The organism is Paenibacillus dauci, from assembly GCF_000971985.1.
Taxonomy (GTDB): Bacteria; Bacillota; Bacilli; order Paenibacillales; family Paenibacillaceae; genus Saccharibacillus; species Saccharibacillus dauci.
The window spans coordinates 1-115343 of the sequence record NZ_KQ040799.1 but is presented as its reverse complement, the minus strand read 5'-3'; the positions used below and the strand labels follow the sequence as shown (position 1 = coordinate 115343).

97 protein-coding genes, 3 pseudogenes and 1 riboswitch (1 of these 101 running past the window's edge) are annotated in these 115343 nt (G+C 47.5%); of the genes and pseudogenes, 69 read left to right on the top strand and 31 right to left on the bottom strand.

The annotated features are described in order from the left end of the window. Positions 1–613 carry the 5' portion of a hypothetical protein gene (locus tag WH46_RS03980; RefSeq protein WP_046225811.1) on the bottom strand. The gene continues 35 nt to the left of window position 1, outside the view, so the window shows 613 of its 648 coding nt (coding positions 1–613); it begins with the start codon at positions 611–613; its stop codon lies off the left edge, out of view. Positions 614–922: 309 nt separating this feature from the next. On the opposite strand from WH46_RS03980, the gene WH46_RS03975 reads away from it, so the two are divergent. Then, positions 923–2347, top strand: a complete 1425-nt coding sequence (locus WH46_RS03975) for a dihydrolipoyl dehydrogenase family protein (RefSeq protein ID WP_046225810.1) — start codon at positions 923–925, stop codon at positions 2345–2347. Between the two features lie 166 nt (positions 2348–2513). Here WH46_RS03975 and WH46_RS03970 read toward each other — a convergent pair whose 3' ends face one another. After that, positions 2514–6185: a collagen binding domain-containing protein gene (locus WH46_RS03970; protein ID WP_052714109.1), complete on the bottom strand. Its 3672-nt coding sequence runs from the start codon at positions 6183–6185 to the stop codon at positions 2514–2516. Between the two features lie 281 nt (positions 6186–6466). Between WH46_RS03970 and WH46_RS03965 the strand changes: the two genes are divergently transcribed. Then, entirely contained in the window at positions 6467–7492 is a 1026-nt protein-coding gene (locus WH46_RS03965) for an LLM class flavin-dependent oxidoreductase (RefSeq protein ID WP_046225809.1), read from the top strand. A gap of 93 nt (positions 7493–7585) precedes the next feature. After that, on the top strand, positions 7586–8266 hold the full coding sequence (locus WH46_RS03960; protein WP_046225808.1) for a hypothetical protein: 681 nt from the start codon (positions 7586–7588) through the stop codon (positions 8264–8266). A 227-nt stretch (positions 8267–8493) separates the two neighbouring features. Here the strand turns inward: WH46_RS03960 and WH46_RS03955 are convergent, their stop codons facing one another. From WH46_RS03955 to WH46_RS03945, 3 genes are all read right to left on the bottom strand, one after another. Beyond that, the gene (locus WH46_RS03955) at positions 8494–9096 is read right to left on the bottom strand and encodes a nitroreductase family protein (protein ID WP_017812618.1); all 603 of its coding nucleotides are present in this window, start codon (positions 9094–9096) and stop codon (positions 8494–8496) included. A gap of 320 nt (positions 9097–9416) precedes the next feature. After that, positions 9417–11219: an oligoendopeptidase F gene (gene pepF, locus WH46_RS03950; RefSeq protein ID WP_046225807.1), complete on the bottom strand. Its 1803-nt coding sequence runs from the start codon at positions 11217–11219 to the stop codon at positions 9417–9419. Positions 11220–11425: 206 nt separating this feature from the next. Further along, on the bottom strand, positions 11426–11905 hold the full coding sequence (locus WH46_RS03945; protein WP_046225806.1) for a GAF domain-containing protein: 480 nt from the start codon (positions 11903–11905) through the stop codon (positions 11426–11428). Between the two features lie 361 nt (positions 11906–12266). On the opposite strand from WH46_RS03945, the gene WH46_RS03940 reads away from it, so the two are divergent. The 4 genes from WH46_RS03940 to WH46_RS03925 all read left to right on the top strand — a co-directional run bounded on the left by WH46_RS03940 (position 12267) and on the right by WH46_RS03925 (position 15961). Beyond that, positions 12267–12599, top strand: a complete 333-nt coding sequence (locus WH46_RS03940) for a hypothetical protein (RefSeq protein ID WP_017812621.1) — start codon at positions 12267–12269, stop codon at positions 12597–12599. 216 nt (positions 12600–12815) lie between these two features. Next, entirely contained in the window at positions 12816–13571 is a 756-nt protein-coding gene (locus WH46_RS03935) for an energy-coupling factor transporter transmembrane component T family protein (RefSeq protein ID WP_046225805.1), read from the top strand. A gap of 142 nt (positions 13572–13713) precedes the next feature. After that, a complete protein-coding gene (locus WH46_RS03930; protein ID WP_156172217.1) occupies positions 13714–14316 on the top strand; it encodes an ECF transporter S component in 603 nt (200 codons plus the stop codon). 1 nt (position 14317) lies between these two features. Beyond that, positions 14318–15961, top strand: coding sequence for an ABC transporter ATP-binding protein (locus WH46_RS03925; RefSeq protein ID WP_046225804.1), 1644 nt, complete (start codon positions 14318–14320; stop codon positions 15959–15961). A 90-nt stretch (positions 15962–16051) separates the two neighbouring features. Here WH46_RS03925 and WH46_RS03920 read toward each other — a convergent pair whose 3' ends face one another. Further along, a complete protein-coding gene (locus WH46_RS03920) occupies positions 16052–16519 on the bottom strand; it encodes a MarR family winged helix-turn-helix transcriptional regulator (protein ID WP_017812625.1) in 468 nt (155 codons plus the stop codon). A 700-nt stretch (positions 16520–17219) separates the two neighbouring features. On the opposite strand from WH46_RS03920, the gene WH46_RS03915 reads away from it, so the two are divergent. After that, on the top strand, positions 17220–18122 hold the full coding sequence (locus tag WH46_RS03915; protein WP_052714108.1) for a glycerophosphodiester phosphodiesterase family protein: 903 nt from the start codon (positions 17220–17222) through the stop codon (positions 18120–18122). Between the two features lie 270 nt (positions 18123–18392). On the opposite strand, the gene WH46_RS03910 is transcribed toward WH46_RS03915, so the two are convergent. Both WH46_RS03910 and WH46_RS03905 read right to left on the bottom strand, forming a co-directional pair. Beyond that, entirely contained in the window at positions 18393–19025 is a 633-nt protein-coding gene (locus WH46_RS03910; protein WP_046225803.1) for a hypothetical protein, read from the bottom strand. 145 nt (positions 19026–19170) lie between these two features. Next, positions 19171–20442: a BaiN/RdsA family NAD(P)/FAD-dependent oxidoreductase gene (locus tag WH46_RS03905; RefSeq protein ID WP_046225802.1), complete on the bottom strand. Its 1272-nt coding sequence runs from the start codon at positions 20440–20442 to the stop codon at positions 19171–19173. Between the two features lie 306 nt (positions 20443–20748). On the opposite strand from WH46_RS03905, the gene WH46_RS03900 reads away from it, so the two are divergent. From WH46_RS03900 to WH46_RS03875, 6 genes are all read left to right on the top strand, one after another. Next, a complete protein-coding gene (locus WH46_RS03900) occupies positions 20749–22446 on the top strand; it encodes an ATP-binding protein (protein ID WP_069202830.1) in 1698 nt (565 codons plus the stop codon). A gap of 165 nt (positions 22447–22611) precedes the next feature. Further along, positions 22612–23046, top strand: coding sequence for a BrxA/BrxB family bacilliredoxin (locus WH46_RS03895; protein WP_017812629.1), 435 nt, complete (start codon positions 22612–22614; stop codon positions 23044–23046). Positions 23047–23253: 207 nt separating this feature from the next. Continuing rightward, positions 23254–24060: an ammonia-dependent NAD(+) synthetase gene (gene nadE, locus WH46_RS03890; RefSeq protein ID WP_046225801.1), complete on the top strand. Its 807-nt coding sequence runs from the start codon at positions 23254–23256 to the stop codon at positions 24058–24060. Positions 24061–24309: 249 nt separating this feature from the next. After that, on the top strand, positions 24310–24711 hold the full coding sequence (gene acpS, locus WH46_RS03885) for a holo-ACP synthase (protein WP_017812632.1): 402 nt from the start codon (positions 24310–24312) through the stop codon (positions 24709–24711). Positions 24712–24726: 15 nt separating this feature from the next. Then, positions 24727–26175, top strand: a complete 1449-nt coding sequence (gene mutY, locus WH46_RS03880) for an A/G-specific adenine glycosylase (RefSeq protein WP_046225800.1) — start codon at positions 24727–24729, stop codon at positions 26173–26175. A 189-nt stretch (positions 26176–26364) separates the two neighbouring features. Beyond that, positions 26365–27621: a TolB family protein gene (locus WH46_RS03875; protein WP_231584286.1), complete on the top strand. Its 1257-nt coding sequence runs from the start codon at positions 26365–26367 to the stop codon at positions 27619–27621. A gap of 229 nt (positions 27622–27850) precedes the next feature. Here WH46_RS03875 and WH46_RS03870 read toward each other — a convergent pair whose 3' ends face one another. Further along, positions 27851–28462, bottom strand: a complete 612-nt coding sequence (locus WH46_RS03870) for a superoxide dismutase (protein ID WP_017812635.1) — start codon at positions 28460–28462, stop codon at positions 27851–27853. 853 nt (positions 28463–29315) lie between these two features. Here WH46_RS03870 and WH46_RS03865 point away from each other — a divergent pair. The 6 genes and pseudogenes from WH46_RS03865 (at position 29316) to WH46_RS24015 (ending at position 34269) form a co-directional block, all read left to right on the top strand. Further along, positions 29316–29744: a GNAT family N-acetyltransferase gene (locus WH46_RS03865; protein ID WP_046216355.1), complete on the top strand. Its 429-nt coding sequence runs from the start codon at positions 29316–29318 to the stop codon at positions 29742–29744. Between the two features lie 204 nt (positions 29745–29948). After that, a pseudogene (queG, locus tag WH46_RS03860) lies at positions 29949–31684 on the top strand (tRNA epoxyqueuosine(34) reductase QueG). 83 nt (positions 31685–31767) lie between these two features. Further along, a complete protein-coding gene (locus tag WH46_RS03850) occupies positions 31768–32802 on the top strand; it encodes an HD-GYP domain-containing protein (protein ID WP_046225798.1) in 1035 nt (344 codons plus the stop codon). 144 nt (positions 32803–32946) lie between these two features. Continuing rightward, on the top strand, positions 32947–33222 hold the full coding sequence (locus WH46_RS03845) for a YneF family protein (protein WP_026136113.1): 276 nt from the start codon (positions 32947–32949) through the stop codon (positions 33220–33222). Between the two features lie 52 nt (positions 33223–33274). Next, positions 33275–33871, top strand: a complete 597-nt coding sequence (folE, locus tag WH46_RS03840) for a GTP cyclohydrolase I FolE (protein ID WP_017812641.1) — start codon at positions 33275–33277, stop codon at positions 33869–33871. A 224-nt stretch (positions 33872–34095) separates the two neighbouring features. After that, a complete protein-coding gene (locus tag WH46_RS24015; RefSeq protein WP_017812642.1) occupies positions 34096–34269 on the top strand; it encodes a hypothetical protein in 174 nt (57 codons plus the stop codon). Positions 34270–34282: 13 nt separating this feature from the next. Here WH46_RS24015 and WH46_RS24205 read toward each other — a convergent pair whose 3' ends face one another. Next, positions 34283–34558: a hypothetical protein gene (locus WH46_RS24205; protein WP_046225797.1), complete on the bottom strand. Its 276-nt coding sequence runs from the start codon at positions 34556–34558 to the stop codon at positions 34283–34285. Positions 34559–34588: 30 nt separating this feature from the next. Continuing rightward, on the bottom strand, positions 34589–35785 hold the full coding sequence (locus WH46_RS03830) for a serine hydrolase domain-containing protein (RefSeq protein ID WP_052714106.1): 1197 nt from the start codon (positions 35783–35785) through the stop codon (positions 34589–34591). 474 nt (positions 35786–36259) lie between these two features. Between WH46_RS03830 and WH46_RS03825 the strand changes: the two genes are divergently transcribed. From WH46_RS03825 to WH46_RS03785, 9 genes are all read left to right on the top strand, one after another. Next, positions 36260–37228 carry a BadF/BadG/BcrA/BcrD ATPase family protein gene (locus WH46_RS03825; RefSeq protein WP_052714105.1) on the top strand — a complete coding sequence of 323 codons (969 nt, stop codon included), beginning with the start codon at positions 36260–36262 and terminating at the stop codon, positions 37226–37228. Between the two features lie 3 nt (positions 37229–37231). Beyond that, positions 37232–38137 carry an N-acetylmuramic acid 6-phosphate etherase gene (murQ, locus tag WH46_RS03820; RefSeq protein WP_046225796.1) on the top strand — a complete coding sequence of 302 codons (906 nt, stop codon included), beginning with the start codon at positions 37232–37234 and terminating at the stop codon, positions 38135–38137. Between the two features lie 223 nt (positions 38138–38360). After that, positions 38361–39215 carry a lipoate--protein ligase family protein gene (locus WH46_RS03815; RefSeq protein WP_052714104.1) on the top strand — a complete coding sequence of 285 codons (855 nt, stop codon included), beginning with the start codon at positions 38361–38363 and terminating at the stop codon, positions 39213–39215. Positions 39216–39342: 127 nt separating this feature from the next. Next, positions 39343–40341, top strand: coding sequence for a beta-ketoacyl-ACP synthase III (locus tag WH46_RS03810; RefSeq protein WP_046225795.1), 999 nt, complete (start codon positions 39343–39345; stop codon positions 40339–40341). After that, positions 40331–41680, top strand: coding sequence for an ATP-grasp domain-containing protein (locus WH46_RS03805; RefSeq protein WP_046225794.1), 1350 nt, complete (start codon positions 40331–40333; stop codon positions 41678–41680). Before WH46_RS03810 ends, WH46_RS03805 begins: the two co-directional genes overlap by 11 nt. A gap of 22 nt (positions 41681–41702) precedes the next feature. Further along, positions 41703–42722, top strand: a complete 1020-nt coding sequence (locus WH46_RS03800; RefSeq protein ID WP_046225793.1) for an NAD-dependent epimerase/dehydratase family protein — start codon at positions 41703–41705, stop codon at positions 42720–42722. 51 nt (positions 42723–42773) lie between these two features. Next, positions 42774–43703 (top strand): MBL fold metallo-hydrolase, encoded by a 930-nt coding sequence (locus WH46_RS03795; RefSeq protein WP_046225792.1) that lies wholly within the window; start codon positions 42774–42776, stop codon positions 43701–43703. After that, positions 43700–45025: a F390 synthetase-related protein gene (locus tag WH46_RS03790; RefSeq protein WP_046225791.1), complete on the top strand. Its 1326-nt coding sequence runs from the start codon at positions 43700–43702 to the stop codon at positions 45023–45025. Before WH46_RS03795 ends, WH46_RS03790 begins: the two co-directional genes overlap by 4 nt. A gap of 144 nt (positions 45026–45169) precedes the next feature. After that, complete coding sequence (locus WH46_RS03785) at positions 45170–46036, top strand: SDR family oxidoreductase (RefSeq protein WP_046225790.1); 867 nt, start codon at positions 45170–45172, stop codon at positions 46034–46036. A 785-nt stretch (positions 46037–46821) separates the two neighbouring features. Here the strand turns inward: WH46_RS03785 and WH46_RS03780 are convergent. Continuing rightward, positions 46822–47799, bottom strand: a pseudogene (locus WH46_RS03780) (alpha/beta hydrolase); the annotation flags it as partial. A 312-nt stretch (positions 47800–48111) separates the two neighbouring features. Between WH46_RS03780 and WH46_RS03775 the strand changes: the two are divergent. Continuing rightward, positions 48112–48855 carry an IclR family transcriptional regulator gene (locus WH46_RS03775; RefSeq protein WP_017812655.1) on the top strand — a complete coding sequence of 248 codons (744 nt, stop codon included), beginning with the start codon at positions 48112–48114 and terminating at the stop codon, positions 48853–48855. Between the two features lie 521 nt (positions 48856–49376). Then, positions 49377–49856, top strand: coding sequence for a hypothetical protein (locus WH46_RS03770; protein WP_046225788.1), 480 nt, complete (start codon positions 49377–49379; stop codon positions 49854–49856). 114 nt (positions 49857–49970) lie between these two features. Here WH46_RS03770 and acnA read toward each other — a convergent pair whose 3' ends face one another. The 4 genes from acnA to WH46_RS03750 all read right to left on the bottom strand — a co-directional run bounded on the left by acnA (position 49971) and on the right by WH46_RS03750 (position 55580). Then, complete coding sequence (acnA, locus tag WH46_RS03765) at positions 49971–52700, bottom strand: aconitate hydratase AcnA (RefSeq protein WP_046225787.1); 2730 nt, start codon at positions 52698–52700, stop codon at positions 49971–49973. A 323-nt stretch (positions 52701–53023) separates the two neighbouring features. Further along, complete coding sequence (locus WH46_RS03760; protein ID WP_046225786.1) at positions 53024–53743, bottom strand: ATP-binding cassette domain-containing protein; 720 nt, start codon at positions 53741–53743, stop codon at positions 53024–53026. A 19-nt stretch (positions 53744–53762) separates the two neighbouring features. Next, positions 53763–54551, bottom strand: coding sequence for a hypothetical protein (locus WH46_RS03755; protein WP_046225785.1), 789 nt, complete (start codon positions 54549–54551; stop codon positions 53763–53765). 141 nt (positions 54552–54692) lie between these two features. Further along, entirely contained in the window at positions 54693–55580 is an 888-nt protein-coding gene (locus WH46_RS03750; protein WP_017812660.1) for a LysR family transcriptional regulator, read from the bottom strand. A gap of 135 nt (positions 55581–55715) precedes the next feature. On the opposite strand from WH46_RS03750, the gene WH46_RS03745 reads away from it, so the two are divergent. Together WH46_RS03745 and WH46_RS03740 are read left to right on the top strand one after the other, a co-directional pair. Continuing rightward, on the top strand, positions 55716–57116 hold the full coding sequence (locus WH46_RS03745) for an HlyD family secretion protein (RefSeq protein ID WP_017812661.1): 1401 nt from the start codon (positions 55716–55718) through the stop codon (positions 57114–57116). A gap of 1 nt (position 57117) precedes the next feature. After that, on the top strand, positions 57118–58323 hold the full coding sequence (locus WH46_RS03740) for an ABC transporter permease (RefSeq protein ID WP_017812662.1): 1206 nt from the start codon (positions 57118–57120) through the stop codon (positions 58321–58323). 142 nt (positions 58324–58465) lie between these two features. Here WH46_RS03740 and WH46_RS03735 read toward each other — a convergent pair whose 3' ends face one another. Next, positions 58466–59206 (bottom strand): SDR family oxidoreductase, encoded by a 741-nt coding sequence (locus tag WH46_RS03735; RefSeq protein WP_017812663.1) that lies wholly within the window; start codon positions 59204–59206, stop codon positions 58466–58468. A gap of 263 nt (positions 59207–59469) precedes the next feature. Here WH46_RS03735 and WH46_RS03730 point away from each other — a divergent pair, with 263 nt between their 5' ends. The 9 genes from WH46_RS03730 (at position 59470) to WH46_RS03690 (ending at position 69699) form a co-directional block, all read left to right on the top strand. Further along, positions 59470–60444 (top strand): AraC family transcriptional regulator, encoded by a 975-nt coding sequence (locus WH46_RS03730; protein ID WP_046225784.1) that lies wholly within the window; start codon positions 59470–59472, stop codon positions 60442–60444. Positions 60445–60568: 124 nt separating this feature from the next. Beyond that, complete coding sequence (locus WH46_RS03725; RefSeq protein ID WP_017812665.1) at positions 60569–61660, top strand: D-alanine--D-alanine ligase; 1092 nt, start codon at positions 60569–60571, stop codon at positions 61658–61660. Positions 61661–61881: 221 nt separating this feature from the next. Further along, positions 61882–62199 (top strand): hypothetical protein, encoded by a 318-nt coding sequence (locus WH46_RS03720; RefSeq protein ID WP_017812666.1) that lies wholly within the window; start codon positions 61882–61884, stop codon positions 62197–62199. A 93-nt stretch (positions 62200–62292) separates the two neighbouring features. Next, positions 62293–63294: a UV DNA damage repair endonuclease UvsE gene (gene uvsE, locus WH46_RS03715; RefSeq protein WP_017812667.1), complete on the top strand. Its 1002-nt coding sequence runs from the start codon at positions 62293–62295 to the stop codon at positions 63292–63294. A 49-nt stretch (positions 63295–63343) separates the two neighbouring features. Then, the gene (locus tag WH46_RS03710; protein WP_017812668.1) at positions 63344–64204 is read left to right on the top strand and encodes an inositol monophosphatase family protein; all 861 of its coding nucleotides are present in this window, start codon (positions 63344–63346) and stop codon (positions 64202–64204) included. Between the two features lie 112 nt (positions 64205–64316). Next, the gene (locus tag WH46_RS03705) at positions 64317–64565 is read left to right on the top strand and encodes a hypothetical protein (protein ID WP_017812669.1); all 249 of its coding nucleotides are present in this window, start codon (positions 64317–64319) and stop codon (positions 64563–64565) included. A 110-nt stretch (positions 64566–64675) separates the two neighbouring features. Continuing rightward, a complete protein-coding gene (locus WH46_RS03700) occupies positions 64676–66052 on the top strand; it encodes a stalk domain-containing protein (RefSeq protein WP_082208298.1) in 1377 nt (458 codons plus the stop codon). A gap of 325 nt (positions 66053–66377) precedes the next feature. Continuing rightward, entirely contained in the window at positions 66378–68165 is a 1788-nt protein-coding gene (locus tag WH46_RS03695) for a sensor histidine kinase (RefSeq protein WP_017812671.1), read from the top strand. Then, complete coding sequence (locus WH46_RS03690) at positions 68140–69699, top strand: response regulator transcription factor (protein WP_017812672.1); 1560 nt, start codon at positions 68140–68142, stop codon at positions 69697–69699. The genes WH46_RS03695 and WH46_RS03690 overlap by 26 nt, the downstream gene beginning before the upstream one ends. 134 nt (positions 69700–69833) lie before the next feature. On the opposite strand, the gene WH46_RS03685 is transcribed toward WH46_RS03690, so the two are convergent. From WH46_RS03685 to WH46_RS03675, 3 genes are all read right to left on the bottom strand, one after another. After that, positions 69834–70292 carry a copper amine oxidase N-terminal domain-containing protein gene (locus WH46_RS03685; protein ID WP_017812673.1) on the bottom strand — a complete coding sequence of 153 codons (459 nt, stop codon included), beginning with the start codon at positions 70290–70292 and terminating at the stop codon, positions 69834–69836. Positions 70293–70479: 187 nt separating this feature from the next. Then, positions 70480–70932, bottom strand: a complete 453-nt coding sequence (locus WH46_RS03680; protein ID WP_017812674.1) for a copper amine oxidase N-terminal domain-containing protein — start codon at positions 70930–70932, stop codon at positions 70480–70482. 136 nt (positions 70933–71068) lie between these two features. Next, positions 71069–71521 (bottom strand): copper amine oxidase N-terminal domain-containing protein, encoded by a 453-nt coding sequence (locus WH46_RS03675; RefSeq protein ID WP_017812675.1) that lies wholly within the window; start codon positions 71519–71521, stop codon positions 71069–71071. Positions 71522–72103: 582 nt separating this feature from the next. Between WH46_RS03675 and WH46_RS03670 the strand changes: the two genes are divergently transcribed. The 5 genes from WH46_RS03670 (at position 72104) to WH46_RS03650 (ending at position 77914) form a co-directional block, all read left to right on the top strand. Further along, positions 72104–73393, top strand: coding sequence for an ABC transporter substrate-binding protein (locus WH46_RS03670; protein WP_046225980.1), 1290 nt, complete (start codon positions 72104–72106; stop codon positions 73391–73393). A 282-nt stretch (positions 73394–73675) separates the two neighbouring features. Further along, the gene (locus WH46_RS03665) at positions 73676–74575 is read left to right on the top strand and encodes a carbohydrate ABC transporter permease (protein ID WP_017812677.1); all 900 of its coding nucleotides are present in this window, start codon (positions 73676–73678) and stop codon (positions 74573–74575) included. Between the two features lie 132 nt (positions 74576–74707). After that, a complete protein-coding gene (locus tag WH46_RS03660) occupies positions 74708–75484 on the top strand; it encodes a carbohydrate ABC transporter permease (RefSeq protein ID WP_407944396.1) in 777 nt (258 codons plus the stop codon). A 78-nt stretch (positions 75485–75562) separates the two neighbouring features. Next, positions 75563–76744 carry a rhamnogalacturonan acetylesterase gene (locus WH46_RS03655; RefSeq protein ID WP_046225783.1) on the top strand — a complete coding sequence of 394 codons (1182 nt, stop codon included), beginning with the start codon at positions 75563–75565 and terminating at the stop codon, positions 76742–76744. Between the two features lie 42 nt (positions 76745–76786). Beyond that, positions 76787–77914, top strand: a complete 1128-nt coding sequence (locus WH46_RS03650; RefSeq protein ID WP_046225782.1) for a glycoside hydrolase family 88/105 protein — start codon at positions 76787–76789, stop codon at positions 77912–77914. A 195-nt stretch (positions 77915–78109) separates the two neighbouring features. Here WH46_RS03650 and WH46_RS03645 read toward each other — a convergent pair whose 3' ends face one another. Together WH46_RS03645 and WH46_RS03640 are read right to left on the bottom strand one after the other, a co-directional pair. Next, a complete protein-coding gene (locus WH46_RS03645; RefSeq protein WP_046225781.1) occupies positions 78110–79246 on the bottom strand; it encodes a hypothetical protein in 1137 nt (378 codons plus the stop codon). A gap of 165 nt (positions 79247–79411) precedes the next feature. Continuing rightward, a complete protein-coding gene (locus tag WH46_RS03640) occupies positions 79412–80317 on the bottom strand; it encodes a DMT family transporter (RefSeq protein WP_046225979.1) in 906 nt (301 codons plus the stop codon). A gap of 398 nt (positions 80318–80715) precedes the next feature. Here WH46_RS03640 and WH46_RS03635 point away from each other — a divergent pair, with 398 nt between their 5' ends. After that, positions 80716–82119 carry an aminotransferase-like domain-containing protein gene (locus WH46_RS03635; protein ID WP_052714102.1) on the top strand — a complete coding sequence of 468 codons (1404 nt, stop codon included), beginning with the start codon at positions 80716–80718 and terminating at the stop codon, positions 82117–82119. Here WH46_RS03635 and WH46_RS03630 read toward each other — a convergent pair. The 4 genes from WH46_RS03630 to WH46_RS03615 all read right to left on the bottom strand — a co-directional run bounded on the left by WH46_RS03630 (position 82116) and on the right by WH46_RS03615 (position 85930). Beyond that, entirely contained in the window at positions 82116–82859 is a 744-nt protein-coding gene (locus WH46_RS03630) for an SDR family oxidoreductase (protein ID WP_046225780.1), read from the bottom strand. The two genes, WH46_RS03635 and WH46_RS03630, sit on opposite strands and share 4 nt — an antisense overlap. Before the next feature lie 345 nt (positions 82860–83204). Then, positions 83205–84521: a glutamate-1-semialdehyde 2,1-aminomutase gene (locus WH46_RS03625; RefSeq protein WP_017812685.1), complete on the bottom strand. Its 1317-nt coding sequence runs from the start codon at positions 84519–84521 to the stop codon at positions 83205–83207. Between the two features lie 2 nt (positions 84522–84523). Then, complete coding sequence (locus WH46_RS03620; RefSeq protein WP_046225779.1) at positions 84524–84745, bottom strand: hypothetical protein; 222 nt, start codon at positions 84743–84745, stop codon at positions 84524–84526. 63 nt (positions 84746–84808) lie between these two features. Continuing rightward, on the bottom strand, positions 84809–85930 hold the full coding sequence (locus WH46_RS03615; protein WP_046225778.1) for an LCP family protein: 1122 nt from the start codon (positions 85928–85930) through the stop codon (positions 84809–84811). A gap of 320 nt (positions 85931–86250) precedes the next feature. On the opposite strand from WH46_RS03615, the gene WH46_RS03610 reads away from it, so the two are divergent. From WH46_RS03610 to WH46_RS03585, 6 genes are all read left to right on the top strand, one after another. After that, a complete protein-coding gene (locus WH46_RS03610; protein ID WP_046225777.1) occupies positions 86251–87276 on the top strand; it encodes an ABC transporter ATP-binding protein in 1026 nt (341 codons plus the stop codon). Then, entirely contained in the window at positions 87269–88063 is a 795-nt protein-coding gene (locus tag WH46_RS03605; RefSeq protein ID WP_017812689.1) for an ABC transporter permease, read from the top strand. The genes WH46_RS03610 and WH46_RS03605 overlap by 8 nt, the downstream gene beginning before the upstream one ends. Before the next feature lie 4 nt (positions 88064–88067). Then, positions 88068–88853 carry an ABC transporter permease gene (locus tag WH46_RS03600; RefSeq protein WP_017812690.1) on the top strand — a complete coding sequence of 262 codons (786 nt, stop codon included), beginning with the start codon at positions 88068–88070 and terminating at the stop codon, positions 88851–88853. A gap of 746 nt (positions 88854–89599) precedes the next feature. Continuing rightward, entirely contained in the window at positions 89600–90382 is a 783-nt protein-coding gene (locus WH46_RS03595) for a hypothetical protein (protein WP_046225776.1), read from the top strand. Positions 90383–90448: 66 nt separating this feature from the next. Further along, complete coding sequence (locus WH46_RS03590) at positions 90449–91924, top strand: zinc-ribbon domain-containing protein (protein WP_046225775.1); 1476 nt, start codon at positions 90449–90451, stop codon at positions 91922–91924. A 98-nt stretch (positions 91925–92022) separates the two neighbouring features. Continuing rightward, the gene (locus WH46_RS03585; RefSeq protein WP_017812693.1) at positions 92023–92406 is read left to right on the top strand and encodes a nuclear transport factor 2 family protein; all 384 of its coding nucleotides are present in this window, start codon (positions 92023–92025) and stop codon (positions 92404–92406) included. 141 nt (positions 92407–92547) lie between these two features. Here the strand turns inward: WH46_RS03585 and WH46_RS23240 are convergent, their stop codons facing one another. Next, a complete protein-coding gene (locus WH46_RS23240) occupies positions 92548–95790 on the bottom strand; it encodes an S-layer homology domain-containing protein (RefSeq protein ID WP_052714101.1) in 3243 nt (1080 codons plus the stop codon). Between the two features lie 521 nt (positions 95791–96311). Between WH46_RS23240 and WH46_RS03575 the strand changes: the two genes are divergently transcribed. The 3 genes from WH46_RS03575 (at position 96312) to WH46_RS03565 (ending at position 98261) form a co-directional block, all read left to right on the top strand. Further along, positions 96312–96731 carry a universal stress protein gene (locus WH46_RS03575; protein WP_046225774.1) on the top strand — a complete coding sequence of 140 codons (420 nt, stop codon included), beginning with the start codon at positions 96312–96314 and terminating at the stop codon, positions 96729–96731. Between the two features lie 45 nt (positions 96732–96776). Next, the gene (gene bcp, locus WH46_RS03570) at positions 96777–97238 is read left to right on the top strand and encodes a thioredoxin-dependent thiol peroxidase (RefSeq protein WP_046225773.1); all 462 of its coding nucleotides are present in this window, start codon (positions 96777–96779) and stop codon (positions 97236–97238) included. Between the two features lie 210 nt (positions 97239–97448). Beyond that, a complete protein-coding gene (locus tag WH46_RS03565) occupies positions 97449–98261 on the top strand; it encodes a hypothetical protein (RefSeq protein WP_046225772.1) in 813 nt (270 codons plus the stop codon). 390 nt (positions 98262–98651) lie between these two features. Here WH46_RS03565 and WH46_RS03560 read toward each other — a convergent pair whose 3' ends face one another. Then, positions 98652–99305: a DedA family protein gene (locus WH46_RS03560; protein WP_046225771.1), complete on the bottom strand. Its 654-nt coding sequence runs from the start codon at positions 99303–99305 to the stop codon at positions 98652–98654. A gap of 375 nt (positions 99306–99680) precedes the next feature. Here WH46_RS03560 and guaA point away from each other — a divergent pair, with 375 nt between their 5' ends. Continuing rightward, positions 99681–101219: a glutamine-hydrolyzing GMP synthase gene (gene guaA, locus WH46_RS03555; RefSeq protein WP_017812699.1), complete on the top strand. Its 1539-nt coding sequence runs from the start codon at positions 99681–99683 to the stop codon at positions 101217–101219. Positions 101220–101307: 88 nt separating this feature from the next. Further along, positions 101308–101763 carry an SRPBCC family protein gene (locus WH46_RS03550; protein ID WP_017812700.1) on the top strand — a complete coding sequence of 152 codons (456 nt, stop codon included), beginning with the start codon at positions 101308–101310 and terminating at the stop codon, positions 101761–101763. An 88-nt stretch (positions 101764–101851) separates the two neighbouring features. Here the strand turns inward: WH46_RS03550 and WH46_RS03545 are convergent, their stop codons facing one another. Further along, positions 101852–102592 (bottom strand): MBL fold metallo-hydrolase, encoded by a 741-nt coding sequence (locus tag WH46_RS03545; RefSeq protein WP_017812701.1) that lies wholly within the window; start codon positions 102590–102592, stop codon positions 101852–101854. A 446-nt stretch (positions 102593–103038) separates the two neighbouring features. Between WH46_RS03545 and WH46_RS03540 the strand changes: the two genes are divergently transcribed. The 3 genes from WH46_RS03540 (at position 103039) to WH46_RS03530 (ending at position 104853) form a co-directional block, all read left to right on the top strand. Then, on the top strand, positions 103039–103485 hold the full coding sequence (locus WH46_RS03540) for a DUF3290 domain-containing protein (RefSeq protein ID WP_017812702.1): 447 nt from the start codon (positions 103039–103041) through the stop codon (positions 103483–103485). 32 nt (positions 103486–103517) lie between these two features. Beyond that, the gene (locus tag WH46_RS03535; RefSeq protein ID WP_017812703.1) at positions 103518–104156 is read left to right on the top strand and encodes a DUF421 domain-containing protein; all 639 of its coding nucleotides are present in this window, start codon (positions 103518–103520) and stop codon (positions 104154–104156) included. A gap of 340 nt (positions 104157–104496) precedes the next feature. Further along, positions 104497–104853 (top strand): nucleotide excision repair endonuclease, encoded by a 357-nt coding sequence (locus WH46_RS03530; protein ID WP_017812704.1) that lies wholly within the window; start codon positions 104497–104499, stop codon positions 104851–104853. A gap of 231 nt (positions 104854–105084) precedes the next feature. Here the strand turns inward: WH46_RS03530 and rluF are convergent, their stop codons facing one another. Further along, positions 105085–105792: a 23S rRNA pseudouridine(2604) synthase RluF gene (gene rluF / locus WH46_RS03525; protein WP_017812705.1), complete on the bottom strand. Its 708-nt coding sequence runs from the start codon at positions 105790–105792 to the stop codon at positions 105085–105087. Positions 105793–106250: 458 nt separating this feature from the next. On the opposite strand from rluF, the gene WH46_RS03520 reads away from it, so the two are divergent. The 7 genes and pseudogenes from WH46_RS03520 to WH46_RS03495 all read left to right on the top strand — a co-directional run bounded on the left by WH46_RS03520 (position 106251) and on the right by WH46_RS03495 (position 113058). Further along, complete coding sequence (locus tag WH46_RS03520; RefSeq protein WP_046225770.1) at positions 106251–106850, top strand: DUF1349 domain-containing protein; 600 nt, start codon at positions 106251–106253, stop codon at positions 106848–106850. Between the two features lie 33 nt (positions 106851–106883). Next, positions 106884–107252 (top strand): hypothetical protein, encoded by a 369-nt coding sequence (locus WH46_RS03515; protein WP_017812707.1) that lies wholly within the window; start codon positions 106884–106886, stop codon positions 107250–107252. 568 nt (positions 107253–107820) lie between these two features. Further along, positions 107821–108669 carry a helix-turn-helix domain-containing protein gene (locus WH46_RS03510; protein ID WP_046225769.1) on the top strand — a complete coding sequence of 283 codons (849 nt, stop codon included), beginning with the start codon at positions 107821–107823 and terminating at the stop codon, positions 108667–108669. Between the two features lie 235 nt (positions 108670–108904). Beyond that, a pseudogene (locus WH46_RS03505) lies at positions 108905–109951 on the top strand (chitinase); the annotation flags it as partial. Continuing rightward, positions 109946–110149 carry a carbohydrate-binding protein gene (locus tag WH46_RS24470; RefSeq protein ID WP_269430597.1) on the top strand — a complete coding sequence of 68 codons (204 nt, stop codon included), beginning with the start codon at positions 109946–109948 and terminating at the stop codon, positions 110147–110149. The pseudogene WH46_RS03505 and the gene WH46_RS24470, both read left to right, overlap by 6 nt. 42 nt (positions 110150–110191) lie before the next feature. Further along, positions 110192–110977, top strand: coding sequence for a lytic polysaccharide monooxygenase (locus WH46_RS03500; RefSeq protein WP_046225768.1), 786 nt, complete (start codon positions 110192–110194; stop codon positions 110975–110977). A 427-nt stretch (positions 110978–111404) separates the two neighbouring features. Then, positions 111405–111504, top strand: a riboswitch (purine riboswitch). A gap of 162 nt (positions 111505–111666) precedes the next feature. Further along, positions 111667–113058 (top strand): NCS2 family permease, encoded by a 1392-nt coding sequence (locus tag WH46_RS03495; RefSeq protein WP_046225767.1) that lies wholly within the window; start codon positions 111667–111669, stop codon positions 113056–113058. A gap of 485 nt (positions 113059–113543) precedes the next feature. On the opposite strand, the gene WH46_RS03490 is transcribed toward WH46_RS03495, so the two are convergent. After that, positions 113544–114557 (bottom strand): hypothetical protein, encoded by a 1014-nt coding sequence (locus WH46_RS03490; protein ID WP_046225766.1) that lies wholly within the window; start codon positions 114555–114557, stop codon positions 113544–113546. Positions 114558–115343 lie beyond the last annotated feature (786 nt).

The window sequence follows — 115343 nt, the reverse complement described above, 5'->3', positions numbered from 1 at the left end:
CGATCTCGTTATTGAACTGGTCGATCAGTTTGCCGCCGGCTTTCAGTTTGGCTTTGGACTTGTTGAGGATGGCATCATCGAGTCTGGCACTGGATACATATTTTTTGTACAGTACGAATCCTTCGAGTTCCAGATAGGCACCTTTTACATATTTGGCATGAATTTTGGCCAGTTCGCTATTTTTGGGTTTGATCAGTTTGATGCCGGATACGAATTTGGTGTAGTTGGGTACGACTGTATAGGTCATCAGTTTGTATTCCTGTTTGCGGTTGGAGCTTTTCACATATTCATTAATATTATAGGCATCCCATGCTTTGGTCTCATAGGAGAAGAGAGGCTCCATTTGATCGGAATAATCCAGGAAGGATGATGCTTCTTCCACCAATACAGGATCAGCGTTAGCCCAGATGTCTTCATCTCCATAGGTGTCGGTATCTGCGCTCTCTTCAGCGGTTGCTGTATTATCCGCTGCATCGGTATCGGTAGTAAGATCCATTGTATAGCTGCCGTCAGGTGCATCGTCTGTAGCAGCATATGTCATGCTGGCAGGCAGTGCGGAGGAAGCGGTGACTAATGCTGCGAGCATCAGAGTCAGTAGTAATTTGTTCTTCATGTAAGTAACCCCTCTATTATGTATTTATTAGATTATTTTTACAATTTAACACGTTACGTCAATAAAAAGAAAGACTGAAAAGGTAAGAAATTCAATATTATGACAGAATAGATCGGATATTCGCAAAATTGGTTGAATAGTCGCATATGTTGTTCGAACAGGCATAACCGATTCATATGACTGCCGAATCAGTTGTTGCGTGACCCTGCAAAGTAGGTGCAGCCGATTGCGGCTGTCATTTGAAGTTTAAAAGAATAAGAGAGTGACTTTAACCAGTGACTTGAATTCATATAAATGAGGCGATAATCCATGGAACAGACTTTTGATCTTGTTGTAATCGGTACCGGCAGTGCAGGCGCAGCTACCGCTCAGGCATGTCGTGAACAAAACTGGGAAGTTGCGATTATAGATTCAAGGGAGTACGGAGGTACCTGTGCCCTGCGCGGATGCGATCCCAAAAAGGTACTGGTTGGAGCTGCCGAGCTCGTCGATCATACCGAGCGAATGGTTGGTAAAGGGCTAGAAGATAGTGTCCGGATCAACTGGCCGGATCTTATGGCTTTCAAGCATACATTTACGGACTATATCCCGGGTGCCCACGAAAAGAAATTGAAGGATGCAGGTATTCATACTTTTCATGGTCATGCCCGGTTCGTCAGTGAAGACACCATAGAAGTAGATGGTCATCGTCTGACTGGCAAACATATTCTGATCGCTACCGGTGCCAAGCCAGCCCCTCTGTCAGTCACAGGAGAGCAGTATCTGGCGAACAGTGATGATTTTCTGAATCTGGAGCAGCTGCCCTCTCCACTTGTATTCGTAGGTGGCGGATATATTTCCTTTGAATTTGCCCATATTGCTGCCCGTGCAGGTGCAGAAGTACATATTCTGCATAAGGATGAGCAGCCGCTCAAAGGATTCGATCCGGAGCTGGTGAAGGAACTGATGCAGCGAAGCCGTGATATTGGTATTCATATCCATCTGAACACATCGCTGCAGTCTATTGAACAGTTGGAAGAGGGAACAGAATCCAATTCATCACCAGCTAATGCAGAGTCCCGGACAGCTGATAGAGCGAACAATCAGCCACGCTATCTCATACAGGCCAGCCAGCAAGATCAGGAACTACGTCTGGAATGCGGACTGGTCGTCCACGGTGCTGGAAGAATGCCGAATATTATGGATATTCAGCTGGAACAAGGTAAGGTGGAATTCAGTAAAAAAGGCGTTCGTGTCAATGACTACATGCAGAGTGTCAGCAATCCTATCGTGTATGCTGCAGGAGATTGTACGGACTCTCCCGGACTGCCGCTTACACCGCTTGCCAGTCTGGAATCGCAGGTGGCTACCCATAATCTGCTTAACGGCAATACACGCAAACCGGATTATCGGGAAATGCCGAGCATCGCTTTTACTATTCCCAAATTGGGTGCGATCGGCATAAGTGAGGAGGAAGCCCGCAAGCTGGGTGATCATGTTACAGTCAATACATTTGATACGTCCACCTGGTATACGTACAAGCGGACCAATGAACCAACAGCCATGGCCAAAATTATTATTGATACGTCTACACGAAAGATTCTCGGAGCACATATATTAAGTGGTGAAGCGGATGAGATGCTTAATTACTTTGCCATAGCGATCCGGCTCAACCTGACGATCGATCAGATGCGGGAAGTACTGTATGCGTATCCGACTCCGGCTTCCGATCTTAGTTACATGCTGAAAATCTAGCCTTATATCGTAGTGTAGTTTGCTATTAAGCAATGAGTAGGCGGAATGCACAAGCTCCTCATCTGCTTCCGATACGAATTCACAATAAAAAGCACCTGTTGTCTGTATGCGATGATATCCATTCATCGAACAAACAACAGGTGCTTTTATTTAAAATACTATTTGTTTATTTTCCTGAACCGCCGCGTCCTTCAGAACGTCTGCGTGCAGACTGTACCTGGTGAAGTACAACACCCATTACAAGGAGGGCTGCACCGGTCAGCCAGAATGGCATACGGCTCGATTCTCCTGTTTGCGGCAGCATTGGCTGCTGCTGGGATGGAGTACGCACAGGTGGCGTTGTTCCTTTTGGTACCGGCTCATCATTAACCGGGATATCCGGTTGTTGGGCAGGTACTGGTGGAACCGTACCACTTGGTACAGGTTCATCCGGAATTGGCATATCCGGTTCAGCAGGGTTACCTGGTACCGGAGGTGATGTCTCCGGCAGAACAGACGGATTGGAAGGTGTTGGATCAACCGTACCCGATGGTGTTGGCTCATCGGCAACCGGAATCGTCGGTTCTGTTACCGGTGAACCGCCTGATGGTGTCGTACCACCTGGTGGAGTTGTACCTCCTGGCGGATTGGACGGTGTTCCTGGTTTGTCTTTATCCGGCTTATTATCTGTCGGTGTTCCTGGATTACCAGGATTACCTGGATTGTCTGGTGTACCTGGATTATCAGGTGTACCCGGAGGTACTGTCGGCTGCTTGGTATTCGTTAATGTCAGGAATACCGCATTATTGGACTGCTTGATACTGGAATTAATCGTCACTGTGTGTACAGTGGAATCCAGTGTATAACCGGCAGGAGCACTTGTCTCCTGAAGCGTATACTTGCCGTATAGCAATCGGGTAAACAGAGCACGTCCCTGCGGGTCAGTCGTCAACTTAATAGCAGGTCTGGCTTTGGCAGCATCCTGTAATACAAAGGTTGCGCCTTCCAGCGGTAATGTAGGATCGTCTTTATCAACCTTGCTTACGATAAGGTTGCCGACTACGCCTGTTCCCGTACCGGAAGCCGAAGAAGTACGTACCGTAATTTCTTTGGTTGTATCTATTGTGCCGGATGTAATTCCATCTCCGGCAAATTGTACGGTATTACCAATCTGTTCTCTGTCTTCTGCTGTGATCATGGAAGAGTATTCCAGAATCATGGCGGATCGGATCGGCTTCAGGAAGGACAATTCGAACTTCTCCGGACTGCCTGAAGTAATAGCTAATTTATAATCGGTACCACGTACCAGTTTGGGTCCTTTGGCTAATCCACCGTTACTCGCGACAGTGGCCGAGTACAGATTAAAGGAGTCGGTCAGCAAAATCTGGTTAGGCGTCGGTTGATCGATAATGCGTGCATTTTCTACATAGGATTGTCCACGGTTGATATAGACAGTCCAGTAGATTTTGTCGCCATCCTGTGTACCGGTCTTGGATACATATTCTCCACCTTTGGGAATACTAACCGCTGCAGCCCATGGATAGACAGCCTGATCACTGTGCAGCACCGCATTGTTGCGAATCGTTGGCTTCACTATATGATTCTCTACTGTTGTCTTAAAAGTAATCCAATACGGCGAATTGATCGGCTGATTGAATTGTACCTGCAGCTTGCCGCCATCTTCACCTGCGGCAGGGAGTACGGTCTTGTATTCGGATGGAGCGACTGTTTTGCCGCGGGTTACACTGTTCCAGACACCAAGCAGGTTCATATGATTCACCTGCAGTGAACCTGGTACATAGGTTTGACCTGGCTCCAGCATATCTTCAATATAAGCATTGGTCAGCTGACGGCTGCTGTAATTGGCTTTGATATTCCAGGTGATTTGCTTGGTGGTGGCATTGTACGAACCATCTTTGGAACCGTTGTTGAGAGTCATGCTATCCGGCCAGAAGCGTGCTTCTGCATCGTCTGTCCGCGTTTTTCCATTTTCGATCCAGGACAGCTGCGCCCGGTTCAAAAAGGAAGTGTCAGTCTTGTTTGTTTTCCATTCGACATCGAACAGAGTACGATAAGTGATCGTCAATGGAGCGGTAATATCTTCATTAAACGTAATTTTGAAACCGGATCTTCCATTCTCGCTGCTCACTTTATAGTCGGAGGCAGGATATTCACTACCGTCCGAATTTAGAATCTGCAGAGAATCCGGTTGGAATTCCAGCCCGCCATTTGGGAAAGTATCATTGATGATTACATTGGACATTGGATAGCCATCACGATTAAGGCTCAGCATCCATGTTGCTTCTTTGCGAATATAGTTGGCATCCACCAACTTTTTGGTAAAGACGACATTTTTGATCACCTGGGAGGCACTTCCGCTTGCTCCGCCCGAAGTGACGGTATTGGTTACTTTCTCATCATTGTCTACACGATTAACAGGTTGGGTCTGGTACTTGATCGTGTAGGGAGAATCGATAGCATATTGGAACTTTAGATCGAATCCGGTACGACCGCTCTTGATGGCAAACGGTGTAATCGTATAATCCTGACCTTCTGTCAGAAGACTGTTCGTATTGGTATTGTAGACTCTGATCGAATCAGCGACCAGCTTCTGGCTGGCATTAAAACGATCCTGTAGTACGGCTTGGTCCTGCGGAATAGAGCGGCTGTTCAGATTATAGCCGATCGACCATGAGATAATACCGGTCTGCTCGTCATAGTTTTCTACTTTTTTGGTCAGAAACTTTTGTTCTACAGAAACTTCTGCTTTGGCAGTCAGTGTACCTTTGTTGCTGGCAAAAGATGCCGTATTAGTGAACTTGCTCTGTGTGTCTGTCGTAAGATCGGTCACATAAGTAATGCGATAGGCAGAACGGATTACCGGGTTAAAGGTCAGCTTGAAGCTGCTGCTATCTGCTTCCAACTGGTAACCGGAAGTCAGCTGTTGTCCACGGGTCGTTGTTCCATCGACATTGACATTCAGTTCGTGTACCTGAACCGAACTTGTATCCAGAGACATTCCTGCAGCAATAGGATCGGTGATTACAGCATTTTCGACTTTTTCCTTGGTCGTATTCACATCGATTGTCCACTGAATATGATCCTGATCCAGTGCCTGTCCACGTTTGCTGATCGATGTGCCTTTGTCAGGTTTGAAATAGACCAGAATAAAATTGGAATCCCCATTAAGCGGTACCGGGATCTGTACCTCGGTGCTGCCATGGGTTATCTCCTGGCTGAATGCAGTGCGGAACTGCATCGTTCCGTGAATATTCGAGTATTGTTCAATCGTATCATTAAATGTCATAGTGACATGTCCACTGCGTGTAGCGCTGAAGCTGCCTACTGTTCCGTCTTCGAACTGCAGAGGGACATTATTGATATCATTGTATAATTGAAAAGCGGATGGCAGATCGAATTCAAAAGTAGATCCGCTGTGGAAAGAGCCGTTATCCGGCAATGCCCACTCATAATTCAGATAGACTGGTGCATCCGGATCGATCTGCGTATCGGGATTGACCTGACCATCAATTTCATTCATATTGGCATCGGTCAGAAATATCCGGGTAATAATGTTCTGATATGTATCAGCTGCAGGAACCTCGGGAGTAACCGGAGGTTGGGTACCCGTATCTCCAGTAGGTGGCGTAGATGTGCCAGGGGGATTATCAGTGCCTCCGCCTGGTTGCCCATACGTGTCAGACTGTACAGTTGTTCCTGTATCTGATGGTGCAGCAGTTACTGCCGAATCTGAAGTAGTACCTGCATCCGCAGCATAGGCAGAGTGAAATCCAAACAAACCGGGCAGCAAAATGGTTAAAGTAAGAAATAACATACTTACTTTCTTAAATATATTCATGAGTAGCTCCTTTTTTATATGAATTTAGCAATAGATGACGGTGAAAAAAAGCCCCCCTGCAGCATGGAAAGGTTGAATATTTCTCTGCTGGTTTTTTATGTAAAACGCATTTGATTCATTATACACGATTATATAGAATTAGTTGCTGATAATATTTTAGGAATCGTAAAAAATAATAACTGTATTTAGGAATCTATACGCCTATGGGAATGTAACACATATTCGATATTGCGAAACATGGAAAATAATGGACATTGCTGTTGGAAAAGGAGGAATCATGTATGATTTCACTATCAATATTGGACTACTCTCCTGTAGACGAAGGAAGCAATGACCGGATGGAACTGCAGCAAACGGCTGAGTTGGCACGTGCTGCAGATCGGCTGGGCTATCACCGTTTCTGGGTATCGGAACATCATTATCTGCCGCCGCTTGCTGGCAGTAATCCGGAGCTGTTGATGATGTATCTGGCGAATCAGACAGAACATATTCGTATTGGCTCGGGCGGAGTGATGCTGCCTAATTATAGTGCCTACAAAATCGCAGAGAATTTCCGTATGCTGGAGGCGCTGCATCCGGGACGAATTGATCTCGGAGCCGGCAGAGCAGCTGGTGCGGGACGGATCGGCAAAAAGGCTCTGAATGAAGGTCGTACCGAAACGGTTCCTTATGAACAGCAGCTAATCGATCTGATTCGCTATCTGAATGACGAGGAACCTGCAGATCATCGCTTTCCAGGTCTCAAAGCAACGCCGGTGATTGATACGCAGCCCGAGCTGTGGATGCTGGGGACCGGCCGCGGAGGAGCTGAACTGGCGGCAGCTCATGGAACCGGATTGGCTTTTGCCCATTTTATAAATGCATCATCTGTTGGACGTGCTGCAATGCAGCAGTACCAGGCTGATTTTCGTTCTTCTACTGCTTTGTCGGCGCCCCGAGGGATGGTGGGTATTTTCGTTACGGTTGCAGATACAGAGGAGGAAGCTGAGCAGCTGACACGCAGCTGGGATTACTGGTTGCTAATGTCGGAGAATAAAGGGCAGCGCCTACCCTTTTTTCCGTCTCCGGCAACTACTCAGTCGCATGATTACTCGACCAAGGATCTGGAAGTTATTGCCCGTAATCGTCGCCGGATGATTGTAGGTACAGCAGATAGCGTACGAGAAGGCATCGAGGAGTTGGCAGCAGATTATGCAGTGCAAGAAGTATTGCTGCTGCCGCTTATGTACGGATTTCATAACCGGATGCGCGCTATTGAACAGTTGGCCGCAGCTTTTGGACTGTCTCAGACGATGCAGCCCTTGTAATTAAGGTTTGGAACTACCCGGATTTGGGGTAAAGGAACATGTGAGTGTGTAAATTGATCCCGTAACGGAGATTACAGAGAGGGGCTTGCCAAGATGATGAAGTCTTTAACAATGAGCGCAGCTGCTGCGCTGCTGCTATCCGGCGTACTAGCAGGCTGCAGCGATACACAGGGAAGTAAAAGTAATGATCCGACTTCTGCCGCACAGAGTGCATCGGAGTCCAAACCGGATGATACCGGACAGGATAACTCGAATCCGCAGACTACGGAAACCGATTATCGTCAGTATTCTTCCGATCCCAACAAAAGCAATCCCGACTCAGACTATAATGTAGTTGGTAAGTATGTAGCGGAGAATGAAGATACCATGACGCTGGATGTGAACGGCAAACAGCTGATCATTCCGAAAAGTAACTCGTATGAGCCAGCATCTGCTTTGCCGCCATCTACAGACCTTCCGGGTCAGCAGATTAGTGTAACCCTGAGTGCGCAAGATGGCAGCATCACTGTTGCCCAGCCTGCTGACAAAGCAGACAATGCGGATAACTCCCAACAGGATATCGTCGGTATGTATGTATCCCAGACCGATACACAGGTAGTTATCAAGCAAGGTGAAAAAGAGATGACTTATACCAAATCCGCTCAATATGAAGCACAAAAAGATCCGGATAATGAAAAGCTGGAAGGTACAACCGTACGTCTGGATCTGGACAAAGACGGCAATGTACTGCGTATTCGTACCCAGTATCAGGATGGCAGTACAGTAGGAGATTGAGTATTCACTAAAATATAGAGTGCTACAGATTCGATATCTATGCAATCTAGACAGTGAACCGGGCAAGGGGACAGATAAGGATCTATTTATAGAAACGAAATGGCCCTACCGGATACTTGATAATATAGAAGAAAAGCATACAAAAGCACCTGCCTTCAGAAGAGAGCAGGTGCTTTTGTATGCTTATTTATAGGAAGCTAATATTGAAAGATTGATTTAACTTTATCTTATTTGAAGAATTTTACGCGTTCTTCAACAGGCTGGTAGGTTTTCTCGCCAGCAGGAGCAGCTGGTTTACCGAAAGGCATTTGTGCAACCATTTGCCATTGAGCAGGGATGTTCCACGTGGATTTTACTTCTTCATCAATAATTGGGTTGTAATGCTGCAATGTAGCACCCAGACCCTCTGCTTCCAGAGCTGTCCAGATCACCAGTTGGAGCATGCCGTTAGCTTGTTGTCCCCACAGCGGGAAGTTATCACGATAAGCTTCGAATTGGTTTTGCAGGTTAGCGATAATGTCGGTATCTTCGAAGAACAGTACAGTTCCGTAGCCGTTTTTGAACATGTTCATTTTGTCGGCAGTGGATTGGAATACCTCTTCGTTGTTCACGATACCGCGCAGTGTCTCGGTCGTAATATCCCACAGACGATCATGCTGTTCGCCCAGCAGTACAACAACACGTGCACTTTGGGAGTTGAAGGAAGATGGTGTATATTTAACAGCTTCTTCAACGATTTGTTGGATTTTGCTGTCTTCGATAGTGGATTCTTTGCTGATCACATAGATAGAGCGGCGGTTCTCAAGAGCTTTCATAAATTCAGTAGACATATTGATTAATCCTCCTCGATTATATGTAAATGTTTGTTACTTACTTTTTTAATGATACTACACATTTTTCATAAATCAACCCCTTTTTCGAAAAAATCTTTATTTAGAGACAAAAAGTGAAAATAAGCAATGGATAAAAGAATAAAAAAATAGGAGAGTATAACAAAAAAACTGATGACTGACACCTCGATAGCCGAATTGACCATAATGCAGCTATAGAGGTAATCAAATCATCAGTTTTCAGGATAGTTATTAAAGCAGCACGTCTGTGTGTAGTCGGCAATCAACAGAGCGATATGACTACTTATGAATCGTGCGAATTACTCGTACAGTGATTCCAGTTCACTGATCAGGGAACCCACATAATCAGCAGCCGTGGAAATAGGCTCGGGACCGGACATATCTACACCAGCCAACTGCATCAGTTCCAGTGGAGGCAGTGATCCGCCTGCTTTGAGTGCAGTGAGCCAGCGATCTACAGCGGGTTGTCCTTCTTCACGAATACGCTGCATGGCTGCTGTCGAAGCGGTCAATCCGGCAGCATACGTATATGGATAGAGTCCCATGTAATAATGAGGCTGACGCATCCAGGTCAGGCGGGCACCTTCATCAATCTCGACGGTGTCTCCCCAGAAGCCGGACAGTACTTCGCCTTTGGTAGCAGACAGCCAGTCTGCCGTAATTGCCTGTCCGTGCATAGCGGCATCGTATACCCGACGCTGAAGCTCGGCTTCCAGCAGATGGGTGACAAAGTTATGGTAATACGTGCTCAGCAGCTGCAAAATAACCCAGCGGCGCAGCTGCTTGTCCTGTGAACTCTTCATAAGGTGATCTGCCAGCAGCAGTTCATTCATGGTAGAAGGAGCTTCGATACAATAGAGTGATGGACGATAGTTGGACAGGCGCTGATTGCGTGCAGCCAGAGTCAGGTGTCCGGCATGTCCCAGTTCATGTGCCAGCGTAAATGCATTGCGCATATTGTCTGCCCATGCCATCAGAATATAGGAGTGCTCCCCATAGATGGAGGCGCAGAAGGCACCGGTTGATTTACCGGCATTATCTGCATAGTCGATCCAGCGGGAAGAGAATGCTTCTTCCATAATATCCATGTATTCCGGTCCCATGATCTGAAGGGCTTCCTTGACCGTATCTGCTGCCTCTGCAAAAGATACAGATGGATTATAGTCCGGGTCCAGCGGCGCTTTGAGATCACAAAATGTCATACGATCCAGTCCCAGCACGCGCTGTTTGAGTCGGGCAAGCCGCTGCATATGCGGTGCCAACTCCTGGAGCAGCACATTGTGGATATTATTGTACATATCGCGTGTGACCTGCTGGGGCTGGAGCAGCATATCGGTGACTGATTCATAGCCGCGCAGACGGGACATTACGATCTGCTTTTTGACTTCGGTGGCATAGGTCTCGGCGATCGTATTGCGATACTGACGCAAGGTCTTGGTAAAGGAAGCAAAAGAACTGCGCCGCAGTTCTGTATCCGGCGATACTTCATAAGCATTCTCATACAGCCGGAAAGAAACGGGCTGCACCTGTCCCTGCTGATCGGCAGCATCGTCAAATGTCATATCTGCAAGCTTGCTGCGCAGATAGATCCGGTAAGGCGCACCGGTCACTTCGCCCAGCGACGCCAGTGTTGCTTCTACATCGGGTGACAGACGGTGCGGACGCGTGTCCAGCAGCAGATTCAGGCTTCGTTCATATACGCCGAGTGCCGGGTATTCAGCGACATATTGATTAATAATGCCTTCGGGCAGATCAAGGATTTCGGAATCAATCCAGGTCAGACGGGCATAGACAGCGGATAGTACATCGCCGGAACGGGCAGCACGGGCAATATTGGCAGGATTGGTTCCGTCCTCGGATTGCTGAAGACCTGCGTAATTGGCAGTTTTCATCGCTTTTTGCATCAAGGATTCTTCTTGTTCCAGACATTCGTATAACGTCCGCGCTGATTCACCCAGGCGCCCTTTGTAAGATTGAATATCTTCGGCAAGCTGCTGCAGAGCACGCAGATCTTTTTCCCAGTCAGATTCTGTTGCATAAAGATCACTTATATTCCAGGTTGAGGAGACAGGGACTTCGGAACGGGTCATTATTTTTGACATACGGTTTATTCCCTCCTGATATTATGTAAAATAAAATGCCATATTTTCATTATAGATGATAAAAATACAAAATAAAATTTGCGCAAGTATGGCATCAGCTGACAACGGACTGGGAAAAATGGAAGCGAAAGCGAGAAACTGGATATAAAAACAGCCCGATTCATCGAAATATGAACCGGACTGTCTGTTATCTGCACAATATTTAATCAGAAGGACTGAACGAGGATCTCGGCAAACTCTTCCAGGAACTTTTGATCTTGTTCATCAAAACGGGATTTGAGCGGGCTGTCGATATCGATCACGCCAATCAGCTCGTCGTCTTTGACCAGTGGAACTACAATCTCGCTGTTGGATGCGGCATCACAGGCGATATGTCCCGGGAATTCATGTACGTCTGCAACAAGCATGGTACGGCGCTCGGCTGCGGATGTACCGCATACCCCTTTGCCCAGCGGAATGCGAATACAAGCCGGCAGACCCTGGAATGGACCAAGTACCAATTCTTTGCCGTCATACAGATAAAAGCCTGCCCAGTTGGTATCGGTCAGGAACTGCTTCAGCAGTGCAGAAGCATTGGACAGATTGGCAATACGATTGGGTTCATCGTGAATAAGGCCTTTGAGCTGGCTGAGTGCCATACTGTACTGTTCTTCACGTGAACCGGAATACGCTATATTTTCAAACATGGGATTCACCTTTTCGATATGAAATTTACAGCCCGACAGACTGTATACATGATGGCTGCATCTGTAGAAATGATCGCAGAACAGCGCATAGGGATAGTATACAGCTCACAGGTCTTTTTGCAAATGAAGATACGGTGTAGTCTATCGCAAAATGGTCGTTTAAGCTTGTAAGGTAAAATTTGGAATAAAGGTTGCTGAATATGTTTACCGGACGGGCGGCAGGGGTAAGTACAGCATGAATACCTTAAGGACAGAAAAGGCTCGATCTGCCGCGGCTATATCCCTGTTTGAACGAACTCTTAGCCAGGAATGGATACACGGCCTTCATACTTAACACATCACTGGAAGGAGAGAAGAGTATATGCACGCGGAGGTACAAAATCTTTTTATTCGAATTCATATGCTGCACCAGGCTACTCAGCATAAACTGACGATCAACGATATGCAGCCGATTCTGGAGAGTCATGGCTATCGTGTAGGGGATCGCGAAGTGAAGCAGGAACTGGAACATCTCACTACCGAGAATATGCTGACTGCCAACGGTGAGGAATACATGATCACCGGTACAGGTATCGGAGAACTCAAGGAAATTCGCAAACGGCTTTCGATGCTGTGCAGTGAAGTGGTCTCTCATCAGAGCGGCAACCTCCCTGAACGTACTCGCTCGGAACAGAAATCGTCTGTCGTCGTCTGATTGCTGGCTACCTATAGGTTCGCCATCTCCTTTCGCAAAAAGAGCGTATCCCGTAATGCATTACGGGGTACGCTCTTTTTGATGAATGGAAACTGGCAGCACCAGGAGTGTATGCAGGGGATTGACTCGGCAGTTGTTTTTCGTCAATATATGAATGTTCCGCTTGCTGGATAAAGTGGCGGATGTGGTGTGGAGAGAAAGGATGGATAGAAATACATGAGTGTAACGAAAAACAAACCGGAGTCCCGTGGATTTCTCTACAGGATCGATCCATTGACCAAGTTGGTTATGCTGCTGTGCATCTCGGTGCTGGCTGTCCATATTGAACATGCACTGCCGCAGCTGCTGTTATTCGCAGTAGTGTGGATTGCCATAGCTATAGGTTCCGGTCAGCTGGTGAGTGGACCACTGATCAGGCTGCTGGCTGCGATAGGTATTCCGTACTTTGGATTGTCCATGCTGTCGGTCAGAGAAGGGGATATCTGGTGGCAATGGGGCGCACTGCAGCTGACTTCCGGAGGACTGGAATATGGCGCGGTGATGACGCTGCGTATTTTTATTCTGTGTCTGACTTCGATAGCGCTATCTGTAACGACCGATTACCGTGAACTGGTAGGCGCGTTGGTGCTGAAATTAAAAGTTCCTTATCGGTTTGCTTATGGACTGGCACTTGCATTGACCTTTTTGCCCCTGCTGCGCGAGGAAGCCCGGCTGGCACTGGCGGCTCGTCGTTTGCGTGGTCAGCGCAAAGCCCGTGGATGGGCCGCACTGCTGCAAACCAAAGACTATATGGGAGCAGTGTTTACCGGTTCGATTCGCCGTATTCAGCATATTGCAGGTGCCATGGAAGCCAAAGGATTCGGAGCCTACCCGGACCGTACCTTTTATCATTCTTTTGTTCTGCCATCATCGGCGCTATATTGGATGAGCGGTAGCATAGCGATCACGATAATGTTGTATATCATCTTGTAAAATAGGGATAAAGGTTGCTGATTATAGTGACAAGGGGAATTCATGTGATCAAAATAACAAATAAAAAATTGACTTATTGTTATTGTTAACCTAAATTATTAATTGTAGTTAACAATGTGGATTTGAGGAGCGAAGTCTAGATATGAGTAATGTAATGAATCGCAGTGTAAATAAGACGCTGCAGTCGTTTACCACCATGGAGATTGTGCTTATGGCGCTGTTGGCTACTGCCAATGCGGTGATGACCATGTACCTGTCCGGGGTGAATCAACTGCTTAGCAGTATCGGTGGTCCGATTATGACGTCCAGTATTACCGGTCTGTATATGATCTACGGACTGCTGGCCTACTATATTATCCGCAAGCCGGGTACAGCTGTAATTACCTATGCACTGGGTGCACTGGTACAATGCTTTGTTGGTACATCCTACGGAATTGCTTCGGCTTTGGCGGCGGCGTTCTGTTATATGGTGGTTGCGGAATTGATCTTCGGACTGCTGCGCTATCGCCGCTGGTCGATGGGTGTAATGATGCTCGTCGGTGGAGCAATGGTACCAATCTGGTTCCTGGTGGCAATCCAGATGTTTGGTTATTCCAAATGGGGGATAACTGTACTGGGCATCGCCATGATCGTACGTATCGCCAGTGGCGTAATTCTGTGCGGAATGCTGACGGTCATTTTTGGCAAAGCGATTGGCAAAACAGGGCTGCTGCGCCGATTCGCAGCCTTCTCGAGAGAACGCTAAAATGCCTACAAAACCTATTCCGTTCGTGCAGCTGAGCGGAGTATCCTATGCTTATGAAGATAGTGATTCTCCTACGCTGGAACAGATTTCACTGGATGTTCAGGCAGGAGAATGGCTGACGATTATCGGCGCTAGCGGCAGTGGCAAATCGACACTTTGCCGGATAATGAACGGCCAGCTGCCCAGGATTGCCGGTGGACAGCGTAAAGGTAATGTACGTATTGATGATATGGACCCGGGTTCGGCAGAGCCGGGTCTGCTGGCGAGCCATATGGGTTCGCTGGGACAGGACCCGGATGCCGAGCTGGTAGTAGGTACGGTAGAAGACGAGATTGCATTTGGACCGGAGAATCTGCGTATTCCGGCAGAGGAAATCGGCCGCCGCATCGATCAATGGACAGAAGCCCTGAATCTGCAACCGATTCGTCATGAATATATACACCAGCTGTCGGGTGGACAGCGTCAGCGTACCGCACTGGCATCCGTCATGTCACTGCAGCCGCAACTGCTTATTCTGGACGAGCCTGCCGCGAGTCTCGATCCGGCGGGCAAACAGGATCTGCTGCATATTATTGAACACTGGCATAGGACCGGAGGGACGCTAATCACTGCATCTGCTCGCTGGGACGAGACGGTTATGAAGTGCAGTCGGGTCGTCATTTTAACCAAAGGACGTATCGTTCTGGAAGGAACACCTGCTGAACTGCTGCTACATCATCGTGAACGATTGGAGCAACTGTATATTTTGCCGCCCGATATTAACCAGGCTGCTGACCAAAAGGCTGCTATACAACCAGCTGATGAACACGCCAATACAGACACGTATGCAGATACTTATGTACATGAGGCAACCGATCTATCTGCTTCTATTGCTTCTGCCGGAATGCAGGAAGATAAGAGTGAATTACGCCGTTCGGAGGGGAATGCGGCTGTACCTTCTGTATCTGGACAGCCTGTCGTAGAGGTTCGCGATCTGACGTACAGCTATTCTAGCGCTCTTCGTCCGGCATTGGCCAATGTACAATTTGCTCTGTATCCGGGAGAAATGGTACTGCTCTGCGGTGTCAACGGCTCTGGCAAAACTACATTAACCCGTCTGCTGTCAGGTCTATTGCAGCCGCCGGTACAAAGTATTTATCGTAATGGTAAGGATACAGCCCGGCAATCCATCTACGACCGGGCTGCAGATACCGGTTATGTATTCCAGCATCCGGATCATCAATGGGTAGCTGCCACCGTCTGGGAGGAGTGTGTCTATGGGATCCGCGCACATCTGAATCTGCGTCCACGCGATAGGTTGCCCGATTTATACGAGAAGGAAGCGGAAGACATGCTGAGATTTGCAGGATTGCTGGAGCGGCGTGATGATTCGCCGTACAGCCTCGGTGGAGGGCAGAAGCGTCTGCTGGCAGCAGTATGCCAGTTCTTACTGCCACGTCCGCTGTACATCCTTGACGAACCGGGTTCGGCAGCCGATTACTTTACCATAGACCGTCTGCTCTATTTATGCCGCAGAGCGGTGAGTCAAGGAGCTGCTCTGCTGATTGTGACTCATGAGCCGGAGTTGTTCGCAGCGCCTGAAGTTCGTAAGCTTACGCTGGAACAAGGACGATTGATTGAAGATACCTATTCGTCATCTCGCTAATATAAAAAGCCATTTCCGTTTCCCGGCCTGTATGACGGCTAGTGAAACAGAAATGGCTTTTTTGGATATCCTGAAGTGTTGCGTAAATGCTTACTTACGCGCAGCAGGGGACAGACGCTCAGCTTCCATACCCAGTTTTTTGAGCAAATAGATCAGCTGTTCCTTTTCTTGCATATTCAAACCACCCAGCGCATAGCTGAGACGCTCTTCATATTTGGGATAGATTTCATCCATCATATTGCGTCCGCGATCGGTCAGTTCGGCATAGATTACACGACGATCGGTAGGGCATGGATGTCGGCGCAGAAGTCCGCCATGCTCTAATTTGTCGATAACATAGGTTACATTGCCGCTCTGCAGCAGCAGTTTGGCTCCGATTTGTTGAATAGGCTGTGCACCTTTGAAATATAATACTTCCATGACGGAAAAGGCAGTAGAGTTGAAGCCTTCGATTTTGCTTCCGGCGACAGCATGTTCACTTAAACTTTTGAAGGCCTTGGCGAAAACACGGTATAGATGCATGGATTGTTCGGTATTGTTCAGAGACATATTAATCATAATACAGTCACCCTTTCTGATGATGAGTTCTATAGAATCTATTGGTTAAAGTGATAAAAGCGGAACGTTAATCTAGTTTTATCTTATATCCATTTAAATTAGAAGAATATGTGATTTGTCACAATGCCGGGCATTTTAAATATTAAATTTAAATCTTAAATTGCATTTATGTAGAGAGACTGAGAGAACGCAAAAGCGTAAGTAGAGGGTGTGGATAACTATTTTTTTACAATTATAAGATAAAAAACTGGAAATAGCTGGATTCCAATCTGTGTACTTTTTGTGGATAAGTGGATAGAATTTGTGGATAACGTTGTGTATAAATAAACACTTTTGATGAAGAGGTGTTTTTTATGAATATTTTACTCAAAATATGCAAGGTATTTATAAAAAACGGCGAAAATCAAGTATTTGCTCTTTTAACGATCTGCATAATTATATTTGCCTGTGTATAGAATGGCAGGAATTTACTGAAATCTATCCTCAGGCTGTGTATAACATGTTGATAACTTGGGGGTAAGCAGTTGATATCTAGTCCTAATTTGTGCATAGACTGTTGGTAACTGTTTTGAAGCTTTTACATAGAGATTGCACAAATATCCATTCCCGTTAACGCTGGAGCGGTAGAGTAATAGAAAGTCATTTGCCAACAATTACCTTTAAGGATATGAGTGAATATATGAACCGGAGACTAAATGCGATGAGAGATGATTCCGTGACGATCTGGCGTGAAGAGTATAGACCTGTAATTGAAGAGATTATGGCCAGTTTTCTCGACAGCCGTGGACGGATGATGGTCGCTGCACACCGTGGTAACTGGAAGCAGGCACCCGAAAATTCGCTGGCAGCGATTCAGTATTCAATTGTAGCCGGGGCAGATATGATCGAGATTGATGTACATCGTACATCCGATGGTGCTCTGGTGCTGCTGCACGATGAGACTGTAGACCGGATGACAGAGGGTACAGGCCGGATAGCCGATATGACGATTGCCGAGCTGCGAAGTCTTCGTTTGCGTCAGTATCAGGGCGGCCCTTGCCAGCCGCTGACCAATTATACAATCCCTACTCTGGAAGAAGCGCTGATCCTGATTCGCGGCAAAGCGATGCTTAATCTGGATAAATGCTGGGAGTTTCGCGAAGAAGTCTATGCAGCACTGCTGCGTACCGATACGGTGGATCATGCCCTGTTCAAAAGCAGCGCCTCTCCGGAAGAGGTGCGATATTTTTTGCAGGATAAAATAAAACCGCCGCTATATATGCATATTCTCGATTCATCCAACGAATCGCTAGTACACCATCTGGAGCAGCTGTTTGAACAGGTACGTCCGCAGGCGGTGGAGATCTGCTTTGATAAAGAAGACAGCGCTCTGATCCATCCGATGGTACTGCAGACCATTATCGATCAGGATTGCCGGCTGTGGGTGAATACGATGTGGGATTCACTATGTGGAGGACATACCGATGGAGCGTCACTGATCGATCCCGAGCAAGGCTGGCAGTGGCACCAGCAGCGGGGATTCAATATAATCCAGACCGATTATACCGAAGCGCTGATCCGTTATCTGAATGAACAGCATGGAGCGTATGGGTGGCTGGGATAGCATGCTGCTGACTAGGTAAAATGCTGACTAGGTAAGATTCCGAAATACAGTAGGAACACAGCAGATTTCCTGCCTGAAAAAGGTAGGGTGACCAGCCGTTATACAGCCAACAGCAAAAGCCCTTTGCCTATCTTATGCAAAGGGCTTTGTGATGAACCATAAACGGATACTGCACTTTGTCATTCAGGCAGAATTCAGCCTGTTTTCCCTGCGTGATCGGGGGAAGTAAAACAGCCGGTATTTATACCGGATTCGCGTATTGCCGATGAACTAATCAGCTGTCGCCGGATAATCAATTTCTTCGATATCTTCTTCCAGATCGCCGAATTCCAGTTCTGGATTCAGCTGTGCTATCAGAGCAGATGTCAGCGGCTCTCCGGCAAAAATCTGGTGTACCGCTTCCGGATGAACTTCGGTCTCGGTGTAATCTGATGCCCACTCACGATAATACGATGCTCCTCCCCATAATGCCTGCAGCAGTGAACACTGCTGCTCGGTATAAGCTTGATCAGATAACCAGCGATTCTCACTATACAGGTACCAGAGACAGAACGTCGTCTGTTCACCCATAAATGCCGGTTCCTGCAAAAACTCAACAACAGCAGCGGGCAGGGGATCTACAGATTGGGCTTTTGACAACATGAGACCCGAAGCAGCTTGTTCGGCGTCATATCCTTTGATCATCAGTCCGTCACGGGTGAACAGCGCAAAATAATGACTGCCTTCCCCGTCACGCATAGATGCCATTTCTTCACCTTCTGCCCATACCGAATTAAAGGAGTAATAACGATACTCCCATTCCGGTATCAAAACGGCATCCAGCATGGCGATCGACCTGAATATACGACGACATTCTTCTATAGAAGGAAGACGGTTTATCCAGGGAGTCTGCGGCTCGTTCATAAGAATGCTTACCTGCCTTTCGTTTGCCCGATAATCAAATTCCGATTGGCGGTGTGTATAAGGATAGGGCAGCCGGTACAGGAGTCATAGAGGAGTTATACAGGCATTCACTGATCAACTACCGTACCAGTTGCGCATGAAAAGATTATTTCTGATATTGCAGCGATGCAGCCGCACTTTGACCGGCTGTATGCCCGGTTGTAAAAGCGGCGGTAATATTGTAACCGCCGGTATAACCGTGAATATCCAGCACTTCTCCACAGAAATACAGTCCCTGCGTCATTTTGGATTCCATCGTCTGCGGATTGATTTCCTTGAGATTCACACCGCCGCCGGTTACAAAGGCTTCCTTGAGTGACAGTGTACCATTGGCTGCAATCGGGAACTGCTTGATCAGGCGAGCCATGTCCATCCATTGCTGTCTTGGAATATTATGATAAGTCAGATCTTCGGGCAGACCCGCGCGCTGCAGAATGAGCGGGATCAGCCGCTCGGGAATATAACCTTTGAGCACATTTTTGATGGCTTTTTTGGATTCCTGTTCAGCGATCTGCAGGGTCTCCCGGTAGATGTCATCGGCTGTCTTGTCCGGGAAAATATCCAGAGTAATCTGTACCGAAGTGACCGGGAACTTTTTGAGTGCTTTGACGACATACTGGCTGCATCGCAGAGCCGCCGGGCCGGAAATACCAAAGTGGGTAAACAGCATGTCGCCATCATGGGTGACCAGCTTTTTACCTTTGGGATTCCATACCGTCAGGCTGATATCACGCAGGGACAATCCCTGCAGTTCCTTGCTCTGGATAAAGGATTCCGGTGAGGTGATTGGCACCTCGGTCGGATACAGCTCGGTAATAGTATGACCCGCCTGTTCCGCCCATGGATAGCCGTCTCCTTCGGAGCCGGTCTGGGGAACAGATTTGCCGCCTACGGCAATAATCACTGCACGGCTGCGGATGACTTCGCCGGAGCGCAGACGTATACCGTATACCTGTCCATCTTCGTATAATACTTCTGCTACTGGACTGTTCACCCGGATATCCACGCCCTGGGCGCGCACCCGATTTACCAGTGCATCCACAACCGTTTTGGCTTTGTCCGTAACCGGGAACATACGCCCATTATCTTCTTCCTTGAGGGCAATACCCATATCTTCAAAGAAACGCATAATATCCGTATTGCTGAATTTGGCGAGAGCACTGTGCAGAAATCGTCCATTACCGGGAATGTATTTGATCAGCTCGTCAATTTCTTTGGCATTGGTTACATTGCAGCGACCGCCGCCGGAAATCCCCAGCTTGCGTCCCAATTTGTTGCCTTTATCCACCAGCAGTACGCTGGCACCGTCTTCGCTGGCAGCTACACTGGCCATCAGACCTGCAGAGCCGCCGCCTATTACAATAATATCGTATTTCAAATGGTATCTTTCCTTTTTATCTGATGTCATAACTTACTATTTTAATATACCATTAATACAGGATGAAAAACGGCTAATCTTCAAGGTTTTCGGCAGTTTCGGCATCTCGTTGCAAAGGAAAAGGCCGGAGCGCAACGATTCTGTTTATAATTGGTATTATTAGGGGTATTGTATAAGTGGTTTGAAAATGCTGGGTCAACATACTATATATTGTAATGTTTGGCTTGCTATGCTTTAATCGAATTACGACAGAGAGAGAGGGAGGGGCACATCATTATTATTGCAGTGAAGGAAATCCTGCTGCAAATGCTGGCTGTAGGATCTGCCGTGTTTTTGTTCTCGAACATCGTGGAACGCAGCGGCGATGATTCCCTGCACAGTGTACGATTGACCTGGCGGGGATATTCCCCGATTCTTGTGCTCTCGTCTGCGTTCAGCATTGTAATTTGCTGGATACTCTCTATTTATAGTGCAATTACGCTTGAGATTCAGATGAGTCTGGTAGCTATGGTCATTGGAGTGCTCTACATAGGAGCCGGGCGTGGATTTTTACTGCTTGTTCTGGAGACGCTTATGTACCTTATGTTCGGATCGGGCAGTGGAGCCATTGACTTTCTCGTCCATAGTGGTGTGTTATTATATCCTGCAGCTGCCTTATGTTCACCTCTATTTCTTCGATCTTCCATTCGGCAAAAACGATTTATTACGGCGCTGCTTATTTTATTAAGTGCTGCCCTGACCATGCTGGCTGCCGGCTTGCGTATGAGACTGCATAATTTGGATACCATGACCTGGTGGGTGATTCTATTTATTGTAGGCGCTGCAATTGTTGCTGGTAGTTATTCGATCCAGGCGATAGAACGCATCATGGAACGCAAGCAGCTGAACCAGCAAATGCTGAATCTGTCCAACCGTGTCATTACGGAAGCGGAGAAGCTGCGTCAGATTATGAATGTAGCGCCCATGATGATTACATCTATTGATGCAGATGGCCAGATTACGGCGATTAACGAGAATGCCCTGCAGATTCTTCGGCGATCGGTGCCGGATATTACACGCGAGACAGCGCTTGGTATTAACCTGTTACAGCTGGATGTCAAGACGATCACTTCTGGATTGCAGCAGACGATAGATATTATTCGTCGTTTGCCGGAAGAACAGCATGTTCATAATGAACTGATGCGTCTGGAGTATGGAACCTTCTATATCAGTATAGCGCCGATTCACCAATTACCGGATCATAGTCTGACTGGTACAGTCATTATCGCTCAGGATATTACGGAGGTAGAACGATTGCGAAATGAACTGAGCCATGTTGAACAGCTCAGTCTGGTTGGCAAGATGGCTGCGAGTATTACGCATGAGATCCGTAACCCGATGGCTGTCGTTCGCGGTTTTCTCCAATTGATGCGTGAGAAAAGTCCATCGTCTCTTGATCATTACTATCTGATTGTAATGGATGAACTGGATCGTGCGAACAGCATTATCAATGACTTTCTGTCCCTGGCGCAGAATCGAATCGTGGAAAAGCAGCTCTACAGTCTGCATTCCATTATCGAGGAACTGCTGCCCCTGTTATGGGCCGATGCTAACCTGCGTGGACAGTCAATTACCTTTATCCCCGGTCAAAATGTGCCACGTCTGGACCTGAACTCCAAAGAGATCAAACAGCTGATTCTCAATCTGGCACGCAATGGCATGGAAGCGATGGAGGATAAGGGCGAATTGGTTATCGAGACAGAAGCTACGGCCAGCGAGGTCATTATGCGTATCCGTGATACCGGACCGGGCATCCCGCAGGAGAAGCTGGACAAGTTGTTCGAGCCTTTTTATACAACCAAGTCCAAAGGAACGGGACTGGGACTATCCCTGTGCCTCAGTATTGTGGAGCGTCACCAGGGGCGTATCGTAGTCGATTCGGTAGAGGGGGAAGGAACGACTTTTTCTGTTATTTTCTCTCATGCTTTTGGATCAAAGGAAACGGAGCCGGAAGAGCCAAGCTGACAATTACGACTGTTCTCTGATAAAGAGAATAGCAAGGTTCGTAGTCCATGAATTTGAATGTATATTTCAGAAAATTTCGCAGGAATCCCGTTCTGTTCATTGGTATTATCGGGCAACCTGTGTATAATATAAGTTAATGCTTATTAAAAGTAAGGAGTGAATAAGATGTCCATGTCATTTGATCAATATATGAGAGATATGGTTCAGCCGATGCGTGACGAGCTGACCAGCATTGGAATTACCGAGCTGCGCACACCTGAAGAGGTAGAAGCGAGCCTGGATAATGCTTCCGGTACATCACTGGTTGTTATCAACTCCGTCTGCGGATGCGCAGCTGGACAATGTCGTCCGGGTGTTGCCCATGCCCTGCAGGGTAGCGTGAAGCCGGATCATCTGTATACAGTATTCGCTGGTCAGGACAAAGAAGCCACTGCCAAAGCGCGTGAGTACTTTGCTCCATTCCCACCATCTTCCCCGTCGATTGCACTGCTCAAAGACGGCGAACTGGTTCATTTTATCGAGCGTCATCAGATCGAGAATCATTCGGCTGAAGATATTGCAGCAGCACTGAACGATGCTTTCGAGAAGTACTGCCAGTAATCATACGCCTATTGTAATGAACATCCTGCACCTGTCACCTTATGTGATGGTTGCAGGATGTTTGTGTTTTGGGTATATATAAATAGAATGAATGCTGTGCTGGTGATATCACCAGGTGATACCCTGCTGCAGATTGTCATTTTAGTGCAGACAGGATCAGTACAGCCGCAGGACAGATCAGAATAGTCGAAGGAGTGGATGACGAATATGAGTATGCAGCAGCAAATTATTGATGACCTGAAAGTACAACCTACAATCGAACCGGACGCGGAGATTCGCAAACGTGTGGATTTCCTCAAGTCCTACATTGAGAAATCCGGTTCCAACGGACTTCTGATTGCGATCAGCGGCGGAATCGACAGCGCAGTCGCTGCCGGACTGTGCAAGCGCGCAACAGACGAGCTCAGTGAATCAACTGGCAAGGAATACAAAACGGTTGGTGTGTTCCAGCCATACGGTTCCCAGGTCGATATTCATGACAGCTATGCAACTGCTGAAGCTTTTGACATGAAGTACAAAGTCGAGACCAATGTACAAAAAGGCGTAGATGCGATCGAAGAAATCGTGAACAGCGTGATGCCGCAGCTGGAGCAGGAAGCTATTACTCCACAGGCCAAAGGGAATATCAAAGCCAGAACACGTATGGTAGTTCAATACGGTATCGCCAATGCACTGAATCTGCTGGTCGTTGGTACAGATCATGCCTCCGAAGCGATCACGGGCTTCTTTACCAAATACGGTGATGGAGCAGTCGACATTACACCACTGAGCAGCCTGAACAAACGTCAGGTACGTCAGCTGGCGTCTCATCTGGGCGTGCCTCAGTCTATTCTGGACAAAGCTCCTACAGCAGGTCTGTGGGAAAATCAGACGGATGAGACTGAACTTGGTATCAGCTATGCCGACAACAGTGACTACCTGGAAGGCAAAACTATTGCTCCGGCAGTAGCGGAAAAATTGGAGTCGTATTACAAGCGTACAGCACACAAGCGCGATCCGATTCCAGGTATTTGATATCTTTATCCAATAGACTGCTATAAGCTGCTGTAAGGCAGGAAGTTATCTGAAGATCAGGCAGCCTATGGTGTTGTAAAATGAAATAAAAGAATTACAAGATCCAAAGGGGACAGCCTTATCCATCGTGGGAGGGCTGTCCTTTTTGATGGAAAAAGAAGACTTGGATGAATACATCCGATACTGGAGATTTATCCCGTAACCTCTGTTACAATAAAGAAATCCAATCATGCAGGAGGTAGAGCAACCTTGATCTATGGAGTCGGGCATGATGTACTTGAGATCAAACGGCTGTCCATTCTGATCAGCGGTCCACAGGGAGAGAAATTCATGAACCGTGTGCTGACAGAGCAGGAACTCGCCATCTCCAGAACTAAAGGCGCCAAGTTAAATGAATTCGTCGCCGGTCGCTTCGCTGCGAAGGAAGCGATCACCAAAGCTTTTGGCTGCGGAATTGGTCGAACGATTAATTTTACCGATATGGAAATACTGCCGGATGCCCTTGGCAAACCGGTCGTCCAGCTGTCTCAGGCCGCCTGGGACAGGCTTGATCTGGAAGGTGGAGCGGCAGCCTATCATGTACATTTGAGCATTTCGCATCAGACAGAGATTGCTTCGGCATTCGCTGTCGTAGAGAGAATACAGGCTTAACAAGGGAGAATCAGAATGTCCAATATAACAGCAGAACAGGAAGCAAAACGTTACTTCAGCCGCGAACTGCTGGCGTGGTATGACGAACACAAACGTGATCTGCCCTGGCGGCGTAGCCGGAATCCGTACCATATCTGGATCTCGGAGATTATGCTCCAGCAGACCCGCGTAGATACAGTCATTCCTTACTTTTTACGCTTTGTCGAGAAGTTCCCGACCGTCGAGATTCTGGCCAATGCACCGGAAGAAGAAGTGCTGAAATGCTGGGAGGGGCTGGGTTACTATTCACGCGCCCGCAATATTCAGTCTGCTGCCAAGCAGGTAGTGGAGCGTTACGGCGGAATTGTACCGGATACACCGGAAGAAATATCTGCTCTCAAGGGCATTGGTCCCTATACGGCAGGTGCCGTACTCAGTATTGCCTACAATGTACCGGTACCTGCTGTTGATGGCAATGTGATGCGTGTACTGTCACGTTATTTCTGTCTGGAAGATGATATCGCCAAAAATCCAACCCGTATCAAGATGGAAAAGCTGGCTGGGGAGCTAATTCCTGCAGGCAGAGCTTCCGACTTTAACCAGGCTCTGATGGAGCTGGGGGCATTGATCTGTACACCCAAGTCTCCGCACTGTCTGACCTGTCCGGTGATGAAGCATTGCAAGGGACGGATCAATGGGATGGAAGAGCAGCTGCCCGTGAAGACCAAAGCCAAGCCGCCGCGTCCAGAGCATCGTCTGCTGGCTGTCATTGAAGGTCAAGGAGAGCATGCCGGCAAAGTACTGATCCGTCAGCGGCCAGCGACAGGACTGCTGGCTCGGATGTGGGAGCTACCGCATGTGATTGCAGAAGAATCCAAAAAAGCCGGCGCCGGAGCGAATCTGTCCGAAGAAGCTGCTATGCAGCGGCTGAGTATGGCGCTGCACAATGAAGGTGTAGAAGTACGTCCCGGAGAAGCATGGATGACAGCCGAGCACACATTTAGCCATATTCAGTGGTATATGAGGGTATTCCTCTGTACCGAAGCCAATGCAGTAGACAATCAGATCGAGCAGGACGCATCCGTTTCTCGTTCTGTTGATGAGCTGACCAGACTATCTGATGAAAAAGCAGAATCTGCATCCGCATTGCATAATGATGCAAAGACGGATATTTCTGATCGCCAGCCACCGCTGAACAAGGTACAGGAACCGGAGCAGGGGACGCTCGATATCAAGCTGTCCGGAGCTACAGCGGAGAGTCTGGAGCATATCCGCCAGCAGCTAGCTGTGAGTGCAGCCACCGACACGCTTGATCCGATCAGCCAGGTCGCTGAACAGCAGGAAGTGTATGCTGCTGTACCGAGTACGCTGCTCGGTGAGGCTTTTGCTTACGATTATCGCTGGATCAGCCAGGAAGACATGGAAAAGTACGCTTTTCCCAATCTATTCCTGAAAATTTTGCAGCAGTATTTCAAAGAGAAATAAATGAGATAGACCCATACAAATAGGATGAATCCCTGCCGGATACACTCGGCAGGGATTTTTGATATACCGGAAGCAGTAATATGGAGAAGATGTGACTGATTAGCTATTCTCGGAGCCGGGTACTCGTTAGAGAAGAGAGAGCAGAACAGCCTCTACGGTTGTTTTGCAGCAGGATGGAGGAGAATCAGGATGTCTAGAACAATAGCCATGGTAAAAGGAACGATATGGGCTCCGGAGTGGAAAAAGTACCAGGATCGGCTGACAGGTATCGAAGTACATCAGCTGACCGATTACCGGGGACACAGCCGCCAGCTGTACTTTACCGAGAATGGATTATATGACGAAGGCAGACGTCTGTTATTCGTATCCGATAGGGATAACAGCGCCAATCTATTCTCGATCCACCTGGAGACCGGGGAGATGACACAGCTCACTACCTACACAAATAATGATGATCTGCAGGTATGCCTGACCCCAGATGGTCAGCAGGCACTGCTGCAAAAGGAAGATACCATCTCGCTGCTGGACCTGACTTCTTTTCGCGAGCGGGTCAAATATCACTGCCCCGAAGGCTTTCGGATGGGCAATATTAGTTGTACTGCGGATGGGGAGTCGGTACTAACCTGCATCTGGCAGCAGCTATTTGCCAAAAATGATGTAGAGCACGATCCAGAAACTACCCGAAAACGGAATGATCACGATACATTTCATGAAGTAATAGATAACAAAGATGCAGCTATAGATCGGCAAGCAGCAGATCAGCGGATGCTGGAATCCTCTTCGTCATTCAGCCAGATCATTGCTATTCATCTTCACACCAGACAGTCAGAGATTGTCCACGAAGGTCAGAGGATGATTACCCATGTGCAGGCTTCTCCGATTCATCCCTGGCTGCTGACTTTCTATCAGGAAGACAGCCGGGAGCTGGGAGATCCATCTATCTGGAGTATGGATCGACGAAGCGGCAAGATCAGTCCAGTCCGGGCAAAAAGCGAAGCAGACGAAATCGTCGGCCGACCTTATTTCCTTAGCGACGGCGAGACAATCGCCTATCAGGGAGTACGAAGCAGCGGCACATCCTTCTGGGGAAGTATCCGCTACGATCAATCGGATCAGCAGGAGCAGGAGATTTCTTTTGCGATCCATCACGCCTATCTGGACGGCAAGTATCAGGCAATCACTGACGGCAGAGAGAACGTGCAGACCCTGAATCTCTGGCGAACTTCGCCTGATGGAACATACAACGGACCGTATGTACTCTGCGAATTGCGTTGCAGCTTTCATTCACCCAAAGTTCATGCCTATCCGCGCATTAGTCAGGATGGACGCAAACTCTTTTTCACCAGCGACCGTACCGGTTATGCGAATATCTATATGGTGGAGCTACCTGATGATATTAGTAACTTGCACATGATGCATAAGCTCATAACGCAGGAAAGGAAATAAGAGCAAGGACGACATTTAAGCCAGGAGATCTTCATTTTCTCCCTCTATCGAAGGATCTCCAGGCTTAACCGGAGGACGTGCTCTTATTCCTTTCCGGAGTGAATGAAGCAATCAACTCCAACACTATAGGAATCCGAAAAAGCACAAAAAAGCTGCCCTGTATGAACAGGACAGCTTTTCGTCTATATGTCGCGTTATTTGCTGTTACGTAAGAAAGGGGATCTTCCGATTACTTCGCAGCAGTGTAACGTGCGTTTACAGCATCCCAGTTTACTACATTCCAGAAAGCGGAGATGTAATCAGGACGTTTGTTTTGATATTTCAGGTAGTAAGCGTGCTCCCATACGTCCAGACCGAGCAGTGGAGTCAGACCTTCCATTACCGGGCTGTCCTGGTTAGGTGTGCTTGTGATTGCCAGTTTGCCGTCTTTGCCAACAACCAGCCAAGCCCAACCGCTACCAAAACGTGTAGTTGCTGCTTTTGCGAAATCTTCTTTGAATTTGTCGAAGCCGCCCAGTTCGCTATCGATTGCAGCTGCCAGTTCACCAGTAGGTGCGCCGCCAGCGTCAGGACCGATTACTTCCCAGAACAGGCTGTGGTTGTGGTGTCCGCCACCATTGTTGCGTACGGCTGTGCGGATATTTTCAGGTACACTGTTCAGATCGCTGATCAGTTCGTCCAGGCTTTTGCTTTGCAGTTCAGGAGCGCTTTCCAGAGCAGCGTTCAGGTTGGTTACGTATGTGTTATGGTGACGATCATGGTGAATCATCATCGTTTGTTCGTCGATGTGTGGTTCCAGAGCGTTGTTAGGGTACGGTAATGCTGGTAGTTCGAATGCCATCGTAAAATACCTCCTGAGATTTGGATTGGGGAATACCGATAAAAGAAGTCCCCTATGTAGATAAACATGTTACTGTCTCTATTAAACCGTATATTTCGGACTAAAGCAACATTTGTGTTTAGAAAGTCCGTCTGGCAAGGGATCCGGGCGATTTTATTTTTTATTTCTATATTACCGAAATCACGCATTGAACCCTAAAAATCGTACATAAACATTTCATTACAGGCAGAATCAGAAAGAATCGGTAGCGTATGTACATATATTAATGAAATAGCGATATTGGATATAAATGGAATAAGAAGGAACATTAATCAGGAAAGGGTAAATACAATATGTAAAAATTTTGCTGCACAAATGAGTCTGCTGTCCAGTAAAGCTATTTTTTATCGACACAATATAAGCCATAATGCTTAATTATGACAAAAAGTATAGTGACATGATCATGGTAGTGTTATACTTGTGTTTGTTGCTAATATAATTTCAGTTTAAGATTTCACTTTTGCAATGAATATTTATTGATTGCAATTAATATTCATACGCAGCGATTTTTTTCATAATAATTGTATATCTAAGAGCAAATGGACGGAAAACGGAGATATGAAGCGCTTTCATAAGAAAAGTGGTGTATTTCCTCGAAAATTGTGGTTTAATTAACATTGAGATTATATTGTGCAATTATTTGCGCTTTTTTGCCGTCTTATCGTCTTCCTGTACAGCAGGATTTTACACAACTCTTTATGTAGGGCGTATGGCTTGTCTACGCAGATGTCCTTCTTTTTTGTGTTGGAACATGATTGTCAGGGGTTATTAATGAAACGGTATTTATCAAGCTGATGAAAAGGGAGTTTGGATCATGAAAATTCGTTCCTTTAAGCTAAGTGATTTGAACCTTGTGAAGGAGCTGCTGCAGGTAGCTCTGTCGGAAGAATGCTATGAGCATACTATGGGACCTTTTGCGAGACAATTGTCCTGGGATTCCGAACTGATTATGGTTGCGGAGCAGGGAGAAGAAATTATTGGCTTGTTAATTGGTACGATTGACCGCAATTTCGGTTGTTACTACCGTATTGCCGTTCATCCCGATATGAGAGGCAAAGGAATTGGCAAAGCGCTGGTCGCAGCAATGGAAAAACGTTTCCAGCAGCGTAATGTCAGCGGAATTATGATCGCAGGAGACGAGCATAACGAGGCGGTAATGCCACTGTATGCAGCTCTTGGCTATGATGAAAGCAAAATTCTTCGTACGTACGAAAAATTAAGCATTGTCGCAGCTAACGCATAATACTATAGAGATAAATTTGGAATAACTACAGACTACATCATACTGTTTTGTATATATGGACACATCTTGCCTTCCGGCTTCGTGGGGGATGCAGGTGTGTTTTTCTATTTTTTAGACGTATTTCCAGTTGGATCAGGTATAATTATAAATAGATAGCTGACAACAGTCGGCAGGAGGTGACAGTGAGTGACGCAGCAGGAATATATGATACCAAGTCCGACATCAAGATGGGAACAGCTTAAGCTTGAGATCAAGGCAGCTGCGCCATCGCTGGGAATTGACGATATCGGTTTTACGACCGCCGATCCTTTTCTTTTTCTGAAAGAAGTGCTGGAAGAACACCGGCGCAAAGGCTATGAATCCGGATTTGAAGAACCGGATCTGGAGAAAAGAATCAACCCGTCACTAACCCTGGAAGGCGCACGTTCCATCATCGCCATCTCGGTGACTTATCATTCCAAAATGGAAAATCCGCCGCGTTCGGAGCCTGGTCAGTATCGGGGCATCATGGCACGCTCGGCCTGGGGCCGGGATTATCATTATGTGCTGAGAGACCGGATGCAGCGGCTGGAAGATTTTATTCATGAACGGGTACCGGAAGCGAGAATCGAGAGCATGGTCGATACCGGAGCACTCTCGGACCGTGCTGTAGCCCAGCGTGCAGGCATTGGATTTTTCGGTAAAAACTGCGCGGTAATCTCGCCTACTCTCGGTTCCTGGATCTTTCTCGGCGATATGATTACGGATATTCCATTTCCGCCGGATACGCCGGTAACCGAGGATTGTGGTACCTGTACCAAATGTATTGATGCTTGCCCAACAGGAGCACTCGTTGGTCCGGGGCAGCTGAATTCGCAAATTTGTGTGTCTTTTCTGACGCAGACCAAAGGAATGCTGTCGGATGAGCATATGCGCAAGATCGGTAACCGGCTGTATGGCTGTGATACCTGCCAGATCGTCTGTCCCAAAAATAAAGGCAAGCACTGGAACCACCAGGAAGATCTGCGTCCTGATCCGGAAAAGGCCAAACCGCTGCTGCTGCCGATGCTCGATCTGAGCAACAAAGAGTTCAAGCAGGAGTTTGGCGATACATCCGCTGCCTGGCGCGGCAAAAATCCGATCCAGCGCAATGCGATTATCGCTCTTGGTAATTTCAAGGATAAAAGTGCAGTACCCCGTCTGACCGAAATGCTGCTCAAGGATGTACGTCCGATGATTCGCGGCACGATCGCCTGGGCACTGAGCCGGATTGGTGGTCCCGATGCGCTATCTGCTATAGAGCGTGGGCTGGAGCGCGAGCAAGAGCAGGAGGTAATCGAACGCCTGATCGAAGCAAAAAGGATACTGGAGGAGGAATCCGCGTGACCGACGAGCAGCTGCATGAACCAGTAATCCCGCAAAATGAACAGTCGCAAACCACGTTGTATTATGCCGAATTGGACTCACCGGTTGGCCCGGTGACACTGCTGCAATCGGAGCATGGAATATGTCATCTGGAATTCAAAACCTATAGTGAGGCGCATGCTGGTCTGTCCAGCTGGTCCAGCCGCTGGTATGGTGATCATGAGCTTATCCATTCGCCATCACGGCTTGGTCAAGCAATCGATCAGCTCCATGAATATTTTGCCGGTGAACATCAGGAGTTTGATCTGCAGCTGGATTTGCGGGGAACTGCATTTCAGCGTCAGGTGTGGCAGGCTCTTCAGGTTATCCCATATGGTGAAGTGGTCTCTTATAAATGGATTGCTGTGCATATCGGTAGTCCATCAGCTGTTCGCGCGGTTGGTGGAGCGAATAACCGTAATCCCGTGTCGATCATCGTGCCCTGCCACCGGGTTATTGGCATGAATGGTCAGATGGTCGGATATGGCGTAGGACTGGATCGCAAGGAGCTTCTGTTGGAACTGGAAGGATATTTGCGCCAGCCTGTTCTTTTCTGAAATCAAAATATAAACCGCTTCGGGCATTATGCAGGATGGGGTTCCATGAAGTATCTATCATTGTAAGCCAAAGGGGATTGCTGATGAGATACGTAAGTATAGATAATGTAGAAACGGGGCAGCATCTGGGCAAGTCTGTCTATTCGGGCAATGGTACAATTCTGCTATCGGCAGGGGTGCAGCTGACCGTCTTTATGATTAATACACTGAACCGGATTGGCGTTACTATGATCTATATTCAGGATGAACAGTTCGCAGATGTAGAACCTGAAGAGATTTTGAGCGAAGCGACCAAGCAGCACATGATCCGGGAAATGAGTGATACCTTTGATGCCGTACGATCCGGCAAAGAGTGGACCCCGGCGCGAATCACGCTCAGCGTCGAGCATCTATTGGAGGATATCATCGGTGCGCGTGAAGTACAGGTACAGCTGACCGATATCAAGACGGCAGACAATGCCCGCTATCTGCACGCGATGAATGTCTGTCTGCTGTCGGCGATTATTGGCATGAATATCGGAATGAACCAGCAGCAGCTGCGGGATCTGGCGATTGGTGCCCTGCTGCATGATGTGGGCAAAGTGTCCGGCAGCGAAGCTTTTGATCTGATTCCCGGTTCCAAAATGCATCACACCTGGAGAGGATTTGAGCTGATCAAGTCCAAGCGGGATTTCAATCTGATGATTGCACACGTAGCGCTGCAGCATCATGAGCGGATGGATGGAACCGGTCAGCCGCGCGGCCTTAGTCACGAGGAGATTCATCGGTATGCCCGGATCGTGACGATTGCCAATACGTACGACAATCTGATCACGCCCAAGGAACACGGCGGCAAAAGCTTACTGCCGCATGAAGCGTGCGAAGAGATGATGGCAATGTCGGGTACAGCATTGGATCATGATCTGCTGGTAGAATTTACCCGCATTATTTCCATTTATCCGAATGGAACGGGTGTCCGGCTATCCACGAGGGAAACCGGCGTAGTCGTGAGCCAGCACAGAGGACTGCCAGGACGTCCGGTCGTGCGGATCGTACGCGGAAGTGGCGATTCACTTGATGTCAAAGAGATTGATCTGGCGAATGCTACAACCGTTTTCATTGAAGCGGTAATGAATTAGACGGGGCGTAATCTTTGGTATGAAAATGTTTGCTAGAGCAGGCGGTAAAATGGTATGATAAGTGCTGTTCATGCCTGCAACGGCAAGGAAAGCCAGAGCTCTCCGGGAACGAAATACAATGAATATACAGGGGTGGCACTTATTATGTGGTGGAACTGGGTCATACCTATCGTGACTCTTATCGTGGGTCTCGTCGGGGGCTTCTTCATTGGCGCATATTACCTGCGCAAACAACTGGAAAAAATGCAGAGCGATCCGCAGATGATGCAGAAAATGGCCAAGCAAATGGGCTATAACCTGAATCCGAAGCAGATGCAGCAAGCACAGCAAATGATGAAAAACGGCGGCGCTCCCCAAAAAGGCGCGAAGCCACAAATGCCTCCAATGGGCCGTGGCAATCAGGGCAAGCGTAGAAGATAATTACATGACAGGCATCAGTGCATGAAGGCCTTGAATGTGGAAGGAGGTCAGCATGGCTGGAATTAAGGATTATACCAACCTGAAGGTCGCAGCACATCGCGACCAGATTGAATATCATATCAAGGAAATCCTGAACCTGATCGGTGAAGATACCGAACGGGAAGGATTGCTGGAGACGCCTGCACGGGTAACGCGGATGTACGAGGAGATCTTTGCCGGATACAGCGTAGACCCGCGCGAGGCGCTGGGTGTTACTTTTGACGAGAATCATCAAGAGATGGTCATCGTCAAGGATATCGTCTACTACAGCCAGTGTGAACATCATATGGCTCCGTTCTTCGGCAAAGTGCACATTGGCTATGTACCAAGCGGTAAAATTGCCGGTCTGAGCAAATTCGCCCGCCTGGTCGAAGCGGTTACCCGCCGTCTTCAGGTACAGGAGCGTATCACAAGCCAGATCGCTGATATTCTCGACGAAGTACTGAAGCCAACCGGTGTAATGGTTGTCGTTGAAGGTGAACATCTGTGCATGTGCGCACGTGGTGTCAAAAAGCCGGGCAGCAAGACAATTACGTCCGCTGTACGCGGTGGATTCCAGAATGATGCGCCACTACGTGCAGAGTTCCTGTCGCTGATCAAAGATCACTAAAATACCGAATTGCTGAATCACACAAACAAACAACAAACAAAAAGCAGGCAGCCGTCATCCCGGCTGCCTGCTTTTCTGTATAGATTGTGCCTGATGTCACAGCAGATCGGAATAGGGTGATATAGCATGTATATTTTAATGAAAGGCTTGCTCAATGCTTGCATTGTAGATTAGACTCATAGGCAAGGTTATTACAGACAAATTGGATGAGTGGAGGAGATTATATGGAAATTCGCGAATTTCTGGATCAGAGACTGACCGAGCTGAACGAAGAGCAAAAGACTGCTTTTATCAAAGAAGTCTGCCTGATTCTATACAATCGCAACAATTCGGATCTGATCGTACGTGCCAAGGTCAATGAACTGGTACAGCGCTATGAACTGGCACAGCAGCAATAATATTCTCCCGGCTTCAATCAGAATACTCCTCTCCAAACCGGAGAGGAGTATTTGTGTTGCGTGACCAAAGAGAACGGGATGATGTTGATGTCTGTTTATTTGGATAGCCTATTTTGTAATCTGGATACTGAAATTGGGAAATGGAAGTTCGGCTTTGCCAAGATTCCATATGTTGGGCTGCAAAACGTTCCTGTTCCAGATTCTCCAGCTGCCGCGGATGCTCCAGAGCAAAGCAGGCCACTTTACGTTCGGACGGGTTAATCATTCCGATAATCTCACGCAGCCTCACGAATCCTCCATTTATACGGTTGTTCCTTTGTCAGTAGGATGACGGCTGTGCTGGCAGGCGGTTCAGGGCTGAAGCTACAGCCGTATGAAAATCTCTGCGTAGCTGCTGAATCGACTGTGTACGCCCATAATGAACCCGGTTGGTCAGCAGTACGATCGCCAGCTGCTGACTCGGATCGATTTGAATACTGGTGCCGGTAAATCCGGTATGTCCAAATGCAGCAGGAGATAGAATAGGACCGGATACATCCGCTTCATCTCCCTGCAGTACCCAGCCAAGTCCCCGCCGTGTTCCAGGAAGCAGTGGAGTCTGCCGGGTGACAGCTTCGTGCAGAAGCTGCTCGGAAAGTGAAAGCGGAGGGATCGGAGCAGTGAATAGATTCGCCGGAGATTGCATCCTCGGGGTATGTACAGCTTCCAGCCAGTATTGCGCATAGCGCAGCAGATCGCTCGCGGTAGCAAATAATCCGGCATGTCCACACATCCCACCGAGTGCCCTTGCATTCTCGTCATGTACAATGCCCTGCAGATAACTCTCTGTCTGGTTATCGTATTCAGTAGCAGCACTAATAGCTGCGTGACTTGGCCCAGGAACAAACATACTCTGCTCCATGTGCAGTGGCTTCCAAATATATTGCTCAGCGCCTGCTATCAGCTGAAGTCCGCTGATTCGCGTGAACAGTTCTCCCAGCACTATAAATCCTGGATCACTATACATACGTGCTTGCCCCGCTTCATAGGCAGGTGGCATTTGACTGATTGCCTGGATCGCCTCTGGCAGAGTCAGAGCGGCAGATGAATGGAAATCGGCGATAGCAGGCATTCCCGAGGTATGACTGAGCAGCTGGCGGAGTGTAATCTGTTGGTAGGGACCTGTCTGGAATTCAGCCAGATAAGCCGATATTGGACGGTCCAATTCCAGCATTCCATGTTCGACGAGCGTCAGAATCAGTGGCAGGGTAACGGCTACTTTGGTCAATGAAGCGCAGTCGTATACTGTATGGGTATCGGCAGCAATCTGCATATGATCTGTATCGACTGCCCAGCCTACAGCTTTGTACCAACAATGACCCCGCCAGTATATAGCAGCCGAAGCGCCTGGAATAATCCGCTGTCGGCAAGCCAGGTGCAGCGGATTCCATATACATTCCAGTTGGTCAGAGGACAGAGGTTCTATCGCTGAACAGGTATGATATTTTGTGGGTACGGAAGGTACAGATTCAGTCATGGTATTCCCTCCATGAGTTGAGATTAAGATGATACAGGATTGAATAGATAGAGCAGCACATACGAGCTGGCACAGAATTAACTTCAAAACTGCAAGCAAACCATCATTAAAGGAGAAATCAAAAGGAGAACAATAACTATACTATGGAATAATGCATAAAATGAATTTCTATCCAAGTATATAATTCATTTATAATGTGACTGTATTGTTAATTAATATAACCAGAAAAGATTATCAATGTCATTTAATTTATACACACAGGAATCCATATTTGTAACTTCAACAAATGTATAAACGGTAATTTGAAATATAGGCTTTTATATCTCTCGTACATGTTATAATAAACGCGAATTATACCAATATCTCGAAAATATTCATAACATATCTAACATCAATATAACTGGCTTACTCTCAATATGCAGTATTTATTGAAAAGGTAGTATTTGTTGAAAATCAAATACAAAGGATGAGTATATGGAATATGTAATTGGAATAGATGGCGGAGGCACGTCTACAACTGCAATTGCTGTAGACCGGGAAGGAAGACAGATTGCTCATGCAGAAGGACAGGCGAGCAATCCCAAATCTTCGAGCGGAACCGACTACAGGACAAATATACATAATGTAATCTCACAATTGCTGAACGACTCTTCCCTTGCGCTTGAACAGTGCTGCGGGGTGGGTGCTGGCATGGCTGGAGTCTATACCCCGGAGGAATGTGAAGCCGGTGAGCAGCTGCTGCGCAGTTACTGGCATGAACGCAGGCAACAGGTACCGGATATTCTGGTCGTCAGTGATGCCGAGACTGCTTTGGCAGCAGCTTTTGGCACTAATCGCGGAATAGTCGCGATTGCAGGTACAGGATCGATCGTGCTGGGAGTTCTGCCTTCGGGTGAGCGGGTGCGTGCCGGAGGCTGGGGACATATTCTGGGTGATCAGGGCAGTGGATACGCGATTGGACAGCGAGCCCTGCAGACAGTGATGCTTGGCTATGATGGCATTGTGGCTGTTACCGAACTATCGGACAAGGTATTGCATCACTACGGTGCACGCTCTGCCGAAGAACTGCGTTATATAATGTATCAGCCGCAGATGGGCAAGCGCCAGATAGCAGCGGCGGCAAAGCTCTGTATTGAAGCCTCACAATCGGGAGATGTGCTGGCGCAGCAGATTATCATGCAGGCTGCCAGCGATATGGCTGAATTTGTACAAGTGCTGTTGAACCGTTATCCTCAGCTGGAGCAGACAGGCATCGCGGCTGCCGGCTCGATCTTCCGCCATTCTGTGCTTTATCGGGAGACATTTGTCCAGCAGCTGCAGCAGAACCATACTAATCTGCCGGAGATTCGACTGGCGGAGCAGGAAGCAGCCTATGGGGCAGTTATACTCATCATGAACAAGCTGGCAAAATATCCACATGTATGGACACAGGGAGGGCAATAAATTATGAATCCATCACTGGGCAAGCTGATGACTGAGCAGCAAAATCCACGTACCATTGGTATTGATGATATGACAGCAGAACAGATTCTAAGAGCAATTCATGAGGAAGATCGGACGGTACCGGCGGCAGTCGAACGCTGTATTCCCGAGATTGCCCGGGCCGTAGAAGCAATCACAGAAAGCTTCGGCAGCGGTGGCCGTTTGCTGTATGCAGGAGCAGGTACCAGCGGACGGCTCGGTATTTTGGATGCATCGGAATGTCCGCCTACCTATGGTAGCGATCCGGATCAGGTTGTTGGACTGATTGCCGGAGGCAGCCGGGCCATTCAGCAGGCAGTCGAAGGAGCAGAAGACAACCCAGAGCTGGGACGGCAGGATATCCGTGAGCATCAAGTATCCGAGCGGGATGTGGTCGTTGGAATTGCTGCCAGCGGACGGACTCCATATGTACTTGGAGCGATGCAGGAAGCTGGGGAACGTGGTGCAATTGTCGTCGGGATCAGTAACAATCCCGATTCGGAGATGAGCCAATTCGCTGCCATTATGATCGAAGCGGTCACCGGTCCGGAGGCTGTGCTCGGATCTACACGCATGAAGGCGGGAACGGCGCAGAAGCTGATTCTCAATATGCTGACTACTGCCTCCATGATTCGCTCCGGCAAAGTATACCGTAATTTGATGGTCGATATGCAGGCAACCAACGAAAAGCTGGCGCTGCGCGCCCGGCGGCTGATTCAGCTAGCGACAGACGCAGACGATGATACGGTGGAACAGGCGTATATCGCTTCCGGCGGACATGTGAAGACCGCTATTGTGATGATTCTGTTGCAGGTGGATGCTCATTCTGCAGCTGAACTTCTGCAAAATAATGAAGGTTTTGTACGGCAGACGATTGAGCATTCGGTATAGATTATACGGACAGGGCATCCGCAGCGAAGCGGATGCTTTTTTTGGCAGGAAAGGCTTATTAATATCAAATGAATACGATCGGATTCAGATGTGTTAATGCAAGAAGAGGGCTAGTGGGTACGCTTTGTTACATCCTGCATTTTATCCTGCTAAACTGGTATAATAACAAATAATCAGACAGAGTACGGATAAGACGGTACTGCTTGGAAATGGAGGGAGCAGCTTGACAGACAATCAGCAAATACAACCTGCAGATGGCGGGGCATACAAGACCAGTCGACCAGAAGGATTGGAACAGGCCATATGGTATGAGACGCCGCTACTGGGCAGAGAGGTACCCATGCTGCAGCCTCTGGCATGGGAAGAACTGATGTGCCGACGGGTAGGCAGCGGACATCCGCCGGTCGTTCATATATGGAGGCATACGGATGGGATGACGATTGGTCTGCGGGATCGCAGACTGTCCAATGCAGTTGCTGCCATGGAGCAGATTCAGCAGGGAGGAACCTCGATCTGTGTGCGACCTTCCGGTGGTGCAGCTGTGCCACTGCATCCGGGTATCCTGAATCTGTCGATCATTTTACCGAATCCGAAGCACCGTATTAACATCCATGAAGATTTTCAATTTATGGCGGATTGGATCAGTCAGGCTGTACATCCATGGAGCAGTGAGGTGGATACGGGAGAAGTAGAAGGTGCATTTTGTCCAGGAGATTATGATATCAGTATTCATGGCCGCAAATTCTGCGGGATTGCCCAGCGCCGCCAGGCGAAAGCCTATATTATTACCGCTTTTGTTATTGTAGACGGGCAGGGAGATGAGCTGGCCGATCAGATCAGACAGTTCTACGAGCGCGCAGCGGGTCCCGAAGATCAGGGCTATCCAGTCGTTCGTCGGGGAACGATGGGAGCACTGGGTGAACTGGCGGGAGTACCCTCTGTAGATGCTTACCAGACAGAGCTGCAGCGGCTGCTGAGTGATGGACAGATGCCGGATTTACTGGACGGATCAGAGGTATTCGGCAAAGAAGAATTGGAGCAGATGGTCACCTATCTGCATGAGCGCTACGACGAATAGGCAGGGACAGAGGTCGGTCGCTGTCAGTAGACACCTGTTAGGAATGGCAATGGCAACCAGCTGTTTATACACAGGGGGACGACCGAATCGGACAGCTTTATTTTACCAATAGATTAGAGGGATTAGGATGCAGCTTCGCAAAGTAAAAATTCTAGGAACAGGCAAATACTTGCCGCGTCAGATAGTCACGGATGAGCAGATTGATCAGCGTCTTGGTGTGAAGCCGGGCTGGGCTGCCAAGGCAGGCGGCGTTGGTACCCGTCATTATGTGAGTGAAGGCGAGACTGCCTCTACGATGGGAGCGGCGGCGGCTTATGCTGCGCTCGAAGCCGCTGGACTGACTTTTGACGATGTAGATTGTCTGGTCTGCACGAGCGGTACCAAGGAACAGCCGCTGCCAAGCACGGCTTCCTTTATCCAACAGGCGATGGGACAGGAAGATTCGGGTATACCTGCTTTTGATATCGATGGGACCTGTCTGAGCTTTGTCTTTGGACTGGATACACTATCTTATCTCGTAGCCGCCGGACGCTACCGGCATGTGCTGCTGGTCGCGACAGAAGTAGCTTCGGCAGGAATGGACTGGAGTCAAAAGGAAAGTGCCGTGCTGTTCGGCGATGGAGCCGCTGCCGTGGTAATCGGCCCTGCACCCGTAAATGAATCGTCAGCTATTATACATACTTCACTTCATACGTACAGCAAAGGGGCGCGTTATTCGGAAGTAGCTGCAGGCGGTACCCGTTTCCCGCATGGACATGAGCAGGCTGCTGCACAGTCTTATTTATTCCAGATGGACGGTCCTGCAATCTTCCGCATGGCTTCCCGATTGCTGCCACAATTTATCGATGATCTGTTGACGCAGTCACAGACCTCAATGATGGATTTCAAAATGGTTATTCCGCATCAGGGCAGTGCTATGGCAATGCGGTTGATGCGCCGCAAGCTGGGCATCTCAGAGGAACAATTTATGAATATTACGCCCAATCATGGCAATACGATCGCAGCCTCTATTCCGATGGGACTGCATGAAGCGATTGTCCAGGGGCGGATTCGCCGTGGTGACCGGATCATGCTGCTCGGTACAGCAGCCGGGCTGTCGCTGGGAGGAATGGTGCTTGATTATTAAATCTGCCGCACCCCAGCGGATTCTGCTCACCGGTGGACGTGCTCCGGTCGCCCTCGAACTGGCGCGGCAGCTGCATACGGGCGGACATACGGTATACGTGGCAGAGAGTGTGGAATATCATCTGTGCCGAACGTCGAATGCGATCGCAGCCAGCTTCCGTCTGCCTCCACCCCGCCAGCAGCCGGAGGATTATCTGGAAGAATTGGCTCGATTGCTAGAAGAACTGGATATTCAGCTGCTGCTGCCTACCTGCGAAGAAATTTTCTACATTGCTCATGGGTACGAGAAGCTCAGCCGGATCTGCCGTGTACTTTCTCCTCCGCTGGAAACCCTGCGCCGCCTGCATCACAAAGGGGACTTTATCGAGCAGGTATATCAGGCCGGTCTGCCCGCCCCGGAGACCAGGTTAATTACCGATACAGCAGCATGGGAGCAAGCCCAGCAGAGCATAGTGGAGTGGGTTCAATCGGTAGAGTCTTTTTCGGATAATTCCGCAGATGACAGCAGTCTCCGTGGCAACGGGGTATATGACGGGCCGGTAGTATTAAAGCCGGCTTATTCGCGCTTTGCTTCCCGGGTGCTGCTGCCCTCTTTTTTTCAGCGCTTATATCGGGGTGGCGGCCAGCGAAAAGGCAGCAATTCCTCATTGTCTGCGGCTGTACCTGCTTCGTTATCTCCAGCAGAGCCGTGGATCGCCCAGCGCTATCTGACAGGGGAAAGTATATGCACCTACAGTATTGTGCATCAGGGCGTTATTGTAGCTCATGCAGCATACCGCAGTCAGTACCGCAGCAGTCAGGCAGGAGCGAGTGTGCATTTTGAAGCACTGGATGGAGCGGCGACACTGTCCTGGGTACAGCATTTTGTCGAGACACAGGCGGATGCACAGGGAACTCCATTTAGCGGACAAATCAGTTTTGATCTGATTGCTTCGGACGTCGATCAGCAGCTCTATCCGATCGAGTGCAATCCACGAACGACAAGCGGCGTACATTTATTCCGGCCGGAAGATGGATTGGAAATGGCACTGCTTGATCCCGATCAGCTGATTGCCACGCAGCGGATTATTCAGCCGCAGTCGTGCAGCCGCGCTATGCTGACACTGCCGATGCTAATCAGTGGCTGGCGTCAGGGCTGGTCTTGGCAGGATTGGAAAAGGTGGTTCACAGCCATGCGAGGAACAAGAGATGCAGTCTACCATGCCCAGGATCGTGGACCTTATATCGAGCAGCTACGGTTGGTGCGGGCGGCCTGGCGCTTGAGCAGACAGCAGCACATCACGATCACCGAAGCGTTAACCCACGACATTGAATGGAACGGACAGACGATCCAATCCTGATCAACGCGAAAAGAGGCAGACTATGAAGAAAGCATTGGTAACCGGAGCGACCGGTTTTCTCGGTGGACATATGACGAGGCGCCTGTTGTCCGAAGGTTGGCAGGTCACAGCGACCGGACGTAATGAACAGGCTGGGCGCCAGCTGAGTGCAGCAGGTGCGCAGTTCCTGCCGATCGATCTGCGTAATCGGGAGCAGGTCGTGGAAGCTTGCAGGGAACAGGAGTATGTATTTCACTGTGCAGCCCTGTCTTCGCCATGGGGTTCATATCGTGATTTTTTTGCCAGCAATGTAGAGGCTACCCGACATGTGGCAGATGGATGCATGCAGCATGGTGTACAGCGGCTGGTTCATATTTCGACGCCCAGCATTTATTTTGATTACCGGACGCGCTATGGGATTCGGGAAAGCGATCCATTGCCGCGCAAGCCTGCCAATCATTATGCGGCTACCAAGCTACTGGCGGAACAGCTGCTGCTGAAGGCCTGGGAGCAGCAAGGGCTGCCGGTTGTGATGCTGCGTCCACGAGCGATCTTTGGTCCTATGGATCAGACGCTGTTCCCAAGGCTGATGGAGGCAAACCGCAAGTCCGGTGTGCCGCTGCTCAATGGAGGACAGGCCGAGATCGACTTAACCTATGTAGATAATGTGCTCGATGCCATGCTGTTGGGAGCTTCTGCCCCTGCTCATGTGCTCGGACAAGCCTATAATATTTCCAACGGGCAAGCCATGCCATTTGACAGCTTATTGACTCGCCTGTTCGAACAGCTGGGATTGCCACTGCGTACACGTACGATTCCGCTTAAGGCAGCCTACACGGTTGCAGGTCTACTGGAAGCCGCCTATAGGCTGCTGCCATTGTCCGGCGAGCCGCTGCTTACCCGTTATACCGTAGGCTCTATCGCTATACCGCATACGCTCGATATTCAGAAGGCCCGGGAGGAGCTGGGCTATGTACCGGCTGTAACGGTGGATGAAGGGCTGAGTCTTTTTGCCGACTGGTGGCGACAGGAACATCATCCGGAATATCGTATGGAGAATTAACCCACGATGAACTGCCTGTGATTAATTCATGGGTGAAAGGAGAGAAAATATATGCTGACATCTACGCCAGTATCCTTATGGCTGGGGGCGGCAGGGTACTGTACCCATCCCGAGGTATTGACGATCCGTGGCGGAACGCTGCGACCAGTCGCTTTTCCGGCAGGGTTTGCCTGTATCCGTCATCCACAGCATGGGCTTATTCTGTTTGATACAGGCTATAGCAGTCGTTTTTTTACAGAAACGGCCTCCCTACCGCAGGCGGCGTATCGTTATATTACGCCTGTTGTGTACGAGGAACAGGATAGCGCGGTTTATCAGCTGGGCAGTATGGGAATGGATGCGACCGATGTGCAGTATGTGATTCTATCCCATTTTCATGGCGATCATATTGCAGCGGTTCGGGACTTTCCCAATGCCCGTTTTATCTATTTGTGGGAATCCTATGAAGCTGTACGCAGACTGGGTACGCTGCGCGCAGTCAAAGCAGGCTTTCTGAGCGGACTACTGCCGGAAGATTGGCTGCAGCGTTCTTTGCCATTTTACAGAAAGGATCTGGTGTATCCCGAGACATCTGTGCAGGCGCAGTCGACATCAGGTAGACCATCTGTATCAAAAGAGACATCCGTATCAAGGGACCCAGCCGTATTCGGTCAATCATATGGGCCTATGCATGATCTGTTTGGAGATGGCAGCTTATGGGCTGTGGAGCTATCCGGTCATGCCGAAGGAATGATTGGCTTGTTGTTATCAACTGCTTCGCATGATTATCTGCTCTGTGCGGATACCGTCTGGTCCAGTCGCGCACTGCGTGAGAATCGTCGGCCGCATCCGCTGGCTGGGCTCATCATGTCGGATCGCAGGGAATATGTCCGCAGCATGGATCGTCTGCGTGAGTGGTCGGATATGAACCCTGAGCTTCGTATTGTACCAAGCCACTGCAGGGAAGTACTGGCTGAGTGGGGAGGGAAATGGCTGACATGAACAGTGACACACTGCGCATTTTGTATCATTATATGCTGACCCGCCACTTGCATCGCTGGCCCGATCGTGAAGCGCTGGAACGCTGGCAGGAACGCCGGATTATTCGGCAGATCCGACGGGTGCGGGAGAGTTCCCCTTTTTACCGAGATCTCTGGAAAGGGCTGCCGGATGAAGCATGGCGCCAATTTCCCATTATCGACAAGCCGATTATGATGGAGCATTTTGATGAACTGAATACCGTGGGGATTCGAAGCGATGAAGCGATGGAGCTTGCGCTTCGGGCGGAACAGACACGGGATTTTGAGCCGCTGCTGCATGGTGTGACTGTAGGGTTATCCTCTGGAACATCAGGGAATCGGGGGCTGTTCCTGGTCAGTCCGCAGGAGCAATCAGCCTGGACAGGAACAGTACTTGCGAAGCTGCTGCCGGGCGGGTTGAAGCGGGAAGCGCGAATCGCCTTCTTCCTGCGTGCCAATAGCAATCTGTATGAATCGGTTCGCAAAGGCCGACTGCAGTTCCGCTACTTTGACCTGATCCGTCCGCTGGATGAGCATCTGCAGCAGATGAACGAGTATCGTCCCACGATCTGGGTCGCTCCGGCTTCGATGCTGCGATTGCTGGCAGAAGAGTATGCTGCCGGTCGATTGAAGGTACAGCCGCAGCGAATGATCGCTGTAGCCGAAGTGCTGGACCCCTTGGATCAACAGTACATCGAACAGGCTTTTGCCCAGAAAGTGCATCAGGTGTATCAATGTACAGAGGGATTCCTGGGAGCAACCTGTGCACACGGTACGATTCATCTGAATGAAGATATTGTCTGTATCGAAAAGGAATACATTGATCCAGACAGCCGGCGCTTCATGCCGATCATTACCGACTTCTCGCGGACGACACAACCGATTATCCGCTACCGGCTGAATGATATTTTGACAGAAGCTGCCGGTCCCTGTGTATGTGGGTCGCCGCTGACCGCAATTGAGCGGATTGAGGGACGGTACGATGATATTCTGTACATTCGGCATCAGCAACAAAGTAAAAGAATTCCACTGTTTCCCGATCTGGTAACCCGGGCGATTATTACGGCTTCTCCTCGCATCAGCCACTATCGGGTAATTCAGCAGACAGAAGATTTGTTGGAGATTGCTTATCGGCTAGATGATACAGGCGAAGCAAGCGCATTGGTCGAGCAGGAGATACACAGCCGGATAGAGACGATATGTAAAGGATTAAATGGTATTCCTCCCCGCATCTGCTTTACGGCTTATGACTTTACGCCGGGCCCGGTGAAGCTGCGCCGGGTAGAGAGACGCTGGAGCCTATAAACGGTCATTCATATCTGTAATGACAAGGAAGGCAGTGTATTTTTACATTCTTTATTTACCGATCGAAATATAGACTAGTACCTGAATACCTTTTTACTTTCATCTTTATCATATCTCTATTCCCTTACAAAGGAGCACTTCCCTATGACTTCATCTACTACCTATTCGGCTCCTTCTCCTTCTCGAATCGCACTAATTACCGGCAGTTCCAGCGGCTTTGGGTTGCTGATTGCGCTTAATTTGGCCCGGCAGGGGTTTGTCGTGATCGCAACGATGCGGGATCTGTCACGGCGAACAGCACTGGAAGAGCAGGCCGCCCAGCAGGGAGTCACTGACCGTATCCAGTATGTTCAGCTGGATGTGACTGACGAGCAGAGTCTAGCGACTGCTGTACAATCGATATACCGGCAGCATGGGCATATCGATGTATTGATCAACAATGCTGGCTATGCTGCCGGTGGCTTTGTTGAGCATGTGCCGATGCAAGCCTGGCGTGATCAGCTGGAGACCAATGTATTCGGACTGATTGCTGTTACACGAGCTGTACTACCGATCATGCGCGATCAGCGCAGCGGCCTGATTATTAATATGAGCAGCGTGAGTGGTCTGGCTGCTTTTCCCGGATATGCACCGTATGCTACCTCCAAGTTCGCAATCGAGGGATTCAGCGAGAGTCTGCGGCATGAGATGGCGCCGTTTGGGGTCAAAATCGTGCTGGTCGAGCCCGGTTCGTATCGAACCGATATCTGGGACAAAGGGTTAAGCAGTATCCATACGAAGCCGGATTCTCCTTATCAGCCGCAGCTGGATGCGGTACTCCGCTATTCACGGCACTCTGCCGAACATGCACCTCATCCCCGGCAGGTTGCCGATCTGATTGGACGTATCGTTAATCATAAGCATCCGCGTCTTCGTTATCCGGTAGGGCAGGGAAGCGGTCTGCTGGTGATTGCACGCAAGTTGCTGCCCTGGAGCTGGCTCGAATGGATTATTCGCCGAGCTACAAAATAATTCCAGAAATATCCTGAATATAATGATTAACTCTCCTCTACAAAGGTTAATACTAGAAGGGACAAACAAGAACACACGCTTCCATGCAAATGTTCAGTCCGTATACAACTTCTGACAAACAAAAGGTGAGGACATGAAAAACACATATAACAGCAAAAAAAATGTCGTATGCAGCAAATGCGGACATCAAATAGAAAATGTACTGGAACACGTAAAATTCGTCTTAAACGGACACTGCGAGCACTGTGAGAGTGTAAGCGTCCGTTCAGGTGCCAGGCTCAGACACACTTCCTGAACGAATAAACCCAGTACATCATCCGACTAACTCCTATATGGATCATAACGAATGGAATGAATAGACGTTGAATAGATTAGCAGACAGCAATAATAAGGCATGATCGCTACCGGATATCCGGAGAGATCATGCCTTATTATTTGGCTATCAGAAATAGGAAGACAAAACGAAGGCAGGCCATCCTATGAAATCGATGCCTGCCTTCGTGCAATTATGGTGTAGATTCGGTTGATGGATCAGTGTTCTGAGAAGTACTGTCTTTCTCCTTGGACTCTGTAGATTTTGTGGATTCTGTCGTTCCGTTAGATCGGGAACGAGTCGTATCCGAATCTGCAGCATCGGTGCTGTCTTTTGCCTTATTGGATGATTTGCCTGCTTCCGATGCAGGGATCGGCGGTGAAGGTTTAGTAGCACCAGAGTTCAGTCCGCTATCTTCGGTCGTTCCGTTCAGCATTGGATCGGTATCCATTTCATCTCCTGTGGCCAGGTCCAGATTGCTGAGAAAATTGGATACATAGCGCAGATATTCACGCGGATGCTCGCGGAATTCCAACTCATGATGCGCGCCCGGGATAATCCAAACTTCCGAATCCGGGTTGGTCTGGTTGGAAGCGAGCTGTTCGGCAATCTGATAGGGTGCCTTGCTATCCTGCGTCCCATGAATAAAGAAGATCGGGAATGGATAGTCCTTTTTCTTGACGGTCTGGTAAGGAATCTGGTTCAGGCTGGTACCATTCACGACCGGCAGCAGTGTCTCCAGAATCTCGATCGATGGATGCTGCGGAAGAGCCATCTGCTGGCGGATATTATAATACAGTGTATCCGGCTCCAGCAAGAACGTACTGTCCAGAATCATCGCATCCACCTGATCCGTCAGCAGACCGGCCTGCAGGGCAGTCCCGGCTCCCATCGAAAATCCCCAGACGACCAGCTCCTGAGCACCACGCTGCTTGGCCAGATCAATCGCCCCGAGCAGCTGCTGGGACTCTTTTTTACCACCGGTAGCGACTTCGGGATTGGTCTTGGAGGCGAATCCGTAATCGAACATAATAACATTGAAATTCAGCCGGTGGGCATAGTGAGCCAGATCGTACATCGGAATCCATGTCTCTTCGCGATTGGCTCCATAACCGTGGCTGAATATAATGGTCTTGGTCGAGTGTTTCTCTGCTGGTATATACCAGCCCTGCATCATCCGGCTGCCATCATGGGCAGGGAACGTAATGTCTTCGTAAGCCATATTTTTGGCCTGCATCGGGTTGGAATAGACACTGGCTACTGTCGGATAGGACAATACCCAGGCGATATAGGCATGCAGTGCAATAAAGCAGAACAGAAAGAAAAATACCACGGATAGCAACAGAGCTACGATGACATGTTTCAGACGAACTTGCTTTGGCTGAATAAGATACGTTTCGTCCGGTTCGGATGAGCGGGGCGTCGTATTGCGTTGTGCAGTTGAAGACATAATGCCCCTCCTGATTTCATAAATAAGTTATACGGTCATACATATAACGACGAAAAAGCAAACTTTCATGATCCATATTCACATTCGTGTATTATGGTAAGATGCGATGTAGAGAAAGTCAATTTTGACGGCTGCATCGACGAATAGATTACATTGTTATTATCGACGTATTTCCCTTTACCTTTAGAGTTAGCTTCGATATAATTTATGTAACCATGTTTCATTGAGTGAAACAATAGTATGGTAAAGTGCTGTTAGTCCATGTCATTAACACAGGGCTGTATCATCAGCCAGCCATTGGAGGCGAGAGAAATGGAAGACCGCAAATTAACTGTGCGTGCTGTAGAGCGTGCATTAGACATACTACTCTGCTTTACCCGATCCAGTGATCTGGGACTCACCGAAATTGCCTCGGAGATTGGACTGCACAAAAGTACCGTGCACCGTCTGCTGGCTACGCTGGAAGAGAAAGGATTTGTCGTGCGTAACAGTGCCACCGATAAATACCGTCTGGGCATCAAGATCTGGGAGCTGTCTACTCATCTAGCGCAAAATGACGATCCCGCGACGATGCTGCTGCCAGATATGGAGCAGCTGCGTGAACAGCTCGGCGAGACGATCAGTCTGTATATCCGCGATGGAGACGAACGCCTGCGTATTCAGGCGGTGCAGAGCAATCAGGCAATCCGCCGGGTCGCTCAGGTCGGTGCCAGACTGCCGCTGACTGTAGGTGCATCCAGTAAAGTATTGGTTGCCTTCTCCAGTGATGCCGAACAGGAGCTGCTGTTGAGCAGCGCGGAATGGCCGCCAAGCGTAGACCCGGATATGTATCGCCAGCAGCTGGAAGAGGTGCGTCATAACGGCTACTCTACCAGTTATGAAGAACGTGAGCCTGGAGCGGCGGCTGTGGCGGTACCGATCTTTGACAGTGCTGGCCAGCTGCGTGCTTCACTGTCACTATCCGGTCCGGTGAGCCGCCTGTCGATTGACAGACTGCACGAGTATGCACCTGTATTGATCGCTGCTGCCCGCGAGATGGGGATCAAGCTGCGCTAAATGCCGGCATATTGAACGCTGGGATAACCGGATATATACGATACAGATAATGAATGTACACCAAAGAGCATTTCTCTGACGAAGAGAAGTGCTCTTTGTTTTTGTATACCACTCTATTGAAATAAATATGATTCCAGCTTGATCGACAGCCCGCACACGTACCAGCCCTGTGCTGCTGAAACAGACAATTGACTCATCAGACAATGAGAAAAAGAAAATACTATTTGAGCTTGATCCTACAACGATAGGACATTATCATTTTGCAACCAGAAGACAAAAGTAGAATGGGGCAGCAACAATACCTGAAAATAGACGTCTGTGAATATATACAATCTATTTAATTTATACTAAAATATGGAATTTGATTATCCTATCAATGAGGGGAGAAGATACCCATCCAACGTCATCTGGCTGGAAGTCTGTTAATTCTGTTGCTAATTAGCCTGCTGTTTCCCTTGTTTGCCAGACCGGTGTCTGCCTGCAGCTGCGCTGCCAACGTGCCTATACAAGAAAGCAAAAAAATGGCGGATGCTGTATTCACAGGTGAAGTGACTTCGATCCGTCCCGCTTTATCCGGGGAAGAACCTTCTACCAAACAGTATACGTTTGCCGTTCAGTCTGCATGGAAAGGTAAGGTATATGAGCAGACCTTTATTCTTGCCAGCAATGAATCTGCATCCTGTGGTATAACTTTTGAACAAGGCGCAAGGTACCTTATTTTCGCCCGGCAATCCGAAGGTAATCTGCAAACCGATATGTGCAGCAGCAATTCGCCTGTCGTAGAACGAGGAGGGAGTCAGGTAGCAATAGTCCCGGGAACCTCGGAATTCGGCAGCTCCAACGGTATGAATCTACATCACTTGGGTGAGTCTATTGCTATATTGCCAGGCCGTTCCGAACCGCTCGGCGGACACCGAATGACTGCATTTTTTATTGGAGCAGGAGTACTAGCAGCAGGTTGTGCGATATGGTGGACACGACGACGATCCCTACGAAAGTAAGCTGGGTTTTATATGTAAAAACAGGTGCCTATCCTGTCGCTAACCGGTTGTCCGGAAAACGATGGATAGGCACCTGTTTATGAGTTTACTTTATTCAACAGCGAATGCTGAGATTTATACAGTCTCACCTTTGTTGGTGTTCTGGATCATCTGACGCAGAACGGTCTGCAGGATACCGCCATTATGGTAGTAGTCTACATCCACTGCGCTGTCCAGACGGACAATAGCAGGGAATTCGAACTTGGTACCATCTTCACGTTGTGCAGTTACATTCAATACCTGTCCTGGCTTCACATCATTGCTCAGACCAGTGATATCGAACACTTCGGTACCATCCAGACCAAGCTGTTTCCAGCTGTAGCCTTCCTGGAATTGCAGTGGCAGTACGCCCATACCTACCAGGTTACTACGGTGGATACGCTCGAAGCTCTCAGCGATAACTGCTTTGACGCCCAGCAGGAAAGTACCTTTGGCTGCCCAGTCACGTGAGCTTCCTGTACCATACTCTTTACCGGCAACAACGACCAGATTCTGGCTTTCTGCCTGGTAACGCATGGATGCATCGTAGATGGACATTACTTCATCCGTAGGCAGGAACTTGGTTACGCCGCCTTCTGTACCCGGAGCGACCTGGTTACGAATACGGATGTTGGCAAATGTACCACGCATCATGACTTCATGGTTACCACGACGGGAGCCGTAGGAGTTGAAGTCTTTACGTTCTACATTGTGCTCTTTGAGATATTGTCCGGCTGGGGACGATGGAGAAATGTTACCAGCTGGAGAAATATGGTCAGTTGTTACGGAATCGCCCATCAGTGCCAGTACGCGTGCATGGCGGATATCCTCAATGTCAGTCATGCCGTTAGCCAGGTACTGGAAGAACGGCGGATTCTGGATATAAGTGGAGTTGTCATCCCACTCGTACAGTTCACCCTGTGGAACCGGAATTTCATTCCAGCGTTTGTTGGCAGTAAATACATGCTCGTATCTGCTGCGGAACATTTCCGGACTGATCGACAGACCGATCGCATCGCGGATTTCCTGGGAAGATGGCCAGATATCCTTGAGGTATACAGGCTGTCCTTCCTGGTCATGTCCGATTGGATCTTTGGTCAGGTCGATATCTACTGTGCCTGCCAGTGCATAAGCAACAACCAGTGGCGGAGATGCCAGATAGTTCATTTTCACCTGGGCATGGATACGTCCTTCAAAGTTACGGTTACCGGACAGTACGGAAGATACCGTCAGATCGTTATCTGCGATAGCCTGGCTAACTTCATCAGGCAATGGACCGGAGTTACCGATACATGTTGCACAGCCGTAGCCTGCCAGATAGAATCCGAGTTCTTCCAGTGATTTATCCAGACCTGCTTTTTGCAGATACTCGGTTACCACCAGGGAACCTGGAGTCAGACTTGTTTTTACATAACCAGGTACTTTCAGTCCACGTTCTACTGCTTTTTTGGCGAGTAGACCGGCACCCAGCATAACGCTTGGGTTGGACGTATTCGTACAGCTGGTAATCGCTGCGATAACGACAGCGCCTGCACCCATTTCGCTGGTTTTGCCATTTGGATGTTGAACGGTGATTTTCTCAGCCAGTTTCTCATCCGACAGGCCATAACCGCCAGCTTCAACCGGTGTGCGGATCGCTGTGTCGTAGCTCAGTTTCATATTGGTCAGTTCGATACGATCCTGAGGACGTTTTGGACCGGCAAGACTCGGTACCACGGAAGCCAGATCCAGCTCGATCACATCGGTAAATACCGGATCAGGTGTCTCGGATGTACGGAACATGTTTTGTGCTTTGTAGTAGGCTTCTACCAGTTCAACCTGATCATCGGCACGGCCGGTATTGCGCAGGTAGAACAGTGTCTCGTCATCGACAGGGAAGAAACCGATTGTTGCGCCGTACTCAGGAGCCATGTTGGCTACTGTTGCACGGTCAGCCAGACTGATGTTGGCAAGACCCGGACCATAGAATTCCACGAATTTGCCGACAACGCCTTTTTTACGGAGCATTTCGGTAACCGTCAGCGCCAGGTCAGTTGCTGTTGCGCCTTCGCTCAGGCTGCCTGTCAGTTTGAAACCGATAACTTCTGGCATAACAAAGTACAATGGCTGACCGAGCATACCTGCTTCGGCTTCGATACCGCCAACACCCCAGCCAACAACGCCAAGACCGTTGATCATGGTAGTGTGGGAATCAGTACCTACGAGGGAGTCAGGGAAGACCTGAGTCTCGCCATCTACCGTCTTCGTAGCAGCTACAGAAGCCAGATACTCCAGGTTAACCTGGTGAACGATACCGGTGGAAGGTGGAACGGCACGGAAGTTGTCAAATGCAGTCTGTGCCCAGCGCAGGAAACGATAGCGCTCTTCGTTACGCTCAAATTCAACATTTACATTATGTTCAAGTGCATCGGGAGTACCGTATGCATCTACCATTACAGAGTGGTCAATAACCAGGTCAACCGGTACGAGCGGGTTGATCTGCTTTGGATCGCCGCCTGATTTCTTAACGAAATCGCGCATTGCTGCAAGGTCAACGACAACCGGTACACCAGTGAAATCCTGCAGTACGATACGTGCAGGGATAAATGGAATTTCTTTTTCCTCACGGCCCTCAGCCCATCCCGCGAGTTGTTTTACGTGTTCTTCGGTGATCGCGTGACCATCGAATTGACGAACAGCAGCTTCAAGCAGTACCCGAATAGAGAACGGCAGCTTGTCGATGCTGGTGTAGCCTTTTTCTTTCAGCGCTTCGAGGCTGAAATAACGGTAAGTCTTGTCTTTCACTTTCAGTTCACGGCCAACGGAAAATGAGTCTTTAACGGACATAGATGAACCTCCTTGAATGAAATACGGCTTACTGGTTACAGGAAAAGATAATCATATTGAAAAAAGTATCAATCTCGAGGAAACAATCTTGTATATACAGAATGCTTGTTTCGCAGAATGAAACTTGATTTCAAAATCAATCAACACTTTAAGTATACCGTTTACATGTGAGGTAGTAAAGTGGTTTTTGGATAAATTCGGAAGTATTTCTCAAAAAAATAAAAGACTATTTCTTTTTTTGGAAGAAGTCTTTTATTTGCTGCACAGGCAGTGAAATTTTTTATTTAGTTATTATTTTATGATGCAAAAGAGCAGGCTACTACTCAGTGGTGGTGGATCATATGCGCAAAAGCAAGATCTGGATCTTCACTTCCGTAATGTTCAAGAAATCTTGTATAGCTTCCTTCGAATATTTTTTGCCCACGATGAAGTGCATACAAATGACAGGGATGGTTCTTGAGTTCATGTAATGTATGGGTAGACAGAATTACCAGTTTATCAGGATCGCTGGCCAATTTCTGTATCCGGTTCAGAACCCTAATACGAGCAGCAGGATCTATAGCCGAAGTAGGTTCGTCGAAAATATACAGTTTGCGCTGCATAAGTGTGATAGCAAGAATGATCAGATAACGGCGTTCTCCGACAGACATATCTCCATAACGTGTTGTCCAGAGGCGTTCCATCATATCCTTCTCGTCGGAAGTCATTTGCGAATCGGTATACGGCTGTCTGGTGATTTTGATTCTGTTACGAAAATCGGTGTACAGAAAAAAGCGAAACAAATCATATCCGGTAAGGGAAGAGGAGAACAAGATTCCTTGTACCTGATAAAGAGTCTCCTGCTCCGGCGGAAGACCGCTAACTGCAGCAGGTACAGTCAGCAGACGGCTGAGCAGATCAAATAAAGTGGTTTTCCCGGCACCATTGTGTCCAATAACCACATTCATTATTCCCGGTTTAAAGGTTAACGACAGATTATCCAGCACTTTTCTGCCAGAACCTTTGTATTGATAAGTTAAATTCCGAATATCAACAGTGGGCATGACCAGTGTCCTCCTTAAATTAGATGCGTCCGGTTGAAGAAGTGACACGAATGGCTCGCATGGACAGAATTCCGATCAGAATATAAAGGAAAAGAATAATAAAAATCAGTAGTTGGTCATGTACAGGCATTGATGTATGAATCAGTCCATTGGATAGCATGTACATGATTTGGCGCACCACTTCGAGCGGATTGATCAACAGGATCAGCATACCGGCCCAGCCGGGTAGCGCAAAGTTATTAGCCGAGATCAGGAAAAACAGCAACAGCAAAATACTGACCATCGTAAACAGCGATTCCTGTTTGACTCGCAGCAGCAGAAGCCATGTGAAAAAGAGCGATAGTGCCGGAGCTGCAATAGTACAAGCCAGCATCAGTACAGCCATGAATAAGAGAATGTCAGACCAATGAGGAAGTATCAGACCTCCTGCAAGTACTGCAAAAAGGAGCATAGCTATCACCATGGCGATAAATTGAGTGATTAATTGCGACAAGATAATACTGTATTTGGAACCTGAGATGAACTTGAATACTTTGAGTGCTCCATTTTCCCGAAGACGTATCAGATTGAGCGGTGCATCGATCGACAGCAGGAAAATGATATAAGCTGTAAATACACTAGTATGTAAATAGAAAACTTCTGGATCTGGTGGCGAGGACAGCCAGTTATAATGCGTGAAAAAGAAAATAATGTTCGGGAAAAGTAAATACCAGCCAAGCGAGAACTTATTACTGATCAGCATTTTGGTGAACAATCTGATGTACTCGGTCAGAATACGAACACGCTGACGCAAAGAAACAGTAAGCACGTGTATGAAATCCCTCCTTCAATCATTTTGTATAGCAACTTCGTTTTCCTGAAATGGAAAAGTATGGTGCTCGACGGAATTATATCAAAAAATAAAATCAATGTCTTCTTTGTACATATGACCGTTTTGATATAAGGAACTTTACGCTAAAGAATTCTTAAACCGCTGGATAAATAGTCTGGCTGCACGGGAAAGGGTATGATCGCGCGAAGTCACGAGACACAGATACGACTTGCCCTGACCAGGCAGCTGAAAAGGAATATTGACCATCTCGGGATTATCCGGCGTCGTATAAGCCTGTAGTGAGAATCGGGTGGCGACTGTAATAGCGAGGTTGGACTTGACCGCTTTGAGCAGGGCATCGACATTGTTACTTTTGAACAATATGTCCACATCCGGGCCGATCATTTTCACAAATTCAATAATATTGGGATCGTTATACAGTACGAACGGTACCTTCAGCAGATCCTGTCTCTGAATGGAATCAATCTGGGCAAGCGGAGACTTGGCATTGGCGACAATGATCACCTGATCCTCCGCCAGTTTGTCGAACAGCAGTCCAGGATAGCGATGCAGCATATGTTCCTTCATCTGGACAAAGCCCAGATCACTCTGTCCGCTCAGCACATCCTCAATTACCCGTTCGGTATGGTCTTCGGTAATCTCGATCCGACTGCCGGGAAATTCGCGCTTCATATCAGTCAGGATATCAATCAGCAGTGAAATCGGACCCGGAATAGCGGATAATCGCAGTTTGGCGTTATTCATTTCACTATAGCTGCTGGCTTCCAGCTTCAACTCGCCGATCTGGTTCAGAATGCCGGCAATCTTAGTAACGATCTTCTCTCCTTCGGGCGTGAGAGCAGCGCCGGTACGAGAGCGTGTGAAGATCTCCATGCCAATCTCTTTCTCAAACAGAGAGATAGAGCGGCTGATCCCTGTCACCGTAATATGAGCGTTCTCGGCTGCCCGTGTGAACGAACCGGAACGTGCGACTTCCATAATGTAGTTCAGCTGTTCAATATTCATAAGATACCCTCCTGTATGTACTTTTAGTTCAGTTAAGTCTACTTTTTGAGAATATGGTGTACTCCAAGTATATGCTATATTGAATGAAAAGTAGAGTAGAGAGACTCATATTTACAGAGGAGCGAGGGAGAAGCAATGAAAGCCAGAAAATATATCATTTATGGAGTGGTACTTCTGTTGATCGCAGCTGGTATTTACGGACTGGTCGCGTTCAGTAAAAAAGGCAGCACCAGCGGTCAGGCATCTTCACAGCCTACTGCTTATGTGGAGTCAGATACGATCAGCGTCAGTTTTAAGGTCGCTGGCCGAATCAAGGATACGCTTGTTGATGAAGGAGATACGGTGAAAAAGGGGCAGGTTATCGCCCGTCTTGAGAGTCAGGAGCTCAATGATAAAGTGGCGCAGGCCCAGGCCGCTCTGCAGGCTGCTCGAGCCAATGTGAACCAGACCAAAGCAGGTGTATCCCAGGCGCAGGCAGGCATTACACAGGCGCAGGCTGGTGTCACCCAGGCCGAAGCAGCTGTAGGCGTAGCCCAGGCCAAGCAGCAGCAGGGTAATGTCGCTGTCAAAGTCACCTCACAATCCGCAGCCAGCAAGATCGCCCAGGCCCAGGCTGCTGCGAATGCGGCCAAAGCCAAATGGGAAGCAGTCAAAAGCGGTGCCAGACCGGAAGAAATCACCCAGGCCCGGGTAAGCGTCGATTCCGCCAAAAAAACACTGGATACTGCGAATAAATCACTTGAACGGGTACAGAAACTATTCGATGCCGGGCTGGCGACAGATGCTTCGCTGGATGATGCCAAAATGAAACAGCAACAGGCTGATGCCCAGTACGAAGCAGCTGTCCAAAAGCTCAAACTGGCACAGGATGGAAGCCGTCAGGAAGAGATTGATGCAGCCAAAGCCCAGTACGAGCAGGCGCAGGCAGCTGTCAAGGAAGCCCAGGCAGGTGCGGGTCAGGTCGATATCCAGGCCCAGGATGTCAAAGCAGCCGAGGCCTCTGTACAACAGGCTCAAGGTGCTGTATCCCAGGCAGGAGGAACTGTCGCCCAGGCGCAGGCTGCCTATGCCCAGGCCAAATCTGCAGTGGAAGCCGCTCAGTCACAGGTCGCCCAGGCCAAAGCCGCACTGAAGGAAGCCCAGACCTATGTAGGTTATACAGAGCTGCGAGCGCCTGCCGATGGAGTAGTAAAATCCCGTTCTCTTCATGCAGGTGAAATAGCAAGCGCAGGATATACCGTCTATTCGCTGGAGACGACCAATCAGCGCTGGGCCAAATTCTATATTAATGAAACGGATCTGCATGGTCTGAAAGTAGGGGACTCTGTCACCGTCAGATTGCTGTCCGACGGCAGCGAAGTGAAAGGAAAAGTCAAAGTGATGGATACCGCCGCCGATTTTGCTATTCAAAAGCCAAGCCAAAGTTCCGGAGATATGGATATACGTGCGTTTGGCGTCAAAGTGCTGCTGACCGGACTGTCTGCAAATGTACCGACCGGAGCGACGGTTATCTATCCAGTTCAGGGAGCGCATTGATATGAACCGGCTGAGTGTATGGCATGTATTTCTGGAAGAATGGAAGCAGATGGTGCGCGACCGCAAACTATTAGTCATTTTACTGCTGACACCGATTCTGTACTCGGTTTTATTCGGGTTCTTGTATTCGCATGAACGGATTACCGAAATGTCTGTCGTTGTCTATGATGGTGATAATTCGCAGCTGAGTCGCCAGATTATCCAGGCTTTTGATGCGACCGATACTTTTGCCGTGAAGGGCCAGGTATGGAATGAGGAAGAAGTGACGACAGAAGTACAGAGCGGGGAAGCCAAAGTAGGTATTGTAATCCCTGACAACTTTTCCGCTCGGCTGAAGCATGGCGAAAATGTACCTGTACTGACGCTGATTGATGGCAGCAATATGATGTATTCCAACAGTGCCAGCCGGATCGCCAATCAGGTGGTCAGCAGTGTCAGTGCCGGGGCATCCCTGCAGACGCTGGAACAAAAAGGTATGAACAGTGCGCAGGCATCATCGGTGCTCACGACGATTCCGTTCCGATCCAGAGTACTGTTTAACCCGGTGTATAACTACAAGATGTTTATGCCGCTGGGCGTTATATCCGCCGCTCTGCAGCAATGTCTGCTGCTCGGGATTGCCTTGTCCTGCACGAGGGACAAGGAACAGGGCACATGGGCACGCTTCCGGGCCTGGCGTTTGACACCGTGGAGGCTGGCGATCGCCAAGCTGTTGCCGTATTTCCTGGCAGGTATGGTCAACGTCGTGACCACCTTCGGAATCTCTTGTATTGCTTTTCATATTCCGTTCCAGGGAGCGGTGCTGCCGCTGATCGTGGTCTCTATCGCGTTTAACTTTGCGCTGTGTGGGCTGGGATTTGTATTCAGCCTGTTCTCCAAGAGCAGACTCGATGCGACGCAGACGCTGATGCTGATTGCGGTACCTTCATTTATGCTGTCGGGGTATACCTGGCCGCTCGAAGCGATGCCAACGCCGCTGCGCATACTCGGTGAATGTCTGCCGCTGACGTATTTCCTGGAAGCTGTCCGTAATATTACTTTAAAAGGACTGGGATGGAATTATGTCTGGCACGATGTGATTGCGCTGGGATTGATCGGATTGGTGGGGTTGTTGTTGTCTTTCCTGATCTATCCGCTTGTATTCCGCCAGTATAGAGAAGAGGATGTTCAGTCCGAGACGGCTATAGAAGTACCCGTGAAAGGTTGATCCGGTTCATATAGATCAATTGGCCAAAAAGCCATGTCGCTATTACAGGTGACATGGCTTTTTGGTGTTAATCGAATACTGCTCTACAGGAAATTCTCATTAATAACACACAGCAGGGACTCCCTATAAAAACGACATAAAGTTAGGCCTGAGCAGTCGGCCGAATAATAATCTCGTTTATATCCACGTCATCCGGCTGCTCCATCGCAAATGCAATGGAACGGGCAACGGCTTCCGGCGGCATAGCAAGCACATCCCGTACATCTACAAGGCGGGAGCGGATCTCCGGGTCTGTTATTCCATCAGCAAAATTGGTTCGGGTGATTCCCGGCGAGATAATCATTACTCGCAGCTGTGCACCGGCTTCCTGGCGCATTCCCTCGGAGATGGCTCGTACTGCGAATTTGGTGCCGGAATATACAGCCTGATTGGGAACGGTCTTGTGACCGGCTGTTGAAGCAATATTAATGAAATGACCGGATTGCTGACGGCGGAAGACAGGCAGGGCAGCAGCAATCCCGTACAGGACGCCTTTGATATTCACATCTACCATAGCTTCCCAATCGGCAATCCGCAGATCGTCCAGTGGTGAGATCGGCATGACACCTGCATTATTGATAAATGTATCCAGGCGTCCGTAATGTGTACAGGCGAGCTCGACCAGGTTGGACATGTCTGTCTGACTTCGTACATCGGTTGTAGCACATACGGCTTCGCCGCCAGCCTCCCGGATGCGCTGGGTCAGTACCGCCAGTGGTTCTGGTCGACGTGCAGCGAGGATCAGCTTGGCACCGCGTTCAGCGAGCAGCATTGCTGCGGCTTCACCAATCCCACTGCTGGCTCCGGTGATAATGGCTACTTTATTGTTCAGACTTTGGCTCATGGATATTCCTTCTTCCTCTATATATAGTTTGAACGGATACACTCAAGCACCGTCTTCTATACCAGCATAGGCAAAATCCATTCAGAGAAGGTAGAACGTTCCTGTTCGGTGCTTGCCTAATCCTGTTCGGATTCACTACAATAGGCTCCATACAGGATAAGCAGGCTTTGCAGATTCCGGAATAAATACGAATTCAGATTCGAGTTTTGCTTGGTTTGATGAAGCAGAACAGTTATGCATTGTAGATGAAAGGAAGAATACCCATGAGCCCAATGCTTGTACCTCCTGATCTTGCCTTATACCGCCATGAACTGGCTGCGCTGATTCAGCGGTACACCGGCACCGATGGTACACATGATACCGCCATCCCCGAGCTTCGTTTGAGACGTTCCTCGGTCCATATCGAACCGACCCACAGCATCCTGATCCCATCGCTGTGCATCATTGCCCAGGGCGCCAAAGTCGCTATGCTGGCGGAAGAAAGCTACTATTACGATGACTCTTCCTATTTGGTTACTCCTGTACATTTGCCGGTCACCGGCAAAGTTATCGAAGCTACGCCGGAAGTGCCTTATCTGAGTCTGCAGCTCACTTTGCATCCGGATCGAATTCTGGAGATTATTCACGAGACCGACTGGCAGTGGGATGGTCATACCGGACGCGGCATTCTGGTTGGACAGACGCCCCTTTCTTTGCTGGAGGCAGCTGTGCGTCTGGTCTGGCTGCTGGATACACCGGAAGACATCCCGGTGCTGGCTCCACTCATTATCCGTGAGATCATCTACCGGGTGCTCAAGGATGAGCAGGGAGCATTGATCGCCCAATTTTCTTTTCCTGGCAGTCATGCGAGCCGTGTACTGCAGGTGATCCAGCGAATTCATCATGACTATGCGCAGCCGCTGCAGATTGAACAGCTGGCTCATGAGGTCAATCTGAGTCCGTCTGCCCTGCACAAGCATTTCAAAAAAGTCACCGCCATGAGTCCACTGCAATATCAGAAAGTCATTCGTCTGCAGGCTGCGCGCCGTCTTCTACTAACCGAGAATAAGGAAGCAGCCGATGCGGGATTCCAGGTTGGCTATGAGAGTCCTTCCCAGTTCAGCCGGGAGTATGCGAGAATGTTCGGTCGTCCGCCGATCAGTGACCGTAGGCATTTGTGGGAAGCGGCAGCCCGTACTGTAGGCACAGATAACCAAAGTTTTTTTGCAGCCTCTCCAATGAACATTTATACTGAATAGAGACCGTAATTCGGCCTGTCTGCATTCTTGTTTTAATATCGATGATGAGATGATGCAGACGATGATAGTTGTGACGATTAACCATATATTTTTACATGCCTAAATGACTAACGGGGGTTCCGAAATGACAGCAACAAAATTGACCGTAGGCCTGATCTACGGAGGCAAATCCGGAGAACACGAAGTATCTCTTCAGACCGGATTTTCCGTACTGAACGCAATCGACTATACCAAATACGACGTAGTACCCGTATACATTGACAAAGAAGGCCGCTGGAACATGGGCCAGACGTATACAGCAGCCCCTTCCCGTCCGGAAGAACTGCAGATCAGCGGCGGACCGGAAGCGACTTCTCGCACGATGAGTATCCTGTGGCAGAAGCTGAGTGGACAGGAGAGCACAATCGATGTACTGTTCCCGCTGCTGCATGGTACATATGGCGAAGATGGTACCATCCAGGGACTGTTTGAAATGATGGATATGCCGTATGTAGGTGCCGGTGTACTGGCATCCTCTGCCGGCATGGACAAAGTTATCATGAAGAAGCTGTTTGCCCAGGCAGGACTGCCACAGTGCAAATACGAGAGCTTTATCACGGCAGAGTACGAAGCGAACAAGCATGAGATCCTCAGCTCAATCGAGCATAATCTGTGCTTCCCGTGCTTCGTTAAACCGGCTAACCTCGGTTCCAGCGTAGGCATTACCAAGGCCAAAGACCGGAATGAACTGGAACGTGCCATCGAGTATGCTTTCCGCTATGACCTCAAAGTCATCGTAGAAGAGAATATCGATGCACGCGAAGTCGAAGTCGGTGTACTCGGCAATGAACTGCCACTGGCATCGGTACCGGGTGAAATTGTCTCCAACAGCGACTACTATGATTATGATGCCAAATACATCGACGGTAATTCCCGTATGGTGATTCCGGCAGAGATCGACAGCGAATTGGCCGAGAACCTGCGTGAACTGGCACTGCGTGCCTTCAAAGCTATTGATGGTAATGGATTATGCCGCGCAGATTTCTTTGTCAGTCGTACCGATGGTACTGTCATGATCAATGAAGTCAATACAATGCCAGGCTTTACCGCATTCAGCATGTATCCACTGTTGTGGCGCGAGACAGGCAAATCCTATCCGGCGCTGCTGGACGAACTGATCCAGCTGGGTATGGACCGCTACAACAAACGTCGCCAGCTGCAATTCGGCCGCGACTGAATTTCTTTTTCCAACCAATACAAATCCCCATCTTGCAGCGAAAGAAAGGGAACAGCGCCGTAAATGGCGGCCTGGTTCCCTTTCGCGGCAGATGGATTCAAAGATATTACATGTCCCTGTCACAGTAGAGGGGGCAGAAGGTGTTATACCTTATGATGCAGACGACCAGGCAGACTCATACCAGCTGCAGGTCAATATATAATTTCCAGGGAGGCGAGAAGATGGGATTCCAGACCGAATTCAATTCCGTATGCAAATTCAAGAACAGGCAGGAACTGCTCGATTTGCTCGAATATGGCAAAGGCAAAATGGTCAAGCAGGGTTTTCGCGTATTTCCGACCGGACAAAAGGTTATTGCTTATACGCCGGATAACACCGCAGTTGCGATCGTGAAAATAACCGGATGCATTGCAGAGATTAACTTTCAGGGTAATGAGGTAACAGAAGTGGAGATGCAATTAATCCGCAAATTGACACCGGAAGAATCCAGAGTACAGACGGATCTTGCCTATGAGATGTTTTTCGGAGAGCAAAAGTAAGCAATCTGCTGCTCCAGCAAAGGGGTTGTAGAGCAACCTGTCTCCGGCTTCGGTGTCAATATTACAGCGAAACCAGAGGAGGCACTCAGCCCTATGATTGTACGATTCGGATATGTAGCGATGTCGCTTGAAGTCAAGGACTCATCGCCTTCCAAAACCATGACCATGGCCAGGTTCAAAAAGCTACCTGACCGCGAAGCCGGGCTCCGTTCCCTGGAACAGATCGCCCGCACCAATCTTCATAATACCCTTCGACTGCTGCGCCATAATGTAGCCGAAGAGATTCAGATGTACCGCATGACCTCCAAAATCATTCCACTGGCGACTCATACGGATCTGAGCGATTGGGACCCGTATCCGGCACTGGCGGATTCATTTGCCGAGGTAGGCGAGTATATACGCAAGCATAATCTGCGTGTATCCTTTCACCCGGATCATTTTACCGTGCTCAGTACGCCGCGTCCGGAAGTGCTGGAATCGTCGATTCGTGACCTGCGCTACCATGTGAAGATGCTGGATGCGATGGGGCTGGATGCCCGTTCCAAAAATAATATTCATATCGGCGGCGCCTATGGAGACAAACCGACAGCGTCGGAGCGATTTATTGAACATTTCCAGCATCTGGACCCTGATATCCAGTGCCGGATCACCCTGGAAAATGACGACAAAACTTTTACCAGTGGAGAGACGCTGGCGGTAGCGCAGCGTACCGGACTGCCGATGGTACTGGATATCCACCATCATATGGTAAACTGCGCCGGTGAACCGGCATCTTACTGGTGGCCGGAAGTGGCCCGTACATGGGAGTCGCCGCTGGCACGTACCGATGTGCCGGATGGTGTTCATCTACCGCCCAAGATTCATGCTTCCAGTCCGAGGAGCGAGACCGATCGCCGCAGTCATGCAGACGGCGTCGAAGCAGGGCCGCTACTGGAATTCCTGCGGGAGGCGGCGCGCACATCCAGCCATATGGATGTTATGCTCGAAGCCAAGCATAAGGATGTGGCACTGTTCCAGCTAATGAAGGATCTGCATAACTATCAGGGCGATGGCGTTCGGATCATCGACAAGGGCAGTATTGAAGTGTTACCGTAAAGTCAGAGCCATTATCACAGATATTTCATAATATGCAGGGGGATTGAACATGGAAGATAACCAAAAGCAACCCTATGTCGTAAGCAGTAAAAGCCGGGTAGCCGTAGCGATTAATGCCGCTTCCAAAACCGGTGAATGGATCAAAACCAAGCTGGGCAGCTACAAGCAGCTCGATACCAAGACGTCATCCCAGGATCTGGTGACAGAAGTGGATAAAGGCGCAGAACAAATGATTCGCAAGCTGGTACTGACCTACTGCCCGGAAGATGAATTTCTGGGAGAGGAAAGTGCAGGGATTGGAGCGGAAGCTTCGATTCAGGCGACCGAAAATGTACTGGATGCCGAGTATGTATGGATCGTGGACCCGATTGATGGAACGACCAACTTTGTGCATGGTTTCCCATACTATTGTGTATCGATCGCTGTTGCACACAAAGGTGAAGTGATCGTTGGCGTCGTCTACGACCCGACCCATGATGAATTGTTTGTTGCCGAAAAAGGCAAAGGCGCCTATGTACACGGTAATCTGATGAAAGTAGCCGGCGAGAAAACATTGGCCGAGAGTCTGGTGGCAACCGGGTTTCCAGCCAATGCCGGTCTGGAGCGCAATACCCGTGCACTGGTGGAAATGGTGCCCAAAGTGCGCAGTATCCGTAACGGCGGATCGGCCGCGCTGCATCTGGCTTACGTGGCAGCCGGTCGTCTGAATGCTTACTGGGAAGTCGGTCTGAATGCTTGGGATCTGGCAGCAGGGGCCCTGCTCGTACAGGAAGCTGGCGGCCGGATCGGTGATATTTCCGGAGAAGAGTACAAGCTGACCGTGCGCAATGTTGCTGCGACCAATGGTCATATTCATGAAGAACTGATTCGTGAACTGCATACGGCAGGTCTGACCGATCTGCCTGTATAATTGCACGGAACCGAACTGAATGAATTGTCTGCAGCAAGGGTAAATAAAGGATAGAGTCTATCTTCAGGTGTATATGCGCCTGTCAGATGATCGTGATAAGGAGTGAACCAATATGCCATCATCCGATGAACTGGAACGTGAACTCAGCGAGCGATTAACCGAAGGACAGATGCAGGAAGAAGAACGGGACAGTCGGGAACGTCGTATGATTCCGCCCAAATACGAAGTGAGAATCCAGACGGAGAACGATCCCATTGTAGAAGAGACCCTTCAATACCGCAAAATGGCCAAGGAACTGGATGGACGTTATGATGATTACCTGAACAAGGCCAAACGTCCGGACTCCAAGGACGAAGAGTAATCTTCAGCACCAACAGGAATAAATGGCTGTTGTAGTCCACACGGACTGCAGCAGCCTTTTTATATCTGGATCTACGGATAATACAGAACAAGGAAAAAGGAGATGCTGCGATGTCAAAAAGGTTCAGAATGACCGCTTTATTTACACTTTTCAGCAAGGATGTTACCAATACAGCATTATCATATTCACCAGTCGATGATCTTCATAGCCGAAATCATCGCCCAGCGAGGGAGGGGAAATTTATTTTTATTCAATATATGATGGTACTGCTGCTGCTCGGTTCCGGAAGTGGAGGCGCGGCTTCTACCGTGTACGGAGCAGCAGTGGGTGATACCGGACAACAGCAGGCGTATGAACATATGGTCTTTCTCGGGGATTCATTGACCGCCGGATATGAACCGGAGGTAAATGCTGACGCGTATGACGGATTTACGACCCGACTGGCAGAACAGGAGCTGTTTCGCGGTCGCAGTCAGGCAATCAATGACGGCATACTTGGCCTGACCAGTGAAGGACTGAAAAATTACATGGATGCAATCACTGCTGGCCGATCGATCAGTACGGCGAATATCCAGACCGGTCTGCCGGGCAGCAGTCGTACGCTCGATGGTGCACAGACCGCCCGCGATATTCGCAATGCGGATCTGATCACAATTACGATTGGCGGCAATGATTTTCTGAATGCGCTGGGGTCACTGACCGCACTGCCGCAGGATCTGTCGTCGATTGATCTTACACCGATTACCCAGGGATATCGCAGTCATATTACATCGATTGTGGATCAGCTGACTACACTCAATCCCAAGGCAGTGATCGTAATTGCTGATCAGTATCAGCCGGTTCCAATGCTGGCAGGAGCCGGATTATACCGTGATCTGAACAAAGCTGCCGCCAGCTTCAGTCAGATCGTAGAAGAGACCGTGGATCATTACAAGCAGCAGGGGCTGGATGTACGTGTAGCCCATGTCGCAACTGCATTTCAGGGTCAGGAGCTGGCAATGACACATATTGCCGAAGGTGATATTCATCCGAACGCAGCCGGTTATGAGTCTATGGCTGCCGCTTTTAGTAAAGCAATCTGGGGAGAGCAGAGTTATATTACTCCGCCGGCAAGCGGGACAGGAACAGCTGGTCCTGTGATTTATACCAATGGTCGTCAGCTGAAGACGGCAGATCAGCCGGTTGTACGAAGCAGACGTACCTATGTCGCCCTGCGTGATGTGACAGCAGCACTGGGCGCACGAGTTAGCTGGTCAGCAGCCAATCGTTCGGCGGTTATCAGCAGTGGCACACAACAAATTACAATTCCGCTGAACAGTAAAATGATCATGGTCAACGGTAAGCGGGTAAGCACGGATACAGCTGCTTTTATGAAAGGCAGTGGTAGCAATAGCAAAGTATATGTACCGCTCAGTCTGCTGGCAGATACTCTCGGATATGACGTTCATTATGTGAATCGCTGGAAAGCGGTATTTATCCGTAACTGAAATGTAATGCTCCAGCAATAAAATCAACAAAAAACTAAATGATAATATGCAATCTATTCTCTGCATAAGCAGAAACTAAAACAGCTGAACGCCAGGTTCAGCTGTTTTTTTCTGGTTAATTAGCCCTGTTTGCAGGAATCCTGCTGTTTTTTGCACAAAATCCAAGCTATAATAATATACAGTAAATTACATTTAATTTATATATTTGTAAACGTTAACCTGCATGTATATCCCTGTCATCGCGTTTATTCGATAGTTTGGCTGCTTCCTATTGGTGTAAATGAGAGCTACCACATACTGCATTACGGTAATGGAGGAAGGTACTATGCTCACCCGTTTTAAAAGCGCTTACATTAATCTGGGTATACATCGCCAGATGCTGCTGCTTATTTCTGTGCTGATGTTAGGCAGTTTTGCTTCGTATTTGCTGGTCCTGAATACGGTCTACAACACCTATGACAGCCAGATGTACGAGAAGACGTCAGAGTTGCTGAACATGTCCTCGGTTGAGATCGAGAACCAGCTCAAGGATATCGAGAATCTGTCATTTCGCGTAGTGACAGATGAGCAGCTGCAGCGTTATCTATCCCAGCTCCAGCAGGAGTCTTCCATCTATGAGAAAAATGTAATCCGTAAAAAGATCACTAACCGACTGATCGCTTTTGCCGGCTCGGAGAAATTTGTCTATTCGATGATGGCGATCGATCGCGAGGGTGAAGTGATGTCGGCAGGCAATCGTGAAGGTATTCCGGCTGTGCTGCGCAACGATCTGATTAAGCTGGCACATGCCAAAGCCGGCTCCAACTCCTGGTATGTGGGAGAGCAGGGGTCACTGCTGGCAGTGCGGCAGTTCAAGGAATTCAGCGGATCTACGTTTACCCTGAACGATCTGGGGACGATTATTGTCCGCATTCGTATCGACCGGATCGTACAGCAGCAGGTAGAGAGCAGTTCGGGCAGCCAGCTGATTATCTCGGATGGGGAGGAGATTGTGTATCCACCAGAGCTGGCACCGACATTGAATAAAGAGGTGATCGGTCAGGCGCTTCAGCGCAGCCAGCCTTATGGTGTGGTGACACTGCCGGAAGAAAGCTACTTCTCGGCGCGGATTCAGTCTGCCTATACGGGCTGGACGTATTTGCATATTACGCCATTTGACGAGATGTTCCAGCGGATGGTCTGGATCAAGCGTATGGTTACGATTGTATTTATCGGCATTTTTCTGCTGGCGCTGATCTTCGGGACGAAGCTGTCGCGCAGTATTACCCGGCCGATGGAGCGGCTGCTGCAGAAGATGCGTACCGTAGAGACCGGTAATCTCGATCAGCTGGGTGAGCTGACGACCGATCCGGTAACAGCCAGTGCACAGAATGAAGTCGGACTGCTGCATCGTACCTTTAACCGGATGCTGCGGCGGATTCGGGAGCTGATCGACGAGAATTACGCCAAGCAGCTGATTATCCGTGAGACCGAGCTCAAGGCACTGCAAGCACAGATTGATCCCCATTTTCTCTATAATACGCTGGAGTCGATCAACTGGATGGCCAAGGTCAACAAGCAGACCGAGATCTCTCGCATGGTAGAAGCGCTGGGGTTCCTGCTGCGCAGCTCGGTCAATATGTCGGACAAGCTGATCCGGCTCGGAGATGAACTGGATATTGTGCGCAGCTATGTGACCATTCAGCGGATGCGGTTTGAGGAGCGATTGGACTTTACAATTGACGTGCCGGAGGAGCTGTTGGATACGCCAATTCCCAAGCTGACGCTGCAGCCTCTGGTCGAAAATGCGATTCATTACGCCCTGGAACCCAAGATCGAAGTCTGTCATATTCGCATCACAGCCCGGCTGGAGCAGGGTGTGGTGCAGATTACGGTAGAAGATGACGGTCCCGGTATGACGCCGGAGTTTCTGGAACGGCTGCATCAAGGGCAGGTTCGTACACGGGGCAAAGGAATTGGACTCAATAACATTATGGAGCGAATCCGGCTGACCTTTGGTCCTGAATATGGACTGAGTATTGAGAGCGAACCGGACGTGGTCACTGCATTTCATATTCGTATTCCATATGAGAAAGGGGAGCTGTACGATGTACAAAGTGCTGTTGGTGGATGATGAGCGGATGATCCTGGAGGGCATCTCTCAGGTAGTGGATTGGCAGGGCAGCGGCACCGAATTGGTCGGTACTGCCCGTAATGGGATCGAAGCATATGAACGGATTGCCGAGAAGCGTCCGGATATTGTCATCAGCGATATCTCCATGCCGGGTCTCGACGGGATCGGATTGGTCGCCAAGACGTATGAGCATTTCCCGGATATCCGGTTTATTATGCTGTCCGGCTACAAGGACTTTGATTATGCACGCCGCGCCATGCAATACGGGGTCAAGCACTATCTGGTCAAACCGTGCAACGAGCATCAGATCGAGGAAGCGATCAGCGAGCTATTGTCGGAGCGTGCCGCCGAGGAAGAGCGCGAACAGTTCGTCATCAGTATGCGCGAGCAGTTTAACCGGATGCTGCCGCAGGTCAAGGAACAGTTCCTCAAAGAATTCATCTCCAACAAAATGTACGGCAGCCGGGATCTCGACTATTATGAACGGCTGTTCCATATCAATCTGCAGAACCGTCCGGTCCGTATGGTGCTGATGCGGGTCGAGGATTCTCATGAATACGAGCATTTATTTGCCCTGAAAAATATCGCCGAAGATATTCTTGAAGGTGTGCTGATGGGCACGACGATCCAGATGCAGGATGAACTGCTGCTGCTCCTGGATGATCCACAGACATTGACCGGGCTTATCGACGGATTGCAAAAGGTTAAGGAAGTATTCGGCGGGTTCTACAAGCTGGAAGTGACTATCGCTCTCAGCGAACCGGACCGTATGGTCGATCTGCGCCGGATGTACCGCGATACCCAGCAGTATATGAATCACCGCTTCTATGTGGGTGAAGGTAGTGTGATTACGAGGCAGGATGTAGCGCTGGCGGATTCACGGGAAAGTACGGGCTTTGAGCTGGACGAGGAAAGCTTTATCCTGCTCATGAAATCGGGACAGGTGCAGGAGGTGGAGACCGAGATTGACCGATTGTTCGCTGAACTGTCGGCGATGCGTCTGGATATCGGGGTGACCCGTTCCTATGTGCTGCAGCTGTATGCGGTCATGATCCGTCTCTATCCGGCTGAGGAGCGCTCCCGGTTCACCAGCCGTCTCGCTGATCTGTCAGTGCTGGAGACGCTTACCGGGCTACATGACTTTATCCGGCAGGCCGCTTCGGAGCTGGCGGCGGGTTACTACCGCAGCAATATCAACCGTCAGTCCTCTGTGGTGAACAAGATGCTGCAGATTATCGAGGAGAACTATGTGAACGCTGAGCTGTCATTGAACGGTGTGGCCCATCAGATGCTGTACATGAACCCCGATTATCTGGGCAAAATTTTCAAAAAAGTGACCGGCGACAACTTCTCCCAGTACGTCAATCGCTACCGAATCGAGCGCGCTACCGAGCATATTCGTCGCAGCGGGGATGTGAAAGTATTTGAATTGGCGGAGCTGTTCGGCTTTGGTGGCAATTCGCAGTATTTTAGCCAGGTGTTCAAAAAGGTGACCGGCATGACGCCGACGGAGTACAGGAAGTGCGGGGAGTAGATAGAGGGAAGAGGAAGTATTATCATTTTAAATTTCGCAATGTCTGTATTTATAGAATACTTTTGTATGAGTAAATAAAAAAATGTCATCTCCAACTGTAGCTGCTGGAGATGACATGGCAATTATAATCGTATTTAATTTTTATTTAGATTAGGATTTGTAATATAAATACTAGCATCATTTCCTTTTTTCACCCAAGTGACTTTTGCTCCCGAAGATTCAGCAACAAAACGTAAGTTCACATTAAAACTATTGTTGTTAGGATCAATAAATGGCGGAGCCAACAAATCCACTTTTTCACCATTTACATAAGCTGTATAAGAATTGTTGGTTAATGTAATCGTTGTTTTATCATTTTTGGCAGTTACTGATTTTTTATTGCTATCCCAATCAACTGTCATATTAAGTTTTTCAAAAATGGGTCTGAAAGGAACATAAGTTACACCTTTTGAGCCTATTCCAGCAAAGATATCGAGCTGTTGATTATTTACATAAACTGCTGGTTTTTCGCGCGAGGCATGGACAACATTTAAAGATGGGATAAGCAGTATAACGGATAGGATAAGAACAAAAAATAATTTAAATGATTTCATTTAAACCTCCACAGCTTTATTAATGACTACACGTTAAATATTGCAATTAAAAAGTATTCCATCCTATACTGGTCTCAAACTGACCAACATATCGTTGATAGTATGATGTGATTTTTAATAATAAAAACATCTCATTTCAACCTTGTTTAGATTGAAATGAAATTTTTTATTTGGATCACATTATTCATTATTTCAAATTAGGATTTGTGATATTAATATTTGCATCCGTTTCATTTTTAGACCAGTCCACTGTTGCCCCTGTGGATTCTGCGACAAAACGCAAATTTACATACAACAGTTTATCATAGGGATCATAGACTGGAGGTTCTAATAGTTTCACCTCTTTGTCATTAACATAAGCTATATACGAATTATTAGTTAATGTGATAGTTGTACTTCCATTAGTAGCTTTTACTGATTTTTTGATATTATCCCAAGTTACTGTCATATTCAATTTTTCAAAAATGGGTCTGAACGGGACATAAGTTACACCAATTGTTGAGACTACAGCATAGATATCCATCTTTTGATTGTTTACATAAACTACAGGTTTTTCGCGCGAGGCTTGGGCAACATTTAAAGAGGGAATAAGGAGGACAACTGATATTATAAGAACAAAAAATAATTTAGGCGACTTCATTAGAACCTCCACAGTTTTTTTAATAATGAAACGTTACATAATGGAATTAAAAAGTATTTCATCCTATTTTGATGTCAAAATGACCAATATATCGTTGATAGTATGATGTGATTTTTTATTTAGCTCATATTGCTCATTATTTCAAATTAGGATTTGTAATATAAATGTTTGCATCCGTTTTATTTTTAGACCAGTTCACTGTTGCTCCTGTTGATTCAGCGACAAAGCGTAAATTCACATAAAATAGTTTGTCATCTGGATTGTAGAATGGAGGATTAATTAGTTTCACCGCTTTATCATTGACGTATGCTGTGTAAGAATCATTAGTTAATATAATAGTTGTAGTTCCATTAGTAGCTGTTACTGACTTTTTGTCGTTGTCCCAATTTACGGTCATATTGAGTTTATCAAATATCGGTCTAAATGGAACATAGGTAACATCTACTGCAGAGACATTTGCATAAATATCCAGCTTTTGATTATTCACATAAACGTTGGGTTTTTGTAAAGAAGCATGTGTTAGATTAGAAAATGTAAAAGTAAGCATCAGTGCAAGTGTCAAGGTAGATGATAACTTTTTGAGTTTCATTTTAACCTCCACAATGTTATTAAAGTTTGCTTATCGCTTTGAGTAGTATTTGCAATGACTAATTGAGGAACAGAGTGAGCAGATTCTTCATACAGATAAACATGGTTTTCATCTTAGGTAATATAATCGTATGTAGTATTATCATAAATCGTGGTTGTTGCTGTTAGACTTCGTTTGGAGCTATGTTCTTTAGAATTGCCAAGAGAAATTCTTTCTCTTTATTGTAACTTCATGAATTAATTTACACTTTTATTATGGAAAAGTAAACATAAAAATACACATAACAACGTGATTATATTATTATATTTCCTTTGGAATTCAGAAGAAATTAGAATCTGGAATAGCCAAGTTAATAGGTTCTGCATTTTAATATCATGCACTTGAATATTTAGAAGACTCTGTTTTTTAAACCAAAACATCGGATTTGTGTATTCATTTGCTTTCCAGCATTTGAGAGAATAAAGGCGTACCCAATATGAAAGCGTTAACAAAATGCTACATAACACTGTTTATACTTGATTCCAGACTTAATGTTCACACTTGCACAGCTGCCTAACTACGAAAGGGGAGACTGAAATGAAGATGAGAAAGACAATAGCACTGGCGACGATGGTCGCGATTTTACTCCTGATTACAGCATGCGGCAATTCCGGCGGAGGCAATGCCAGCGGTGGTGCCCAAGATGGCAAGACCTTGCGGATCGCTTGGTGGGGATCGGATGCGCGTCATGAATATACGCAGAAAGTTATCGATCTCTACAAGAAGCAGAACCCCGGCGTGAATATCGATATTGAATATGCTTCCTTTGACGATTACTGGAAAAAGCTTGCTCCGCAAGCTGCTGCCAACCAGCTGCCTGACATTATGCAGATGGATATCTCCTACATTAGCCAGTATGCCAAAAACGGTCAGCTGGAAGATCTCAAGCCCTACATTGGCAGCAAAATCAAGCTGGACGATGTCAGCGAGAATGTACTCAGCACCGGTCTGATCGGCGGTACGCAGTACGGTATCCCGACAGGGGTTAACGTACTCGGTTACCAGTACAACCCGGAACTGCTCAAAAAAGCAGGCATCAACGAAATCCCTGCCAACTGGACATGGGATGATTACAAAAAAATGGCCATGCAAGCCAAAGCAAAAGGCGTGTACTTTGACGAATCCATGGCAGCCGATATTTTCTTCAACTACTTCCTGAGAACCAAAGGACACTCCCTGTACAATGCAGAGGGTACTGCACTCGGTTATGAAGACGATGCATTGTTCACCGAGTTCTTCGGTACGCTGGCCGAACTGATCAAAGAAGGCGCAGTTCCTTCTCAGGAAACACTGAGCCAGAACAAGGGAATCCTGGAGGAATCCACAGTTGTCAAAGGTACCGGTATTGGTACATGGCAGTGGTCCAACCAGTTCGTTGCCCTGCAAAAAGTAGCCGATCGTCCGATGGCGCTCGCTCCAATGCTCGGACCGGATATGGAAAAAGGAATCTACATGCAGCCAAGTATGTACTGGTCGATTGCAAGCAGCTCCAAGTCCAAAGATGAAGCCGCCAAATTTATCGACTTCTGGGTGAATAACGAAGAAGCCAACAAGCTGATCAAAGGCGAGCGCGGTGTACCAATCTCCTCCAAAATCAAGGAATCCGTTACACCGGATCTGACTGAAGCGGAAAAGCAAGTATTTGATTTCGTAAGCGAAATGGAACCAAAAGCGTCGCCAATGAGCCCGCCGCCACCAGTAGGTTCGGCAGAAGTCATCGCAACACTGGCCGACTATGTGGAGCAGATCAACTTTGGACAGACGACAGCTGCCGAGGCTGCACCGAAGTTCCGTGCAGATGCCAATGCGATCCTGTCCAACAACCAACCGTAACGTACCATCACCTGCCTTTAACGAGTAAATACAATTCCATGCGCTATCAGCAGGGATTGCCGAATAGACACAACCAGCAATGGTTCGTAGCAGTACATCACCGCCAGACCAAGCAGGAACCGAACATGTAGAGATGATCAGGGAGGAAGGAGAAGCAGCAGCAGGGCGGAGTGATCGCCAGGCGGCAGGGTTCTCCTTTTCCCGGCATGTTCATCAAGTCTATAGTCGTCCATATATCCGAGACTGTCACGCAAGTATCCCCTGAAGGAGGTGCACAGATTCATGCGGAACCATTCCCTCAAGGCCAACCTGACTGGTTATGCCTTTATTAGTCCGTTTATTATCGGATTTCTGGCGTTTACGCTGATCCCGATGTTCATCTCGCTGTATCTGTCCTTTACAAGCTACAATTTGTTCAGTCCACCGCGCTGGGTGGGATTCAATAACTTTGAGAAGATGTTTACCGGTGATCCCAAGTACTGGTCTTCCGTTAAAGTCACGCTCTACTACGTATTTATCGGCGTACCGCTGCGTCTGACATTTGCCTTGTTCGTAGCGATGATCCTGAATACAGGTTCCAAAATGATCGGCACCTATCGTACGATCTACTACCTGCCATCCATCATTGGCGGCAGTGTAGCTGTATCGATCATGTGGCGTAACATTTTCAGTGAGCAGGGGATTGTAAACGGACTGCTGATGGCGCTGGGGGCTGCTCCGGTGCAGTGGTTTGGTGATCCGGGCGCTGCACTCAGCATGTTGATCACCCTGTCGGTATGGCAGTTTGGTTCTTCAATGCTGATTTTCCTAGCCGGTCTCAAAAATATTTCCCCGGAAATGTATGAAGCCGCAAGCGTGGATGGCGCACATCCAGTACGCAAATTTTTCAGTATTACGTTGCCACTGCTTAGCCCGATTATCCTGTTTAACCTGATTATGCAGACGATCAGTGCCTTTATGACATTCGTTCCGGCCTACATTATCTCCAAAGGAGAAGGCGGCCCAATGGATGGTACGATGCTGTACTCGCTGTATCTGTTCCGTCAGGCATTCATGTTCAACAATATGGGTTATGCCTCGGCGATGGCATGGGTCATGCTGATCTTTATCGGTGTACTCACACTTATTTTGTTCAAAACGTCCAAGATGTGGGTGTTCTACGAATCGGAAGGAGGGCGCTGAGTTATGGCTGAACCCAAAGTTCCTGTTAGCGAATACGGCGCTATGACTGGTACACGGCTGCAAAAAGGAGCCGTGTGGCGCAAGGTCAAGTGGCCGATCTATCATATCCTCGTCGGTGCATTGGCACTGCTCATGCTCTATCCGATCATCTGGATGTTCTTCAGTTCCTTCAAGGAAAGCCGCACGATATTCACAACCGCTACGACGCTGCTGCCTGCCGAATGGATCTGGTCCAACTATGTAACCGGTTGGCAAGGAATAGGCGGTTACTCGTTCGGTCATTATATGTGGAATTCCCTGGTGATCGTCGTACTGTCGACACTTGGCGTGGTCATCTCGTCCGCACTGATTGCTTTTGGATTTGCTCGTCTGAATTTTGTCGGTCGTAACTTCTGGTTTGGCGTCATGATGGTGACGTTGATGCTGCCGCATGATGTCGTACTGGTACCTCAGTACATCATTTTCACCAAGCTGGGCTGGCTGAATACGATCAATCCGATCGTAATTCCGCAGTTCTTCGGCGCACCGTTCTTTATTTTCCTAATGGTGCAGTTTATCCGTACGATTCCCAAAGAGCTGGATGAAGCAGCAACGATCGATGGTTGCGGCAAGTTCCGCTTGTTCATCCAGATTATTATGCCGCTAATCAAGGCTTCACTGGCGACGGCAGCGATCTTCTCCTTTTACTGGAGATGGGAAGATCTGCTCGGGCCGGTACTGTACCTGAATTCGCCGGACAAATACACAGTCTCTATGGGTCTGAAAATGTTCCTCGACAGCGAATCGGCGTCCAACTGGGGCGGTATGTTCGCCATGTCGATGGTGAGTCTGCTGCCGGTTATTCTGGTGTTCTTCCTGTTCCAGAAGCATATCGTGGAAGGTATCAGCAGCAGCGGTATCAAGGGCTAACATCCTGTTGATATGGCACGATGCTTATATCATACGATGTACCAGGTATAGTCTCTAATCTCGGGAGGGTCACCGCTTATGCAGGCAAAAGAAGGTACTACTGCAGATACCATTGTTACTCCGATCGTTCCGCAGGAATGGCATTTTGATATCGGACCCGGTGAACCGACGGCAGGCTGTATCGGCATCTCGCCGGACAGTCTGTATACGCCTGAATACGGTTATGGATTCCTGCCCGGTGGCGAAGTCTACGGGCGCGACCGCATAGGGATGCTGGACAGAGAACAGGCAGAGCTGGTCAGTCATGTACAGACCAGCTTTTGCATTCCACTGGGAGCTACTTTTGCACTGGATGTGCCGGATGGCTGTTATCAGGTAAAGCTGATGATAGGCGATCTGCTGGCTGCCACTCACACCATTATTCGTGCAGATGGTTCACGAATGCTGCTGCCACCGATCTGTACACAGGCCGGGCAGCTGGTGGAGATGCTGTGTACGGTTGCAGTACGCAGTGGACAGCTGCGGTTGTCGTTTGGCGGCAGAGCGCCCAGGCTGAATTATCTGCAGATTGCAGCGGTACCAGACACACTGAAGCTGGTATTGGCAGGTGATTCCACGGTGACAGACCAACCGGCAGATGGATATCCCTATGCAGGCTGGGGACAGCTATTGCCTTCACGGTTCAAACATGATGTCTGTGTCGATAATCATGCAGTATCCGGTCGCAGCTCCAAAAGTTTTATCCAGCAAGGACGTCTGGAACGTATTCGCGAAGTGCTGCATCCCGGTGATTTTCTGTTCATCCAGTTCGGTCATAATGATGAGAAAACAGATGCTGCCCGTCATACGGATCCATTTACCACCTATAAGGAGTACCTGACCGAGTACATTACCATTGCCCGGGATCAGCAGGCGATTCCTGTTCTGCTCACCCCGGTCAGTCGACGAATTTTTGACACACAGGGCCGGCTGGAAGATACGCATGGCGATTATCTGACAGCCATGCGCGAACTGGCGGATGAACAGCAAGTTCCGCTAATTGATCTTGCCCAGCGAACCCGTCAGCTGCTGGAGAAGCTGGGACCCGAAGCCAGCAAGGAGCTGTTCGTCTGGCTGTATCCTGGCGAATATATGAATTTTCCGGCTGGATCGCAAGATAATACCCATTTCCAGGAGTACGGTGCAAGCCGGGTAGCCGATCTGGTTATCGAAGGTATCCGCGAGCTGAATCTGCAGCCGCTGACGATGTATCTCAGATGAATAAGCAGCAACTACTTCATTCCCCCAAGGAGGACGATTCTCATGCCAGCATTGCAATTTGATGAACAGCATATCAAGCAAGTGATCGATCGTGTAGTAGAACGTACATTTAATATGGACTTTCACTGGGATTGGCCGGGAGGCGTAGCTTTTTACGGAGTATGTGAAGCCTATGAAGCAACCGGCAAGCGTGAATATCTGGACCGGCTGCGTGTCTGGGTGGATGAGAATATTGCCGATGGGCTTCCGCCGCTGTCGGTCAACGGTGTCTCAATCGGTCACTGCCTGCTCACATTATATGAAGCGACCGGCGAAGAGCAGTATCTGCAGATTGCCAAAGAGATGGCTGAGTTCCTGGATACGAAGGCCGAGCGTTTTGCCGAAGGCATTTTCCAGCATACGGTCAATTCGGTGACAGATGTGTTCCCGCAGCAGGCATGGGTGGATACGATGTTCATGGCTGGTTATTATCTGCTGCGTATCGGACATCTGCTGGGCAACCAGCGCTATTTTGACGATGGACTGCGGCAGTATCATGGTCATGAAGAGCTGCTGCAGGACCCGGACACCAATCTGTACTATCATGGCTGGGATCATATGAACCAGAATCATATGTCCTCGATCTACTGGGCACGGGGCAACTCCTGGGCTGCGCTCACCATGTCCAAAGCACTCAAATACATTCCGGTACAGCATCCATCTTATATGATTATCGACGGTTCGATGCGTGATCAACTCAGCACGCTGGTACGTCTGCAATCACCAGAGGGACTATGGCATACGGTGCTGGATGATGAATCGTCCTATCTGGAGACGTCCGGTTCTGCAGGTATTGCGGCTGCGCTGCTGACACAGGGACGCATGTACAATAAATATACACAGAAATCGATCGACGGCATCCTCGCCCGGATCAAGGATGATGGCACAGTGACCGGCGTATCGGCAGGTACAGCAGTCATGAACGATATCGATGGCTACCGTCAGGTACCGGAGAAGCGCATTCAGGGCTGGGGACAGGGATTGACCCTGACTTTCCTGGCACAGATTCTGCGTACCAAAGAAGACCTGTACGGACAAACGATGACTAAATCCGCTACTCCCGAGGTTTCTCGGACGACTGAGCAAGCGGAAGAGTCCTTGGAAGTCAAAGATGGTGTAGAGACGCTCTAAGCTGCGCCCAACGATTCTGCTTGAGCGTAACCGAAGCGCTACAGATTGTAGCTGCAACCAGCCTATATATCAGACACTAACAAATTTTGGGCGAATTCTGCCCAAATAAATCCCCCTTCGTATCAACGGTACCGCTATACAGCGGATCGTCCATACGAAGGGGGATTTTGATTTGTACTTATAATTCATGGTTCATTACATCACCACAGGTACTTTGGCAATAGTGAACTCCCGGTTACTATTTTCCGCCAGCAGGTACAGCATGCCCTGCTCGTATTTGATAAACCGGTAAGTGATTCGCTGGGAAGGCTCGGCAGTCTCCCATATTTTCTTGCCGCTACTGTCATACAGATACATTATCCCAGCAGCCTTGTCGGCGAGGAACAGCTGACCCTGACTGTAATCCGTTTCCCATTTGTTGTTCTGATCACCCAGTGTGCGGGTTACCTCTGCCAGCAGCTTGCCTGTTTTTACATTGTATCTGGCATAAATAGGATGCGGGACTTCGGCATTCAATCCGAGCGGATTTCGCAGAATATTGCTGGTATAAATGACAGCTTCGCCATTTTCCAGCTTCAGCTGCGCTTTGAGATTCCATGGTGTCTGGATAATATGCGGTTTGCTGGTTGCTTTTGACGTATGGAACAGCTCAAATACAGATTGGGTCTGCATCAGACGGTCTGCCTGGTAAGCAATCACCAGATCATTCCCCTGATAATCCACCCGGGTACTGATTACCTTGTCGTAGAGATGATTTTGACGGGTGGGTGAAGTGAATGTCTGAATCGGCTTTTTCCAAGGAGACTGGTAAATGTAGATCCGGTCGCCGGACTGAATAGCGACTTTTTCTTTTTGTCCGGATTTGTCGGGAGCGGACCAGCCGATTTGAGCAGATGGTGAGCGACTTAGCCATTTCAGCATGGCATCCGGATAGCTGAATTGAGACAAAGTCTTGCCACTTGTAGACAGGACAATCTTTTGCAATTGCTGTTGATTCCGCACGATCAGTACAATTTTGGGACTACCGGGCATCATTTTGCAGCTATAGATATGGTCATAGGATTGGTTCCATTGTTCTGTGGACGTTTTCGTATCCGCCATATAGATATGCTGCTGATCCGGGTCGATGAATAGAGCCTGTCCATTAGGCATGCTGATTATGTCGGTATGGATATAGAAATCTTCCGGAAAAGACTGTAGATCCGCAGGTAGTCGGCTATATTCCGCAGATAGACTGGTGTTATCCGTGGCTGGCGTTTGTGCAGCATAAGCAGATAGGGGCAGTGCGCATGCCAACGTCCAAACAAGGAGCAGTATAGCTGCTCTTTTCATAATGGATTCCTTCTTTCTAGTCAATGAGTATAGATATAGTTAGGTTGGCAATGTAATTGTACTTTAACTATACTTCATTTGACGGAGAAAGAATAATCCACCCTATAGGATCATTTGTTATCCGATATCAGAAAGTGCCATGGAGCAGGCTGGAGTGTGAGCTGACTATTCAGAAACACGGCTCCGTTTGCCTGTCCAATTGGTGCCAAGCACACCGACGATAATAAGTATGGCTCCAATAATATGGTAGTAATAGAGCTGCTCCTGCAAAAAGACAGTACCGGCGATCATGGAAGTGACCGTGGCAAAGTTGCTGAATACGCTCATTTGTGTCGCTTTGAGCCGGGATAGAGCATAGCTGGACAGGATCGTAGTAACAAGGGAAGACAGGATACCTAGATAAAGCAGAGCCAGAATATAGCTCGGCTGCTGCAGCGGGGCGATATAGGCAGTCAGGTCGCCTTGCAGTACATGTCTGCCCAGCGTCAGCAGATTGAAAACGATGCAGGCGATAACCATGGTTACCCAGGTCAGCTCCAGCGGATTATATTTGCGGGTCAGCGGACGAGCCAATACGCCATATCCGGCGAAGCTCAGTGCCGAGCCTGCGAGCAGGGCAATACCGGCGAGACTGGCTGCGGAGAAGCTGGCGCCTCCTTTCATCGTGAACATGAAGACAACGCCCGCTACAGACAGCAGCAGAGAGAGTTTTTGCAGGAGAGATGTCTTTTCCTTGAGAAAATAAGCAGCCAGCAGCAATGTAAATACGGGCGTCATCGCCTGGATAATACCTGCTTCCAAAGAGGAAGCACTGAGCAGTCCATAGGCTTGCAGCGTGAAAAATAATATCGGTGATAGCAGAGCCAGTGGCAAAATTCGCCATACATCTTTCCAGCTGATCCGGATGCGTACCCAGCCGAGTAGAATAGGAATACCCAGACCGATTACGGAAATAAGGAACCGGTGTCCCAGCACATCCAGCGGACTGGCGATATGCACAGTCATTTTCACGAATAAAAAGGAAAATCCAATAATCAACGCATAGCCCAGGGCAGCGAGATATGCAGGCATCCGGCTATCACTTCGGGGCTGTTCCTGTACAGATTCCCGATGATGTGAAGCTTCGGAAAGATCGGCTGAAGCAGTCGATGAGGAAGAAGATGCAGATGGATGTTGAGTTGTCATAATATACCTCCATATCGGAATGAAGCGGATCATGTACCAAGGAGCACGCCAGCAGATGATCTACCGGCTGTATTCCAGGTGATGACCGCTTATTCAATATAGAGTTCTATCGGGTGAAGCGACAACGCATTTACCAGTCAACTGTACCAGTACAATTTGTTGGAGAGTACAACGTACTCAGTTGGAGAATCATTTATACTTGAACAGAGAACAGAGAACAGAGAACAGAGAACAGAGAACAGAGAACAGAGAACAGAGAACAGAGAACAGAGAGGAAGGGGAATATGACCAAGCATCAGCAGCTTGTAACTGCACTGGAACAGCAGATTCGCGACGGTTCACTCGTAGCCGGACAGAAGCTGCCTTCGATCCGCAAAATGTCCGCAGCCTATGGCTGCAGTCCGGCTACCGTTATACGCGCCTATGAGCAGTTGGCACGGGACCAGTGGGTCTACGTCATGAATCGCAGCGGTTATTATGTAGCCCGGCAGCAGCTGGATCGTCAGCATGAACATGCAATACAGCGAATCGATCTGGCTTCGGCTGCGCCGGCAGCAGAGATTTTCCCGTTTGAGGATTTTCAGAGCTGCTTGCAGGGAGCTATGCACATTTACCGGGATCAACTGTTTACCTACGGAATGCCGCAGGGGCTGCCGCCACTGCTGGAAGAAATCCGCCAACAGCTGGAAGAAGTGCAGGTATTCGCACGCCTGTCCCAACTACATATCACTTCCGGTGTACATCGGGCATTGTCCATTTTGACGATGATGCCATTCCCATCCGGCCGGGAGACGGTCCTGATCGAACAGCCGGGATATCATCTGTTGATTGAGATGCTGGAGACGCTGAAAGTTCCGGTAAAGGAAATTCAGCGAACTTCGGCAGGAATCGATCTGCAGCAGCTGGAACAATTATTCCGGGAAGGCAGCATCAAATTTTTCTATGTGATGCCGCGGTTTCATAATCCGCTGGGCACTTCACTGACTGTCCGGGAAAAGAAAAAAATCGTCGCGCTGGCACATAAATACGATGTCTATCTGGTCGAAGATGATTACCTCGCTGATCTGGAGCAGCAGCCATCCAATGACCCGCTATATGCCTATGATACGTCCGATCATGTCATTTACCTGAAAAGCTATTCCAAAATTCTGTTCCCTGGTCTGCGTATCGGAGCTGCTGTTCTGCCGGATGCGCTCATCGATACCTTTGCCCGTTACAAAAGTATGCTGGACGTAGACAGCTCGGTATTATCCCAGGCAGCCCTGCATGTGTACATCCGAAACGGCATGTTCACCCGTTACCGCAGCCGGGTACTGGATGCCTACTGTGAACGCATAGTTGAGCTGCAGCGTATCATTCGGGAGCTAACCGCAGATTATCCGTTTTTCGCCGAAGCATATCTGACTGATACGATCCATACCACTCTCTCGCTGCCAGCCAATTTCCCGACAGGAATACTGATTCGCCGGTTGGCTGAACAGCAGATTACTGCTGACTCCACCGATCGCTATTTCCTGAGTCACAGCCGGTATTATTCCAACCAGCTGAGAATCAATGTGTCCAACGTACCCGCCGAACAGATCGGCCCTGCTCTGCGTACAGTCGCACACCAGATCAGCCGCCTGCTTATCAGCCCTGCCAAGCAACCGATGATATCCTCGCATCAAGCGAAGGAACAGAAAGATTAGATAAAGCCGCCATTTACGCGAATGGTCTGCCCTGTAATCCACTGCGATTTCTCGCTAACAAGGAACTCAATCACGTTTGCGATATCTTCCGGTTCACCAATACGGCCCAGTGCAGCGCTTTTACGGAGACCTTCGATTTGCTGTTCGGTTTTGCCTTCATTGAATAATTCGGTATTTACCGGTCCTGGAGCAATTGCATTGATCGTAATCTGCTTCACAGCTACTTCTTTGGCGAGTTGGCGGGTAAATTGCTCCACGGCACCCTTAGTGCCCGCATACACACTATACGCCGGGAACATCTGTCCTACGACCGAAGTGGAGAAGTTGATGATACGACCTTGTTCATTCATATGTTCCAGTGCCTGCTGGCACGCAAAAAAGGTCCCTTTGACATTAAGATTGAACTGCAGATCGAAGTCCGCTTCGGTCACTTGTGCCAGTGGTTTGTAGATATTGGCGCCTGCATTATTGATGAGGATATCCAGCTGGCCCCATACATCCATTGTACGGCTGAACAGGGATTGTACACCGTCGATACGGCTGAGGTCAGCCTGAATAGCCACCGCTTCGCCGCCTGCCTGGTTAATCTGTTCCACGACTTGCTGTGCTTTGTCCGGGCTATTCGCATAGTTGACGACGACACGCGCTCCCATTGCACCGAGTTGCAAAGCAATCGTGCGTCCGATTCCCCGTGATGCGCCCGTAACGATAGCTACTTTATGTTGAAGTTGTTTTGACATGGTTAGTTTCCTGCTTTCTATGAGAGATGATGTAGATCTGGTTGTCTATTTCTGATGGCAACAGCATATCATACTAACTATGGAATGACAAATATTTTATTTTGTCATTCCATAGTTAGAGATTGACTGTTCGGCAATATGTTTTTTACCAAATTTCAAAAGATCCGCATTCGCGTTCGTATAGCTACCGATTCCTGACGAAATAAAAAAAGCACCCGGGAAGGGGTGCTTTGCCATTCATCTGATCAAGCATGTACTAAAATATCTCATTAAAGTTAAAGCAATATCAGGTTTTAACGTAGTGTATGGAATCATCCAGATGTATGACAGCAGGAAGTGTGAGCTTTACTTGCCTTCGGCAACCAGCTTGAGAGACTCATCCGCTGCCTGCAGTGTCAGATCGATATCCATATCTGTATGAGCGGTCGTCAGGAACCATGCTTCGTACTTGGAAGCGGCGAGACAGATACCGCGATCCAGCATATGACGGAAGAAAGCAGCGAACTTCTCGCCATCCGTATCCTGGGCCTGATCATAATCCGTTACCGGATGATCGCAGAAATGCGTCGAGAACGCGCCACGAATCCGGTTGATGGTCAATGGTACTCCATAACGCTCGGCAGATGCCTGGATACCGTCGGTCAGGCGGATCGCCAGACGTTCCATTTCGTCATACACGCCTTCACCCTGCAGAACTTCAAGACAAGCGATACCGGAGGCGATAGATGCCGGGTTGCCTGCCATTGTACCTGCTTGATAAGCAGGACCGAGCGGAGCCACCTGATCCATAATGTGCTTGCGGCCGCCATATGCACCAATTGGCAGACCACCGCCGATAATTTTGCCCAGTGCAGTCAGATCGGGCATGATCTGCTCGTGATTGTCGAGGCCACTGTACGTCTGGGCAGAGCCATAATGGAAGCGGAATGCAGTAATGACTTCATCATAGATGACGAGTGCGCCGTGATCATGAGCGAGCTTGCATAGTCCTTCGAGGAATCCCTTTTCCGGCATAACCATACCGAAGTTGCCGACAATTGGCTCGACCATCACCGCTGCCACTTCATCGCCCCAACGTTCCAGAGCCGCTTGCAGACCTTCCAGATTGTTAAAAGGCACTGTAATTACTTCATTCGCGATACTGGCTGGAACACCTGCGCTGTCCGGCGTACCCAGTGTGGACGGTCCGGAGCCTGCAGCGACGAGTACCAGATCGGAGTGACCGTGGTAGCAGCCGGCGAATTTGATAATTTTGGTACGATTCGTGTAAGCACGTGCGACACGGATAGTGGACATAACCGCTTCGGTACCGGAGTTGACGAAGCGTACCTTGTCCATCGAAGGAATACTTTCCTTGAGCATCATGGCCATCTGGATCTCCAGCTCGGTCGGTGTACCGTACAGCACGCCATTTTCAGCAGCACGGGTAATAGCTGCTGTGATATGCGGATGGGCATGTCCTGTAATAATCGGACCAAATGCCGCCAGATAATCGATATATTTGTTGCCATCTACATCGAAGAAGTGTGCGCCTTTGGCAGAAGCCATAAATACCGGTGCACCGCCGCCAACCGCTTTGAATGAGCGGGACGGACTGTTCACTCCACCTACAATATGTTTCAGTGCCTGTTCATACAATTGTTCAGACTTTGTGCGATTCATATCTATCTCTCCTTGGGCGCTTCCGAATCTTCAAGCGCAATTATAATAAATGCGGGCCTTTGGGCGATTGCAGCCATATGTGTATCATTACGCCGCTCTGCTGCACATACGATAACTGAAGCTGTCACAGCCACGAGTGCAGGGCAGACATAATAAAAAGCGCCCATGATCTGGGCGCTTTGTTGAATCTCATGTAGTTCGTATCCATGCCAGACTGTAACCATTTTAACACGATTACCGGTCCAGCATGAAATGAATAATGTTACTGCATGTTGTTATAGAAGCAATTAATGACTGGAACTGCCCGACAGACTGGTTGCTCCCGAGATGGAAGCAGGGGACCGAGTAGACGAGCTGGATGTAGAGCTTCCTGTACTGCTTGAGCTGCTCGAACTGCTCGGTCCATTGGTACTGCTGTCTTTGCTGTCTGAAGATACAGGGATCGGATCAGTCGTGTTTTTGTTCAGAGTGTCCTGAATGAACTGCTTGAGTTTATCCTCGCTCTTCACCCCGATAACGGCTGCTCCGCCTACATGTTTCTCGTCCAGCAGATCATTTGGAGGCAACTGTTCACTGCCGCTCATTTTGCTGTCATAGGCGACGCTGGCAAGCTTCCACAGATCATCCGTACTCAGATTGGTATCAATATACGGATTAATCTGCTCCAGAATATCCGGCAGCTTCATGATCGACGTGGTAGACTTGAGCTTGTCGCCGACTGCAGTCAGGAAGGCACGCTGCCGCTCGGTACGGGTAAAGTCGGATGTCGCATCATGGCGGAAACGAACATACTGAAGTGCCGTTTTGCCGTCCAGATGCTGCATACCTGCTTTGAGATCAATATCGTATACGTGTTTATCCGCTGCACTGGTGTAGTGCATATCTTTTTCTACTTTGAAATCAATACCGCCTACCGCATCCACCAGCTTGATAAAGCCCTGGAAGTCGGTATATACGTAATACTGCACGGGAATGCCGAGCAGATCACTGACTGTTTTCATAGCGGTATTCGGACCGTGGGTAATCGCGCTATTGATCCGGTTCTCGCCATAACCCGGGATATCTACGTACGTATCACGCAGGATGGAGAACAGATGAATCGTCTTTTTGACCGGATCGAGTGAAGCGACCAGCATCGTATCCGAACGCGGAATTTCGCCATCGTCGGAGTTACGGGAATCGACACCCATCAGCAGGATATTAACAGGTTCGGTTCCGGTCCATACCGGCGGGGCTGCTGCAGCAACGGTATTGGTAGGTACATTTTTGAATGGAGAGGCATCCCCGGTTTTCTGCAGGGCACCAATCTGGTTATATACAGCTGTGAAGTAGTAAATCGCATAGCCTATGAGCGCGACGGCGATAATGCCGAGGCTCCAAAGCAACGTTCGCTTTGTTTTTACATTCATGCACGTTCTTCCTTTCAACAATAAGGTTAGCCATGTATTGGATGTGCTTTCTATTCGGTGTCATCTGTACATCTGCAAGGAGCAGGCAGCTGACGGGCATCTGCGAAATACCCAGTGGATAAAAGTTAGTTACTTTGCATTGTCTTAACAACACCCGTACATTATAATTTCTTTTCAGGCAACAATCAATTATCACACAACCATGGAACAAGTAAGTTAGCTACCGTCAACTCCCCCTTGGCTCTGTGTGTGATTATACTGTTCCTCCGCACTACAAAAAAGACCCCAAAAGTTACAAATGGGTCACAAAGGAGACATTCATGCAGGCGATAGAAGTACAGGATCTACGCAAGAACTTCCGGATTCAGCAGAGCCGGGGCGGACTCAAGGGTGCGCTGCAGGATCTGTTTGCCCGCGAATACCGGGAAGTAGCAGCGGTTAACGATATTAGCTTTACGATTCCGCAGGGCGAAATCTGCGGATACATTGGAGAAAATGGAGCCGGCAAATCAACCACGATCAAGATGCTGACAGGCATCCTGGTGCCGACTTCTGGCCATATCAAGGTCAACGGCTATGTACCGTATCAGGAGCGCGAGAAGTTTGTACAAGGGATCGGCGTCGTATTCGGACAGCGCAGTCAGTTGTGGTGGGATATCGGTGTTATTGAGTCATTCCAGCTGCTGCGCAAGGTATATCAGGTATCCGAAGCCGATTTCAAAAAGAGACTGGATGAGCTCGTAGAGCGTCTGCAGCTGCAGGAACTGCTCAGCCGCCCGGTGCGCAAGCTCAGTCTTGGTCAGCGAATGCGCTGCGAATTGGTAGCAGCGCTGCTGCATAATCCATCGATTGTTTTTCTGGATGAGCCGACGATTGGACTGGATATCGTCGTCAAATCGGAGATCCGCGAATTCCTCAAGGATCTGAATCGTACACAGGGCACGACGATTCTGCTGACGACCCATGATCTGCAGGATATCGAAGCACTCTGTTCACGGGTCATTATGCTCGATGCAGGCAGCATTATTTATGATGGCGGTCTGGATGATCTCAAGACTCGCTGGGGACGTGGTCGTGAAGTCCGCTTCCAGTTTGGCGGAGCCGTACAGGCTGCCCAGCTGAATGCATGGACGATGGGGCTGCCGGTCACGTGGACACAGGAGAGCGATCTGGTCGCTACAGCACTCGTACCCGCAGATATGGCGGTATCGGATGTGTTTTCACGTGTATTGGGTCAGGCAGAAGTGACGGATGTACAGATCTCGGAGACGAGTACAGACGAAATCGTACGCCAGATTTACAGTTCGGGCTCGGCGGAGAAGCCGGAGGAACAGCCGCATGTCTAGTCTGTATCTGGATTTTATTCGCATCCGATTTCTTACGATGCTGGCCTACCGGGTCAATTATTATTCCGGCATTCTGGTCTATACGCTTAATATCGGGGTGTACTATTTCACCTGGCAGGCAATATACGGCGGCAAGGAGCAGATTGCCGGCTTTACGGCTGCGCAAATGACGACTTATGTAGCTGTATCCTGGATGGCACGAGCGTTTTACTTTAATAATCTGGACCGGGAGATTGCAACCGAGATTCGTGACGGTACGATCGCAATCCAGTTTATCCGTCCGTATAACTACCTGCTGGTGAAGATGATGCAGGGGTTTGGCGAGGGGATTTTCCGGTTTACGATGTTTATGATTCCGGGCATGATTATTGCGGTGCTGTTGTTCCCGGTGCAGTTGCCGACCAGTCCGGTATCCTGGATTGGGTTTCTGGTGATGCTGTTTTTCAGCTTTTTGATTAATTCGCAGATTAATATCCTGATTGGCCTGATGGCCTTTTTTATTGAAAATAATGATGGACTGATGCGCATGAAGCGGGTGGTCGTCGATTTGTTCTCCGGCCTGCTGATTCCGATCAGCTTTTTCCCGGGCTGGTTGACCAGCATTATGAATTTCCTGCCGTTTCAGGCGATCACGTATTTGCCGGGTTCGGTATTTACCGGACGCGTGCAGGGCACAGGGATTCTTGAAGTACTTGGCATTCAGGTGATCTGGTTCCTGATTCTGCTGATACCGATTTATTTTACATGGCGCGCTGCCCGGGTGCGGCTGTTCGTACAGGGGGGCTGAGTCGATGTATTATCTGGGTTTGATCTGGGAATACTTTACCAACTATGTGAAAACAAGATTGACCTATCGCGCCGACTTCTGGGTAGAAGTGATCTCGGATCTGCTGTTCCAGGCAACTAACCTGATCTTTATCTTCGTTGTATTTGCCCACACCGAGACACTGGGTGGATTTACCGAAGCGGAAGTGGTCTTTGTCTACGGATATTTCATGGTGCCTTACGGGCTGTATAGCTGCTTTATTAATCTGTGGAACTTTGGTGACCGCTATATTGTCAAAGGCGAGATGGACCGCATCCTGACGCGTCCGGCACACAGTCTGTTCCAGATTTTCCTGGAGAATCTGGACCCGCCATCACTGATCGGCTCGGTGATCGGTATTATCATCATGATCTGGAGCGGTGGACAGCTGGGTCTGGAAATGGAATGGTGGTATATTCCGGTGCTGATTATCATGACGATCGGCTCGACGCTGATCTATGCAGGAATCTACATTATACTGACTTCGGTCTCATTCTATTCGGACTCGCCGACCGGAATCATTCCGCTGATGGTGAATATCCAGACATACGGGCGTTACCCGATCACCATCTACAACCGTGCGATTCAGATCATTCTGACCTGGGTGCTGCCGTTTGCTTTTGTCGGGATCTATCCGGCAGCTTTGTTCCTGCAGCGGCAGGAGATGATGGCAATGGCCTGGTTGACGCCGGTCATGGGCATTGTGTTTTTCACAGCGAGTCTGCTGCTGTGGAACAGCGGTGTGAAGAGATATCGTGGGGCAGGGTCTTGAGCATTCTTTCATAGACACGTATGATGCAGATGTTCAGCTTGGTTAAACGGTAATCGCGATTTTTTTGTGATTATAGATGTAAAGTAGTTGCAAAGTGATGAACAATATGGGACAGAGTATATATGATATATCGCTGCGAAAAGGGATGATCCTGCTTGCCTCCGGTTAAGATTGGATATTTTGAAATACCGCTGATCGCGGTAAATATCCAATCTTAAAGGTCGGCCTGCCGGATCATTCCCTTTCCTCCGCTACGAGTAGTTGTCTTCATCTAATGCTAATTCATGGCTGGATTTCAGATCCTGACATTTATCAAAGTTATCATTGTAATTCAAATTTTAGTTCAAATGCCAGCAAGGCGTGTTCAGCGCCTGTGCTGGCATTTCATATTTCAGACCATTTACCAGCAAACATTTAATTTGCCTTTTCACTCCTCAGTAGATAACGCTTGTCCTCACAATATACAGAGCGAAAGGAAGGGAATTCTGCCAGAGACCGACATTTAAGCTTGGATATTTACTGCTGTAAGCGGTCGTTCAAAATATCCGGGCTTAACCGGAGGGAGCCGGCAGAATCCCTTCCTAGAGCGGTGTCTGCTCTCACACCTGCGTTATTCTTTTCCTCCCACAATATTTCCTAATTTAAAAAACATTGGAAACTAACCAAGGAACATGGTACTATATTCAACGGACTAAAATTAGATAATATTACCTAGTTCATTTTAATTACATAATGGAGGAATTAAAATGGCATTTTGCACAAAATGTGGTACCCAGCTTCAAGAGAATGAAATACATACCTGTATGGCGAGTCAGTCGTCACCCGAACCTGTATCCGCATCAGCGCCACTGGTTATGACGGCGAGAGAGCAACTAGCACGAGTAGATCGACACAAGATTCTGAATTTGCTGAAAAACCCCATGTCTGCGCTCCATCTCAAAGGAGATAGTGACTGGTTGTACGGACTGCTCGGTATTATTGCATCATTAATTGGTTTTGTTCTATGGAGCTGGTCCTTCAAGCATCAGCTGATCAAAGCGATGATCAGCCAGTTTGGCGGTCTGATGAGGGATGATAGTAAAGCGTACAGCAATGCATATAGCAATGCGAGCGAATATATGCCTATCGTTAATCATATGTTCGTTCTTGGTCTCGTATCACTAATCGTTATGCTAGCGGCTGTTTTCCTGCTGGGAAGCAAGCTGGGTACGCAGCGTACCGACTGGAAGAACAGTCTGGTTCAGCTGGGCGGTCTGCAATTAGTCGCTGGAGCAGTCCTGATCGTAGCTGCACTGGTAATGTTTGTATCGGTCAAAGCTTCGTTTGTACTACTGCTTACAACGACTATAGCTGCACTGGCTTTGACGCTGTATGCAGGTATAGAGCTGTTCCGTATCAACCGCGAACGTGCTGTCTGGTTTATTGCGGTAGCTGTATTGATTCAGGTCATCGCTGAACTGATCGTATTTAATTCTTTTGGTACCGAGCTGATGGATGCATTCAAAGGAATGGGCGGAGACCTTTTCTAAAAGAGTCTCAATAGGGTAATACTGACTTATAAAACCATTATTTTACATATAAGGAGAGGAACATACATGTACTGTGGACATTGCGGTACCCCTACACAACCGGACTGGGTATTTTGCCGGGAGTGTGGACATCGTCTGGAGCCTGAATCTGCTGCAGAGATAACAGCGAATATTCCGGCTCAATCAGAGCCCAAGCCGGTCAGGGAGCCGATTGAGCTCTCGCCCCGAACGAAACGCACGTTGTTGATCGGTGGAAGCGCGATTATACTGCTGCTTATCGCTTTCTTTATCCTGCGGGCAACCAATGGACCTTCTACTCCGGAGGAACTTGCCGAGCAGCTTACCGCTGCTGTCGAAGCTGGTGATACCGATGGACTGGTCAAGCATCTGGATGATTCGGATTCGCCGCTTCGGGAAGAGCAGAGACGGGCATTATTTACCGAGGCATTACAAAATGAAGGCACCAAGTCTGCCTATAATGAACAGATTGACAATGCACTGGATAGCGCTGAAGCCAGCCAGGAAGCAGGATCGGCTATGGTGGAATCGCTGAGAAGCCAGGTCAGAGACCGTATCAATCAATCGTACTGGATGACACTTGTACCTGTCGATTCTTGGCGTGGTACCCGCTGGATGGTTCATATCGAACCAGTGGATGTCAAAGCGGCTTTATCTTATATGAATGAGACACTGACTACATCCATGGCGATTGGCAGCCTCCAAACAGACAAGGATCACGATACGATCAAGGATCTGTGGCCAGCCGTTTATACGTATAAAGGCACGATCAGCAGCGCCTATGCAGATGTACCGGTCACCGATAAGGTAGAAGCCTTTAGTGTGAATCGTCCGGCTGAAGCAGCATTCGATTATACACAAATGGCCTCGCTGGATCTTCGTCTTCCCGAGATGGAATCCACGGTTACCCTGAATGACAAGCCGGTTACCGGTGATCCGAGCCAGTATATCCAGATCCAGCCCGCTCCGGAAAAATCCTTGATTACTGTACACATCAACGCGCAGGGCAAGGATATTAACGGAGAAGTAACTCTGAATCCGGCTGAGGAAGAGAATTATGACCTTAATGCAGTGATACAGAAGCCAATCGCCGACCTGGCGCTGGATAGCGTATATAATGCCTCGATCAGCCTGGCGGAAGCCATGAATACAAGCAATGCCAAAGCACTCAAAAGTGTAAATCCCGATGCGGATTACTATCGTCGGGCTGAATATGAGATGAAGGGTTATTTCGCTACACCTCTAAAATACAAGCTGCAAAAAGTCGTGATTGATCTGGATTCTGTCGAAGTCCACAAAGACAGTATTCAGCTGGACGCTACACAGGTATACCAGACCACAGATCCGAACGGCAAGATCGGCGAGAAGAATCTGGACTGGACTTACCAGATTACCCAGCAGCCGCAAAAAGACACCTGGTGGGTCGATTCCGCCTATTCCGATTGGACCAATGCGATTGCTTCCAAGCATACGATCGAGAAAGCAGCAGATTCTAGTGCTGCAAAGACGGCAGATACGAACTAAACGGATTTCTTCCTTTTGTTCCTACAGACGGATGTGACTGTATCCAAAAGATGCTAGGATAATGATGTTGTATATCCGTCATGCGAGGGAGCGATAATATGATCAGCAGAGCAATGAAGGACATGATTGATTCATATGTACAAGCATATAATACCTTTGATATTGAAGGCATGATGAGCTTCCTGCACGATGATATTACTTTCAGAAATATTGCTAGTGGAGAAATTACTGCAGAGACCCAGGGGATACAGCACTTCAGAGAATTGGCACAGCAGTCTGCTGCGATGTTTGCTACCCGCTGTCAGACGATTACCGGCTATAATTGGAATGATGATTGTATTGAGGTAGGCATCATGTATAAAGGTACCTTTGCCGTTGATCTGCCGAATGGATACAAGAGTGGAGACCAGCTGGAATTAAACGGAACATCCAAGTTCAAGATATCAGATGATAAGATTATATTAATAGAAGATTATAGTTAGTTCATCTCTTATAAATAATGTAAAAGAGCGATCATGTCCGGAGTTTTCTCCTGCATGATCGCTCTTTTTTGTTATTTCATTGATCCGGTGGTGGATCGTGTACAGCTGTGGTTTAACGAAAAAGGAGTAGCTGTAAACCGTTTACGGAGCTTCTGTAGTTTCCGGTTCTGCTGCAATGACCGGTGTTGGTGCGGCAGCTTCGGTTTGGTTGTTTTGCGGTGGTGCAGAATAATCGTAGTGCTGATCGGCAGGCTCAAACGAAGTTGGCGGCTGGTTGTTTTCTACAGGCTGCGAAGTCTGCCCACTGCCGGAATCTGGTGTTGTCTCTGTTGCAGGCTTCTGTGTAGCTGGCGTTTCGGTAGCAGGTGCTGTTTCTGTTCCAGAAGCAGGCGTGGTTTCTTCTGTACCGGAAGTTGGAGCAGATGGGCTCGGATCAGCAACAGGCGTTTCGGAAGAATTTTCTGGAGCGGAGTCTTCCGGAATTTCGTTAATTTCTGCTTGATGCGCTACAAATGTACGATCTGCTTCGAATAGATTAATATACAGTTTCCGTAATTCAACAAAAGGAACATCATTAGACTCCAGATTGTTTGTAGCGTCTTGCAAATCATTTGCAGCATTTTGCAGATTTACATAATATTCATCCGATGTGTTACGGGCATTATCCATATCCATATAAGCTTTATGCAAAGCATCCTGGATCATATGAGGAAGAATCCAGTCTGTGCTGTAATCATCAAGTGCTAACTTTAATCTGATTTCGTAATGATCAAGCTGGTCTTGCGTCGCTTTTTTATCGTTTACCAGATGTTCTGCATCAGTGAACATATAATAAAAATACTTATTATCTTTATAGCTACCTGGCTCATAGTCGTTACCATGGTATTTTTCATAATGCTTATATTCCATTTTCGATTGCTCGATAAGATCGAGTAGGCGTGTTGTGTTTTTAGGCTGGGCATTTTTTAGTTCCTGATCAATCATGTTTTGAAAGGAACCCAACAAACTGACACTGGAATAGCGATCATTCAGCGCTTGTTGTGCTCTTGACTGTAGGGAGAGTAGTTGCTGAATACTTTCTTCACTCAAGCCGTTGTCATTTTGTTTGGTAATATTATCAATAGAGATAATCTGTTCGTTAAGACGGCTGCGCAGATCGTTAAGTTTCAGATCATAAGCCACTCGGAACGTACTCCATGCTTGATTCAGTTGGTTAAAGGCTTCTTCATCACTAATACTTGTGTTCTGACCTCTAAGCACCGAATTGCCTTGTTGCAATGCTTCATTAATGATAGGGAATTCTTTCGGCATGTAGAACTGTAAATGGTCATTGGCATCATAGAGAACCGTATCCACTTTGCCAGTTAACAATTCTAATTTATCCCGGTAGCTTTCCTCTGGTTCTTCTTGATGACTAATACCACCGCCACTGGAACTCAGTTCTTCTGTCAGTTGTTGAAGCAGACTATTCACCTGATCCTGCGTCATGGCTTGATGCATTTTATTGGTATAACGATCATAAAGACTTAACAGTTTTGACGCGCCTTCGGGATTGAATGGAGAATGAGAAAGATCCTGGATGTATTGCAATTTCTGGTTCAACTCCGTAAAGTCTACATCCTGAATCAATTCAAATTGCGTTCTCATCTCGTCAACGATTGCGATATACTCGTCAAATTGGGCTTTTGTCGTCAGCGGATTGTAATAATCTTTTTCAAAATTGTTCATACGGTCTTTGAAAGTGAAACGGCCTACATCTGTATAATTGATAGGTATATGGCGAACAGTCATTACGAAATCGAAAAAGTTGGATAGTGATGTTTGGGAAGAGATATATCGTTCCATCGATGCGTTCAATTCCAGTACAGCTGTATCCACATCCTGCTGGGTACTATCTGTTTTATTTAATGCGTCTGTTGCATTGCCTATCGCTTGTTTCAGCATACCGTCCCAAGGTCCCGGTTCTTCATCAAGTCTCGGCATCTCTTGGGGCTTGAGCAGCAGATCATTTGCTTTTTCGATGCCTGCCATCAGCCCGGAGACATCCAGCCCGATGATTTCCTGATCTTTTTCTTTATCCTTGTCCTTTTTCTTGGTGCTGCTAGTCGTATTGGCAGCAGGAGCAGGATTCTCGGTGTTTTTGGTACCATTGATCATGGATACCGCTGATTTCTGGGCACCATAGTTAAGAATAACGTCGTTGGCTGATTTATCCTTGGACAGGGTAATGTTACCCACTACAGCAGCTGGCTGCAGCGTCACAAGAGGGCTGCCATTATACAGCGAAGCGTCCAATACATCGACTGCACCATTCAGGGTAAGCTTTTTCAGATCCGGCTGAATCGTGAGCTGCTGAATTGACGCGGTATCTTCTGTCTGTACAGTTGCTGTATTGCTCAGCGTCAGTTTTCCGACTTTGGAGCTGCCGGATGCTTGCAGGATCGAATCCATCGAGGAGATCATTACATTGCCCCAGCTGCTGTTATCCAGCTTTGCTGTCAGTTTGGAGCCTTGGTCTCCATTGATTTGCAGATTACCGGTAGAATGGATATTTTTGAGAGTCACTGAGCCATTAACGATCAGGTTTCCGCTAAAGGAAATGCCTTTACCATCAAAAACGCCGCCGTTACTATTCAATTCAATCGTGTTGATATTCGTTACGGTCCGCTGGCTGCGGTCGATGTTTAATTTGGCTCCTTTTAGAACACTACCGTTCTCGATACCAAACAAACCTTGCAGATCACCATCTACTTTGTAAGGAATATTACCGACACGCACTGTACTGCCCTGCGCATCTACCTGACCTACCGGATGATCCAATAGCTGGATAAATAGATCGGCACTAGTTTTGCGGCTCAGCGGTGCATTGGCATCAGCATTGTTATCTGCGATAGCCAGTCCATACGAACGTGCAATATCTATCGCGCTTGGAGAGGAGCTGTCTGTCGATTCACTATGCAGATCCATCGCTTTCACCAGGGAAGTGATCAGTTCCTGACGGGTTACCGCTTGATTCGGGTAAAACAGTTCGCCATTGCCCTGCATGTAACCGGCAGCCTGAACAGCTTCAATATAAGGTGCACTCCAATTGGCTGAGGATACATCCAGATAGGAGGTTTTGGATTCGGATTTAACATTCAGTTCAAATATATTGCACAGAATTTTGGCCATTTCAGCACGCGTAAGTACTTTATCAGGCATAAAATCGCCTTTGGCTCCACCTGTCATCAATCCAAGCGTACGTACTTCAGCCATCGAAGCTGTATCCGCTTGAGCAGCAAAAGCTGTGGATGTAGATAACCAGGGAGATGATGTAAAGGGAGTTGCGGTAATACCCAGGATGATAGCTGTAGCGATTAATTTCTGACGATTTACTAATTTCAAAGTAAGTGCTCCTCATTGTATATTATGTTTTGGCATTGCTGTTGTTGGAGAACAGATGTGATTCTCCGCTCTTATATGTCGGAAGAAAAAAGCAATAATTTAGTATTTTTTATAAAAAAATATATTATTGAAATAAAATAATAAATATGGGAGTGAGATAGCGTTGTTAATGGAAGGTAACTAAGAAATTTAATTTTTCGTTCAGAAACCTTATCATCCGTGAACGGATCGGTTATTACATATTGATTGCAATCAAGTTGTTTACTACATTTCCAAGAACAATAATTGATTTTGATTACACTTTCGTGATCAATCAATATACAATGATATCGGATCATCAGTATTGGGAATGATCTTGTACGTGGCACTTAGAGTAGGGAAATAACCCTCTGAAATAAATACTCAGAAGTGCTATCCCATTGTCTGCGGCAATGTATATGAATAAATGACTTACACGAGCAAAACGGGTACAGTATTATTGTAGGCATATCAGATCATTCATATGAACAGGGGTGAGTGTTATGTATCAGCATATTGTACTCGCAGCTGATGGATCGGAGAATTCGATTCGTGCTGCGGCGGAAATGGTCAAAATCGCAGCGGTAGCACCGAAAGCAGTGATTGAGATTCTGTATGCGGTTGATCCGTCCAAAGTAAAAGACGAGGTGCTGCATTCCCATACCCATGAGGAGATCGAATACAATCGTCGGCAAAAGTTGCAGCCTGTAGCGCAATTACTGACCGCAGCGGGTCTGCATCCCCGAATTACCATTATTAACGGCGATCCAGGACCGTCGATTGTCCAGTATGCACAGAAGCACCACACTGATCTAATCATCATCGGAACACGCGGACTGAACGCACTGCAGGAGTTTGTACTGGGCAGTGTCAGCCACAAAGTAGTCAAGCGAGCCCATTGTCCGGTGCTGATTGTAAAATAACTCTCATTTACACCCATATTCTAATTATTCAAAGGAGTCCAAGACATGAGCGAACTGCAACTGGGACAGCCTGTCCCCGATTTTACACTGGAAGCGTCTGAAGGACGTGAAATTTCTCTTAGCGATTACCGCGGCAAGAAGGTAGTCCTGTACTTTTATCCGAAAGACAATACGACCGGCTGCACCCAGCAGGCCTGCGATTTCCGCGATAGTACGGCAGGTTATGAGCAATATGGTGCTGTCGTGCTGGGCATTAGCCCGGACAGCGCAACCTCCCATGACAAATTCGCTGCCAAACATGAGCTTCCGTTTCCGTTGCTCTCCGATCCCGACCATGCTGTTGCAGAAGCATACGGCGTATGGCAATTGAAAAAAATGTACGGCAAAGAGTACGAAGGTATCGTACGTTCTACTTTTCTAATTGACGAAGAGGGTAACCTGCAGCAGGAATGGCGCAATGTAAAGGTGAAAGGGCATATTGAGAAAGTACTGGAGGCTATTAAATAATTATAAATGTATTTTTAAAACCCCTTTAATAAAAAAGGGGTTTTTTTTCGACAAAAAATAACATGATATTTATTTTCTGAACACAAAGGGTTAGGTAAAATTACACCAATAGTATATAAAAATGCTTATATTGGTTTATTTTTTAAATATATTTTTTATGTCAATATGTATATATGGATCATGTATCCAAAAAAAATTGGAGGTTTTAATTTGAAAATACAAAAAATATTTATTGCTCTAACTGCTGCTATTACGGTATTGAATACTGGTGTTGAGGCTTTTGCTGCTGAGAATAATGTTCAAAGTGTTGCTGATCAGGATTTAAGTAACAGTGTTACACAAGACGTGATCGTAAGTGGACAGGCGATCGCAAAGCAAAAAATTACTACTTTATATTCTAGAGCAGTTAAAAATGAGGAGATTGTAGTTAACGTAACAGTAAGTACACATTATTTTGATATTAATTCTGAAGCTGCTGAGGATGTAGACTTACAAGATAACTCTAATACCTATACTATTGAAAAAACTAAAGATGGCGAGTACATAGTTAATGGCAAAAAATTAACTAATAAAGAACTTTCACAACCTGTAGCTATGGACTCTCAGCCTCAAATAGATAGCTTTAGCACTTCGGCTGTAGCTGCATCTGATAACGGAGGAATACCTGCAATCAGCCATTATTATGGAAACTATACTACGTATACACTGTCTACTTATAGTGAACTTTCTGCTACGCTCAAAGCTTCAGGAAGTCATATTCAAGCAACAGGAAATATTAATAACAGTTATGTATCAAATGCAAAATCTGCAATCGATAGCTTTTCTTCTAGCTACAATACTATGTGGGCTTCAATTAATGCTGCTGGAATCGCTGCAGCAGGAGGAGCAGTTACAGTTGAGACTATAATCGGAGCTATAGTAGCAGGAGGAGCAGTTGCTACCGCTGCTACAACTGCTTACAACTCTTATAAAAATTGCAATACTCAATTGTCAAAGGCATATAATTATATAGCTAAAATTTAAAAACCTAACAAATTAGACTATAAGAAAGGAGCAGAAAATGATATATTTTGTAACTGTTTATATGGTTTTTATACTGGTAATTCTTGCTTTTAGAGTATTTAATCCCAGAGCGAAACCTCATAAATTAGAAAATTTAGGGATAGTGGTATCAGGTATTGTAGTATCATTATTAATATCCACAGATAATATGTATTTTGTATACTTCAGAAATATTTCATATTTATTAATGTTTGCATTTTTGATTTTAAATGTGCGAAGTAAGCGACACAATGTTCAATAAAATGTATTACAATAAAGAAGCTATTCTCATTATGAGAATAGCTTCTTTATTGTAATACATAGTCAGTTTATTTATTAATGCAGAATAAAATATTTCAACTTCAGAAAATTCTATTTCTCCGCCGAATCATCCGGCTTCTTTTTCCCAAATCGGTTCACCAACTGAATCCCCAGCCATCTGCGATACTTCACAATGACCACTGCTAGCACCAGTCCCACCAGAATCGCTATCGCTTCAAACGAATAGTCGTGAATCCAGTGGAAGATCATCGACCACTGCGGCCCAAAAATCTTCCCGAGTGCTACGAATAAGCCGACCCAAATTAGCGCACCGCTATAGGCATAGGCAGCGAAACGCCAGAACTTGTAGTTCATAATACCAGAGAAATACCCTGTAAAATGCCGCACACCCGGTATAAAATAACCTACAAATACGAGCGTGTAGCCATACTTGCCGAACCATTTTTGCGCTTTATCGAGTTTGTGTTCCGGCAGCAGCATCCATTTACCGTATCTGCGCATAAAGGGCAAACCCGCTTTTTTACCGATAAAATATGTGATGGTCATCCCGATCGTGGTGCCTGCAAAAGCACATAGTAAGACCAACGCGAAATTATGAGTTCCCATATACGATAAATAACCCGCGTACGCCATCATCGTCTCTCCGGGAAAAGGTAGCGCAACAAATTCAAGCAGCAGCCCCAGGAATAACACCAGGTAGCCATGCTCGGTAAACAGTGATTGTAGATAGTCCATGAATCCCATAGATTGCCCCCATGCCAAGTTGTAATATCGTCTTATTTTGCCATATGCTCTCTATATCGGTTAAGACCGGTGGCAAAATAATGCGCTCAACGTTTTGTCTATTTTCTGTTATATTTTTACTATAACGGTATCTTTATATATTAATCGTTCTTGTAAGTCAAAGTCTACCGGCAGAGCGTCCACTGGAGACGGACAACGTGCAGACTATTGGATAGACAGACCGCCTGTACTTCCTGTCTATTTGCCTATTTCTCCGCAATATGAAAATCAGATTGCAAATTTTTGAAAAATGCTGAAATCATAAGGCTTTAAGCCTTGACGGTCTCTTTTGCACATAGGTATAATTAGACTCATTGAAAAGTGGGAGGCACATGAATGAACAGTCCAAATGAAATAATCGTTGTCCTTGATTTTGGTGGACAATATAATCAGCTAATTGCAAGACGTATCCGTGATCTCGGGGTATACAGTGAGTTACTGCCGTTCAACACCCCTGTCGAGAAAATCCGTGAGCTGGCTCCAAAAGGTATTATCTTCTCCGGCGGCCCATCCAGCGTATACGCGGAAGATGCACCGCATGTCGATCCGGCAATCTATGATCTGAATGTGCCAATCTTCGGTATCTGTTATGGTATGCAGCTAATGGCTCAACAACTGTCCGGTAAAGTAGAACGTTCCGCCAAGCGCGAGTACGGCAAGTCCGATGTAGACTTCATGCCGCACTGCGCACTGAACAAAGGCATGGAATCCAGCCACACGGTATGGATGAGCCATGGTGACCATGTTGTCGGTCTGCCAGAAGGGTTTGTCGTAGATGCAAGCACTGAGTCCGCACCGATCGCTGCGATGAGCAATGCAGAGCGTCATCTGTATGCGGTACAATTCCACCCGGAAGTGCGCCACTCTGTATTTGGTAACGAAATGATCCGCAACTTCCTGTACGAAGTATGTCAGTGCCACGGCGAGTGGAGCATGCAGACATTCATCGAGGATACCATCAAGGAAATCCGCGAGCAGGTAGGCAACAAGAACGTACTGTGCGCACTGAGCGGCGGTGTCGATTCTTCTGTTGTAGCGATCCTGCTGCACAAAGCGATCGGCGATCAGCTGACCTGTATGTTTATCGACCATGGTCTGCTGCGCAAAGGTGAAGCTGAGAGCGTAATGGAGACGTTTGTCGGCAAATTCGATATGAAAGTAGTTAAAATCGATGCACAGGAGCGCTTCCTGTCCAAACTGGCAGGCGTAGACGATCCGGAGCAAAAACGTAAAATCATCGGTAACGAGTTTATCTATGTATTTGACGAAGAATCCAAAAAGCTGGGCGACTTTGCGTATCTGGCACAGGGAACACTGTATACGGATATCGTAGAGAGCGGAACCGCTACAGCACAGACGATCAAATCTCACCATAACGTCGGCGGTCTGCCGGAAGATATGGAATTTGAACTGATCGAGCCACTGAAAGCACTATTCAAAGACGAAGTACGTAAAGTCGGCGAAGAATGCGGTCTGCCACGCGCGATCGTATGGCGTCAGCCATTCCCGGGTCCAGGTCTGGCGATCCGTGTGCTTGGTGAAGTAACGGAAGACAAACTGCAAATCGTTCGTGATTCCGACTACATTCTGCGCGAAGAAATCGCCAAGGCTGGTCTGGACAACGAAATCTGGCAGTACTTCACAGCGCTGCCGAACATGAAGAGCGTAGGCGTTATGGGTGATGCACGTACGTATTCCTACACGGTAGGTATCCGCGCCGTAACATCCATTGACGGTATGACTGCAGACTGGGCACGTATTCCATGGGATGTACTGGAGAAAATCTCCGTACGTATCGTTAACGAAGTGGATAACGTCAACCGGATTGTGTATGATATTACTTCGAAACCACCAGCAACGATTGAGTGGGAATAGGATTTAAACAGATATTAACTTCAAAGGGCAGTCTGGTCTCATGCCAGACTGCTTTTTTTATTTTATCCATTAACAAAGGAGTCGTATCATGCCTATCATTATGAATACCATCTATATCGAAGCACCGGTTGAACGCTGCTTTGATCTTGCTCGAAGTGTGGATATACATATGCAGACAACAACGGCTACTCAGGAGAAAGCAGTACAGGGCAAAATCAGTGGTTATCTAGAGAACGGCGATGAAGTCACATGGGAAGCTGTTCATTTTGGTATCCGTCAGCAGTTAACAGCAAAAATTATACATATGGAGAAGCCGCATATTTTTGTGGATGTGATGGTTAGTGGCGCGTTTCATTCCTTTACCCATACTCACAAATTTATCAAGCTTGGTGGAGGAACGGTCATGAAAGACCATTTTGAGTACCGATCACCTCTGGGAATACTGGGCAATCTTGCTGACTTTTTATTTCTGAAAAGATATATGACACGCTTTCTAATTGTACGTGCCGAGGAGCTAAAAAGGATTGCCGAATCGGAAAGCTGATCATCTAGATTGCATTATGAAACGAAAAGAACCCTATACCTATGGAGGTTACAGGGTTCTTTATAACTTGAAGATAAATAGTAGAAACTTATTTCTTATTAACGATACAGTTTAGCTGCTGCTGGAGATTGGCTTGGCTCAACCCTCCGTTATAACAAATTACATTTTCAATATCCAGATTTATATAGCTGACGATGGAATGGAGAGCGATATCCATATCGGGAGTAGAAAGAGTATGAGGTCCTTGTAACATACCTTCTACACTATACATGGAATCTCCGGCGACAAGTGTTTTGCTTTTCTTTAAATAAAGACTGATATGTCCCGGTGTATGCCCTGGCGTATGAATCACCTGGATTCCTCCACAAAACGGAAGAAGTTCTCCGCCAACGAGTGTTTGGCTCACTCTGCTTTTTGCAGCATGCTGAACTTGATTCACGATTTCCTGGCGATCTTTCAGTGGTATACTTTCCAATTGCCAGGCCATACTGTCCAGATTGGCTTTTAAAAGTGGTATCTCTCCCTCGATATATGGTTTTTCGATTATGTGGGCATATACTTCAATAGGCGAGGAAGAGGCATGCAGAATTTCGGGAAGACTGCCAATATGATCAATATCCTGGTGGGTCAGAATAATCACATTGAGTTGATCAAAAGAGACTCCTGCATTGTTCATGGCTATTTGTATGGATTCCAGCTGTCCAGGTGTCCCCGTATCAATAAGCACCGTATAATCTGAATCCCATATAAGAGTAGGATTCAATTCCTGATGACCACCAAAAGAGTAGATCTGCAATTTAAGCATGTGAACCCCTTGAGCAATTTGCATAAAATAGGCTCCCTTCACGATGTAATCTACTTGCGTGTTTAACAGATATCTCGTCTGAATGATAACGGTTATACGAATTCTGTCTGTTTATGAGGAGAAGGTGAATCTACTTTTTCGAAGTATGCTCCTATCCAAGCAAACGAATAAGTGCGGACAATAGATACGGAAGATATCCAGCTTTTTATAGATGCGTAATGGTTGGTGATCGCTATTTTAATTATGGGAAATAGCTGAATGCAATAAGGATTATACCGTTTAGCTTGCAACATGAAGGCTAACATGCACTATCGTTATATCCGATACAGATATAGAATCCATGCTAGCTAAGCAGCAATAATATAGAACAGCAAATGTTACGCTATACTTCTGATTTCAGAGGTATGCACTATATATTGATAGATATGAATAAGATGTATTCAAATTTAACCTATAAAAGGAGACCCAGGATGAACTTCTACACGATCACCTACCTGGAAGGGCAATCCACCATCAATCTCTATCTAAAATATATCTTTATCTTCGTTGCCCTGATCATTCTACTCATTGTATTTTCACTCTACCTGCGCCACCGGATCCAGACCAAATACCGCGATCTTAGCATCATTTTGCTGCTGGTGATTGTCTTCCTGATCGGTGTGCAGTACTCCGACTACACCCGGGACCAGAGTACGTATTCCAAATATTCTCAGATGGTACAATTTATGCACCAGATGGCCAAGGATCAGCAGCTGGACGAGACAACCCTTAGCGTCAATGCCACAACTCTCAGCGATGGCATTATTCTCAAAGCGCAGGATAAATACTATACGGTCCATTTCACCTCGGATATGAACGCTTATACTCTTCAGGATGTATATCTGGTAAATCCCCATATCCAGTTGATCGACAAATAAAAGACGAATTCGAAAGGAGAGAAAGCTGATAGATGGACACTTATTATCCAGTCATGATCAAGCTGGCACTCGGGATTCTATGTCTGATTTTCCAGATTAATCTGATGGGCAAAGGCAACCTGGCACCCACTTCGGCGATGGATCAGGTACAGAATTATGTGCTCGGCGGCATTATTGGCGGTGTGATCTATAACGAAGCAGTCACACCGCTGCAATTTTTCCTCGTCCTGATTATCTGGACCCTGCTCGTATTTATTATCAAATTTCTCAAAGAACACAATCGTTATGTCAAACGTGTTGTCGACGGTAGACCGGTTACCCTAGTCGTCAATGGTAGTGTCGAAGTCGGTGCTTGTCTGCGCTGCGGCATGTCTGCCAATGAACTTATGTTCAAATTACGCTCTGCCGGCATTTACGAGATCAATCATGTCAAACGAGCGATCATGGAGCAGAACGGACAGCTCACTATCATCCAGTACGGCGACGAGAATATCCGTTACCCGATTATCGTCGACGGTCAGGCTAACCAGGATGTACTGGATTTGATCGACAAAGACATTCACTGGCTCGAAGCCCAGATCAAGCAGCGTAAGTACAATAGTTTGTCCGATATCTACCTCGGCGAATACATCTCCGGCGAACTCCGTCTGCATGGCTACAGTAAACAGTGAGCAGGTTATGTACAATTAGCCAGTGATCGAGCCAGCTCATGCTGCATCAACCATGTAGCGCAGGAAAGGGAATAGGACAAAGGACGACCTTTAAGGCTGGAGATCATCTGTTACTAATCAAAATTCATGATCTCCAGCCTTAACCGAAGGACGTGTCCTATCCCTTTTCGGAGCGATTGCCGCAAGCACAACCCATCTCTTATTCGTTGACAATAAACACCCCATCCCAATTGTTCGAATAGAGAAACATTTTATACACGGATATTTCAATCGATGATATCAATCCCGCCCTATTTATGGTAGGATGAACACCTATATTGAATAAGGAAGTGAACCGCAATTGATCCAGATTACCATTCCTACGCCTAACGTATCGATTACTAAACAGATTAATCCAGAACTTAGCCATATCTACGGATTTACCGATTTTCACCTGATCTCCCGCGAAGTAGGCGGCATCTACATGTTCTACAACAAACAAGATGAACTGCTGTTTGTCGGTAAAGCCCGCAAACTCAGACCACGCATCAAAAAGCACTTTGAAGATACCGTTTCTCCAATCAAAGATCACCGTGACGAGGTTACCCGTATCGACGTATGTATTGTGGAAGACCCAACTGAACGCGAGATTTACGAGACGTATATCATCAACAGTCTCCAAGCCAAGTACAATGTAGATAAAGTCTTTTATAAATAAGATCGCAGTCACAGACTCCGTTCGTGAAGAGTTCTGTTCTGCATCACGTTAACTGCCATGGTGTGTCTCTCGACATTTCCATAGGGTATATATCTATAAGAAGTGCCTACACGGTATGTCCGAACAAGAATAAATACACATCAAAAAAGCTGCTCCTGTTACCGGAAGCAGCTTTTTGCGTTGTTCATTTTGCAGATACTTTTTGGAAATAAAGTAGCATCCAACATCGAATTAGTGTGATTTTGGCGTATAATCCAGATCGCGGAACAGCTGATCCAGCTCGGCAGGAGTCAGATCGCGCCATTGACCGATCGACAGATTGCCCAGGTGAATATTCATGATCCGGGTACGGCGCAGTCCATGAACTTCATAACCAAGCGCCGAACACATACGGCGGATCTGGCGATTCAGCCCCTGAGTCAGGATAATTTTGAATACATATTTGGACTGTTGGGTGACTTTGCATGGCAGGGTAACCGTATCCAGAATCTCGACGCCCGATGCCATTTTATTAAGGAATGCCTGAGTGATTGGTCGATCCACTGTCACGATATATTCTTTTTCATGTTTGTTCTCGGCGCGCAGGATCTCATTGACGATATCCCCGTCATTGGTGAGCAGAATCAGCCCATCCGAGTCTTTATCCAGACGTCCAATATGGAAAATACGCAGCGGATGATTAACAAAATCCACGATATTCCCTTTGATATGACGCTCTGTTGTGCTCGTAATGCCTACAGGCTTGTTCAGCGCAATATATACATTTTCCTGTTCTACCTTGATTGGCTTGCCATCTACTCGTACATCGTCTCCGGCTTCGACCTGGCTGCCCAGTTCTGCCACGGCACCATTGATCGTTACCCGGCCTTCATTGATCCATTTGTCTGCTCCCCGGCGGGAAGTAATGCCGGATTCGCTAATATATTTATTGATTCGCACGTATCGCACACCTTTAACTCTTTTTTTGGACAAACAGCAATTCGCTGATTCCAGTCTATATCTAAGATACTCTTTTTACCGCTTTTTTGAAAGGTTATCCCGCTCAAAAGGCGTTACGTTTTCTTTATTAGACATCTTATCAGTATTCTTATAGATTCAGATAGGTTTAGAGAAAAGGAAGCTGTCTAGGCACACACTATTCCCATACGTTGATTGGGTAGTCTGTTCCGCGGTTAATCTACACAGGGATTCAAGTCTACGGATTAACCAAGACTGGCGCTGAATATAAGCACTATACGAATGTAAATGACAAGCCAGAATCAACCAGAGAAAGTGAGAGAATATTTTCACGTACAAATACGCGGTTAATCTGGTAATATACACAGTGATAGCGTTTTCGTGATTGTATGGAGATATGTATTTCTGTAAGAGTAATTTCTTTTAAATGAGGTGATGGTATGCAGTATATTCCGCATCATATAGATCGTCTGCAGGAGATGTTCCCACCGGAGCACAAGGTGGTAGAACAGGACCATCTGCTGCTGCGCAGTCGGCCGGATACAGATTTCTGGATGAGAACCTATTATGGGTTTGAACGATATAACGGGCATGTACTATATGATGAGATCAAGGGCAATTTCGAAGCAGTCGCCGAGCTGCAGATGCATCCCCAGCGGACATATGACCAATCCGGTATTTTTATCGGGATCGATTCGGCTAACTGGATCAAGACATCGATCGAGTATATTCCGGATGAACCTTCGCATCTGGGCGTAGTCGTAACCCAGCGGAGTTATTCGGACTGGTCCACTCGCAATATGGATAGCAGCATTTTCGAGCAGCGTCTGTCATTCCGGGTAAGACGGGAAGGTAATGATTTTTTTGTTTACTTTCGTACGGGAAGTGCCAGTGTAGCCGGGGATTGGGAGCAGCTGCGTATGACCCATCTGGATTGTCCGCCGGGACAACCGCTGCAGGTAGGCATCTATTCGGCGAGTCCGATGGATAAGGGATTTGATACAGTCTTTTACCATTTCGAGATTCAGAATGTGGATTAATAACGAACGCCGATTGGCAAAGAGGTGACAAGTATGGACCCTATGACGCTTGTCGTCAGCTGTATTCTGCTATTTATTGTATTCATACTGGCAGGTATCGTTCTGCCTGCATTGCAGAAGCGTCAGAACCCGGTCGAGCGTATTATCCAGGATGGTTATACGGCGCGTGGACGCATTCTGAATGTAGAACCTACCGGTAAATACGAGATGGGTCAGCCGGAGCTGCGGCTGGATCTGCGAATCGAGAAGCCCACCCAGCTACCGTTCGATACAGCAGTAATTGTAACTGTATATACGATCCACCGACCGCGGTTTCAGGAAGGCAGTATGGTGAATGTCAAAGTACTCGAAAATCGCAAAGGCAGACATATCGCTGTGAAAGGTACCATGGATTATCCTTGATACGAAGAACATAAGCAGTGAATCATGGTGTACAGTCAGCATGCTACAACACACTAGATTAGCAATCTGTAGATTTCTAAGTATCCATTTATCACAAATTATTTTGATAGGACCACAAAACCGTCTGAGATCACATAGGCGGTTTTTGTTATGTATAGTGATCTTATTTCTCCAGCGTATACATCCTCCAATTCTATCCTCGTCATTGCCCTGACTAGAAAAAGCTACTCTTACAAACAAGAATAACGAAAATCACACTTGGAATAATACTGAATTAAGTCTTTTGCCTATATGTAAACGCTCTTTCCATATTGTTATTTATATAACAATAACGATAAATATGAGTGTTTATTCATATATTATTTTTCGGATATATACTGGTTTATAAGTCTATATATAATGATAACGAATCTGGAAATACCACATATACATCTTTAATGTTATACATACAGTCACGATAAAACCCGCAGAATTCCACCTTATCTACGTACTTTTACACATTATCCCCATCTGCTGCTGCATATAACATAGAGAGGAGACAATCTATCGGCAAAGGAGATGAATAACAATGGATCTCATCGGCGACAGTGCGCTTGATTATCGCTATATCGGTCAACGTATCCGCGAAGTACGACAGCAGCGTGGCATGACCCAGCAGCAGCTGGCACTCGGTATTTGCAACCAGTCCCAGATTAGCCGGATTGAGAAAGGAGTGGAATCCGTCTCGGCAGATATTCTGTACCGTATTGCCCGCAAGTGCGGTGTCGATGTACGTATATTCTATGATATGGCTCAGGACCAGATCAGCGAAATGCAGACCATCCGCAAAAATATTACCTATCTGCATCGCCAGCAGATGTATCCGGAACTGATCGATTATATTGAGCACTGCCAGATGGAGGAGACGGAACGTCCATCCATAATTGATCAGCAATTTATTCTTTGTCAAAAAGGATACGCTTATCTGCAGCTGGGCCAGATTTCGCATGGATTTCAGATGATACAGCAAGCGCTGCAGCTGACCTATCATACGGATCGTCTGCCTGCTCTCCATGAAGTTGAAGTGATTCTTGCAATGGCTTCCGGATATGCACTTCAGGGTCATCTTCGATCCTGTATCAGTTGGCTGCACAAATGTCGTCAGGCTCTTCATCAATACAGTGAATTGGATTATCGCTTTCCCCAGGTGTTTTATTGTCTGGCGAGAGCATATAATGCCAGCGAAGATTACCGGCTGGCGATTGAATATGCGTCCCAGGGAATACGTTACTGCGAAGATCATCGATTTTGTCATCGTCTGGAAGGGCTCTATTATGAGTGTGGATACAGTTATGAGCAGCTTGGGCAAACGGACAAAGCCCAGCGCTGTTACGCTAAATTCCGCATGTTAAGTGAGCTATTTTGCCTTCCAGAGTAGATAAAGGATAGGAAATGGAAGAATATGCGCATACGAGTTGACGTCCTTCATGACTTCGTCTCCAAATATGCGGATATACATAAGTTTTTCATCGTTTAAACATTATAATGAATGATGTAACCAACATCATGATGGAGGAAAGAGGAGGGATACATAACAGCAGATTTACGGGGGAACAGGTGTCTTGATGTCAGCGATTTTACGATCACATACTATCACTGAAGGAGTGCATACAATGACCGTAATACGTACACGTAAATTAGGCAAATGGCTTCTGGCAGGTGTAATGACCTGCTCCATGCTGGGAATGGCCGCTCCAAGCGGATATGCAGCAGAAGATAGTGCTGCTGCCATGCCAAGTATTGCTGGCAAGAAAGTTATGGTAGGGTACTGGCAGAACTGGTCTTCTTCCAAAGGGGATGGATATGCCGGTGGTTCTTCCCGTACGATTCAGCTGAGTGAATCTCCAGCTGCCTATAATGTGGTAACGGTAGCTTTTATGACCGGATCGGGTATTCCGACGTTTAAGCCGGAGAATATTTCAGATGCAGCATTCCGCCAGCAGGTGGGTACACTGAATGCCAGAGGTACAGCGGTGATTCTGTCACTGGGCGGTGCAGATGCACATGTTCAATTGAGTGCAGGGCAGGAACAGGCATTTGCGAATGAAATCATTCGTCTAGTCGATATGTACGGATTTGATGGACTGGATATTGATCTGGAGCAGAATGCCATTAAGGCAGGAGCCAATACGACGGTTATTCCAGCTGCTCTCAAGATCGTCAAAGACCATTACAAAGCACAAGGCAAAACTTTCCTCATTACGATGGCACCGGAATTTCCTTACTTAAAGCCAGGTGGTGCGTATGAGCCGTATCTGACCAGTCTGGCAGGGTATTACGATTACATTGCTCCCCAGCTGTATAACCAGGCAGGTGACGGACTCTGGGTCGATGAAGTGAATAAGTGGGTATCCCAGAATTCGGATGCGGACAAGTACAACTTCCTCTATTATATGTCGGATTCATTGATCCATGGTACACGGGGTTTCCTGCAGATTCCGGCGAATAAACTGGTGTTGGGTCTCCCAGCTAATGCAGATGGTGCAGGTAACGGAGAAGTCAAAGATCCTCAGGTCGTATACAAAGTGTTCACTGATCTGGCAGCCAAAGGTCAGCCGCTCAAAGGTGTGATGACCTGGTCGATTAACTGGGATCTGGGCAGTAACGCTGCAGGAAACCCTTACAATCAAAAGTTCTCTCAATCCTATAACAATCTGATTTATGGTAGCGTTACCAATCCTCCTAATCCACAACCTGATCCACAGCCGCAGCCGGAACAACCAGGTGCCAAAGCATGGAGTGCTTCCGCGATCTACCTGGGTGGAGACACTGTAAGCTACAACGGTAAGACGTACAAAGCAAGATGGTGGACTACCGGAGAGACACCGGGACAGGCAGAAGTCTGGCAGCTCGTCTAAATAACAGTACGATCCAATACCATATAATTTGGAGGGAATACAATGAAATTGAGAAAAACCCTGACCGCCGTTGTTGCAGCAAGTACTTGCATGATGATTCTGAGTACGTCAGTCTTTGCTCATGGATATATTTCACAGCCGGCCAGCCGCGCTTACAAGGGTTCCAATGCTGTTGGTCTGAATACCAATGTAGGTAGCGCCCAATATGAACCACAAAGTATTGAAGCACCCAAAGGCTTCCCGAACGCAGGTCCTATAGATGGCAAAATTGCCAGTGGCGCATTAGCCGGATTCTCTCCACTCGATGATCAGACCGCTACCCGCTGGCACAAGACCGATATCAAAACAGGAGCACTGAACATCACCTGGAACCTGACTGCCCAGCATGCGACAACCGGCTGGCAGTATTACATGACCAAGCCAGGCTGGAATCCTAACCAACCACTGACACGCAGCTCGCTGGAACGAATCGCCTATATTGATGACAAAGGAGCCAAGCCAGCCAAGACGGTGTCCCATACTATCAATGTGCCATCCGATCGTAACGGTTACCATGTCATTCTCGGCGTATGGGATATCTACGATACAGGCAATGCCTTTTACCAGGTAATTGATGTGAATGTAAATGGACAGGGAGGAACTACACCGACAGAACCGGATCCTCAGGAACCGGGCGATCCGTCCGCTAATGCTTGGAGTCCGACAGCAATCTATGTAGGTGGTGATCTGGTCAGTCATGAAGGACGTACGTACAAAGCCAGATGGTGGACATCCGGCGAGACTCCAGGAGCTTCCGAAGTATGGGAACTGCAGGGCAAATTGCAGTAATACGTTCTAAGCTGCCGTATGCAGTGATCCTTTTCCATAAGTGGACATGGTAAGGTCTGGGATTCTGATCCGGATCCATATACCATTTGTTTGCAAGTACACTTGATTGTTCTATTGTTCTATTGTTCTATCCGCCCGTTTTGTCTTTCATGTGGAATACACAATAGTATTCTAATCATGGAAAAACAAAGCGGGCTTTGTGCTGCATTTTTCTGATGGTTTCCAAAAAAGTAACGCAGTATTCATTACCAAAATAATCATACGTTTTCCTGTTTTTAGTGGAAAATATTATTGCCGAACAATATGCATACGCTTGCAAATCAATATTCGTATTTTTAGATTGACAACGATATTATCGTCCCCTAGAATGTAACCAGTAAAGCAATTCTTCTACAAAAACAACATGAAACGCGGATGTATTATAAAGTATTCGACATATTAACATATTCGTATAATCCTGCGAATTGGCGCAGGAGTCTCTACGTGATCACCGGAATGATCTCTCTACGGAATTTGGTAACTGTCAGCGTTCTTTTGGTTTGTCTTTTATTACAGTGAATTTTCACTTTAATAGTGGATAAGCAAAAGGAACGTTTAGTTACTGACCCATGAGACCCCGATGAGCATCAATACCATCGGGGTTTTTGTCGTTTTCTTTATTTATTTCCAAGAGGGGGAAAAGTATAACAATGGAGCGTTTCTTTAAACTGCGGGAGCATGGCACGAATGTCAAAACAGAGCTGATCGCGGGTCTGACTACCTTTATTACCATGGCGTATATCTTGTTCGTTAACAACTTGTTTCTTGGACCGGATGGAGCAGGCATTCCAGCACAGGGCGTATTTTTCGCAACAGCTGTAGGTGCAGGTCTGGTAACGATCCTGATGGGATTGTTCGCCAATATTCCGGTAGCACTGGCACCAGGAATGGGGCTTAATGCGTACTTCATGACTGTTGTACTGGGTTCCAACGGTATGATTACCTGGCAGGCAGCTCTTGGAGCCGTATTCCTGTCCGGTATTATCTTTATCATTCTGACGATTACACGAGTAAGGCAGCTACTGCTGGTCGCTGTTCCACAGTCGATCAAAATGGCAATTACAGTCGGGATCGGATTGTTTGTTACGATTGTCGGTCTGAAGCTGGGGAATGTTATTTCTGTATCGGCTACCGTAACCGGAATTACAGATGTGAGCCAGTTGGCAAGTCCAGTTACGGTTAGAGGCAGTAACTTCCAGCTGGCATTGGGTGATTTTGTTCATAACAAAGATACGTTGCTGTCGCTGATCGGTCTGTTCGTTATTGGTGTTCTGATGGTTATGCGTATTCGCGGAGCACTGTTGATTGGTATTATTGTGCTGACACTGATCGGAATTCCGATGGGTCTGACGGATGTAAGTTCCTTGTCTCATGCAGAGTGGCTTCCTTCATTTGATAATCTGGCTGTCGGTCAGCTGGATATTAAGGGCGCGGTTGGTCTCGGACTGTTCGAGATTGTCTTTATCTTTACGTTTGTAGAGCTGTTTGATACATTCGGTACGCTTGTAGGTACAGCAGAGCGTGCAGGTCTGTTCAAGAATCGCAAAGAAGGCGAGAAAAAAGTCAGCAAAGCCATGCTTGTTGATGCAGTTGGTGTCAGTGCAGGTGCCGTGCTGGGTACGAGTACAATTACTTCTTATGTAGAAAGTACTTCTGGTGTTGCAGCAGGTGGACGTACAGGTCTGACAGCAGTAACGACAGGTGTTCTGTTTATCCTGGCGCTGTTTATTGCTCCGCTGGCGCTTATGGTTCCTTCGGCAGCTACAGCTCCGGCGCTCGTTATCGTGGGTGTACTGATGATGAGCCAGGTCCGTCATATTGTATGGGATGACTTTATGCAGGCTTTTCCGGCCTTCCTGACCATTATTTTTATGCCATTTACCAATGGTATTGCAAATGGTATCTCTGCGGGTATCGTTGCTTATGTAATTTTGGGATTCTTCTGCAATGTCTTTACAGGTCACAAAGTAAAAGTACATTGGCTGATATGGATTCTGGCTGTTATCGTAATTTGCCGTTATATATTCCTTGGTTCCGAATAAGTCGGAAGCTGCGCATTATAATAGATCGTTACGAGCAAGAAACCTTCACGGATTGATCCATTTCTTGTTGAACAGTTTTTATATTATTAAAAAAGCCGCCCTTCTTATGTTACCAACATACAGAAGGGCGGCTTTTTTGATTTTGAAAACAGGCTATATCGTCAGAATCCTCTACAATCGCAGCATTACCAACTCCAATACGTTCAACATATTTATAAAGCGAACGACTTATTAAATGACTTGCTAGACGAAGAAACTCAGAGTAAGCGATCTTTGCATGAACAAACATTAAACAAATAAAGTCCAAATAGACTATTTCTAAATGAACAAACGCTAGATAAACCAATACTATGAACGACTCCGAATGAACGAACCACAAATGAACGAACCTTAAATGAACGAACCCTAGGCTTAATCCGTATTTACTTAGCGCGATAAGTATCACTCAACTGCTTATGAATATATACAATACAAACAGCCCATCATCAGCCCAATCGAATAATGCGTCGATAATGCATATATCCGATCAGTTCCGTCCACTCCAGTGCATCCTCATATAAATTCCGGTAATACGTTGCAACCGGCAGATAACCCAGAACAATACCGAGCCCGCCGCATATTCCCGCTCCGCCATCTCCACCTTTTGCGCGAATATGATCGCCCTCGACCGTCAGCTCAACCTGATAAGGATCACCGAGAAAGCAAATTCCAAAGACATTTGGCAATTCCAGATGATACAACTGCTTCTTACTGCTATTTTCTGACCCATGGTTAGAGCTGCTATCATCCAGATTACCAAAGTGCTTCACATTCATCGTATAGTCAAAGCTGTCTCCCCAGGGAAATAGCTTTCGACTCCCGCCACCATAGAGATATTCCCACTCGTCTTCATTAAGTATGGAAAAAGAAGGCTGCAGATGCTCTACAGACCAGTCTTCGAATTGCTCTGTCTCATCAAACAGATAAATACGAATCTGCTCGCCTTCACGCTCAAGCCGATAATCTTCATAAACTTCGTAACTATTCAGCCCGGATTCTTCAAAAGAATGCAGTTCTGCAATAATCTCTGCATCCTCTTCAGGGTCTAGGTCAGCCAGAGTGACTTCGATCCATCCGATCGATTGGGGATATCGCTCTACCATCATAGGGGCGATCGTTACTTCACGTACCGGAGACATCAATGTATTTAACAATTCATCTGCCTCGGATAAAGTACGTTCTATTTCCACCATTGCTTCAGCCAGATCTTCGCGAGTTCGTGCATCCATTTGTCCCATACCATTATTCCAGCCCAGAGTAACCGTGTCCCCCGGTACAAATACAAACTCTTTCCCTTTGTAATTATAAATGCCAGTTACAAATTGCTGTCCATATCGTTCAAAGCGCTGTAGATGCTCCAAAGTAAATCCTTCCGGCAAGGTAGACAACAGATGGTACAAAGCCTCTTCCTGCTCCTGTTCACTCATCGCCTGCCAAATAGGACGTGTCAAAGAATGCATAAATGATCCTCCTCAATTGCAAAGTAGTAGACTATGTTGTACTTGTAGAACTTTTAATATAACGAAATACACAAAGGACGAAAAATACCATGCTTAAACCGGTCTCGTTATAACACGTTTCAAAATTCATATAGCAGAGAGAATAAAATGGCTATCTCTGAATAAAAAGCTTCACCAACACCAGATTGTTTCTTCATCATATATGGATGTGATCCATAATCAAATCATTGTACACGAGTAGGGTAAAGAAAATCGAACAGACTCATCCAAGTCAGCATCATTTACGATCTATATAATCTATATATGAGACTAAAATCTATATCTTATAGAAGAAAGGGATAAAAGAATGTCAAAACGTTAGTATAGAGATGTAATAAAATAGAATGACAGATCCGCTCTAGATGTAGATCTAGAAGATAGAGAATTACAGTCCAAAAAGAATAGAAGTGAGAGCGGATATGCAATCAAAGTTCCAAATAAGTAGCGTATTTAGCTGGTGTGATTGTAATATAGAAAGTAGAATGTATTTACTCTTTCATTATATAGCCTATAATAAAGATTCATTGGAATAATAATTGATTCAAGTAGTCCGAAATTAATTTAAAAAAGTAGTTGCATCTAAATTGCTGGCATGCTATACTCTAATTCCGGCCAAGAAATAGCCGGTTATCATCATAAACAACAGTACATTAGTGCTGAAGCGTCATTCAAAACTTCTTCAAAAAAAGATGTTGACAGAATGGTTGCTAACATGATAAGATATAAAAGTTGTCACCGAGAGATACG

What these genes read in the sequence shown, in the direction of transcription:
- WH46_RS03975 (WP_046225810.1), top strand. Translation starts at nt 923, where the DNA reads ATGGAACAGACTTTTGATCTTGTTGTAATCGGTACCGGCAGTGCAGGC.
- WH46_RS03970 (WP_052714109.1), bottom strand. Translation starts at nt 6,185, where the DNA reads ATGAATATATTTAAGAAAGTAAGTATGTTATTTCTTACTTTAACCATT.
- WH46_RS03965 (WP_046225809.1), top strand. Translation starts at nt 6,467, where the DNA reads ATGATTTCACTATCAATATTGGACTACTCTCCTGTAGACGAAGGAAGC.
- WH46_RS03960 (WP_046225808.1), top strand. Translation starts at nt 7,586, where the DNA reads ATGATGAAGTCTTTAACAATGAGCGCAGCTGCTGCGCTGCTGCTATCC.
- WH46_RS03955 (WP_017812618.1), bottom strand. Translation starts at nt 9,096, where the DNA reads ATGTCTACTGAATTTATGAAAGCTCTTGAGAACCGCCGCTCTATCTAT.
- pepF (WP_046225807.1), bottom strand. Translation starts at nt 11,219, where the DNA reads ATGTCAAAAATAATGACCCGTTCCGAAGTCCCTGTCTCCTCAACCTGG.
- WH46_RS03945 (WP_046225806.1), bottom strand. Translation starts at nt 11,905, where the DNA reads ATGTTTGAAAATATAGCGTATTCCGGTTCACGTGAAGAACAGTACAGT.
- WH46_RS03940 (WP_017812621.1), top strand. Translation starts at nt 12,267, where the DNA reads ATGCACGCGGAGGTACAAAATCTTTTTATTCGAATTCATATGCTGCAC.
- WH46_RS03935 (WP_046225805.1), top strand. Translation starts at nt 12,816, where the DNA reads ATGAGTGTAACGAAAAACAAACCGGAGTCCCGTGGATTTCTCTACAGG.
- WH46_RS03930 (WP_156172217.1), top strand. Translation starts at nt 13,714, where the DNA reads ATGAGTAATGTAATGAATCGCAGTGTAAATAAGACGCTGCAGTCGTTT.
- WH46_RS03925 (WP_046225804.1), top strand. Translation starts at nt 14,318, where the DNA reads ATGCCTACAAAACCTATTCCGTTCGTGCAGCTGAGCGGAGTATCCTAT.
- WH46_RS03920 (WP_017812625.1), bottom strand. Translation starts at nt 16,519, where the DNA reads ATGATTAATATGTCTCTGAACAATACCGAACAATCCATGCATCTATAC.
- WH46_RS03915 (WP_052714108.1), top strand. Translation starts at nt 17,220, where the DNA reads ATGAGAGATGATTCCGTGACGATCTGGCGTGAAGAGTATAGACCTGTA.
- WH46_RS03910 (WP_046225803.1), bottom strand. Translation starts at nt 19,025, where the DNA reads ATGAACGAGCCGCAGACTCCCTGGATAAACCGTCTTCCTTCTATAGAA.
- WH46_RS03900 (WP_069202830.1), top strand. Translation starts at nt 20,749, where the DNA reads ATGCTGGCTGTAGGATCTGCCGTGTTTTTGTTCTCGAACATCGTGGAA.
- WH46_RS03895 (WP_017812629.1), top strand. Translation starts at nt 22,612, where the DNA reads ATGTCCATGTCATTTGATCAATATATGAGAGATATGGTTCAGCCGATG.
- nadE (WP_046225801.1), top strand. Translation starts at nt 23,254, where the DNA reads ATGAGTATGCAGCAGCAAATTATTGATGACCTGAAAGTACAACCTACA.
- mutY (WP_046225800.1), top strand. Translation starts at nt 24,727, where the DNA reads ATGTCCAATATAACAGCAGAACAGGAAGCAAAACGTTACTTCAGCCGC.
- WH46_RS03875 (WP_231584286.1), top strand. Translation starts at nt 26,365, where the DNA reads ATGTCTAGAACAATAGCCATGGTAAAAGGAACGATATGGGCTCCGGAG.
- WH46_RS03870 (WP_017812635.1), bottom strand. Translation starts at nt 28,462, where the DNA reads ATGGCATTCGAACTACCAGCATTACCGTACCCTAACAACGCTCTGGAA.
- WH46_RS03865 (WP_046216355.1), top strand. Translation starts at nt 29,316, where the DNA reads ATGAAAATTCGTTCCTTTAAGCTAAGTGATTTGAACCTTGTGAAGGAG.
- WH46_RS03850 (WP_046225798.1), top strand. Translation starts at nt 31,768, where the DNA reads ATGAGATACGTAAGTATAGATAATGTAGAAACGGGGCAGCATCTGGGC.
- WH46_RS03845 (WP_026136113.1), top strand. Translation starts at nt 32,947, where the DNA reads ATGTGGTGGAACTGGGTCATACCTATCGTGACTCTTATCGTGGGTCTC.
- folE (WP_017812641.1), top strand. Translation starts at nt 33,275, where the DNA reads ATGGCTGGAATTAAGGATTATACCAACCTGAAGGTCGCAGCACATCGC.
- WH46_RS24015 (WP_017812642.1), top strand. Translation starts at nt 34,096, where the DNA reads ATGGAAATTCGCGAATTTCTGGATCAGAGACTGACCGAGCTGAACGAA.
- WH46_RS03830 (WP_052714106.1), bottom strand. Translation starts at nt 35,785, where the DNA reads ATGACTGAATCTGTACCTTCCGTACCCACAAAATATCATACCTGTTCA.
- WH46_RS03825 (WP_052714105.1), top strand. Translation starts at nt 36,260, where the DNA reads ATGGAATATGTAATTGGAATAGATGGCGGAGGCACGTCTACAACTGCA.
- murQ (WP_046225796.1), top strand. Translation starts at nt 37,232, where the DNA reads ATGAATCCATCACTGGGCAAGCTGATGACTGAGCAGCAAAATCCACGT.
- WH46_RS03810 (WP_046225795.1), top strand. Translation starts at nt 39,343, where the DNA reads ATGCAGCTTCGCAAAGTAAAAATTCTAGGAACAGGCAAATACTTGCCG.
- WH46_RS03800 (WP_046225793.1), top strand. Translation starts at nt 41,703, where the DNA reads ATGAAGAAAGCATTGGTAACCGGAGCGACCGGTTTTCTCGGTGGACAT.
- WH46_RS03795 (WP_046225792.1), top strand. Translation starts at nt 42,774, where the DNA reads ATGCTGACATCTACGCCAGTATCCTTATGGCTGGGGGCGGCAGGGTAC.
- WH46_RS03790 (WP_046225791.1), top strand. Translation starts at nt 43,700, where the DNA reads ATGAACAGTGACACACTGCGCATTTTGTATCATTATATGCTGACCCGC.
- WH46_RS03785 (WP_046225790.1), top strand. Translation starts at nt 45,170, where the DNA reads ATGACTTCATCTACTACCTATTCGGCTCCTTCTCCTTCTCGAATCGCA.
- WH46_RS03775 (WP_017812655.1), top strand. Translation starts at nt 48,112, where the DNA reads ATGGAAGACCGCAAATTAACTGTGCGTGCTGTAGAGCGTGCATTAGAC.
- WH46_RS03770 (WP_046225788.1), top strand. Translation starts at nt 49,377, where the DNA reads ATGGCGGATGCTGTATTCACAGGTGAAGTGACTTCGATCCGTCCCGCT.
- acnA (WP_046225787.1), bottom strand. Translation starts at nt 52,700, where the DNA reads ATGTCCGTTAAAGACTCATTTTCCGTTGGCCGTGAACTGAAAGTGAAA.
- WH46_RS03760 (WP_046225786.1), bottom strand. Translation starts at nt 53,743, where the DNA reads ATGCCCACTGTTGATATTCGGAATTTAACTTATCAATACAAAGGTTCT.
- WH46_RS03750 (WP_017812660.1), bottom strand. Translation starts at nt 55,580, where the DNA reads ATGAATATTGAACAGCTGAACTACATTATGGAAGTCGCACGTTCCGGT.
- WH46_RS03745 (WP_017812661.1), top strand. Translation starts at nt 55,716, where the DNA reads ATGAAAGCCAGAAAATATATCATTTATGGAGTGGTACTTCTGTTGATC.
- WH46_RS03740 (WP_017812662.1), top strand. Translation starts at nt 57,118, where the DNA reads ATGAACCGGCTGAGTGTATGGCATGTATTTCTGGAAGAATGGAAGCAG.
- WH46_RS03735 (WP_017812663.1), bottom strand. Translation starts at nt 59,206, where the DNA reads ATGAGCCAAAGTCTGAACAATAAAGTAGCCATTATCACCGGAGCCAGC.
- WH46_RS03730 (WP_046225784.1), top strand. Translation starts at nt 59,470, where the DNA reads ATGAGCCCAATGCTTGTACCTCCTGATCTTGCCTTATACCGCCATGAA.
- WH46_RS03725 (WP_017812665.1), top strand. Translation starts at nt 60,569, where the DNA reads ATGACAGCAACAAAATTGACCGTAGGCCTGATCTACGGAGGCAAATCC.
- WH46_RS03720 (WP_017812666.1), top strand. Translation starts at nt 61,882, where the DNA reads ATGGGATTCCAGACCGAATTCAATTCCGTATGCAAATTCAAGAACAGG.
- uvsE (WP_017812667.1), top strand. Translation starts at nt 62,293, where the DNA reads ATGATTGTACGATTCGGATATGTAGCGATGTCGCTTGAAGTCAAGGAC.
- WH46_RS03710 (WP_017812668.1), top strand. Translation starts at nt 63,344, where the DNA reads ATGGAAGATAACCAAAAGCAACCCTATGTCGTAAGCAGTAAAAGCCGG.
- WH46_RS03705 (WP_017812669.1), top strand. Translation starts at nt 64,317, where the DNA reads ATGCCATCATCCGATGAACTGGAACGTGAACTCAGCGAGCGATTAACC.
- WH46_RS03700 (WP_082208298.1), top strand. Translation starts at nt 64,676, where the DNA reads ATGTCAAAAAGGTTCAGAATGACCGCTTTATTTACACTTTTCAGCAAG.
- WH46_RS03695 (WP_017812671.1), top strand. Translation starts at nt 66,378, where the DNA reads ATGCTCACCCGTTTTAAAAGCGCTTACATTAATCTGGGTATACATCGC.
- WH46_RS03690 (WP_017812672.1), top strand. Translation starts at nt 68,140, where the DNA reads ATGTACAAAGTGCTGTTGGTGGATGATGAGCGGATGATCCTGGAGGGC.
- WH46_RS03685 (WP_017812673.1), bottom strand. Translation starts at nt 70,292, where the DNA reads ATGAAATCATTTAAATTATTTTTTGTTCTTATCCTATCCGTTATACTG.
- WH46_RS03680 (WP_017812674.1), bottom strand. Translation starts at nt 70,932, where the DNA reads ATGAAGTCGCCTAAATTATTTTTTGTTCTTATAATATCAGTTGTCCTC.
- WH46_RS03675 (WP_017812675.1), bottom strand. Translation starts at nt 71,521, where the DNA reads ATGAAACTCAAAAAGTTATCATCTACCTTGACACTTGCACTGATGCTT.
- WH46_RS03670 (WP_046225980.1), top strand. Translation starts at nt 72,104, where the DNA reads ATGAGAAAGACAATAGCACTGGCGACGATGGTCGCGATTTTACTCCTG.
- WH46_RS03665 (WP_017812677.1), top strand. Translation starts at nt 73,676, where the DNA reads ATGCGGAACCATTCCCTCAAGGCCAACCTGACTGGTTATGCCTTTATT.
- WH46_RS03660 (WP_407944396.1), top strand. Translation starts at nt 74,708, where the DNA reads ATGCTCTATCCGATCATCTGGATGTTCTTCAGTTCCTTCAAGGAAAGC.
- WH46_RS03655 (WP_046225783.1), top strand. Translation starts at nt 75,563, where the DNA reads ATGCAGGCAAAAGAAGGTACTACTGCAGATACCATTGTTACTCCGATC.
- WH46_RS03650 (WP_046225782.1), top strand. Translation starts at nt 76,787, where the DNA reads ATGCCAGCATTGCAATTTGATGAACAGCATATCAAGCAAGTGATCGAT.
- WH46_RS03645 (WP_046225781.1), bottom strand. Translation starts at nt 79,246, where the DNA reads ATGAAAAGAGCAGCTATACTGCTCCTTGTTTGGACGTTGGCATGCGCA.
- WH46_RS03640 (WP_046225979.1), bottom strand. Translation starts at nt 80,317, where the DNA reads ATGCCTGCATATCTCGCTGCCCTGGGCTATGCGTTGATTATTGGATTT.
- WH46_RS03635 (WP_052714102.1), top strand. Translation starts at nt 80,716, where the DNA reads ATGACCAAGCATCAGCAGCTTGTAACTGCACTGGAACAGCAGATTCGC.
- WH46_RS03630 (WP_046225780.1), bottom strand. Translation starts at nt 82,859, where the DNA reads ATGTCAAAACAACTTCAACATAAAGTAGCTATCGTTACGGGCGCATCA.
- WH46_RS03625 (WP_017812685.1), bottom strand. Translation starts at nt 84,521, where the DNA reads ATGAATCGCACAAAGTCTGAACAATTGTATGAACAGGCACTGAAACAT.
- WH46_RS03620 (WP_046225779.1), bottom strand. Translation starts at nt 84,745, where the DNA reads ATGGTTACAGTCTGGCATGGATACGAACTACATGAGATTCAACAAAGC.
- WH46_RS03615 (WP_046225778.1), bottom strand. Translation starts at nt 85,930, where the DNA reads ATGAATGTAAAAACAAAGCGAACGTTGCTTTGGAGCCTCGGCATTATC.
- WH46_RS03610 (WP_046225777.1), top strand. Translation starts at nt 86,251, where the DNA reads ATGCAGGCGATAGAAGTACAGGATCTACGCAAGAACTTCCGGATTCAG.
- WH46_RS03605 (WP_017812689.1), top strand. Translation starts at nt 87,269, where the DNA reads ATGTCTAGTCTGTATCTGGATTTTATTCGCATCCGATTTCTTACGATG.
- WH46_RS03600 (WP_017812690.1), top strand. Translation starts at nt 88,068, where the DNA reads ATGTATTATCTGGGTTTGATCTGGGAATACTTTACCAACTATGTGAAA.
- WH46_RS03595 (WP_046225776.1), top strand. Translation starts at nt 89,600, where the DNA reads ATGGCATTTTGCACAAAATGTGGTACCCAGCTTCAAGAGAATGAAATA.
- WH46_RS03590 (WP_046225775.1), top strand. Translation starts at nt 90,449, where the DNA reads ATGTACTGTGGACATTGCGGTACCCCTACACAACCGGACTGGGTATTT.
- WH46_RS03585 (WP_017812693.1), top strand. Translation starts at nt 92,023, where the DNA reads ATGATCAGCAGAGCAATGAAGGACATGATTGATTCATATGTACAAGCA.
- WH46_RS03575 (WP_046225774.1), top strand. Translation starts at nt 96,312, where the DNA reads ATGTATCAGCATATTGTACTCGCAGCTGATGGATCGGAGAATTCGATT.
- bcp (WP_046225773.1), top strand. Translation starts at nt 96,777, where the DNA reads ATGAGCGAACTGCAACTGGGACAGCCTGTCCCCGATTTTACACTGGAA.
- WH46_RS03560 (WP_046225771.1), bottom strand. Translation starts at nt 99,305, where the DNA reads ATGGGATTCATGGACTATCTACAATCACTGTTTACCGAGCATGGCTAC.
- guaA (WP_017812699.1), top strand. Translation starts at nt 99,681, where the DNA reads ATGAACAGTCCAAATGAAATAATCGTTGTCCTTGATTTTGGTGGACAA.
- WH46_RS03550 (WP_017812700.1), top strand. Translation starts at nt 101,308, where the DNA reads ATGCCTATCATTATGAATACCATCTATATCGAAGCACCGGTTGAACGC.
- WH46_RS03545 (WP_017812701.1), bottom strand. Translation starts at nt 102,592, where the DNA reads ATGCAAATTGCTCAAGGGGTTCACATGCTTAAATTGCAGATCTACTCT.
- WH46_RS03540 (WP_017812702.1), top strand. Translation starts at nt 103,039, where the DNA reads ATGAACTTCTACACGATCACCTACCTGGAAGGGCAATCCACCATCAAT.
- WH46_RS03535 (WP_017812703.1), top strand. Translation starts at nt 103,518, where the DNA reads ATGGACACTTATTATCCAGTCATGATCAAGCTGGCACTCGGGATTCTA.
- WH46_RS03520 (WP_046225770.1), top strand. Translation starts at nt 106,251, where the DNA reads ATGCAGTATATTCCGCATCATATAGATCGTCTGCAGGAGATGTTCCCA.
- WH46_RS03515 (WP_017812707.1), top strand. Translation starts at nt 106,884, where the DNA reads ATGGACCCTATGACGCTTGTCGTCAGCTGTATTCTGCTATTTATTGTA.
- WH46_RS03510 (WP_046225769.1), top strand. Translation starts at nt 107,821, where the DNA reads ATGGATCTCATCGGCGACAGTGCGCTTGATTATCGCTATATCGGTCAA.
- WH46_RS03500 (WP_046225768.1), top strand. Translation starts at nt 110,192, where the DNA reads ATGAAATTGAGAAAAACCCTGACCGCCGTTGTTGCAGCAAGTACTTGC.
- WH46_RS03495 (WP_046225767.1), top strand. Translation starts at nt 111,667, where the DNA reads ATGGAGCGTTTCTTTAAACTGCGGGAGCATGGCACGAATGTCAAAACA.
- WH46_RS03490 (WP_046225766.1), bottom strand. Translation starts at nt 114,557, where the DNA reads ATGCATTCTTTGACACGTCCTATTTGGCAGGCGATGAGTGAACAGGAG.